This window comes from Pseudomonas sp. KB-10, assembly GCF_018221585.1.
Classification (GTDB): Bacteria; Pseudomonadota; Gammaproteobacteria; order Pseudomonadales; family Pseudomonadaceae; genus Aquipseudomonas; species Aquipseudomonas yangonensis.
Map to the genome: position 1 here is coordinate 401473 of NZ_QYYB01000001.1, position 115343 is coordinate 516815.

The 115343-nt window shown below is 65.1% G+C and carries 99 protein-coding genes, 1 pseudogene and 1 riboswitch (1 of these 101 running past the window's edge); of the genes and pseudogenes, 46 read left to right on the plus strand and 54 right to left on the minus strand.

The annotated features are described in order from the left end of the window. Positions 1–40 precede the first annotated feature (40 nt). Positions 41–1225, plus strand: coding sequence for a BaiN/RdsA family NAD(P)/FAD-dependent oxidoreductase (locus tag DXK50_RS01785; protein ID WP_212629158.1), 1185 nt, complete (start codon positions 41–43; stop codon positions 1223–1225). Positions 1226–1337: 112 nt separating this feature from the next. Then, complete coding sequence (locus tag DXK50_RS01790; RefSeq protein WP_161865819.1) at positions 1338–3149, plus strand: SLC13 family permease; 1812 nt, start codon at positions 1338–1340, stop codon at positions 3147–3149. 34 nt (positions 3150–3183) lie between these two features. Here DXK50_RS01790 and ald read toward each other — a convergent pair whose 3' ends face one another. The 6 genes from ald to DXK50_RS01820 form a co-directional block, all read right to left on the minus strand. Then, on the minus strand, positions 3184–4305 hold the full coding sequence (gene ald / locus DXK50_RS01795) for an alanine dehydrogenase (protein WP_212629159.1): 1122 nt from the start codon (positions 4303–4305) through the stop codon (positions 3184–3186). Positions 4306–4397: 92 nt separating this feature from the next. After that, complete coding sequence (locus DXK50_RS01800; protein ID WP_212629160.1) at positions 4398–5081, minus strand: glutathione S-transferase N-terminal domain-containing protein; 684 nt, start codon at positions 5079–5081, stop codon at positions 4398–4400. After that, positions 5078–5779, minus strand: coding sequence for a glutathione S-transferase family protein (locus DXK50_RS01805; protein WP_212629161.1), 702 nt, complete (start codon positions 5777–5779; stop codon positions 5078–5080). The genes DXK50_RS01800 and DXK50_RS01805 overlap by 4 nt, the downstream gene beginning before the upstream one ends. A 62-nt stretch (positions 5780–5841) precedes the next feature. Continuing rightward, the gene (locus tag DXK50_RS01810) at positions 5842–6381 is read right to left on the minus strand and encodes a TetR/AcrR family transcriptional regulator (protein ID WP_212629162.1); all 540 of its coding nucleotides are present in this window, start codon (positions 6379–6381) and stop codon (positions 5842–5844) included. Positions 6382–6469: 88 nt separating this feature from the next. Further along, positions 6470–7231: a slipin family protein gene (locus DXK50_RS01815; RefSeq protein ID WP_024306571.1), complete on the minus strand. Its 762-nt coding sequence runs from the start codon at positions 7229–7231 to the stop codon at positions 6470–6472. Next, positions 7231–8616, minus strand: coding sequence for an NfeD family protein (locus DXK50_RS01820; RefSeq protein ID WP_349292057.1), 1386 nt, complete (start codon positions 8614–8616; stop codon positions 7231–7233). The genes DXK50_RS01815 and DXK50_RS01820 overlap by 1 nt, the downstream gene beginning before the upstream one ends. Positions 8617–8839: 223 nt before the next feature. Here DXK50_RS01820 and yccS point away from each other — a divergent pair, with 223 nt between their 5' ends. From yccS to DXK50_RS01840, 4 genes are all read left to right on the plus strand, one after another. Beyond that, positions 8840–11011, plus strand: a complete 2172-nt coding sequence (yccS, locus tag DXK50_RS01825; RefSeq protein ID WP_212629163.1) for a YccS family putative transporter — start codon at positions 8840–8842, stop codon at positions 11009–11011. 57 nt (positions 11012–11068) lie between these two features. Further along, positions 11069–12874, plus strand: coding sequence for a diguanylate cyclase (locus DXK50_RS01830; RefSeq protein ID WP_161865812.1), 1806 nt, complete (start codon positions 11069–11071; stop codon positions 12872–12874). A gap of 42 nt (positions 12875–12916) precedes the next feature. Further along, positions 12917–13399 carry a GreA/GreB family elongation factor gene (locus tag DXK50_RS01835; RefSeq protein WP_212629164.1) on the plus strand — a complete coding sequence of 161 codons (483 nt, stop codon included), beginning with the start codon at positions 12917–12919 and terminating at the stop codon, positions 13397–13399. Positions 13400–13461: 62 nt separating this feature from the next. Then, complete coding sequence (locus DXK50_RS01840) at positions 13462–13695, plus strand: DUF2789 domain-containing protein (protein ID WP_161865810.1); 234 nt, start codon at positions 13462–13464, stop codon at positions 13693–13695. Positions 13696–13890: 195 nt separating this feature from the next. Here the strand turns inward: DXK50_RS01840 and DXK50_RS01845 are convergent, their stop codons facing one another. From DXK50_RS01845 to DXK50_RS01855, 3 genes are read right to left on the minus strand one after another with little or no spacing between them, the layout of a single operon-like run. Then, positions 13891–14382, minus strand: coding sequence for a YgjP-like metallopeptidase domain-containing protein (locus DXK50_RS01845; protein ID WP_161865809.1), 492 nt, complete (start codon positions 14380–14382; stop codon positions 13891–13893). Between the two features lie 48 nt (positions 14383–14430). Beyond that, on the minus strand, positions 14431–15531 hold the full coding sequence (locus DXK50_RS01850) for a PQQ-dependent sugar dehydrogenase (protein ID WP_212629165.1): 1101 nt from the start codon (positions 15529–15531) through the stop codon (positions 14431–14433). A 13-nt stretch (positions 15532–15544) separates the two neighbouring features. Continuing rightward, positions 15545–16021 carry a hypothetical protein gene (locus DXK50_RS01855; protein WP_212629166.1) on the minus strand — a complete coding sequence of 159 codons (477 nt, stop codon included), beginning with the start codon at positions 16019–16021 and terminating at the stop codon, positions 15545–15547. Positions 16022–16391: 370 nt separating this feature from the next. On the opposite strand from DXK50_RS01855, the gene DXK50_RS01860 reads away from it, so the two are divergent. Further along, positions 16392–17075, plus strand: coding sequence for a polysaccharide lyase family 7 protein (locus DXK50_RS01860; RefSeq protein ID WP_212629167.1), 684 nt, complete (start codon positions 16392–16394; stop codon positions 17073–17075). Between the two features lie 77 nt (positions 17076–17152). Here the strand turns inward: DXK50_RS01860 and fba are convergent, their stop codons facing one another. The 7 genes from fba to DXK50_RS01895 form a co-directional block, all read right to left on the minus strand. Next, positions 17153–18217, minus strand: a complete 1065-nt coding sequence (gene fba, locus DXK50_RS01865) for a class II fructose-bisphosphate aldolase (protein ID WP_161865805.1) — start codon at positions 18215–18217, stop codon at positions 17153–17155. 122 nt (positions 18218–18339) lie between these two features. Continuing rightward, positions 18340–18666 (minus strand): MliC family protein, encoded by a 327-nt coding sequence (locus DXK50_RS01870; protein WP_161865804.1) that lies wholly within the window; start codon positions 18664–18666, stop codon positions 18340–18342. A 13-nt stretch (positions 18667–18679) separates the two neighbouring features. Next, positions 18680–18865: a hypothetical protein gene (locus tag DXK50_RS01875; RefSeq protein WP_013713644.1), complete on the minus strand. Its 186-nt coding sequence runs from the start codon at positions 18863–18865 to the stop codon at positions 18680–18682. Between the two features lie 104 nt (positions 18866–18969). Next, positions 18970–20130, minus strand: coding sequence for a phosphoglycerate kinase (locus DXK50_RS01880; protein ID WP_161865803.1), 1161 nt, complete (start codon positions 20128–20130; stop codon positions 18970–18972). A 3-nt stretch (positions 20131–20133) separates the two neighbouring features. After that, the gene (gene epd / locus DXK50_RS01885) at positions 20134–21201 is read right to left on the minus strand and encodes an erythrose-4-phosphate dehydrogenase (RefSeq protein ID WP_161865802.1); all 1068 of its coding nucleotides are present in this window, start codon (positions 21199–21201) and stop codon (positions 20134–20136) included. Positions 21202–21305: 104 nt separating this feature from the next. Beyond that, positions 21306–23306, minus strand: a complete 2001-nt coding sequence (tkt, locus tag DXK50_RS01890; protein ID WP_212629168.1) for a transketolase — start codon at positions 23304–23306, stop codon at positions 21306–21308. Between the two features lie 108 nt (positions 23307–23414). Then, entirely contained in the window at positions 23415–24569 is a 1155-nt protein-coding gene (locus DXK50_RS01895; protein WP_212629169.1) for a TDT family transporter, read from the minus strand. A gap of 108 nt (positions 24570–24677) precedes the next feature. Here DXK50_RS01895 and DXK50_RS01900 point away from each other — a divergent pair, with 108 nt between their 5' ends. From DXK50_RS01900 to metK, 3 genes are read left to right on the plus strand one after another with little or no spacing between them, the layout of a single operon-like run. Further along, positions 24678–25586 carry a LysR family transcriptional regulator gene (locus DXK50_RS01900; protein WP_212629550.1) on the plus strand — a complete coding sequence of 303 codons (909 nt, stop codon included), beginning with the start codon at positions 24678–24680 and terminating at the stop codon, positions 25584–25586. A 45-nt stretch (positions 25587–25631) separates the two neighbouring features. Beyond that, complete coding sequence (locus DXK50_RS01905; protein WP_161865851.1) at positions 25632–26633, plus strand: ArsR/SmtB family transcription factor; 1002 nt, start codon at positions 25632–25634, stop codon at positions 26631–26633. Next, positions 26634–27824 carry a methionine adenosyltransferase gene (gene metK, locus DXK50_RS01910; RefSeq protein WP_212629170.1) on the plus strand — a complete coding sequence of 397 codons (1191 nt, stop codon included), beginning with the start codon at positions 26634–26636 and terminating at the stop codon, positions 27822–27824. A 63-nt stretch (positions 27825–27887) separates the two neighbouring features. Here metK and DXK50_RS01915 read toward each other — a convergent pair whose 3' ends face one another. Continuing rightward, complete coding sequence (locus DXK50_RS01915) at positions 27888–28199, minus strand: hypothetical protein (RefSeq protein WP_212629171.1); 312 nt, start codon at positions 28197–28199, stop codon at positions 27888–27890. Positions 28200–28416: 217 nt separating this feature from the next. Here DXK50_RS01915 and ligB point away from each other — a divergent pair, with 217 nt between their 5' ends. Continuing rightward, on the plus strand, positions 28417–30111 hold the full coding sequence (ligB, locus tag DXK50_RS01920; protein ID WP_212629172.1) for an NAD-dependent DNA ligase LigB: 1695 nt from the start codon (positions 28417–28419) through the stop codon (positions 30109–30111). Between the two features lie 83 nt (positions 30112–30194). Next, positions 30195–30590, plus strand: a complete 396-nt coding sequence (locus tag DXK50_RS01925) for a DUF1090 domain-containing protein (RefSeq protein WP_161865795.1) — start codon at positions 30195–30197, stop codon at positions 30588–30590. On the opposite strand, the gene DXK50_RS01930 is transcribed toward DXK50_RS01925, so the two are convergent. After that, positions 30584–31033 carry a c-type cytochrome gene (locus DXK50_RS01930; RefSeq protein ID WP_161865794.1) on the minus strand — a complete coding sequence of 150 codons (450 nt, stop codon included), beginning with the start codon at positions 31031–31033 and terminating at the stop codon, positions 30584–30586. The two genes, DXK50_RS01925 and DXK50_RS01930, sit on opposite strands and share 7 nt — an antisense overlap. A 111-nt stretch (positions 31034–31144) precedes the next feature. Continuing rightward, the gene (locus DXK50_RS01935; RefSeq protein ID WP_212629173.1) at positions 31145–31534 is read right to left on the minus strand and encodes an MAPEG family protein; all 390 of its coding nucleotides are present in this window, start codon (positions 31532–31534) and stop codon (positions 31145–31147) included. Between the two features lie 221 nt (positions 31535–31755). Continuing rightward, a riboswitch (S-adenosyl-L-homocysteine riboswitch) is annotated at positions 31756–31907 on the plus strand. A gap of 23 nt (positions 31908–31930) precedes the next feature. Between DXK50_RS01935 and ahcY the strand changes: the two genes are divergently transcribed. The 7 genes from ahcY (at position 31931) to DXK50_RS01970 (ending at position 41584) form a co-directional block, all read left to right on the plus strand. Further along, entirely contained in the window at positions 31931–33340 is a 1410-nt protein-coding gene (ahcY, locus tag DXK50_RS01940) for an adenosylhomocysteinase (protein ID WP_161865792.1), read from the plus strand. Positions 33341–33438: 98 nt separating this feature from the next. Continuing rightward, positions 33439–34284 (plus strand): methylenetetrahydrofolate reductase [NAD(P)H], encoded by an 846-nt coding sequence (metF, locus tag DXK50_RS01945; protein ID WP_212629174.1) that lies wholly within the window; start codon positions 33439–33441, stop codon positions 34282–34284. Between the two features lie 45 nt (positions 34285–34329). Then, a complete protein-coding gene (locus tag DXK50_RS01950) occupies positions 34330–36492 on the plus strand; it encodes a hypothetical protein (RefSeq protein WP_212629175.1) in 2163 nt (720 codons plus the stop codon). Continuing rightward, on the plus strand, positions 36462–37226 hold the full coding sequence (locus DXK50_RS01955) for a DUF3142 domain-containing protein (protein ID WP_212629176.1): 765 nt from the start codon (positions 36462–36464) through the stop codon (positions 37224–37226). The genes DXK50_RS01950 and DXK50_RS01955 overlap by 31 nt, the downstream gene beginning before the upstream one ends. 98 nt (positions 37227–37324) lie before the next feature. Further along, positions 37325–38698 carry a nucleotide 5'-monophosphate nucleosidase PpnN gene (ppnN, locus tag DXK50_RS01960; RefSeq protein ID WP_161865788.1) on the plus strand — a complete coding sequence of 458 codons (1374 nt, stop codon included), beginning with the start codon at positions 37325–37327 and terminating at the stop codon, positions 38696–38698. Between the two features lie 48 nt (positions 38699–38746). Continuing rightward, the gene (locus DXK50_RS01965; RefSeq protein ID WP_212629177.1) at positions 38747–39505 is read left to right on the plus strand and encodes a substrate-binding periplasmic protein; all 759 of its coding nucleotides are present in this window, start codon (positions 38747–38749) and stop codon (positions 39503–39505) included. Positions 39506–39694: 189 nt separating this feature from the next. Next, positions 39695–41584, plus strand: coding sequence for a DEAD/DEAH box helicase (locus tag DXK50_RS01970; protein ID WP_212629178.1), 1890 nt, complete (start codon positions 39695–39697; stop codon positions 41582–41584). Positions 41585–41811: 227 nt separating this feature from the next. Here DXK50_RS01970 and DXK50_RS01975 read toward each other — a convergent pair whose 3' ends face one another. Both DXK50_RS01975 and DXK50_RS01980 read right to left on the minus strand, forming a co-directional pair. Next, positions 41812–42387: a YceI family protein gene (locus DXK50_RS01975; RefSeq protein WP_161865785.1), complete on the minus strand. Its 576-nt coding sequence runs from the start codon at positions 42385–42387 to the stop codon at positions 41812–41814. Positions 42388–42448: 61 nt separating this feature from the next. Continuing rightward, a complete protein-coding gene (locus DXK50_RS01980; RefSeq protein WP_161865784.1) occupies positions 42449–42994 on the minus strand; it encodes a cytochrome b in 546 nt (181 codons plus the stop codon). 248 nt (positions 42995–43242) lie between these two features. Here DXK50_RS01980 and DXK50_RS01985 point away from each other — a divergent pair, with 248 nt between their 5' ends. The 3 genes from DXK50_RS01985 to DXK50_RS01995 all read left to right on the plus strand — a co-directional run bounded on the left by DXK50_RS01985 (position 43243) and on the right by DXK50_RS01995 (position 47133). Further along, entirely contained in the window at positions 43243–44649 is a 1407-nt protein-coding gene (locus DXK50_RS01985) for an adenosylmethionine--8-amino-7-oxononanoate transaminase (protein ID WP_212629179.1), read from the plus strand. A gap of 80 nt (positions 44650–44729) precedes the next feature. Next, positions 44730–45449: a 16S rRNA (uracil(1498)-N(3))-methyltransferase gene (locus DXK50_RS01990; RefSeq protein ID WP_161865782.1), complete on the plus strand. Its 720-nt coding sequence runs from the start codon at positions 44730–44732 to the stop codon at positions 45447–45449. Positions 45450–45660: 211 nt separating this feature from the next. Further along, positions 45661–47133: an alanine/glycine:cation symporter family protein gene (locus DXK50_RS01995; protein WP_161865781.1), complete on the plus strand. Its 1473-nt coding sequence runs from the start codon at positions 45661–45663 to the stop codon at positions 47131–47133. A gap of 78 nt (positions 47134–47211) precedes the next feature. Here DXK50_RS01995 and DXK50_RS02000 read toward each other — a convergent pair whose 3' ends face one another. The 8 genes from DXK50_RS02000 to pilG all read right to left on the minus strand — a co-directional run bounded on the left by DXK50_RS02000 (position 47212) and on the right by pilG (position 60450). Continuing rightward, positions 47212–47682 carry a chemotaxis protein CheW gene (locus tag DXK50_RS02000; RefSeq protein WP_212629180.1) on the minus strand — a complete coding sequence of 157 codons (471 nt, stop codon included), beginning with the start codon at positions 47680–47682 and terminating at the stop codon, positions 47212–47214. A gap of 10 nt (positions 47683–47692) precedes the next feature. After that, positions 47693–48712 carry a chemotaxis protein CheB gene (locus tag DXK50_RS02005; protein ID WP_212629181.1) on the minus strand — a complete coding sequence of 340 codons (1020 nt, stop codon included), beginning with the start codon at positions 48710–48712 and terminating at the stop codon, positions 47693–47695. Further along, on the minus strand, positions 48709–55980 hold the full coding sequence (locus tag DXK50_RS02010; protein ID WP_212629182.1) for an Hpt domain-containing protein: 7272 nt from the start codon (positions 55978–55980) through the stop codon (positions 48709–48711). Before DXK50_RS02010 ends, DXK50_RS02005 begins: the two co-directional genes overlap by 4 nt. A gap of 25 nt (positions 55981–56005) precedes the next feature. Beyond that, positions 56006–56866 carry a protein-glutamate O-methyltransferase gene (locus DXK50_RS02015; protein ID WP_161865850.1) on the minus strand — a complete coding sequence of 287 codons (861 nt, stop codon included), beginning with the start codon at positions 56864–56866 and terminating at the stop codon, positions 56006–56008. 60 nt (positions 56867–56926) lie between these two features. After that, on the minus strand, positions 56927–58963 hold the full coding sequence (locus DXK50_RS02020) for a methyl-accepting chemotaxis protein (RefSeq protein ID WP_161865777.1): 2037 nt from the start codon (positions 58961–58963) through the stop codon (positions 56927–56929). Positions 58964–59044: 81 nt separating this feature from the next. Beyond that, complete coding sequence (locus DXK50_RS02025; protein WP_161865776.1) at positions 59045–59584, minus strand: chemotaxis protein CheW; 540 nt, start codon at positions 59582–59584, stop codon at positions 59045–59047. 45 nt (positions 59585–59629) lie between these two features. Further along, positions 59630–59995 carry a twitching motility response regulator PilH gene (gene pilH, locus DXK50_RS02030; RefSeq protein WP_013713612.1) on the minus strand — a complete coding sequence of 122 codons (366 nt, stop codon included), beginning with the start codon at positions 59993–59995 and terminating at the stop codon, positions 59630–59632. A 47-nt stretch (positions 59996–60042) separates the two neighbouring features. Next, a complete protein-coding gene (pilG, locus tag DXK50_RS02035; RefSeq protein WP_003458788.1) occupies positions 60043–60450 on the minus strand; it encodes a twitching motility response regulator PilG in 408 nt (135 codons plus the stop codon). Positions 60451–60691: 241 nt separating this feature from the next. On the opposite strand from pilG, the gene gshB reads away from it, so the two are divergent. From gshB to DXK50_RS02075, 8 genes are all read left to right on the plus strand, one after another. Next, positions 60692–61648, plus strand: a complete 957-nt coding sequence (gene gshB, locus DXK50_RS02040; RefSeq protein ID WP_212629183.1) for a glutathione synthase — start codon at positions 60692–60694, stop codon at positions 61646–61648. 88 nt (positions 61649–61736) lie between these two features. Beyond that, positions 61737–62633, plus strand: coding sequence for an energy transducer TonB (locus DXK50_RS02045; RefSeq protein WP_212629184.1), 897 nt, complete (start codon positions 61737–61739; stop codon positions 62631–62633). Positions 62634–62803: 170 nt separating this feature from the next. Beyond that, on the plus strand, positions 62804–63373 hold the full coding sequence (locus DXK50_RS02050; RefSeq protein WP_212629185.1) for a YqgE/AlgH family protein: 570 nt from the start codon (positions 62804–62806) through the stop codon (positions 63371–63373). Then, positions 63370–63807, plus strand: coding sequence for a Holliday junction resolvase RuvX (gene ruvX, locus DXK50_RS02055; protein ID WP_099522898.1), 438 nt, complete (start codon positions 63370–63372; stop codon positions 63805–63807). Before DXK50_RS02050 ends, ruvX begins: the two co-directional genes overlap by 4 nt. Positions 63808–63837: 30 nt before the next feature. Beyond that, a complete protein-coding gene (gene pyrR / locus DXK50_RS02060; protein ID WP_161865772.1) occupies positions 63838–64341 on the plus strand; it encodes a bifunctional pyr operon transcriptional regulator/uracil phosphoribosyltransferase PyrR in 504 nt (167 codons plus the stop codon). Positions 64342–64352: 11 nt separating this feature from the next. Continuing rightward, positions 64353–65360 (plus strand): aspartate carbamoyltransferase catalytic subunit, encoded by a 1008-nt coding sequence (locus tag DXK50_RS02065; RefSeq protein WP_011920651.1) that lies wholly within the window; start codon positions 64353–64355, stop codon positions 65358–65360. Then, a complete protein-coding gene (locus tag DXK50_RS02070; protein ID WP_212629186.1) occupies positions 65360–66631 on the plus strand; it encodes a dihydroorotase in 1272 nt (423 codons plus the stop codon). Before DXK50_RS02065 ends, DXK50_RS02070 begins: the two co-directional genes overlap by 1 nt. 257 nt (positions 66632–66888) lie before the next feature. Next, the gene (locus tag DXK50_RS02075) at positions 66889–68796 is read left to right on the plus strand and encodes a beta-ketoacyl synthase (protein ID WP_212629187.1); all 1908 of its coding nucleotides are present in this window, start codon (positions 66889–66891) and stop codon (positions 68794–68796) included. A gap of 102 nt (positions 68797–68898) precedes the next feature. Here DXK50_RS02075 and cysQ read toward each other — a convergent pair whose 3' ends face one another. Together cysQ and nudE are read right to left on the minus strand one after the other, a co-directional pair. Continuing rightward, positions 68899–69723 (minus strand): 3'(2'),5'-bisphosphate nucleotidase CysQ, encoded by an 825-nt coding sequence (gene cysQ, locus DXK50_RS02080; protein ID WP_212629188.1) that lies wholly within the window; start codon positions 69721–69723, stop codon positions 68899–68901. Further along, a complete protein-coding gene (gene nudE / locus DXK50_RS02085) occupies positions 69720–70286 on the minus strand; it encodes an ADP compounds hydrolase NudE (protein ID WP_041976195.1) in 567 nt (188 codons plus the stop codon). The genes cysQ and nudE overlap by 4 nt, the downstream gene beginning before the upstream one ends. Before the next feature lie 125 nt (positions 70287–70411). Here nudE and yrfG point away from each other — a divergent pair, with 125 nt between their 5' ends. After that, a complete protein-coding gene (yrfG, locus tag DXK50_RS02090; protein WP_161865767.1) occupies positions 70412–71074 on the plus strand; it encodes a GMP/IMP nucleotidase in 663 nt (220 codons plus the stop codon). Between the two features lie 250 nt (positions 71075–71324). Here yrfG and fdhD read toward each other — a convergent pair whose 3' ends face one another. From fdhD to DXK50_RS02115, 5 genes are all read right to left on the minus strand, one after another. Continuing rightward, positions 71325–72149, minus strand: a complete 825-nt coding sequence (gene fdhD, locus DXK50_RS02095) for a formate dehydrogenase accessory sulfurtransferase FdhD (RefSeq protein ID WP_212629189.1) — start codon at positions 72147–72149, stop codon at positions 71325–71327. A 70-nt stretch (positions 72150–72219) separates the two neighbouring features. Then, entirely contained in the window at positions 72220–72468 is a 249-nt protein-coding gene (locus tag DXK50_RS02100) for a formate dehydrogenase subunit delta (protein ID WP_161865765.1), read from the minus strand. A 97-nt stretch (positions 72469–72565) separates the two neighbouring features. Next, on the minus strand, positions 72566–75400 hold the full coding sequence (gene fdhF / locus DXK50_RS02105) for a formate dehydrogenase subunit alpha (RefSeq protein WP_212629190.1): 2835 nt from the start codon (positions 75398–75400) through the stop codon (positions 72566–72568). A gap of 15 nt (positions 75401–75415) precedes the next feature. Beyond that, the gene (locus DXK50_RS02110; RefSeq protein ID WP_161865763.1) at positions 75416–76987 is read right to left on the minus strand and encodes a formate dehydrogenase beta subunit; all 1572 of its coding nucleotides are present in this window, start codon (positions 76985–76987) and stop codon (positions 75416–75418) included. Then, positions 76984–77478, minus strand: coding sequence for a formate dehydrogenase subunit gamma (locus DXK50_RS02115; RefSeq protein ID WP_161865762.1), 495 nt, complete (start codon positions 77476–77478; stop codon positions 76984–76986). Before DXK50_RS02115 ends, DXK50_RS02110 begins: the two co-directional genes overlap by 4 nt. A 198-nt stretch (positions 77479–77676) precedes the next feature. Between DXK50_RS02115 and DXK50_RS02120 the strand changes: the two genes are divergently transcribed. Together DXK50_RS02120 and DXK50_RS02125 are read left to right on the plus strand one after the other, a co-directional pair. Continuing rightward, positions 77677–78765 (plus strand): substrate-binding domain-containing protein, encoded by a 1089-nt coding sequence (locus DXK50_RS02120; protein ID WP_161897860.1) that lies wholly within the window; start codon positions 77677–77679, stop codon positions 78763–78765. A gap of 111 nt (positions 78766–78876) precedes the next feature. Then, positions 78877–79311, plus strand: a complete 435-nt coding sequence (locus DXK50_RS02125; protein ID WP_212629191.1) for a glycine zipper domain-containing protein — start codon at positions 78877–78879, stop codon at positions 79309–79311. Here the strand turns inward: DXK50_RS02125 and DXK50_RS02130 are convergent. From DXK50_RS02130 to DXK50_RS02155, 6 genes are all read right to left on the minus strand, one after another. Beyond that, positions 79305–80060 (minus strand): DUF4824 family protein, encoded by a 756-nt coding sequence (locus tag DXK50_RS02130; protein WP_212629192.1) that lies wholly within the window; start codon positions 80058–80060, stop codon positions 79305–79307. The two genes, DXK50_RS02125 and DXK50_RS02130, sit on opposite strands and share 7 nt — an antisense overlap. Then, on the minus strand, positions 80057–81112 hold the full coding sequence (locus DXK50_RS02135) for a DUF2157 domain-containing protein (RefSeq protein ID WP_212629193.1): 1056 nt from the start codon (positions 81110–81112) through the stop codon (positions 80057–80059). The genes DXK50_RS02130 and DXK50_RS02135 overlap by 4 nt, the downstream gene beginning before the upstream one ends. 42 nt (positions 81113–81154) lie before the next feature. After that, positions 81155–81589, minus strand: coding sequence for an acyl-CoA thioesterase (locus DXK50_RS02140; RefSeq protein ID WP_212629194.1), 435 nt, complete (start codon positions 81587–81589; stop codon positions 81155–81157). Positions 81590–81673: 84 nt separating this feature from the next. Further along, positions 81674–82837 carry an iron-containing alcohol dehydrogenase gene (locus DXK50_RS02145; RefSeq protein ID WP_212629195.1) on the minus strand — a complete coding sequence of 388 codons (1164 nt, stop codon included), beginning with the start codon at positions 82835–82837 and terminating at the stop codon, positions 81674–81676. A 99-nt stretch (positions 82838–82936) separates the two neighbouring features. Further along, a complete protein-coding gene (locus DXK50_RS02150) occupies positions 82937–84727 on the minus strand; it encodes an acyl-CoA dehydrogenase C-terminal domain-containing protein (RefSeq protein ID WP_212629196.1) in 1791 nt (596 codons plus the stop codon). Further along, positions 84724–85965, minus strand: a complete 1242-nt coding sequence (locus tag DXK50_RS02155) for a 3-hydroxyacyl-CoA dehydrogenase (RefSeq protein ID WP_212629197.1) — start codon at positions 85963–85965, stop codon at positions 84724–84726. Before DXK50_RS02155 ends, DXK50_RS02150 begins: the two co-directional genes overlap by 4 nt. Before the next feature lie 97 nt (positions 85966–86062). Between DXK50_RS02155 and DXK50_RS02160 the strand changes: the two genes are divergently transcribed. Then, a complete protein-coding gene (locus DXK50_RS02160; protein WP_212629198.1) occupies positions 86063–86965 on the plus strand; it encodes a LysR family transcriptional regulator in 903 nt (300 codons plus the stop codon). 62 nt (positions 86966–87027) lie between these two features. Here DXK50_RS02160 and DXK50_RS02165 read toward each other — a convergent pair whose 3' ends face one another. The 4 genes from DXK50_RS02165 to DXK50_RS02180 all read right to left on the minus strand — a co-directional run bounded on the left by DXK50_RS02165 (position 87028) and on the right by DXK50_RS02180 (position 91260). Next, positions 87028–88311 carry an NTP/NDP exchange transporter gene (locus DXK50_RS02165; RefSeq protein ID WP_212629199.1) on the minus strand — a complete coding sequence of 428 codons (1284 nt, stop codon included), beginning with the start codon at positions 88309–88311 and terminating at the stop codon, positions 87028–87030. Position 88312: 1 nt separating this feature from the next. Next, positions 88313–89233 carry an aldo/keto reductase gene (locus DXK50_RS02170; RefSeq protein WP_212629200.1) on the minus strand — a complete coding sequence of 307 codons (921 nt, stop codon included), beginning with the start codon at positions 89231–89233 and terminating at the stop codon, positions 88313–88315. 231 nt (positions 89234–89464) lie between these two features. Further along, a complete protein-coding gene (locus DXK50_RS02175; RefSeq protein ID WP_178101817.1) occupies positions 89465–89632 on the minus strand; it encodes a hypothetical protein in 168 nt (55 codons plus the stop codon). Between the two features lie 143 nt (positions 89633–89775). Next, entirely contained in the window at positions 89776–91260 is a 1485-nt protein-coding gene (locus tag DXK50_RS02180; RefSeq protein WP_212629201.1) for a flavin-containing monooxygenase, read from the minus strand. Positions 91261–91417: 157 nt separating this feature from the next. Here DXK50_RS02180 and DXK50_RS02185 point away from each other — a divergent pair, with 157 nt between their 5' ends. Genes DXK50_RS02185 through DXK50_RS02200 form a run of 4 tightly spaced genes read left to right on the plus strand, consistent with a single transcriptional unit; the run spans position 91418 to position 94850 of the window. After that, on the plus strand, positions 91418–92557 hold the full coding sequence (locus DXK50_RS02185; RefSeq protein ID WP_212629202.1) for an MlaE family ABC transporter permease: 1140 nt from the start codon (positions 91418–91420) through the stop codon (positions 92555–92557). Continuing rightward, a complete protein-coding gene (locus DXK50_RS02190; RefSeq protein ID WP_212629203.1) occupies positions 92554–93339 on the plus strand; it encodes an ABC transporter ATP-binding protein in 786 nt (261 codons plus the stop codon). Before DXK50_RS02185 ends, DXK50_RS02190 begins: the two co-directional genes overlap by 4 nt. Next, positions 93340–94257, plus strand: coding sequence for an MlaD family protein (locus DXK50_RS02195; RefSeq protein WP_212629204.1), 918 nt, complete (start codon positions 93340–93342; stop codon positions 94255–94257). It abuts the gene before it with no gap. Further along, positions 94254–94850 (plus strand): ABC-type transport auxiliary lipoprotein family protein, encoded by a 597-nt coding sequence (locus DXK50_RS02200; RefSeq protein WP_212629205.1) that lies wholly within the window; start codon positions 94254–94256, stop codon positions 94848–94850. Before DXK50_RS02195 ends, DXK50_RS02200 begins: the two co-directional genes overlap by 4 nt. A 158-nt stretch (positions 94851–95008) precedes the next feature. On the opposite strand, the gene DXK50_RS02205 is transcribed toward DXK50_RS02200, so the two are convergent. From DXK50_RS02205 to hslO, 3 genes are all read right to left on the minus strand, one after another. Further along, positions 95009–96931, minus strand: coding sequence for a RecQ family ATP-dependent DNA helicase (locus DXK50_RS02205; protein ID WP_212629206.1), 1923 nt, complete (start codon positions 96929–96931; stop codon positions 95009–95011). A 114-nt stretch (positions 96932–97045) separates the two neighbouring features. Then, positions 97046–98587 carry a phosphoenolpyruvate carboxykinase gene (locus tag DXK50_RS02210; protein ID WP_161865746.1) on the minus strand — a complete coding sequence of 514 codons (1542 nt, stop codon included), beginning with the start codon at positions 98585–98587 and terminating at the stop codon, positions 97046–97048. A 168-nt stretch (positions 98588–98755) separates the two neighbouring features. Then, complete coding sequence (hslO, locus tag DXK50_RS02215) at positions 98756–99643, minus strand: Hsp33 family molecular chaperone HslO (protein WP_161865745.1); 888 nt, start codon at positions 99641–99643, stop codon at positions 98756–98758. Positions 99644–99859: 216 nt separating this feature from the next. Here hslO and DXK50_RS02220 point away from each other — a divergent pair, with 216 nt between their 5' ends. Further along, positions 99860–100654, plus strand: a complete 795-nt coding sequence (locus tag DXK50_RS02220; RefSeq protein WP_212629207.1) for a phosphatase PAP2 family protein — start codon at positions 99860–99862, stop codon at positions 100652–100654. Positions 100655–100774: 120 nt separating this feature from the next. On the opposite strand, the gene DXK50_RS02225 is transcribed toward DXK50_RS02220, so the two are convergent. Beyond that, positions 100775–101203 (minus strand): RNA-binding S4 domain-containing protein, encoded by a 429-nt coding sequence (locus DXK50_RS02225; protein ID WP_161865743.1) that lies wholly within the window; start codon positions 101201–101203, stop codon positions 100775–100777. A gap of 114 nt (positions 101204–101317) precedes the next feature. On the opposite strand from DXK50_RS02225, the gene rimB reads away from it, so the two are divergent. The 3 genes from rimB to DXK50_RS02240 are packed head-to-tail and all read left to right on the plus strand — an operon-like array spanning position 101318 to position 103583. Then, the gene (gene rimB, locus DXK50_RS02230; protein ID WP_461818195.1) at positions 101318–101788 is read left to right on the plus strand and encodes a retropepsin-like aspartic endopeptidase RimB; all 471 of its coding nucleotides are present in this window, start codon (positions 101318–101320) and stop codon (positions 101786–101788) included. Next, positions 101785–102690, plus strand: a complete 906-nt coding sequence (gene rimK / locus DXK50_RS02235) for a 30S ribosomal protein S6--L-glutamate ligase (protein WP_161865742.1) — start codon at positions 101785–101787, stop codon at positions 102688–102690. The genes rimB and rimK overlap by 4 nt, the downstream gene beginning before the upstream one ends. After that, on the plus strand, positions 102687–103583 hold the full coding sequence (locus DXK50_RS02240; RefSeq protein ID WP_212629208.1) for a S66 peptidase family protein: 897 nt from the start codon (positions 102687–102689) through the stop codon (positions 103581–103583). The genes rimK and DXK50_RS02240 overlap by 4 nt, the downstream gene beginning before the upstream one ends. 6 nt (positions 103584–103589) lie before the next feature. On the opposite strand, the pseudogene DXK50_RS02245 reads toward DXK50_RS02240, so the two are convergent. The 3 genes and pseudogenes from DXK50_RS02245 to ompR form a co-directional block, all read right to left on the minus strand. After that, positions 103590–107355, minus strand: a pseudogene (locus DXK50_RS02245) (bifunctional diguanylate cyclase/phosphodiesterase). A gap of 96 nt (positions 107356–107451) precedes the next feature. Then, positions 107452–108768, minus strand: a complete 1317-nt coding sequence (locus DXK50_RS02250) for an ATP-binding protein (protein WP_161865739.1) — start codon at positions 108766–108768, stop codon at positions 107452–107454. A 76-nt stretch (positions 108769–108844) separates the two neighbouring features. Further along, positions 108845–109582 carry an osmolarity response regulator transcription factor OmpR gene (ompR, locus tag DXK50_RS02255; protein ID WP_161865738.1) on the minus strand — a complete coding sequence of 246 codons (738 nt, stop codon included), beginning with the start codon at positions 109580–109582 and terminating at the stop codon, positions 108845–108847. A gap of 202 nt (positions 109583–109784) precedes the next feature. On the opposite strand from ompR, the gene DXK50_RS02260 reads away from it, so the two are divergent. The 4 genes from DXK50_RS02260 to rmf all read left to right on the plus strand — a co-directional run bounded on the left by DXK50_RS02260 (position 109785) and on the right by rmf (position 114539). After that, on the plus strand, positions 109785–112109 hold the full coding sequence (locus DXK50_RS02260) for a Tex family protein (RefSeq protein ID WP_212629209.1): 2325 nt from the start codon (positions 109785–109787) through the stop codon (positions 112107–112109). After that, positions 112106–112492, plus strand: a complete 387-nt coding sequence (locus tag DXK50_RS02265) for a PaaI family thioesterase (protein ID WP_161865736.1) — start codon at positions 112106–112108, stop codon at positions 112490–112492. Before DXK50_RS02260 ends, DXK50_RS02265 begins: the two co-directional genes overlap by 4 nt. A gap of 119 nt (positions 112493–112611) precedes the next feature. After that, entirely contained in the window at positions 112612–114192 is a 1581-nt protein-coding gene (gshA, locus tag DXK50_RS02270; protein ID WP_161865735.1) for a glutamate--cysteine ligase, read from the plus strand. A gap of 155 nt (positions 114193–114347) precedes the next feature. Further along, positions 114348–114539 carry a ribosome modulation factor gene (gene rmf / locus DXK50_RS02275; RefSeq protein WP_161865734.1) on the plus strand — a complete coding sequence of 64 codons (192 nt, stop codon included), beginning with the start codon at positions 114348–114350 and terminating at the stop codon, positions 114537–114539. A gap of 181 nt (positions 114540–114720) precedes the next feature. Here rmf and argA read toward each other — a convergent pair whose 3' ends face one another. Further along, positions 114721–115343: the 3' portion of an amino-acid N-acetyltransferase gene (gene argA / locus DXK50_RS02280; RefSeq protein WP_161865733.1), read on the minus strand. The gene runs 676 nt beyond the window's last position; the window shows 623 of its 1299 coding nt (coding positions 677–1299); its start codon lies beyond the right edge, outside the window; the stop codon is at positions 114721–114723.

Consider the following 115343-nt stretch of genomic DNA (forward strand, 5'->3'; position numbering starts at 1 on the left):
CGCAGCCTTTGTGCGGCAGCGATCCACCTGGGGACATCTCGTGTTGCAAACCGACGTACTGATCATCGGCGCAGGCGCCGCCGGCCTCATGTGTGCGGCCACGGCCGCCGCCCGTGGCCGCCGGGTGCTGGTGCTCGACCACGCCAACAAGGCCGGCAAGAAGATCCTCATGTCCGGTGGCGGCCGCTGCAACTTCACCAATCTGTACTGCGAGCCGGGCAATTTCCTGTCCGGCAACCCGCACTTCTGCAAGTCCGCCCTGGCGCGCTTCACCCAGTGGGATTTCATCGGCCTGGTGGCCAAGCATGGGGTGCCCTACCACGAGAAGAAACTCGGTCAGCTGTTCTGCGACAACAAGTCCAGCGACATCCTCGAGCTGCTGCTGGCCGAATGCGCCGAGGCCGGTGCGGAGATTCGCCTGAACACGGCGGTGCAACGCATCGAGAAGCGCGACGGCAGCTTCCTGGTGCACAGCGACCTCGGCGAGGTGGCTTGCCAGTCGCTGGTGATCGCCACCGGCGGGCTGTCGATCCCGACCCTCGGCGCCACCGGCTTCGGCTATCAGGTGGCCAGGCAGTTCGGCCACGAACTGCTGCCGACCCGCGCCGGCCTGGTGCCCTTCACCCTCACTGACCCGCAGCTCAAGGCTCTGTGCACCGAACTGTCCGGCACCTCGGTGGAGGACTGCCGGGTCAGCTGCAACGGTCAGAGCTTCGTCGAGAACATCCTGTTCACCCACCGCGGCCTGTCCGGCCCGGCGATCCTGCAGATTTCCTCCTACTGGCAACCGGGCGATACCCTGCATATCGACCTGCTGCCGCATATCGACCTGCCCGAGTGGCTGGCCACCCAACAGCGCGAACGCGGCAACAGCGAGTTGAAAACCCTGCTGGCCGAGCTGTTCACCAAGAAGATGGCGGCCCTGCTGGCGGACAGCTGGTTCACCAACAAACCGCTGAAGCAGTACACCCCGGGCGAGCTCAGGACGATTGCCGAGCGTCTGTCGGACTGGCAGCTGGTGCCGGCCGGCACCGAAGGCTATCGCACCGCCGAGGTGACCCTGGGTGGGGTGAGCACCGACGAGGTGTCGTCGAAAACCCTCGAATCGCTCAAGGTGCCGGGGCTGTACTTCATCGGTGAAGTACTGGACGTGACCGGCCACCTGGGCGGTTTCAATTTCCAGTGGGCCTGGGCCTCGGGGTACGCGGCCGCGCAATACGCCTGAGACCACGAATATTGCGCCCCACTCGATGGCGCAGCGGGAACTGCCGACGCGGCGCAGACTCTGCTATGAACCGCAGCAGTGAAGCTGCGTACAACAGGGACGGCACCGCCACATGACGCTCGAACAAGGCCAGATATTCGTCATTCTCATTGCCAGCATGGGCTTGTTCATCTGGGGTCGCTGGCGTCATGACGTGGTGGCGCTCGGCGCCCTGCTGGCCTGCGTCATCGCCGGCTTGGTACCCGAACGCGAAGCCTTCACCGGCTTCGGTCACCCTGCGGTGATCACCGTTGCCTGCGTGCTGGTGCTCAGTCACGGTCTGCAGCGCACCGGCGCGGTCAGTCGGCTGGCGCAGCGCCTGCTACCCAGCGGGGCCGGCGTGCTGCTCTCGATTGCGGCCCTGACCAGCCTTGGCGCCCTGCTCTCGGCATTCATGAACAACGTCGGCGCCCTCGCCCTGCTGATGCCCATCGCCCTGCAGATTGCCGCACGCCTGGAGTTGCCACCGGGGCGCGTACTGATGCCGCTGGCCTTCGGCACCATCCTCGGCGGCATGACCACCCTGATTGGTACACCGCCGAACCTGATCGTCTCCAGCTTCCGCGCGCAGCATGGCGGCGGTCCCTTCGCCATGTTCGACTTCAGCCCGGTCGGCGTCGCCGTGGCGCTGGCTGGCGTGCTGTTCATCACCCTGCTCGGCTGGCGCCTGGTACCCAGACGCGAAGTGGGTAACGCCGCCAGCTTCGATACCGGCCATTACCTCACCGAAGCGCGGGTCAAGGAAGGCGGCAAGGCACAGGGCAAGACCCTGCGCGAGATCGAGCAATTGCTCGACGAAGCCGACGCACAGGTAGTAGCCATGGTGCGCAACAAGTTGCGCCTGACTGCACCCAACCCACGGCGCGTACTGCAGGCCGATGATGTGCTGGTGATCGAGGCCGACCCGCAGGAGCTGGGCGAAGTGCTCGGCCAGCTGGATCTGCTGCTGGAAGCCGAACGCGAGGCCCAGGAAGCCGAACAGAAGGAGGACAAGGAAGGCGAAACGGAAAAGAAGGCCAGCAACAACGAAGATCGTGCACTGCAGGAGTTGCTGGTCAAGCCCGACTCGTCGCTGATCGGCCGCTCCGCCAGCAGCACGCGCTTGCGCAGCCGCTACTCGATCAATCTGCTGGCCATCTCCAGGCAGAGCCACCGCTCGATCAAGCGCCTGCGCTCGACCCTGATCCAGAGCGGCGACGTGCTGCTGATGCAGGGCAGCGCCGAGGATATCGGTGAGTTCGCCAGCGACTACGACTGCGTGCCGCTGGCCGCGCGCGCCATCAACATTCCCGATCCGCGCCAAGCCAACCTTGCCCTCGGCATCATGCTACTGGCCATCGCTGCTGCCGCTTTCGGCCTGCTCTCTGCCGCGATCGCCTTCGCCAGTGGCGTACTGGCCTACATGCTGCTGCGCCTGATACCGCTGCGTGCCGTTTACGAATCCATCGACTGGCCGGTGATCGTGCTGCTCGGCGCGCTGATCCCGGTGGCCGGGGCGATGTCGTCCACCGGCGCCGCCGACCTGCTCGCCCGCCTGCTGATGGAGAACCTGGCGCAGGGCAACGCCATCATCACCCTGACCCTGCTGCTGGTGGTGACCATGACGCTGTCGGATTTCATGAACAACGCCGCGACCGCGGCGGTGATGTGCCCTATCGCCCTGAGCGCCGCCAGCCAGCTTGGTGTCAGCCCGGACGCGCTGTTGATGGCAGTGGCCATCGGCGCCTCCTGTTCATTCTTGACGCCCATTGGCCACCAGAACAACACGCTGATTCTCAGCCCCGGCGGCTTCCGCTTTGGCGACTACTGGCGCCTCGGTCTGCCGCTGGAAATACTCGTGGTGCTGATCAGCGTGCCGCTGCTGCTTTGGGTTTGGCCGCTGTAGGTATCGAGCGCAACGGCCGAACCCCGTGCACCGCCTAGAGCTGCTCGAGCAGGCTGGCAGGTGGCTGGAAACGCAGCCCGTGGGCCTCGGCAACGCTGGCACAGGTGATGGCGCCGCGCGCGATGTTCAGACCGGCCAGCAGATGCGGATCCTCTTCCAGCGCTCGGCGCGTCCCCTTCTGCGCCAGCGCCACGACGAAGGGCAGGGTAGCGTTGTTCAGTGCCAGGGTCGAAGTACGGGCCACCGCGCCGGGCATGTTGGCGACGCAGTAATGCACCACATCGTCGACCACGTAAGTAGGTTCGGCATGGGTGGTGGCATGCGAGGTTTCGGCGCAGCCGCCCTGATCGATGGCCACGTCCACCAGCACCGCGCCGGCCTGCATCTGGCGCACCATGTCGGCAGTAATGAGCTTGGGCGCAGCCGCCCCGGGAATCAGCACGCCGCCGATGACCAGATCGGCTGCCAGCACCTGTTCCTGCACCGCAGCGCGTGTGGAATAGAGCGTGGTGATGCGGTTGCCGTACTGCGCGTCGAGCCGGCGCAGGGCATCGACACTCTTGTCCAGCACCGTGACATCGGCGCCGAGGCCGACGGCCATGGCCAGGGCATGGCTACCCACCACGCCGCCGCCGAGAATCACCACCTTGCCCGGCGCCACCCCGGGCACCCCGCCAAGCAGCACACCGCGACCGCCACGCGCCTTCTCCAGGCAGCCGGCACCGGCCTGGATCGACATGCGCCCGGCCACTTCCGACATCGGCGCGAGCAACGGCAGGCGGCCCTGCGCATCGGTCACCGTTTCGTAGGCGATACAGGTGGCGCCGCTGGCCATCAGCTCGTCGGTCTGCGGCCGGTCCGGTGCCAGGTGCAGGTAGGTGAACAGCGTGTGCTGCTCGCGCAATTTGGCCCGTTCCACCGCCAGCGGCTCCTTGACCTTGACGATCAACTGCGCCTGCTGGAACACCTCGCCGGCGCCTTGGGCGATCTGCGCCCCGGCCTGGCGGTAGTCTTCGTCGGCAAAACCGATGGCGGCTCCGGCCTGGGTCTCGATCCACACCTCGTGCCCCAGTGCGGTCAGTTCAGCCACGGACTGCGGTGTGAGGCCGACACGGTACTCGTGATTCTTGATTTCCTTGGGTACGCCGATTCGCATGGTTCTCTCCCAGCGTTCAGGATCAACATCCTGAAGTCTAGAAAAGCGTCACGCGCCCCACCGGGAAAAACGTCAGAAAAGCTGTCCGCCCGTCACTGCCCGAACAGCAGTCGCCGCGCTTCGGCAGTGAGCAGCGCCTGTGGATCGGCGTTCACCTGCTCCACCAGCGCGTAGGCACGCTGTACAGCCGGGCGGGCATCGATGCGTTCTAGCCAGGCGGCCATATTGGGCAAGTCCTCCAGCTTCTGCTGCTGCATTTGCCAGCCCCTGGCCCAGGGATAGATGGCCATGTCGGCGATGGAATAGTCGCCTGCGACGTACTCGCGCCCGGCCAGTTGGCGATCAAGCACACCGTAGAGGCGGGCGGTTTCCTTCACATAGCGATCGATGGCATAGGGGATGGGCTCCGGCGCGTAGCGCAGGAAATGATGGTTCTGCCCGGCCATCGGCCCGACGCCGCCCATCTGCCAGTACAGCCATTGCAGCACGCCGAAACGCGCGCGTGTCTCGCGCGGCAGGAATTGCCCGGTCTTGTCGGCGAGGTATTCGAGAATCGCCCCGGATTCGAACAGGGCGATGGGCTCGCCGCCATCGGCCGGCGCATGATCGACGATGGCGGGAATGCGGTTGTTCGGCGCGATCTTGAGAAACGCAGGGGAGAATTGCTCGCCCTTGCCGATATGCACCGGGACGATGCGGTACTCCAGCCCGGCCTCTTCGAGGAAGATGCTGATCTTGTGGCCGTTCGGCGTGGTCCAGTAGTACAGGTCGATCATTGGCTCTGCTCCATCTCGATCCTGGCCCGCTTGACCGGACCGTGGGTGGATTCGTAAGCCTGCAGGATGCGCGCGAACCAGGCGCCCAAGGTCGAATCGTCGGTCCAGGGCTGCGCCCCCAGGCACCAGGCCCAGAGCAGCATGCCGGCCAGCAGGTAGTCGCAGCCGCCAGGGGCCTGACCTTCGAGGAAGGGCTGATCACGCAGCCACATTTCCAGCGGCGCTACACCTTCACGAAACAGCCGCTCGCCGCCCTGCGGATCGGCGAAGTCCTCCAGGCTCATGCCCAGCGCCTGCTCGCGGCTGCTGCGGAAATACTCGCGGTCGGCCGGGTCGATCACCTGCCAGACGCGCGGGATCAGTATCTTCAACAGCGGCACGCGGACCATGTGAAAGCTCAGGCGCTCGACCAGACCGGCGCGCTCGGCCGCCAGGCCCTCGCCGAGCAGCGGGCGTTGTGGATAACGCTGATCCAGGTAGGTGAAGATCGCCAGGCTGTCGTGCACCGTTTCGCCGTCGTCGCTCAGCACCGGCACCAGCTTCTGCCCTGAGAAGGCGATCAGTTCCTTGTCGGTGAAACGTATCGGTCGGCTCTGCCAGTCCAGCCCCTTGTGCGCCAGGGCCAGGCGTACGCGCCAGCAGTAGGGCGAGAACAGCAGCTCGCGATCGGCGCCGCACAGTTCGAACAACTCCCGCATATCACCTCCTTTAAAGACCATTCGGTCCAGAATAAAGCGAAGAAAAACCAGCGTAGGATTGCTCACTGGCAGTCCAGGCTCGTCATCACCACGGCCACGGTGGCACGGATCGAGTCCGCCGGCACCGCGGATTTCACCTGCGTGCGCAGCCCGCTCATTACGCACTGCAAGTAGCCGGCCCGGGCCGCGAGGTCCTGATCGTTGCGCAGTTCCCCGCAGGCCACGGCGCGCGCCAGCGCCTCTTCGAACACCTGGCAGACACCCGCGGTGGCCTGCTGCAAAACCGGCACCAGCGCGGGCTCCGACAAGGAGAATTCATTGGCGACGTTGACCAGCATGCAGCCACGCGGCACGCCACCGGGACCATCGTCTTCGAGCACGCTGAGCAGGCGCTCGCGGATGAAGGCCAGCGGCGAGGCGCTGGCGTCAAGCTGCTCCAGCAACAAGGCTCGGCGCTGCGCTACGTATCGGCTGAACGCCGCGACGAACCAGGCCTGCTTGCTCGGGTAGGTCTGATACAGGCTGCTCTTGGACAGCCCGGTGGCCGCCTGCAGGTCCTGCAGCGATGCGGCCTCATAACCGCGCTGCCAGAACAGCTGCATGGCGTTTTCCAGGGCCCGGTCCGGGCAGAAGCTTTTGGGGCGTCCACGTGTCGTCATGGACGCAATTTAGAACCAGTCAGTTCCAAACTCAAGCCTTGGGCTCCTTGAGGTCGACGATGCCGCGCAGCAGTTCCACCGGCAGCGGGAAGACGATGGTCGAGTTCTTGTCGCTGGCGATATTGCTCAGCGTCTGCATGTAGCGCAGCTGCATGGCGCCGCTCTGCCGGCCGAGGATCTCGGCAGCCTGCATCAGCTTTTCCGAGGCCTGCAGCTCGCCTTCGGCGTGGATCACCTTGGCCCGCCGCTCGCGTTCGGCTTCGGCCTGGCGGGCGATGGCGCGCACCATCGACTCGTTGATGTCGACGTGCTTGATCTCGACGTTGGCCACCTTGATGCCCCAGGCGTCGGTCTGCGCGTCCAGCACCTGCTGGATGTCGGAGTTGAGCTGCTCACGCTCGGCGAGCATCTGGTCCAGGTCGTGCTTGCCGAGCACCGCGCGCAGCGTGGTCTGCGCCAGCTGGCTGGTGGCGACCATGTAATCCTCGACCTGGATGATCGCATTTTGCGGATCGAGCACGCGGAAGTAGATCACCGCGTTGACCTTGACCGAGACGTTGTCGCGGGAAATCACGTCCTGCGGCGGTACGTCGAGGACGATGGTGCGCAGGTCCACCCGCACCATCTGTTGCAGGCCGGGGATGATCAGGATCAGCCCCGGGCCCTTGACCCGCCAGAAGCGGCCGAGCTGGAACACCACGCCACGTTCGTATTCACGCAGGATGCGAAAGGATGAGACGAGCAGCGCGAGAACGATGATCGCCAGTGAAATGAAGCTCAATTCGAAACCCATCAGTGACCTCCTTGGGGCGGTGGTTCATCCACCGCGCTGACCTGCAGATGCACGCCGTCGCGCGCCGTGACTCGTACCCGCTGACCAAGCCGTAATGGCGCAGTACCCCGCACCTGCCAGCGCTCGCCCTGCAGGGCGACCCAACCGGCGCGCGGATCGTCGTCACGCACCGCAGCGACCGCCACCAGGCTGCCGACCAGACCGCTGGCACCGGCCACCTGCTGGCGCCGCCTGGCCCTGAGCGCCATGCCGACGATGGCCAGGACCAGCGCAGCGCTGATCAGCGCCAGGGTGACGATCAGCGCCAGCGGAATACCGAAACCCGGCACATCGGTATCGATGAGGATCAGCCCGCCGAACACGAACGCCACCACCCCGCCGATGCCGAGCACGCCGAAACTGGGCAGGAAGGCCTCGGCGGTGATGAAGGCGATGCCGAGCAGAATCAGCGCCACGCCGGCGTAGTTCACCGGCAGCAATTGCAGGGCGTAGAGCGCGAGCAGCAGGCTGATGCCACCGAGCACGCCGCCAACGCCACTGCCGGGGTTGGCGAATTCGAAGAACAGCCCGTAGATGCCGATCATCATCAGGATCAGCGCCACGCTGGGGTTGGTGATCACCGCCAGCAGGCGGGTGCGCCAGTCCGGTGCATGGCTGATCAGCGGCGCGCCAGCCGTAGCCAGGGTCTGCTCGACGCCTGCCGCCTGCAGGGTCTTGCCATCCAGCTGGCGCAACAAGTCGGTGGTATCAGCGGCCAGGTAGTCGATCACCTGGCGTTCCAGCGCCTCCTCGGCTGACAGACTGACGGCTTCGCGCACCGCCTGTTCGGCCCATTCGGCGTTGCGTCCGCGCATATTGGCCAGGCCGCGGATGTAGGCCGCGGCGTCGTTGACCTGCTTGGCGGTCATGGCGTCATCCGAGCCCTTTTCGCCTTGTGTCGCTTTGTTCGCCTCGCCCTTGCCCTCTCCCTCGGGCTTGCCTGGCGAGCCCGGCATGCCGATGGCCACTGGCGTGGCGGCGCCGAGATTGGTCCCCGGAGCCATCGCGGCCACATGACTGGCGTAGAGGATGTAGGTGCCGGCGCTGGCGGCCCGCGCACCTCCGGGTGCGACGTGCGTCGCGACCGGAACCGGGCTGGCGAGAATCGCCTTGATGATGACGCGCATGGCGCTGTCCAGGCCGCCGGGGGTGTCGATCTCGATCACCACCAGCTGGGCGCCTTCGTCCACCGCCCTGGCCAGGCCGCGCACCAGATAATCGGCACTGGCCGGGCCGATAACGCCATCCACCTGCAAGCGCACCACTGCGCCCGGCGCCGCACTCACCCCCACCGATCCGCAGAGGATCAGAGCGCACAGACACAGACGCAACCAGCCAGGTGACACGTTCGACTCCCAGGCCCGCGGTGGTACCGAAGATGTGGCAGCGGGACCTTACTGAGCATAGTCCAGGCCTTCTGCGACTCCCTCGACCGGGCAACCGGATGTGCTACAGGGCATGTACGAGCGGGTGAAGCGAGGCGCCAGGCATGGCTATTGGGTGCAGATGGATACCCAGCGGTCATTCAGTTCCGGTAGGCTGCTCATCTCTACTTCAACCAGGTCGTTTATGCCCCGTCCCCGCCTTCGCCAATCGTTGCGCCGTCTCTGGGCGCTGGACAAATTCAGCGCCAGCCTGCGGGTGCTCATCGCCCTGACCGGAGCCCTCGCGCTGTGTTGGTGGCAAGGTTGGATGCACGGACTGATCCCCCTGTTTCTCGGCATCATCGCCAGCGCCCTGACCGAGACCGATGACAGCTGGCAGGGCCGTCTCGGTGCGGTGCTGGTGACCCTGGCCTGCTTCAGCGCGGCGGCCTACGCGGTGGAGTTTCTGTTTCCCTACCCCTGGCTGTTCGTCATCGCCCTGGCGCTGTCGACCTTTTGCCTGACCCTGCTCGGCGCCCTGGGCGAGCGTTTCGCCACGCTCGGCTCCGGCACGCTGATCCTCGCCGTGTACAGCATGATCGGCGTCGAGCAGCGCGGCGGCGTCGCCGGCCTGTGGCTGGAGCCCCTCCTGCTGGTGGCCGGCGCCGCATGGTACGGCCTGCTGTCGGTGATCTGGCATGGCCTGTTCGCCCATCAGCCGGTGCAGCAAAGCCTGGCCCGGCTGTTTCGCGAGCTGGGCAAGTACCTCAAGCTCAAGGCGGCACTGTTCGAACCCGTGCGCCAGCTGGATGTCGAGCAGCGCCGCCTGGAGTTGGCGCAGCAGAACGGACGCGTGGTATCGGCGCTCAACGCGGCCAAGGAGATCATCCTGCACCGGGTCGGCAATGGCCGTCCCGGGCCCAAGGTCAATCGCTACCTGAAGCTGTACTTCCTCGCCCAGGACATTCACGAACGCGCCAGCTCCTCGCACTACCCCTACAACGAACTGGCCGAGGCCTTCTTCCACAGCGACGTACTGTTTCGCTGCCAGCGTTTGCTGCGCCTGCACGGCGAAGCCTGCGAACGCCTGGGCAGCGCCATCGAACTGCGCCAGCCCTTCGAATACCGCGAGCTGTGCAGCCAGGCGCTGGAAGATCTGCATGCCTCGCTGGACCATCTGCATCTGCAGAGCAACCCGGCTTGGCGCCGCCTGCTGCGCTCGCTCGGCGCACTGGCCGGCAACCTCGCCAGCCTCGACCTGCTGCTGGGCAATGCCAGCAACCCCGATGCCCTGGCCGACGAACAGGACAGCAGCCTGCTCGATCGCGAACCGCATTCACTGCGTGAAGTGGCCGAGCGCATCGGCCAGCAACTGACGCCCACCTCGCTGCTGTTTCGCCACGCTCTGCGCCTGTCCATCGCCCTGGCCGCCGGTTACGGCCTGCTACATCTGATTCACCCGACCCAGGGCTACTGGATTCTGCTGACCACCCTGTTCGTCTGCCAGCCGAACTACGGTGCCACGCGCCTGAAGCTGGTGCAGCGTATCGTCGGTACCCTGGTCGGTCTGGGGCTCGGCTGGGCGCTGTTCGATCTGTTCCCCGATCCGCGCGTCCAGGCGCTGTTCGCCGTGGTCGCCGGGGTCGCCTTCTTCGCCACGCGCAGCACGCGCTACACCCTGGCCACTGCGGCGATCACCCTGCTGGTGCTGTTCTGCTTCAACCAGGTCGGTGATGGCTACGGTCTGTTCCTGCCACGCCTGGTCGACACCCTGCTCGGCAGCCTGATCGCCGGGCTGGCGGTATTCCTGATCCTGCCGGACTGGCAGGGGCGGCGCCTGGGCCGCATGCTCGCCGGCACGCTGAGCTGCAACAGCGCCTACCTGCGGCAGATCATCGCCCAGTACGCCCGCGGCAAACGTGACGACCTCGGCTACCGTCTGGCCCGGCGCAACGCGCACAACGCCGACGCGGCCCTGTCCACCACCCTCGGCAACATGCTGATGGAGCCGGGCCACTTCCGTAAGGATGCCGACCTCGGCTTTCGCTTCCTGGTGCTGTCGCACACCCTGCTCAGCTACCTCTCTGCGCTCGGCGCGCACCGCGGGGAACAGTTACCGCAGGCGGTCCAGGCACAACTGCTGGCACAGGCCGAAGCGCTGGCGAGCAGTCTCGATGAAATCGCCACCGGCCTGCGTGGCGAGCAGCCGCTGGTGATTCACAGCGACGAGGAACAGGCCCTGGCGCAGAGCCTGGAGCAGATCGCCGATGACGTCGATGAACGGCAGCGCCTGGTGCAGACGCAGCTGGCGCTGATCTGCCGCCAGCTCGCACCGCTGCGCACCCTGGCGGCACACCTGCAGAAGGATCGCCACTAGCAGCTCAATGCGGCTTTCTGCCACTATTTAAGGACGCCTATTTCCCAGGCCTTGCCCATGCCAGCTAACCGACACGCCGCCCCTGCCTTTCCGGTCTCGTTGCCGGGTCTGCTGCTGGTGTGCTGTCTGCTTCTAACCAGCCAGCTCTCCTTCGCCGCCACGCGCCTGAACGAAGTCAGCGCGCCACAGGATCTCTACGGCCTGGTGGATTTTCTCGCCGACCCACAGGGCACGCTGAGCCTGGACGACGTGCGCGCCGCCGACGCGCCATTTGAGTCCTCACTGAAACGTCGCGATCTGAGCTTCGGCTACGTGCCGGGGGTGATCTGGTTGCGTCTGGAACTGCAATCGGACGCTCAGCAAACGCGCATCTGGCGCCTGGAACTGAACTACGCCTCACTGGATGAAGTACGCCTGTACGATATCGGCGCCGATGGCGTGCGCGAGTCACGCAGCGGCGATACTGTGCCCTACGCCGAGCGCGCCGTCGGCCATCGCTACCCGGTATTCGAGATCACCCTGCAACCTGGCGAGCAGCGCACGCTGTACCTGCGCGTCGACTCGCGCGGCAGCATGACCCTCAGCGGTGCGCTGATGTCTTCGCGCGATTTCGAGCAGCACAGTCAGAATGGCTATCTGGTGCACGCCATCTACTTCGGCGTGCTGATCGCGCTGGGCCTGTACAACCTGCTGCTGTTTCTCGCCCTGCGCGAACGGCCCTTCCTCAACTACGTGCTGTTCATGTTCGCCTTCGCCCTCAGCGTACTGTCGCTCAACGGCCTTGGCGCGCAGTACCTGTGGTCCGACGCCGCGCCCTGGAGCAATCGCATGTTGCCGGTCAGCCTGACCTCGGCGGCGCTGCTGTCGGTGATCTTCGCCCGCAGCTTCCTCGATACCCGCCAGTGGCTGCCGCGCTGGGACCGGGTCCTGCTGATGTTGTGCATGGCCATCGGCACCGCTGTATTGGCCACGCTGCTGCTACCGGTGCAGCGCGCCTTGCAGCTGATGTCGGTGACCGGCCTGATCGCCACCCTGACGCTGCTGGTCACCAGCTTCGTCTGCGTCGGTTACCGCGTGCCCGGTGCGCGCCTGTTCGCCCTGGCCTGGCTGATGTTGCTGACGGGTGCGGTGCTGCTGGCGCTGCGTAACTTCGCCCTGATTCCGTCGAACTTCATCACCCTGTACGCCATGCAGATCGGCTCGGGGCTCGAGATGATCCTGCTGTCCTTCGCCCTGGCCGCGCGCTTCAACGAACTCAAGCGCCAGCGCGAGGCGGCGCTGCAGCTCAACGAACAGGTCCTGGCCAAACGCGTCACCGAACGCACCCTGGCGCTGGAGCAGGCCAACCAGCGCCTCAGCGAACTGGCGTTGCAGGACCCGCTGACCGGCCTGGCCAACCGTACTGCCCTGCAGCAGCATCTGGATCAGGCGCTGGCGCGCAGCCTGCGTCGCAACGAACTGCTGGCGGTGATGCTGATCGACCTGGACGGGTTCAAACCGATCAACGACCAGCATGGCCACGGCTTTGGCGACCTGGTACTGGCCGAGATCGCCGAGCGTCTACGTCAGTACATCCGCGATGCCGACCTGCCGGCCCGCCTGGGCGGCGACGAGTTCGTGGTGGTCTGCGAGAATGTGCAATCGGCCGAAGACGCCCACGACCTGGCCAAGCGCCTGTTGGAAGGGCTGGACACACCGATGTATCTGGAAAATCGTGCCGTGCGCGTCGGCGCCAGCATCGGTATCGCCCTGAGTCGCGGCGGAGACGATGCCACCACGCTGATCCGCCTGGCCGACGCCGCGATGTACCAAGCCAAGGCCGCCGGGCGCAACCGCGTGCAACTGGCAACCGCGCATCCCTGAACAGGGGCCTGCCCCATCCCGTCACCGCCCAAATAGCGCACCATGGACAAAAATCTGCTGCTGTACGACGTGCTTACCCATCTGCAGGCCGACCTCGAGCAGGCCAGCCTCGCCGCCCTCACCGCTCACGAAGCGGCCACCCATGAGGAGAACGTCGCCGAAAACAAATACGACACCCTGGGCCTGGAGGCCGCTTATCTGGCCAGCGGCCAGGCACGCCGGGTCGAAGAACTGCGCCAGACCCTGATCACCTGGCGCCAGTTGCGCCCGCGACCATTCGACGAGGCGCAGGGCATCGAACTGGGTGCACTGATTCAGCTGGCTAGCGAAGACGGCCATGAGCAGTGGCTGTTTCTCGGCCCGCAGGGCGCCAGCATGAAGCTGCAGCAGGCCGGGCAGAGCGTTCAGGTACTGGGCAATGCCGCGCCGCTGGGCCGTCTGCTGCTCGGCAAACGTCCGGGTGACGAAATCACCCTGCCCATGGGCAATAGGCAGCAGGTATTCGAAGTGCTGGCAGCCGAATGAAGGGAACTATCCGAGCCTCGGTTGGGTAATTATCGATGAACCCTACGTTTGGAGAGCCCGCCATGGAAAACCCCGTCCACAGTCTGCCCGCCCTGTTCAAGCAGCTTGGCCTGCCCGACGATCCGGCCAGCATCAACGCCTTCATCAGCACCCATTCGCCTCTGCCGGACGCATGCAAGCTGTCCGAGGCCCCCTTCTGGACCCCGGCTCAGGCAGCGCTGCTGCGCGACGAGATTCTCGAAGACGCCGACTGGGCGCCGGTGGTCGACCAGCTAAACGTGCGCCTGCACGGCTAACAGGCTGTTGAAAAACTATCTGCGTTGCCACTGCCGCGTTAAAAACAGGCTCGTGCGCGAGTCCGATCAAAATGCTCATTTACAGCTCGTAAACTCCGCTTTTTCGCCTGTTTTTGCGGGGCCGCCATCGGTATTGCATTGGCTGCCTCGCCTACGTTTTTCAACGGTCTGCTAGCGGGCAGGCGCGCCTGCGCTTCAACCGCCCGCCGTCATCTCGCGCCAGGTCAGGTACATGCGCAGGTCGAACTCGATCTGCGCATAGCCCGGCAACATGTGATCGCAAAGCTTGTAGAAGGCCTTGTTGTGCTCGGCCTCCTTCAGGTGCGCCAGCTCGTGCACCACGATCATCTGCAGAAAGGCCGGCGCGGCGTCGCGAAACAGCGAGGCGACGCGAATCTCCTTCTTGGCCTTGAGCCTGCCGCCGTGCACTCGCGAGATAGCCGTATGCAGCCCCAGCGCCCTGTGGGTGAGATCAAGGCGGGCGTCATAGAGCACCTTGTCGATCGCCGGTGCGTTCTTCAGGTGCTCCTGCTTGAGGGCCATCACGTAGCCGTACAGTGCCTTGTCGCTCTGCACCTCGTGGCGGCCCGGATAGCGCTGGGCCAGGTAATCACCCAGCCGATCATCGGCAATCAACTGGCGCACCTGCTGCTGCACGGCCACCGGATAACCCTGTAGATACTTCACCGCTCAGGTCCCTTGTTCATCAGGACCGCCAGTGTAACGGATAGCGCCCTACTCGCTGGGCAGCACACGCAACAGGCGCCCCTGCGGGTTGTCGGTGAGCAGGTAGAGGGCGCCGTCCGGTCCGCTGCGCACGTCGCGAATGCGCTCGTCCAGCTCTTCGAACAGCACCTCCTCACCGGCCAGCATGCCGTCGCGCACACGGATACGGCGTACGCTGCGTTCGGCCAGGGTGGCGGCGAACAGGTCGCCCTGCCAGTCGGGGAACAGCTCGCCGCGATACAGCGTCAGGCTCGACGGCGCCACCGATGGCGTCCAGTGCAGCAGGGGGGCGGTCAGCCCCGGCAACTCGGTGTAGGGGCTGACCCGCGCACCGGTGTAATCGATACCGAAGGTCACCAGCGGCCAGCCGTAGTTGTTACCAGCCTCGATCAAGTTGAGTTCGTCGCCGCCACGCGGGCCGTGTTCATGGCTGTACAGGCGGCCACTCTCGGCATCGAAGACGATGCCTTGCACGTTGCGATGACCCAGGCTGTAGATCTCGGCGGCGGCGCCGGCCTGCCCCACCATCGGGTTGTCCGGCGGCACGCTGCCGTCGCGGTTCAGCCGCACGATCTTACCGAGATGATTGGCCGGATTCTGCGCCTCCTCGCGCCAGTCGAAGCCGTCGCCCAGCGTCAGCACCAGGGTCTTGTCGGCCAGGAAGGCGATACGCCCGCCGTAGTGCGAAGCACCCTCCTTGAGCGGCTGGGCGGTGAACAGGACCTCGAAGTCGTGCAGCTCGTCGTCCACCAGGCGGGCGCGGGCCAGACGCGTGTTGTTGGCCTCCTGCGTGCCGTGCGTGTAGGTCAGGTACAGCCAGCGGTTGTCGGCGTAATCCGGGTCCAGCGCCACTTCCATCAGCCCCGCCTGGGCAGCGCTAAAGGCTTCGGGTAAGCCGGCGACGGGTTCCGGGTCGACACTGCCATCGGCTTCGATGATGCGCAGGCGCCCGACGCGTTCGGTGACCAGCAGACGGCCATCCGGCAGGAAAGCCATCGCCCAGGGGTGCTCCAGACCTTCGCTGAAGGTTTCGATACGGTAATCCAGCGCCAGCGAAGGCGTACTGACCAACAGGGCGCCAAGCAATAGCGCGCGCTTACTTCTCAACATGGGCCACGCCTTGTCACAGGGAGTCGGAAGAGGTCGGGCGCGTCCGGTAGCGCACACGCCGGCCAAGCAGCCCGAACAGCAATGCGCCGACGCTGCCGCAGGCCATTAGCCCGAGCGTGCCGTAGGGGCTGCGATCAGCGGCGATCAGCGTCGGCATCGGGGCCACGACATTGGCCAGCGCCAGTGCCGACCAGATGGCCAGCGCGCCCGCCAGGACGAAGATCAGCCAGCGCAGCGTGGGTATACGCCGGGCGAACCAGGCGGCCATCGGCAGTGCGATAAGAAAGCCCAGCGCACTGAGCAGGATGAAGGTGGGAGCGAAGCCGAGCAGGTCGAGGCAAGTGGTGCCAACGCGTACATCCAGCGGCATCGGTGCGCCCAGCGCTTGCAGGGCGGCGAGGTTGGTCTGGGTCTGGAAGATCGAGGCAAGCAGCGAAGCCAGCAACACGGCGAGGACGAAAGCGAGCAACAGGCGCGGCTTGCTGGACATGGAGAACAGTTCCCGGAACGACAGTGCCCGGATTATGGCGCACCCTACCGGCCGTTATGTTCCGGGTGTTTTACAGGGTTTTACCTGTGCCGGACATCGCCTCTTTCCTCGCACTTTCGGGCTGCGCAGTGGATCGAAAGCGCCAATGATAATGACTTTAAATTGACGCCAATAAGCCGACAAACGGCTATCACGCTTTCGCCCCGATTGCCGTTATAAAGCGCGCCACGAGCGCACTCGCTGCTCGTGAAGGCAGCCCTGCCACCCTTCTAGCTCGCGCGTCACCGGCTGGAACGCCAAGTAAGCCGTTACTGACTCCTGGATGAGATGTGCCCCCGACTGAAGTTTCCTTTTTCAGGAGCTTTTGAACATGATCGAACTCGCCATGTGGAATCTCAGCGTTCCAGTCGGCGTCCCCGCGACCACCATCGAGACCCGCGTTCTGGCCGGTGGTTACCAGGATCACTATTTCCAGTCCAAGGAGGGCGCCATCTTCTTCTGGGCACCGGTCAATGGCACCACGACCGAGAGCGCGAAGTACCCCCGCACCGAACTGCGCGAAACCTACGCCGACGGTCGCCTGCGCAACTGGACCTATCCGGAGTCGGACAATTTCCTGCGTGCTTCACTGAGCGTCAGCCAGGTGCCGTCCACCGGCAAGATCGTCATCGGCCAGATTCATGCCTTCAAGAGTTCCGAGCCGCTGCTCAAGCTGGAGTACCAGTACAAGACCAAGACCGCCGACGGCAATATCGTCGCCAAGGTCCGTGTGACGCCAACCTCGGAGATCCAGGTGGTGAACATCGCCAGCGGCATCCGTCTGAACCAGCCGTTTCGCTACGTGATCAACCTGAAACCGGACGGCACCCTGGCCGTCAGCCTCAACAGCATCAACTGGAACACCCGAGTGGAGCCGACCTGGGCGGTCAAACCGCTGTACTTCAAGGCCGGGGTCTACACCCAGGACAACACCGGGTATGAAACCGAAGCCGGCGCCGCGCGCTTCGATCTGCTCAAGATCGAACACCGCTCGCTGGTTGGTGCAGCGAACTGACGCGACCTGAACGCACGCCATAAAAAAACGCCGCGACTCCGTGAGGAGCCGCGGCGTTTTCCGTGTAGCGCGCGGGCTTAGTTGACCTTGGCGTTCAGCTCGCCGCTGGCGTAGCGCTGGAACATGCCTTCCAGGGAGATCGGCTTGATCTTGGAGGCATTGCCAGCGGTGCCGAAGGCTTCGTAGCGGGCGATGCAGATGTCACGCATGGCGACGATGGTCTTGGCGAAGAACTTGCGCGGGTCGAACTCGCTCGGATGCTCGGCCATCATGCGACGGATGGCACCAGTGGAGGCCAGGCGCAGGTCGGTGTCGATGTTGACCTTGCGCACGCCGTGCTTGATGCCCTCGACGATTTCCTCGACCGGCACACCGTAGGTTTCCTTGATGTCGCCGCCGAACTCGTTGATCACCTTCAGCCACTCCTGAGGAACGGACGAAGACCCATGCATCACCAGGTGGGTGTTGGGGATGCGCTTGTGGATTTCCTTGATGCGCTCGATGGAGAGCACGTCGCCGGTTGGCGGCTTGGTGAACTTGTAGGCGCCGTGGCTGGTGCCGATGGCGATGGCCAGGGCATCGACCTGGGTCTTCTTGACGAAGTCCGCGGCTTCTTCCGGATCGGTCAGCAGTTGGCTGTGATCGAGCACGCCCTCGGCGCCGACGCCATCTTCTTCACCAGCCATGCCGGTTTCAAGGCTGCCCAGGCAACCCAGTTCACCTTCCACGGAAACGCCGCAGGCGTGAGCGAAGGCCACGGTCTGCTGGGTTACGCGGACGTTGTACTCGTAATCGGCCGGGGTCTTGCCGTCTTCCTTCAGCGAACCATCCATCATCACCGAGGAAAAGCCCAGCTGGATCGAGCGCTGGCACACGTCCGGGCTGGTGCCGTGGTCCTGGTGCATGCACACCGGAATGTGCGGGAATTCTTCGATGGCAGCCAGGATCAGGTGGCGCAGGAACGGCGCACCGGCGTACTTGCGGGCACCAGCGGAGGCCTGGACGATGACCGGCGAATCGGTCTTGTCGGCGGCTTCCATGATGGCGCGCATCTGCTCGAGGTTGTTGACGTTGAAGGCCGGCACGCCGTAGCCGAATTCGGCGGCGTGGTCGAGCATCTGGCGCATGCTGATAAGTGCCATGGTGTTTCTGTCTCCCGGTTTGGAGGTCGTTGATCGTGCAAGCCTGCCGCAGGGGCAGGCGTTGTTCAAGTTTCGTCGAGTCTGGGCTCAGCCCAGCTCTCGTCTCGGCAGAGCCGAGGGTATTACGGAGCCTTGCAACCGCGACCTATCAGGTCATCGGTAGCCGTCCAGTAGACCAGGCCTTCCTCCCCCTTGGTATGGAAGGACAGACGCCCGTCGCTGTAAAGCGCGCCGGAGGCGGCCGGCTCCTGAGTCAGGCGATAGACGATATCGTCCCCGCCCAAGCGCACGTCCACCTGATCGAAGCTGCCATTGGCGAAGCGCCACTGGACTTCGGCCTGGCTGTCGCATACCCAGCGATTCCACTGATCCGGCGCGGCCGGCTGGTTGCTGCAGGCTGCCAGCAGCAGGGCGATGGCAGCGAGCCCCGCCAGTTTGATCCCGCTCAATTACCTCTCCTCGTCAGCAACGCTGTTCCGGCGCCGGGCCAGTAGGCTGGCCGGTGCTTTCCTCGACACGCTGATCATCCTGAGTGGTCGGGGTTTCGATCTGCGCCGGGCTGAATACCTCGCAGGCCGCTTCCCGACCACCGCCGGCACAACCGGCCAGCAACATACCAATCACGCTCAATGCGGCTAACTTGTCCATGACACGACTCCTTGTACGATGATCCGGTTTTCTACAGACCACCCGTTCGCGTCAGGGTTTAATCAGCCGGGGCGCTGGGTGACACCCATCACCCTGGCTCGCCGTTATTGTGCGCGCTGCTCCAGCACTTCCACGGCCGGCAGTACCTTGCCCTCGACGAACTCAAGGAAAGCACCGCCACCGGTGGAAATATAGGAAATCTTCTCGGCCACGCCGTACTTGTCGATGGCCGCCAGGGTGTCGCCGCCGCCGGCGATGGAGAACGCCGGGCTCTCGGCGATGGCCTGGGCCAGGGCCTTGGTGCCGTTGCCGAACTGGTCGAACTCGAACACGCCGACCGGGCCGTTCCACAGGATGGTCTGCGAGGCCTTGAGCATCTCGGCGAACTGCTTGGCCGTCTGCGGGCCGATGTCGAGGATCATGTCGTCTTCAGCCACGTCCTTGACCGCCTTGACGGTGGCTTCGGCATCTTCGGCGAAGGCCTTGGCCACCACCACATCGACCGGCAGCGGTACGCTGACCTTGGCTGCGATGGCCTTGGCAGTCTCGACCAGGTCGGCTTCGTACAGCGACTTGCCCACCGGCAGGCCGGCAGCCGCGAGGAAGGTGTTGGCGATGCCGCCACCGACGATCAGCGAATCGCAGATGTCCGCCAGCGAGTTGAGCACGTCCAGCTTGGTCGACACCTTGGAGCCGGCGACGATGGCCAGCATCGGACGGGCCGGCTTGTCCAGCGCCTTGCCCAGTGCGTCCAGCTCGGCAGCCAGCAGCGGGCCGGCGCAGGCGACCTTGGCGAACTTGGCCACGCCATGGGTCGACCCCTGAGCGCGGTGGGCGGTGCCGAAAGCGTCCATCACGAAGACGTCGCACAGGGCAGCATACTGCTGGGCCAGCTCGTCGCTGTTCTTCTTCTCGCCCTTGTTGAAACGCACGTTCTCCAGCAGCACCAGCTCACCGGCCTTGACCTCGACACCGCCGAGGTAGTCCTTGACCAGCGGTACTTCGCGGCCAAGGGCCTTGCTCAGGTAGGCGGCGACCGGAGCCAGGCTGTCTTCCTCGCTGTAGACACCCTCTTCCGGGCGCCCCAGATGCGAGCAAACCAGCACGGCTGCGCCTTTTTCCAGCGCCAGCTTGATGGTCGGCAGCGAAGCGAGGATACGCGCGTCGCTCTTGACCACACCGTCCTTCACCGGGACGTTGAGGTCTTCGCGGATCAGCACGCGCTTACCATTGAGGTCAAGGTCGGTCATCTTCAGAACGGTCATAGGTCAGTCCTTCAAGGAGGCTGGTTGTACGGAGGAAGTGGATACAGCGAGAAAATGTTCGGCGACATCGAGCATGCGGTTGGCGAAGCCCCACTCGTTGTCGAACCAGGCCAGCAGGTTGACCAGGCGCGGGCCGGACACGCGGGTCTGGCTGCCGTCGACGATGGCCGAGTGCGGATCATGATTGAAGTCGCAGCTGGCATGCGGCAATTCGGTGTAGGCCAGCAGCCCCTTGAGCGGGCCGCTTTCCGCCGCCAGCCGCAGCACGCGGTTGATCTCTTCTGCCGAGGTGTCGCGTGCGGTCTGTAGCGTGATGTCCAGGCAGGAGACGTTGACCGTCGGTACGCGAATGGCCTTGGCCTGAATGCGCCCGGCCAGCTCCGGCAGCAGACGCTCGATACCACGGGCCAGTCCGGTAGAGACCGGAATCACGGACTGAAAAGCCGAGCGCGTGCGGCGCAGGTCTTCGTGGTGATAGGCATCGATCACGGGCTGGTCGTTCATCGCCGAGTGAATGGTGGTAATGGAGACGTATTCCAGACCCACCACCTCGTCGAGAAGTTTCAACAACGGCACGCCGCAGTTGGTGGTACAGGACGCGTTCGACACCAGGCGTTCGGCACCGCTCAGGCACTGCTGATTGACGCCGAAGACCACGGTGGCATCGATATCCGCCTCGCTCGCCATCGGCTGCGACAGCAGGACCCGCGGCGCACCGGCATCGAGGAAACGCTCGGCATCGGCACGCGTGGTGTACTGCCCGGAGCATTCGAGCAGCAGGTCGATATCCAGCGCCGCCCAATCGATGGCCTCCGGCTCGCTCTGACGCAACACCTTCACGCAGTCACCATTGATGTGCAGGCAGTCGCCATCGACCTTCACCTCACCGGGGAAGCGGCCGTGGGTGGAGTCGAAGCGGGTCAGGTATTCGACGCTGGCCTGGTCGGCCAGGTCGTTGAGCGCGACGATTTCCAGGCTCGATGAGTTGCCACGCTCGTGCAGCGCACGCAGCACACAACGGCCAATACGGCCATAGCCGTTGAGGGCGACGCGGTAAGGGCGATTGGACATGGGCGGTCTCGTATGAACCGTAGGGTGGATCGCGCTTCATCGATCCACCGGCGGTGTAACGGCGGGTGAAAAACGCGTCACCCGCCCTACGGCGTCGCTCTAGCTCAGGCGTCGAGCAGCTCTTCGGCAGTGCCGACGACGTTGTCGACGGTGAAACCGAAGTGTTCGAACAGCTGGCCGGCAGGGGCCGACTCACCATAGGTGTCCATGCCGATGATGCGACCTTCGAGGCCCACGTACTTGTACCAGAAGTCGGCATGGGCGGCTTCGATGGCGATACGCGCGGTGACCTGCAGCGGCAGCACGGACTGCTTGTAGGCGGCGTCCTGCTGGTCGAACACGTTGGTCGAAGGCATCGACACGACGCGCACCTTGCGGCCCCGCTCGCTCAGCTTGTCAGCGGCCTGGATGGCCAGGCCGACTTCCGAACCGGTGGCGATCAGAATCAGCTCCGGTTCGCCAGCGCAGTCCTTGAGGACATAACCACCACGACTGATGGCCGCTTCGGTTTCGTGATCGCGCAGGTTATGCGGCAGGTTCTGGCGGGAGAAGATCAGCGCGCTCGGGCCATCCTTGCGCTCGATCGCGCACTTCCAGGCCACCGCGGCTTCGACGGTATCCGCCGGGCGCCAGGTGTCCAGGTTCGGCGTGGTGCGCAGGCTGGTCAGCTGCTCCACCGGCTGGTGGGTCGGGCCGTCTTCACCGAGGCCGATGGAATCGTGGGTGAACACGTAGAGCACGCGCTGTTTCATCAGCGCCGACATGCGCACCGCGTTGCGCGCGTATTCCATGAACATCAGGAAGGTCGCGCCGTAGGGAATCAGGCCGCCGTGCAGGGCCACGCCGTTCATGATCGCGCTCATGCCGAATTCACGTACGCCGTAGTACATGTAGTTGCCCGAGGCATCCTCGGCGACCACCGGCTTGCAGCCCTTCCACAGGGTCAGGTTGGAACCGGCGAGGTCGGCCGAACCACCGAGCAGCTCCGGCAGCAGCGGACCGAAGGCGTTCAGGCAGTTCTGGCTGGCCTTGCGGCTGGCGATGGTTTCGCCCTTCTCGGCCACGGCACGAATGAACTCGCTGGCCTTGGCGGAGAAATCGGCCGGCAGCTCGCCCGCCATGCGGCGGATGAATTCGTTGGCCAGTTCAGGGTAGGCGGCAGAGTAGGCGGCGAAGCGCTGATCCCAGTCGGCTTCGGCAGCCAGGCCGGCTTCCTTGGCATCCCACTCGGCGTAGATGTCGGCAGGAATTTCGAACGGCGCATGATGCCAATTCAGAGCCGCGCGGGTCAGGGCGATTTCGTCATGGCCCAGGGCGGCGCCGTGGGACTCTTCCTTGCCCTGCTTGTTCGGCGAGCCGAAGCCGATGATGGTCTTGCAGCAGATCAGCGTCGGACGGTCGCCGGATTTGCGCGCGGTGTCGATAGCCATCTTGATTTCGTCGGCATCGTGGCCGTCGACGTTGCGGATCACCTGCCAGCCGTAGGCTTCGAAGCGTGCCGGGGTGTCATCGGTGAACCAGCCATGTACTTCACCGTCGATGGAGATGCCGTTGTCGTCATAGAAGGCGATCAGCTTGCCCAGGCCCAGGGTGCCGGCCAGCGAGCAGACTTCATGACTGATGCCTTCCATCATGCAGCCGTCGCCGAGGAACACATAGGTGTGGTGATCGACGATCTTGTGGCCGTCGCGGTTGAACTGCGCTGCCATGATCTTTTCCGCCAGGGCGAAGCCCACGGCGTTGGCGATGCCCTGGCCGAGCGGGCCAGTGGTGGTCTCGACGCCCGGCGCATAACCGAACTCCGGGTGCCCGGGGGTCTTGCTGTGCAGCTGGCGGAAGTTCTTCAGGTCGTCGATCGACAGGTCGTAGCCGGTCAGGTGCAGCAGCGAATAGATCAGCATCGAGCCGTGGCCGTTGGACAGCACGAAGCGGTCACGGTCGGCAAAATTCGGGTTGGCCGGGTTGTGCTTCAGGTAATCGCGCCACAGCACTTCGGCGATGTCCGCCATGCCCATGGGGGCACCGGGGTGGCCGCTGTTGGCTTTCTGCACAGCATCCATGCTGAGGGCACGAATGGCATTGGCTCGCTCACGACGGCTGGGCATCGCTGAATCTCCTACGGGGGCTGCTTCTGAATGAAGGGGGCGAAAAAGGCGCCCATTTTCGCCCAGCCGGCCCCCGCGGGGCAATGACAGATGGTCGTAGAGACCAAATCAACCCGCCTGTTCGCTCAGAACGCTCACTGCCGGACTGCCTGGCCCACCCAGGCAAGGTGCCTGAAACAGCTCGCCATGCCAGATACCGGCGAGGGTGCGACTGAACACCAGCGACCACACCGCCGCCAATTGCACCGCCAGCACCAGGCCGACGAAGGCGAAGAAGCTCAGCCCGGTCACCGCCTGCAACTCGAAGGTGGCCAGGGCAAACACCCCCAACGGAAAGGTGAAGCCCCACCAACCGAGGTTGAACGGCATGTTGTCGCGGATGTAATGGCGGGTGAACAGCGTGGCGATCACCAGCCACCACAAACCCGCGCCCCACAGCGCCAAACCGCCGATCAGGCCGAGATCCCGCGCCAACTCGGCGGCGCTGACCAGCGGCGTGCCGGCGAAGGCCGCGGGCGCGGCCTGGCCCATGCTGAGCAGCCCGAGGCAGCCGGTAGCCAGCGGCCCCAGCGGCAGCCAGCTGGTGGCAGCGAAATCGGTATCCGGCAGCTTGTGCAGCGCCAGGCGCAGCAGCACCAGAGTGATCAGCGAGAAGGCCAGCGACAGCGATAGCCCCCACAGCACGAAACCGGCCACCAGCAGTTGCTGCGCAGCCTCGGCAGCCAGGTGTGGCGCCAGCGTACCCGCCGCACTGGCAGACACCTCGGGTGCGACGATCGGTAGCAGCCAGACCGCGGTAAGTTTCTCCAGCGCGTGATGCTGTCGGGTGAACATCAAATAGGGCACCACCAGCGCCCCCAGCAGCGCCAATGCCGCATCCAGCCACCACAAAAGGTGGGCCAGCGCATAGACGCCCTTACCCCAGCGCGGCACGCCGAACAGCAGCAGGCCCTTGATCAGCACCGCCAAGCCCATGGGGATGGCCCCGAGAAACATCGACTGCACCGGATGCAGCAGCATCGGCCAGACGGTTTCGCGAAACAGCATCAGGCGCAGCACGAACAAGATGCTGAACAGGGCGAACAGCCCGGCAGCCACGAACCACAGCCCTTCGGCGAGCAGCATCAGCTCCGGCATGCGCCAGGGCAGGTGGGCGATTACCAACGCCAGCACGCCGGTACCCATGATCATGGCGAACCAGTGGGGAGTGAAGTGACGAAGGACAGCCTGAGGCTCGGGTAGACGAGTGAAAGGGCGCAGCATGAATCGGGTGGTCCCGTGACAAGTGACGGCGCAAGGTTAAGAACAGGCTTGCCATATTTAAAATACATGTTCAGCATCCTATACATACCTTTCATCTATGCCATAGCCATGAACCTGCACCACCTCAAGGTCTTTCTCGCGGTCGCCGAAGCCGGCAGCATCAGCGCCGGCGCCGAGCGCCTGCATATCAGCCAGCCTGCGGTGACGCGCGAGATTCGTGACCTGGAAGCGAGCCTCGACCTGCGCCTGTTCGACCGGCAGCCTCGCGGCGTGCAGCTGACCGAAGGCGGCCTGCGCCTGCTCGACTATGCCCAGCGCATCTTCAGTCTGGAGCGCGCGGCCGAACGCGACCTGCGCGATTTTGCCCAACTCGAGCAGGGCGAACTGCACCTGGGCGCCAGCGCCACGCTCGGCTCCTATCTGCTGCCACCCCTGCTCACCCGCTTTCGCGCCATGCATCCGCAGATATTCGTCAGCCTGGAAGTGAGCAACACCGATGTCGTGACCAGGCAACTGGACGAGGGCCGCATCAGCCTGGGCTTCGTCGAAGGGCCGTTCGCACGCGATGACTACGCGCACCGCCTGCTGGCACGTGACGCCCTGCTGCCAGTGGTATCGCCCCGTCATCCGCTGGCCGGCAGCAGCGAACTGAAAGCCGAAAGCCTCCAGGCCTATCCGCTGTACATGCGCGAGCCTGGCTCCGGCGCACGCGTCAGCATCGAGCAGGCCTACCTGGCACACGGCCTGGAGCCCCGTGCCGGCATGGCCATCGGCAGCACCGAGGCGCTCAAGCGCCTGCTGGCCGACCATCTGGGCATCGCCTGGTTGTCGCAACGCGTGGTAGAGCGCGAACTGGCCACCGGCGAATTACGCCATCTGCCAGTGCAGGACCTGCACATCGAGCGCGACCTGCATGTGTTGTGGCGCCTCGGCGCCAGCCTGAGCCCGGCGCCCGCTGCCTTCCTGGAACTGAGCCAGACGCCCGGGCAAGCCGAAGCCAATATCAAAACTTTTTGATATTGGTATTGCTGTATGAAAAATGACCGACTAGACTGCGCCACCATGACCCTGCGCGCACCCCAGCTGCAATTCGACCCCTGCGACGAGCTCGCCGCCCTGTGCAAGGCCGGTGGCGATGCGCTGCGCCTGAACGTGCTGCGTGCGCTGAGCAACGACTCGTTCGGTGTGCTGGAGCTGGCGCAGATCTTCGCCATTGGCCAGTCGGGCATGAGCCACCACCTCAAGGTGCTGGCCCAGGCCGGGCTGGTGGCGACGCGCCGCGAGGGCAATGCCATTTTCTACCGTCGTGCCCTGCCCAATGGCCGCCTGCATGCTGCCCTGCTGGACGACATCGACGAACTGCCGCTGCCCGGCGACGTGCAGGCGCGCATCGCCACCGTGCATCAGCAGCGCGCCACCGTCAGCCGCGACTTCTTCGCACGCATGGCCACCAGTTTCCAGGCCCAGCAGGACCTGATCGCCGGCCTGCCGCAGTACCGCGACAGCCTGCTGGCCCTGCTCGATGCGCTGCATTTCGCGCCAGGCGCCACGGCGCTGGAAATCGGCCCGGGCGACGGCGCCTTCCTGCCCGAACTGGCGCGGCGTTTCGCCCAGGTCACGGCACTGGACAACAGCCCGGCTATGCTCGAACTGGCCAGCCAGCGTTGCGCTGCCGAGGGCCTGCATAACGTCGAGCTGAAGCTGGCCGATGCCCTGCAGGACGAACAGCAGCCCGCAGACTGCGTGGTGCTGAACATGGTGCTGCACCACTTCGCCACGCCGGCCGAGGCCTTTCGCAAGCTGGCCGGGCTGGTCGCCCCTGGCGGCAGTCTGTTGCTCAGCGAATTGTGCAGCCATGACCAGAGCTGGGCGCGCGAAGCCTGCGGCGACCTGTGGCTGGGCTTCGAACAGGAAGACCTGGCACGCTGGGCGACGGCCGCTGGCCTGACGCCCGGCGAAAGCCTGTACATAGGCCTGAAAAACGGCTTTCAGATTCAATTACGGCACTTTGCCAAACCCGATGCGCACAGCGCCTTCAGCCTCCGGCAAGAAAGGAACCGATAGATGAGCGAATATTCCCTGTTTACTTCCGAGTCCGTGTCCGAGGGGCATCCGGACAAGATCGCCGACCAGATCTCCGATGCGGTGCTCGACGCCATCATCGCCCAGGACAAGCACGCCCGCGTGGCCGTGGAAACCCTGGTCAAGACCGGCGTGGCCATCGTTGCCGGCGAGGTGACCACCAGCGCCTGGGTCGACCTGGAGCAGATCGTCCGCGACGTGATCTGCGATATCGGCTACACCAGCAGCGACGTCGGCTTCGACGGCGCCACCTGCGGCGTGCTCAACATCATTGGCAAGCAGTCCCCGGACATCAACCAAGGCGTCGACCGCGCCAAGCCGGAAGACCAGGGCGCTGGCGACCAGGGCCTGATGTTCGGTTACGCCAGCAACGAAACCGACGTACTGATGCCGGCGCCGATCTGCTTCTCGCACCGCCTGGTCGAGCGTCAGGCCGAGGCGCGCAAGTCCGGCCTGCTGCCGTGGCTGCGCCCGGATGCCAAGAGCCAGGTCACCTGCCGCTACGAGAATGGCAAGGTAGCGGCCATCGACGCGGTCGTGCTGTCCACCCAGCACAACCCCGAAGTGAAATACGACGACCTGCGCGACGGCGTGATGGAGCTGATCGTCAAGCACGTGCTGCCGGCCGAGCTGCTGCACAAGGACACCCAGTTCCACATCAACCCGACCGGCCAGTTCATCATCGGCGGCCCGGTGGGCGACTGCGGCCTGACCGGGCGCAAGATCATCGTCGACAGCTACGGCGGCATGGCCCGTCACGGCGGCGGCGCCTTCTCCGGCAAGGACCCGTCCAAGGTCGACCGCAGCGCCGCCTACGCCGGCCGCTACGTGGCCAAGAACATCGTCGCTGCCGGCCTGGCCGAACGCTGCGAGATCCAGGTGTCCTACGCCATCGGCGTGGCCCAGCCGACCTCCATCTCGATCAACACCTTCGGCACCCACAAGATCGCCGAAGACAAGATCATTCAGCTGGTGCGTGAAGTGTTCGACCTGCGCCCCTACGCCATCACCAAGATGCTCGACCTGCTGCACCCGATGTATCAGGACACCGCTGCCTACGGCCACTTCGGCCGTACGCCCCAGTCCAAGACCGTCGGCAACGACAGCTTCAGCACCTTCACCTGGGAGCGCACCGACAAGGCTGCCGACCTGCGCGCCGCTGCCGGCCTGTAAGTCCCTGAAAACGAAAAAGCCCCGCCAGAGCGATCTGGCGGGGCTTTTGTCTGCCTGGAAGGCTTATTTGCCGAACATCGAACTCAGGCCCTTGAGCGTCTCCTTGGTAGCACTGAGCTGGTCGGGGGTAGCAGCCTGACTGGAGGCATCGGCCTCGGCGGCCAGGCGCTCGCAACCGCCATCGAGCGCTGCCAGGTTTTCAGTGGCCTTGTCGTTGCCAGCCAGCGCTGCCAACTGCTTGAGCTGAGCCAGACCGTCCTGATTGGCAGCCATCTGCTCCTGGCATTTGGCCTGGAGCGAGGCGACCTCGGTAGCGTGGGAAGACAGGCAAGCGAAGGCCAGAGCGGCGAAACAGGCAACGGAAGCAATACGCATTAGTGAAGACCTCTCAGGGTTGAGGCCCGGCTGTCCATGCGCCCCCGCCGGGCAAATCCATTTGTTTGGGGGTTGGAAAAGGCGCGGCAATCTATCACCCGCCCCAGACAGCCACAAGCGAAACCGAGTCGCCGCGTGAAGCCGTTCATGCGACGGTTCGAACACTCGATGCAGGCCTGCTAGGCTGAGCGGGTACTCTGGGCAAGGAAGCTCCGCAATGAAACTCGCTCCGATCCTGCTCCTCCTGCTCCCGCTGACCGCGCTGGCCGAGCCCTGCCCTGACTGGGCCGATACGCGCGCGGCGATGGAACTGGGCGCACTCTCCCGGCAAGTCGCGCAATGGGACGACGCCTACCACAACCAGGGCCGTTCACTGGTCGCCGACGAAATCTACGATCAGGCTCGCGAGCGTCTGCAGTCGTGGCATCGGTGCTTTCCAAACGCCCTGAACAACCTGCCTGACCCGCTGACTGGCAGTACCAGCAAGCTCGCTCATCCGGTGGCTCAAACCGGCCTGCGCAAACTGCACGGGGCCGCAGTGAACGAATGGATCGCCAGCCGCGACGACCTGTGGATTCAGCCCAAGGTCGACGGCGTCGCAGTCACGCTGGTCTACCGCAACGGCCTGCTGCAGCAGGCCATCAGCCGCGGTGACGGGCGCCTCGGGCAGGATTGGACGGCCCGCGCCAGACAGCTGCCAGGCGTACCGACGCAACTGCCCGAGCCGCTCGACGCCGTGCTGCAGGGCGAGCTTTACTGGCGCCTGAATGACCATGTCCAAAGCCGCGATGGCAGCCAGGGGGCTCGCGGCAAGGTGGCCGGACTGATGGCACGACAGTCGCTTGACGAACAGCAGAGCAGGGCCATCGGCCTGTTCGTCTGGGACTGGCCGGACGGGCCGGCGAGCATGGACGAACGCCTGAGCAGGTTGCAGGCTCTGGGCTTCGGCGACAGCCGGCACTACAGCAAGCCGATACGCAGCGCCGAGCAAGCCAGGCAGTGGCGCCAGCACTGGTTCGATCAGCCGCAGCCGTTCGCCAGCGATGGGGTAGTGCTGCGCCAGGGCGCACGCCCGTCCGGCGAGCGCTGGCAGGCCGAAGCGCCACATTGGGCGATCGCCTGGAAATACCCGGCCAGCCAGGCGCTGGCAGTGGTACAGACGGTGGATTTCAGCATTGGCCGCACCGGGCGCATCACGCCGATCCTGCGCCTGCAGCCGGTCGATCTCGACGAACGCCGTATCAGCCGCGTATCCCTCGGCTCGCTGCAAGCCTGGGAAAAACTGGATATACGCCCGGGCGATCAGGTGTCGATACGTCTGGCCGGCCTGACCATCCCGCGTCTCGATCAGGTGATCTGGCGCAGCCCGGAGCGTGCAGCGGTGCGCGCGCCCGACCCCGATCAATACCACGCCTTGAGCTGCTGGCGACCGAGTGTCGAATGCCGGCAGCAGTTTCTGGCACGTCTTACCTGGCTCGCCGGCAAGCAGGGCCTGAATCTGCCCGGCATCGGAGCAGGCACCTGGAATACGCTGCTGGCCCGCGAGCAACTGGATGGCCTGCTCGATTGGCTGGAGTTCGACAGCGCACGTCTGCAGCAACTGCCCGGCATCGGTCCAGGACGCGCCGCACAGCTGCAGCAGGCTTTCGACCAGGCCCGGCAACGGCCACTGCAACAATGGTTGCAGGCACTCGGAGCACCACCTGGCCTGCAGCTGCGCGACGCAGATGACTGGCCCGCCCTGCTATCTCGCAGCCACACGGAGTGGCTGCAGCAACCTGGGCTGGGCCCCAAAAGCGCCGAGCGGCTGCAGGCTTTTTTCGCTCACCCGGAAGTCCAGCGCCTGGGCGAGCGGCTGCAGCGGGCCGGTGTTGCCGGCTTCGAAACAGCGCGACAGGCACCGCGCGGTTGATCCAGATCAGCCAATGACGCAATCCGGTCGAACCTCGCGCAACCGCCAGGGTCACTTCGAAAGAGACCTAAAGAGGACAGACCATGATTCGCCAAACCGCTTTGTTCGGCCTGCTGCTGGCCGCCAACCTGAATGTCACCCCCCTGCTGGCCGCCGACGGTGAAGACGGCTGCGCCGTCAAACGTCAGGTGCTTCAGGAGAAGATCGAAGCCGCGCAGCAGAGCGGCAACAGCAGGGAACTGGATGGGCTCCGGCGCGCACTGGGTAACGTCGACGCCCATTGCGACGACGCTTCGCTGCATGAGGAGCGCCTGGCCAGCGTCAAGGAAGCGCGCGAGGAAGTGCAGGAGCGCGAAAAGGATCTGCGCGAAGCCATGGGCACCGGCGACCAGGAAAAGATCGCCAAGCGTCAGGCCAAGCTGGCCGAAGCGCGCGCCGAACTGCAGCAGGCCGAAGCCGAAGCAAGCGTCGATCAGTAAGCGCGGAACGCCTTGTGGCAGGCTTCGCAGCTATCCTCCACAGCCTGCACCGCAGGCTCCAGCTCGGAGCGGCGTAGCGGCGGCGTGGTCGTCGCCTGCACCAGTGCAGCGGTGGCCTGCTCCAGATCGCGCGCCATTTTCTGAAACTGCTCCTGGCGCTGCCAGACTTCCGGGCTGGCCTTGCTGCGCTCGTCGTCGGCCACCGAGGGGAAATGCTGCCAGGGCTCGCGCGACAGTCTATCGAGCTCGGCGGCGCCACTGATGAAGGCGGCCTCGTCGTAGGGAATGCGATTGCGCAGCATGCCGCCCAGATCCTCGCTGACCTTGAGCATCTCCTTGAACAAGGCCTGACGCTTGCCCAACGGCGAGTTGGGGTCGACCCCGCCGCAGGCGGCCAGGCTCAGGCAGAGACAGGTGAGCAGGAGGATTTTCTTGGGGGCCATCGACACGAGTTCCGGGGTACAAGGGGCCGCCAGTATCGCGGCTCGCACCGGTCGGGCCAAGCGACCGCTTGTCACAACAGCGGCTTCGCCTGCATAGCTGTCAGCTGGCGTTCAGCTAGCGGATACCACGAACAGCCCCACGATCAGCCCCATACCTACGAACCAGACCAGTGAGCGTGCCGGCCCCCAGTCGGCCAGGTAGCAGACGAAGTACAGCAGGCGGCTGCCGAGGAACGCCACGGCCAACTGGTCGAGCAGGGCCTGCTCGGCGCCACCGGCCTGGTGAGCGATGATCACTGCGGCGGCGAACGCAGGCGTCACTTCGAAGCCGTTGAGCTGGGCGTTATTGGCCCGTTTGCGCCAACCCTCAAGGGTACTCAGGAATGCGCGCGGATCCTGATTGGCGCGCGGCCCGTAGCCGGGGCCGAGAAATTTGGCAGTCGCCGTACTCAGGTACGGCAGAAGGATGGCGATCAGTACGCACCAGTAGGCAAGGGTCATGAAGGCTCCGCAATGTATTTTGGAAAGTGCGCAGCTTGTGCGCTCGGCAGCGCAAGGTCCATGACCCGCACGAGGATAAGGAACGGCGATCCGGCCAATGCTCCGGGCGCAGCTGCCAACCCCGCCACATGCAGGCGACGGAAAACCTTGGGCACAGCCGCCCGGCTCGCTATAATCAGCCAGTTTCATGCGACCGGCACCGCTCCGGCCGCTCCCGCCACCCGGTCGAGGGGCGCTGCAGCAGCCTGAAAGATCTGTTTCGAATCCCCAAGCCCGCATTCCAGCAATGCTTCGCGGCAGATTCGAATCAGCCTTCCAGGCTGTCAGGCTCGCCCGGGGCGTTAACCAAACGCATCAACGGCGCCCATTCGCAGACAACGAATGGAGAACTCATCTATGAGCGCTGTAATGACGCCTGCCGGTTTCACCGACTACAAGGTAGCCGACATTTCCCTGGCCGAGTGGGGCCGCAAGGAACTGACCATCGCCGAGTCCGAGATGCCGGCGCTGATGGGCCTGCGCCGCAAGTACGCCGCCAGCCAGCCGCTGAAAGGCGCGAAGATTCTCGGCTGCATCCACATGACCATCCAGACCGGCGTACTGATCGAGACGCTGACCGCCCTGGGCGCCGAAGTGCGCTGGTCGAGCTGTAACATCTTCTCCACTCAGGATCAGGCCGCTGCCGCCATCGCTGCCGCCGGCATCCCGGTATTTGCCTGGAAGGGCGAGACCGAAGAAGAGTACGAGTGGTGCATCGAGCAGACCATCCTCAAGGACGGCAAGCCGTGGGACGCCAACATGGTGCTGGACGATGGCGGCGACCTGACCGAGATCCTGCACAAGAAATACCCGCAGATGCTCGAGCGCATCCACGGCATCACCGAAGAAACCACCACCGGTGTGCACCGCCTGCTCGACATGCTCAAGGCCGGCACCCTGAAAGTCCCGGCGATCAACGTCAACGACGCGGTCACCAAGAGCAAGAACGACAACAAGTACGGCTGCCGTCACAGCCTCAACGACGCCATCAAGCGCGGCACCGACCACCTGCTGTCGGGCAAGCAGGCGCTGGTCATCGGCTACGGTGACGTGGGCAAGGGCTCGGCCGCTTCGCTGCGCCAGGAAGGCATGATCGTCAAGGTTTCCGAGATCGACCCGATCTGCGCCATGCAGGCCTGCATGGACGGCTACGAGCTGGTGTCGCCGTACATCGACGGTCGCAATGACGGCACCGACGCCTGCATCGACAAGGCGCTGCTGGGCAAGATCGACCTGATCGTCACCACCACCGGCAACGCCAACGTCTGTGATGCCGGCATGCTCAAGGCCCTGAAGAAGCGCGCCGTGGTCTGCAACATCGGTCACTTCGACAACGAGATCGACACCGCCTTCATGCGCAAGAACTGGGCATGGGAAGAGGTCAAGCCGCAGGTGCACAAGATCCACCGCACCGGGGCCGGCAGCTTCGATCCGGCCAACGACGACTACCTGATCCTGCTCGCCGAAGGCCGCCTGGTGAACCTGGGTAACGCCACCGGCCACCCGAGCCGCATCATGGACGGTTCCTTCGCCAACCAGGTGCTGGCGCAGATCTTCCTGTTCGAGCAGAAGTTCGCCGACATGCTGCCCGAGCACAAGGCCCAGCGCCTGACCGTGGAAGTGCTGCCGAAGAAGCTCGACGAGGAAGTCGCACTGGAAATGGTCAAGGGCTTCGGCGGGGTCGTCACCCAGCTGACCCAGCAGCAGGCCGACTATATCGGCGTGACCGTCGACGGCCCGTTCAAGCCGGACACCTACCGCTACTAATGCGTAGGGTGGATAAGCCTCGGGCTTATCCACCGCCGACTTCCCGCAAGGTGGATGGAAAAACGCCATCCACCCTACGTCTCCAAGGCTAGAAACCTATGAGCCAAGAACAACGCTACAGCTTCGAGTTCTTCCCCACCAAGACCGAAGCCGGGCATGAAAAACTGATGGACGTGGCGCGCCAACTGGCGGCCTACAAGCCCGATTTCTTCTCTTGCACCTATGGCGCCGGTGGCTCCACCCGCGACCGCACGCTCAACACCGTGCTGCAACTCGATGGCGAGGTGAAGGTGCCGACCGCGCCGCACCTGTCCTGCGTCGGCGACAGCAAGGCCGAGCTGCTCGAACTGCTCAACCTGTACAAGAATGCCAGCATCAAGCGCATCGTTGCCTTGCGCGGCGACCTGCCGTCGGGCATGGGCATGGCCAGCGGTGAGCTGCGCTACGCCAACGAGCTGGTCGAGTTCATTCGCACCGAAACCGGTGATCACTTCCATATCGAAGTGGCCGCCTACCCGGAGATGCATCCGCAGGCGCGCAACTTCGAGAGCGACATCGCCAACTTCGTACGCAAGGCCAAGGCCGGAGCCGACAGCGCCATCACCCAGTACTTCTTCAACGCCGACAGCTACTTCTACTTCGTCGAGCGCGTGCGCAAGCTGGGCGTGGACATCCCGGTGGTGCCGGGCATCATGCCGATCACCAACTACAGCAAGCTGGCACGTTTCTCCGATGCCTGTGGTGCCGAGATTCCGCGCTGGGTGCGCAAGCAGCTGGAAGCCTATGGCGACGACAGCGACAGCATTCGCGCCTTCGGTGAGCAGGTGATCACCGAAATGTGCGAACGCCTGCTGCAAGGTGGCGCGCCAGGCCTACACTTCTACAGCATGAACCTGGCTGGTCCCAGCCTGGCCATCTGGAACAACCTCGACCTCAAACGCTGACGGGCAGGGAGCCGCGCAGCGGCTCCCTCGCTCAAGGATGAGCCAATGACACTCAAGCGCCTCCTTCCCCTCGCCCTGCTCGCCGGGCTGCACGCTGCCACTGCCCTGGCCAGCTCCGACATGACCTGCACACCAAGCTGGAAGCTGATCTCGGACCAGCTCTCGGGGTGCAACAACCTGGCCTTTCTCAGCCCCGGCAACGACAGCCGGGTCAACCTGCAGCTGTTGCTCGACGATGCCGGTCACCTGAAGCTGACGCGCCAACCGCTGGCACTCGACGGTTACGAATACGGCTACGGCCTGGTGCCCTTCAGCCTCGGCATGCTCGACCCGAGCCGCGCCCGTAGCGAGGTGGACGAGGCAGACGAGCAAAACGTCGACCCGAACGTGGCGTACCTGGCCCAGGCCCTGCAGCGCCTGGGCATCGACAGCGAAGCGGATGCCTTCGCCATACACCGCTTCGCCGAAGGCGAAGGCAATCGCTGCCGCAGCAACGACCTGCAGGCCATGCACGGCTTCGTCGATGCCCTCAGCGCCACGCCGGATCTGGCCGCGAGCGAAGCGCAGGCGCTGGCTCGTTCGCGGCGCAGCCTGCTGAGCCTGTGCGGCGAGGGCGATCCGCAAGCGCAGGACATCCTGCCGCCGCCGACGCAACTGCAATCCCCCGCTGCCCAGGCCTTCGGCAATTACCTGCGTGGCGCCGACGCCTTCTATCGCGGCGATTTCAAGCAGGCCCGCGAGCGTTTCGCCGAGCTCACGGGCAGTGACCAGCCCTGGCTGCGCGAAACCGCTCAGTACCTGCTCGGTCGCGTCGCCCTGAACCAGGCGCAACTGAACGCCTTCGACGAGTACGGGTTCTTCAGCCCGGAGCAGGTGGATAAAACCAGCCTCGAGGCCAGCGCGAAGGCCTTCGAGCAGTATCTGACGCACTATCCGCAGGGCCTCTACAGCGACTCGGCGCGCGGCCTGCAACGCCGCGTGTACTGGCTCGCCGGCGACACCCGGCGTTTTGCCGAGGCCTTTGCCCGGCAATTCGAGCGAGGCGCGCAGCAGGTCGACATGCCCGCACTGATCGAGGAGCTGGACGGCAAGCTGCTGCCCAGCCTCGCCCCGGATGCCATCGAAGACCCGCTGCTGCTGGCCATGGTCGACCTGATCCAGCTGCGCGATCCAGGCAGCAACCGCGAACCGCGCCTCAGCCTCGAACAACTGCAGGCGCAGCAACCGCGCTTCGCCAGCCAGCCCGGCCTGCATGCCTACCTGGTCGCTGCCTGGCATTTCTACCGCGACGGCGATGCCGGGCAGACTCTCGCTGCTCTGCCGGATGCCGGTTCCGGGCCGATGAACGCCCTCGCCTTCAGCCAGGAAACCCTGCGCGGCCTGGCGCTGGAAGCCAAGGGTGAGCAGACCGCGGCGCTGCAGCACTGGCAGGCGCTGCTGGCACGCAGCCAAGACCCGCTGCAGCGCGCCCAGCTGGAACTCGCCCTGGCCTTGAACCATGAGCGCAGTGGCCAGCTGGAAAAGGTGTTCGCCGCCGACTCGCCGATCACCACCGCGCCGATCCGCGAGCGCCTGCTGACCTATGGCGCCGGCCCCGAACTGCTGCGCCGGCAGGCCGGCAACGAGCAGGCTCAGGCAGGCGAGCGCGCAACCGCGCTGTACACCCTGCTCTATCGCGATCTGGATTACGGTCGCTACGCCGATTTTCTCAGCGATTTCGCGCAGTTCCCGTACAAGCCGACACAGCCAGCGCAGCGCCTCGATCCAGGCCTGTTCGCCTGGACCGGCGGCAGCGATGCCGGCTATGCCTGCCCGAGCCTGGTCAGGATCGCCGAACGCCTCGCTGCCAATGCCGAGGACGCCCAGGGCATGCTGTGCCTGGGCGACTTCATCCGCGTCCACGGCCTCGACGATCACTGGCTGAACCGCCCGCCGGCCGCTGGCGAACTGGGCAGCGCACCGAGCCAGTTCCAGGGCGCGTCCTTTTCCCGCCTGGCCGCCTACCAGATGCTGCTGGCTGCCCCCCAGGTCAGCCGCGAGGACAAGGCCTATGCCCTGTTCCGCGCGATCAACTGCTATGCGCCCAGCGGCTACAACAGCTGCGACGGTCAGGACATCAGCAAGGACCAACGCAGGCAGTGGTTCCAGACCCTCAAGCGCAGCTACGCGGACACCCCGTGGGCACAGCGACTCAAGTACTACTGGTAGGCCTGCTTCTGCTGGCAGCGGGCCTGCCGGCACAGGCCGCGCGCGTCGATGCCGCCGAGCACAACGCGTTCTGGCTGTGGGCGGGCGTGACGCCACAGCCGGTGCTGGCCCGAGCCCGTACCCTGTACGTGCTGCAGGGGCAGATCGACGGCCCGCGCCGCGCCGGCGATCCAGCGGCACGCATGCAGGCACAGAACCCCGCCACGCCCAGGCTGTCGAAAGACGTCGAGCTGTGGGTGGTGTATCGCGCGCATACCCTGGACTGGAACGACGAGGTATTCGCCCTGCTGCTGAGCCAATTGCAGCGCTGGCAGCGTTCCGGCAACCGGGTCAGCGGGGTGCAGATCGACTTCGATGCGCAAACGCTGCGCCTGGATCGTTACGCCGCCTTCCTCGAAGAGCTGCGCCAGCGCCTGCCGCGGCAGTATCGCCTGAGCATCACCGGCCTGCTGGACTGGGCCGGCAATGCCGACCCGGCGGCGCTGAACCGCCTCGCCGGGGTGGTCGATGAAGTGGTGATGCAGACCTACCAGGGCCGCCACAGCATCGCCGGTTATCAGCGCTACCTGCCGAGCATCGCGCGCCTGCAGTTGCCGTTTCGCATCGGCCTGATACAAAACGGCGAATGGCAGGCGCCGGATTACCTGCAAAGCAGTCCCTGGTTCCGCGGCTATGTGGTATTTCTGCTGAACCCGAGCGAACCCGCAACCGACACACCGGCGGCCAGACGCTGACCTTCATCAACCGAACACCGCAAAACCCGCTGCGACAACGATTTCGAATTCCCTCCGCGCCGGCTTTCGGCGCGAGCTTGCCACCAGGAACACACTTCATGCTCAAACGCTCCACGATAAACGCTTCCGTCAGCCCCAAGGGCAGCCTGGAAACCCTCTCCCAGCGCGAAGTGCAGCAATTGCGCGAAACCGGCTCGGGCAGCGTCTACCGCCTGTTCCGCCAGTGCGCCCTGGCGATCCTCAACACCGGCTCGCACAGCGACAACGCCAAGACCATCCTCGAGGCCTACCCGGACTTCGAAGTGAAGATTCACCAGCAGGATCGCGGCATCCGCCTGGAACTGATCAACGCACCGGCCGATGCCTTCGTCGACGGCGAGATGATCGCGAGCACCCGCGAGATGCTGTTCAGCGCCCTGCGCGACATCGTCTACACGCAGAGCGAGCTGGAGAACAAACGCATCGATCTGGACAGCTCCGAAGGCATCACCGATTACGTCTTCCACCTGCTGCGCAACGCCCACACCCTGCGCAGCGGCGTCGAGCCGAGGATGGTGGTGTGCTGGGGCGGCCACTCGATCAGCACCGAGGAATACAAGTACACCAAGAAGGTCGGCCACGAGCTGGGCCTGCGCGGCCTGGACATCTGCACCGGCTGCGGCCCGGGCGTGATGAAGGGGCCGATGAAGGGCGCCACCATCAGCCACGCCAAGCAACGCAACCTCACCGGCCGCTACCTGGGTCTGACCGAGCCGGGCATCATCGCCGCCGAAGCGCCGAACCCGATCGTCAACGAACTGGTGATCCTGCCGGACATCGAGAAGCGCCTGGAGGCCTTCGTTCGTGTCGGCCACGGCATCATCATCTTCCCGGGCGGCGCCGGCACGGCCGAAGAATTCCTCTACCTGCTGGGCATCCTCACCCACCCGGACAACCAGGATCTGCCCTTCCCGGTCATCCTCACCGGGCCGAAGAGCGCCGGCCCTTACCTGCAGCAGTTGCATGACTTCATCGGCGCTACCCTGGGCGAGGCGGCGCAGCAGCGCTACCGCATGATCGTCAACGACCCGGCCGAAGTGGCCCGCGAAATGGCGGTCGGCATCAAGGCCGTGCGCCAGTTCCGTCGCGAGCGCAACGACGCCTTCCACTTCAACTGGCTGCTGAAGATCGACGAGAGCTTCCAGCACCCGTTCGAACCGACCCATGAAGCCATGGCCAGCCTCAACCTGACCCGCGAGCAGCCGCTGCACCACCTGGCTGCCAACCTGCGCCGCGCCTTCTCCGGCATCGTCGCCGGCAACGTCAAGGAGAACGGCATCCGCCTGATCGAGGAACATGGCCCGTACGAGATCCGTGGCGAAACCACCATCATGCGTCCGCTGGATCGCCTGCTGCAGGCGTTCGTCGAGCAGCATCGCATGAAGCTGCCAGGCGGCAGCGCCTACGAGCCTTGCTACCGGGTAGTGGACTGAGCAATAAGCAGGCTTCCGGGGCGCGGGCAAAATCGCTAATCTGGCGCAATGCCATCTATCCAGCGCCAGCTCGTCGCCATTTTGCTGATAGGCTCCATCGCGTTCTCCGCGCGCGGAGAAACGTTGCGCCTGGTTACGGAAGCCTGGGCGCCGTATGTCTATGAAGAAAATGGCCAGGCGGCCGGCCTCGACTATGAGATCACCCGCGAGGTCCTGCGCCGCCTGGGTATCGAGTTCGACCTGCAGTTCCTGCCCTGGAAGCGCTGCCTGCTGGCACTGGAGCAGGGGCTAGCCGACGGCATTCTGGACATTTTTCATCTGCCAGAACGTGAAGCGAGCATGCGCTTCGTCGAAGAGCCACTGAGCGACGTCGAATTCGTGCTGTTTCACGCGCGCAATCGCCCCTATCCCTATGAACGCCTGGAAGACCTGCGCGATCTGGTGGTCGGCATCTCGCCCGGGTATTGGTACGCCAATGAAAGCTTCCGTACCTCGACCCTGTTCAGCCGCGAGGAGGCGCCGACCCATGAAGCCAACCTGGGCAAACTGATTCGTCACCGGGTCGACCTGGTGGTCAGCGATCGTCGCGCCGGGCTCTACCTGGGCGCACAACTGGGCCTGCTCGAACAAATCGACTACAACCGCAAGGCCATCGGCCATGACCGCCTGTATCTGGCATTGCGCAAGGACCCGGCGTTCGCGAGTCTGGCCGCCGACTTCGCCCGCGAGTTGCGACGCTTCAAGCGTGAACCGGCCTACGCCGAACTGCAGCGACGCTACACCATCCCCGAGAACCTCAGACCGTGAACCAACCGACGGGCTGGTAGCTGCGCATGCCATAAGCTCTGTTATACTCGGGGCTTCCCGCCAGGCTTGCGCCCGGATGCTAGCTCCCAGAAGCCAGCAGTACCGGACGGGATCACGCGCCCCACGCATGATTCAAGCCAGGCAATATCACCCCATAGGGCCACGCCCTCACTACGTACAGGATTGCCCATGTCCTTTGCTTCCCTCGGTCTCTCCGAGGCTCTAGTCCGTGCGATCGAATCCGCCGGCTACACCCAGCCCACTCCGGTGCAACAGCGGGCCATTCCCGCCGTGTTGCAAGGTCGCGATCTCATGGTGGCGGCCCAGACGGGCACGGGCAAGACCGCAGGCTTCGCCCTGCCGATTCTCGAGCGTCTGTTCCCAGCCGGCCACCCGGACCGCGAACAGCGCCACGGCCCGAAACAACCGCGCGTGTTGGTGCTGACCCCCACCCGCGAGCTGGCCGCCCAGGTCCACGACAGCTTCAAGATCTATGCGCGTGACCTGAAATTCGTCAGCGCCTGCATCTTCGGCGGTGTCGGCATGAACCCACAGGTCCAGGCACTGGCCAAGGGTGTCGACGTGCTCGTCGCCTGCCCGGGCCGTCTGCTCGACCTGGCCGGCCAGGGCAGCGTCGATCTGTCCCACGTGGAAATCCTGGTACTGGACGAAGCCGACCGCATGCTCGACATGGGTTTCATCCATGACGTGAAGAAGGTGCTGGCACGCCTGCCGGCGCAGCGCCAGAACCTGCTGTTCTCGGCGACCTTCTCCAAGGACATCACCGATCTGGCCGGCAAGCTGCTGCACAACCCCGAGCGCATCGAGGTCACCCCGCCGAACACCACGGTCGAGCGTATCGAACAGCGTATATTCCGCCTGGCCGCCAGCCACAAGCGCGCCCTGCTCGCCCACCTGATCACCCAGGGGGCCTGGGAGCAGGTGCTGGTATTCACCCGCACCAAGCATGGCGCCAACCGCCTCGCCGAGTATCTCGAAAAGCATGGCCTGCCGGCTGCCGCGATCCACGGCAACAAGAGCCAGAACGCACGCACCAAGGCCCTGGCCGACTTCAAGGCGAACAAGGTGCGCATCCTCGTCGCCACCGATATCGCTGCTCGCGGTCTGGACATCGATCAACTGCCGCATGTGGTCAACTTCGAACTGCCCAATGTCGAGGAGGACTACGTCCACCGCATCGGCCGTACCGGTCGCGCCGGGCGTAGCGGTGAGGCGATCTCGCTGGTCGCCCCGGATGAAGAGAAGCTGCTGAAAAGCATCGAGCGCATGACCAAGCAGAAGATCCCCGATGGCGATCTGATGGGCTTCGATGCCAGCTCCGTGGAAGCGGAGCGCCCGGAAGTGCGCGAGCCACGCCAACCGCGCAACGCCGGGCAGAAGAAACAGAAAGCCGAAGGTGGCGAAAAGCCCAAGGGCGAGCGCCACGCCAGCGGTCGCAAGGACAAGGGCAAGGACAGCGGCAAGGAACAGAAGGCCAAGCCGCAAGGCCAGAAGCGCCGCGGTCAGAAACCGCGCAACGAAAGCCAGCCCCAGGCCGCCGCAGCGATCCCGCCGCTGCCACCGGATCGCGACCCGGAAGAGTTTCTCGACGATGAAATCGACAACTTCGGTAACCGTGTCGACTACGTCAGCCCCAACCAGAACAAGCAGCAGGGTCGTGGCCGCCGCTCCGGTGGCGCGCCAGCCAACGCTGCGGCCCAGGGTCAGCCTCGGCAGAACGGCAAAGGGCCGCGCAACAACAACGGCGGCGGCAATGGCGCGGGCAAGAGCCGTCGTCAGGGCGGAGGCCAGGCCGGCCAAGGCGGTCAGGGCCGTAACGGTGGCAACCGTGGCCGCGCTCGTCCTGCCCATGATGGTCGCATCACCTCGCTCGACCGTGACGAGCTGCCACGCTCCGATGCGGCCGTACGCAACCCGCGCGAGAAGCAGCCGATCATCATGCACAAGGGCTCGCGCCTGGATCGCTTCCCCACCGCCGAGCAACTCGACGAGCTGAGCAACAGCACCCGTCCGCGTGGCGAGAAGCCGGCACTGCTCACGCGCAACCGCGACGAGTAAGCTGACGCGCAAACGAAAACGCCGCCCGATGGGCGGCGTTTTTGTTTAGGGGGAGAGACCAGTGGAGAACCAGCCCTCTCCCGCCGTTCGGGCACCCCGCTCCGCGCCCCTGCCTGATCGCCAGCGATCAGGCGCTCATCGGCGTAGGAGGCGGTGCCTCCAAAAGCACGCCTCTTCGCCCCATAAATGGGAGAGGGTCATCAGATGGCCGCTAGCGGCCGTTTTCTTTACTGACGAATACCTTCGATCGAGATGATCAGCTCGACGGTTTCCGAAGCCGGGCCGAGGTCCATGGCGATGTCGAAATCCTTCAGTTTCAGGGTAGTGGTGCCTTCGAAGCCGGCGCGGTAGCCGCCCCACGGGTCCTTGCCTTCACCGATGAACTTGGCGGCGATGACGACCGGCTTGGTCACGCCATTCAGGGTCAGGTTACCGGTAACGTCGGCAGTGCCTTCACCGGTGGACTTGACCGAAGTGGACTCGAAGGTCGCAGTGTCGTGCTTACTGGCGTTGAGGAAATCGGCGCTGCGGATGTGCTTGTCACGCTCGGCGTGGTTGGTGTCGACGCTGGCGGTCTTCAGGGTCACGCTGACCTTGCTCGCCTCGGGCTTGTCGGCGTCGAAGCTGAACTTGCCGTCGAAGTCCTTGAAGGTGCCGTACAGCCAGCTGTAGCCCAGATGGCTGATCTTGAAGTTGACGAAAGCGTGCTGGCCTTGCTTGTCGATAACGTAGTCGGCTGCCATGGCCTGACCGCCGATCAGAGCGGAGCCCAGAACCAGTGCAGCGAGGGCGTTCTTCAACATGGGGTGTTCTCCTTGCGAGGTTGTCGATCTAGTCGGGCCTTGGCCCGGGTTATGAAATGCGTCAGCGCCCGAACATCCGCAGCAGAGTGCTGTCGCGGTCGATGAAATGATGTTTGAGTGCGGCCAGGCCATGCACAACGGCGAAGATCACCAGGCCCCAGGCCAGGTACTCATGGACGGCACCCGCGATATCTTCCTGCTGCGCAATACCCGTCAGGGTTGCCGGCACGCTGAACAGCCCGAATACCTCAATGCCACGGCCATCGGCGGTGGAGATCAGATAACCGGAGATCATCACGCCGAACAGCCCGAGGTAGAGCGCGCCATGCCCGAGCTTGGAGGCCAGGCGAGTAAGCGGGCCATGGCTGCTCAGGGCCGCCGGCGCCGGGTTGAGGACACGCCAAAGCACGCGCAGCAGCATGACTGCGAACAGCACAATACCGATGCTCTTGTGCAGGTCGGGCGCACTCTGGCGCCACGGATCGTAATAGCTGAGCCCCACCATCCAAAAGCCAAGGCCGAACAGACCGAATACGGCCAGCGCGACCAGCCAGTGCAGCAGCACGCTGACCAGACCATAACGAGCAGAGGTGTTGCGCCATTGCATGAGGGACTTTCCTGATCCAGATTCCGAGCAAGACTAACGGTAAATATATCGATTTAAAGCGGAAAATTTCGCTATGAAAGATCGATAAAAACGATATCTCATTTCGAGTTTTTTCAGGCCACCCGCTTAGCGCACGCCACCTGCGCAAAATGCCCCATCAGCGATACGGACAGCGGGTCATGCCGGATCAGCCGTGTATCCCGGACACCTTCTGGTAGGCTGTGGCGCTGGATACTGGGAGATTCTTCATGAGCCTGAACGACCACTGGATGCAACGCGACCTTGACGTGTTGTGGCACCCCTGCACGCAGATGAAGGACCATGAGCGCCTGCCCCTGGTGGCGATCCGCAAGGCCTCCGGTGTCTGGCTGGAAGACTTCGAAGGCAAGCGCTACCTGGACGCAGTCAGCTCCTGGTGGGTGAACGTCTTCGGCCACGCCAACCCGCGCATCAACGCGCGTATCCGCGAGCAGCTGGAGAGCCTGGAGCACGTCATGCTCGCCGGCTTCACCCATCAGCCAGTCATCGAACTGTCCGAGCGCCTGGTGCAGATCACTCCGCCCGGGCTGAACAAGGTGTTCTATGCCGACAACGGCTCGTCGGGCATCGAGGTGGCGCTGAAGATGAGCTTTCACTACTGGCTCAACAACGGCCAGGCCGGCAAGAAACGCTTCGTCACCCTCACCAACAGCTACCACGGCGAAACCGTGGCGGCGATGTCGGTGGGCGACGTGTCGCTGTTCACCGACACCTACAAGGCGCTGCTGCTCGACACCATCAAGGTGCCCAGCCCGGACTGCTACCTGCGCCCCGACGGCGTGAGCTGGGAGGAGCATTCGCGCGTCATGTTCGCCCATATGGAGCAGACGCTGGCCGAGCACCACCATGAGGTTGCCGCGGTGATCGTCGAACCGCTGATCCAGGGCGCCGGCGGCATGCGCATGTACCACCCGATCTACCTCAAGCTGTTGCGCGAGGCCTGCGACCGCTATGGCGTGCACCTGATACATGACGAAATTGCTGTCGGCTTCGGCCGCACCGGCACCCTGTTCGCCTGCGAGCAGGCCGGGATTACTCCCGACTTTCTGGTGCTGTCCAAGGCGCTGACCGGCGGCTACCTGCCAATGGCCGCGGTGCTGACCACCGACGACGTTTACGGCGCCTTCTATGACGACTACGCGACGCTGCGCGCCTTCCTTCACTCGCACACCTACACCGGCAACCCGCTGGCCTGCGCCGCCGCGCTGGCGACCCTGGATATCTTCCGTGACGACGATGTGATCGAACGCAACAAGGCCCTGGCGGCACGCATGGCCAGCGCCACTGCGCACCTGGCCGATCACCCGCATGTCGCCGAAGTGCGCCAGACCGGCATGGCCCTGGCCATCGAGATGGTGCAGGACAAAGCCGCCAGGACCGCCTACCCCTGGCAGGAACGACGCGGACTGCGTGTGTACCAGCACGCACTGGAACGCGGCGCACTGCTGCGCCCCCTTGGCAGCGTGGTGTATTTCCTGCCGCCCTACGTGATCAGTCCCGAGGAAATCGATTTCCTCGCCGAGGTGGCCAGCGAAGGCATCGATATCGCCACCCGTGAGTCGGTCAGCGTGGCGGTAGATAGCAGCCACTACCCGGACCATCGCGACCCGGGCTAAAAGCGGCCACAGGCTTCAGGCTACAGGCCACAGGCGATACACTCCGCCCACCTGTAGCCTGCCGCCTGAAGCCTTTTCCCATGCGCCTATCCCGCTTCTTTATCGATGCCCCGCTGTCCCTCGGCCAGCATGAACTGCCCGAGGCCCAGGCCCACTACATCGGCCGCGTGCTGCGCCATGCGGCGGGCGATGCCGTACAGCTGTTCGACGGCAGCGGCCAGGAATACCTCGGCGAACTGATCGAGGTGGGCAAGAAGAGCGTGCGCGTCGAACTGCGCGAAGCCATCGCCGGGCTGAGCGAATCGCCGCTGCGTATCCATCTGGGCCAGGGCCTGTCGCGCGGCGAGCGCATGGATTGGGCGATTCAGAAAGCCACCGAGCTCGGGGCCAGCGAAATCACCCCGATCGTCTCCGCGCGCTGCGAGGTGCGCCTGAAGGACGAACGCGCCGACAAGCGCATGGCCCATTGGCGTCAGGTGGCGATCAGCGCCTGCGAGCAATGCGGCCGTTCGGTGCTGCCGGTGATCCACGCGCCGCTGGAACTGAACGCCTGGCTGCAGCAGATCGAAGCCGACCTGAAACTGGTATTGCACCCGGTCGCCGAACCCTGGGTCGGCCATGTCCCGCCGCGCTCACTGGCGTTTTTGATCGGCCCCGAAGGCGGTTTGAGCGATGCAGAGGTGGATCAGGCCAGGCAGTCTGGCTTCCATGCCGCCCGCCTTGGACCGCGCGTTTTGCGCACCGAAACGGCTCCAGTGGTCGCTTTGAGTGTCGCTCAGCAGCTCTGGGGAGACCTGTAGGCGAAAAATGTCGCCTTAGCGTAACTAAATGTGACCTCAAGAGATTGCAAGACGGGCAGTCTTTGTCATGCTCTGCGCGCCGCACGCGCGACCCGCTCACCAGCGACCCGCGCGCGGCCGAGGCCGGCGCCCCGCAGCGTCGTTCTCTTCCAATAACAAACAACGGGCCTCGGCACCGCCCAAAAGGCGGCCGCATGCCCAGGAGCATTGCATGAACGAACTGGTCTCGACCCTAAACGGTCTGGTCTGGAGCCCGGCGCTGATCTATCTATGTCTCGGCGTTGGTCTCTACTTCTCCCTGCGCGGCCGCTTCCTCCAGGTTCGCCACTTCAAAGAAATGATTCGCCTGATGTTCACCGGCAAGACCGACGAGCATGGCATCACCTCCTTCCAGGCTCTGACCATGACCCTCGCCGGTCGCGTCGGTACCGGCAACATCGCCGGTGTGGCCACCGCCATCACCTTCGGTGGTCCGGGTGCCGTGTTCTGGATGTGGATGGTCGCCTTCCTCGGCGCCAGCTCGGCGTTCGTCGAGTCGACCCTCGGTCAGGTGTACAAGGAAAAGCTCAACGGTGAGTACCGCGGCGGCCCGGCCTTCTACATCGAGCGCGGCCTGGGTCTGAAGTGGTACGCCTGGCTGTTCGCCATCGTCACCGTATTCGCCTGCGGCCTGCTGCTGCCGGGCGTACAGGCCAACTCCATCGCCTCCAGCGTCAACACCGCATTCGGCATCGACCCGAACGTCACCGCCGCCGTACTGGCCGTGCTGATCGGCCTGATCATCTTCGGTGGCGTCAAGCGTATCGCCCACTTCACTCAGGTGGTCGTACCGTTCATGGCGCTGGGCTACATCCTGGTAGCGCTGGTGATCATCCTGCTGAACATCACTCAGCTGCCGGAAGTCGTGATGCTGATCGTCAAGAGCGCCTTCGGCCTTGAGGCCGGCTTCGGCGCCATCGTCGGCCTGGCCATCCAGTGGGGCGTCAAGCGCGGCGTGTACTCCAACGAAGCCGGTCAGGGTACCGGTCCGCACGCCTCGTCCGCCGCTGCCGTCAGCCACCCGGCCAAGCAGGGCCTGGTTCAGGGCTTCTCGGTTTACATCGACACCCTGTTCGTCTGCTCTGCCACCGCCTTCATGCTGCTGATCACCGGTCAGTACAACGTCCAGGCACCCGATGGCAGCGCGATGTTCACCGGTATCGCCGGCGTCGCCGCAGGCCCGGGTTACGTACAGACTGCGATGGAAAACATGATGCCCGGCTTCGGCAATGCCTTCGTCGCCATCGCCCTGTTCTTCTTCGCCTTCACCACCATCCTCGCGTACTACTACATCGCCGAGACCAACATTGCCTACATCAACCGCAAGGTGAAGCGCCCCATCCTCACCCTGCTGCTGAAGTTCGGCATCATCGCGGCTACCGTCTACGGCACCGTGCACACCGCAACCTTCGCCTGGGATCTGGGCGACCTCGGTGTGGGCCTGATGGCCTGGCTGAACATCATCGCCATCCTGCTGATGCACAAGGTTGCCTACAAGTGCCTGAAGGACTACGAGCAGCAGTTGGACGAGGGCAAGGATCCGGTGTTCAATCCGGAGAAACTCGGCATCACCAATGCCGATTACTGGACCTCGGAAGAAAACCTGACTGCGAACAAGACCGAAGCGCAGCAACCGCAGCGCTGATAGCCTGACAGCAGTAGCGAAAAAGCCCCGGCAATGCCGGGGCTTTTTCATGGGCGCTCGCCTGAGCGCAGGATTCCGTCAGATCAGGCCGGCATCGGCGAGCAGTTGCTCCAGTGCCGCCAGATCCGGAATACGCACAACCTCGTCACCGACGCGTGCGGCGCCCAGCTCCAGCGGCGCCAGTTCGGCATCGGCCGCAGGCAGGTCGCTGCCGACTTTCAGCGAACGCGGAATACCCTGCACCAACAGAGCGATGAACTTGACCTTGGGCCGACCACCCAGGGCGTTGATCACCGCCACGCGGGCACCGCTGGCGACCTGCGCCTGGCCACCACTGGCAGCCTCGAAGGACAGTAGCGGCAAACGCAGATCGCGCCAGGCAATCTGGCCGAGAAACCAGTCGGGCGTGCCCTCGCTGACTTGCGGGGCACGATAGGGAATCAGTTCCGCCACCGCCACGTTGGGCAGCAGCAGGGTGCGGTCGGCCAGAGGCACCAGCAGGCCGGTTAGACCGGCGGCGGTGTTCTGGGTGGCGACGGCTTGGCTCATTGAAACGTCCTCAACTGCAATGTTCGGCGAGGTGATTGACCAGGGCCACGGCCAGCTCGCGCGGGTCGGCGCTGAAGCTGCTGTAGCCGCCCTCGCGCAGGCTGTCCGGCATGCTCGGGCTGGCGCAGCTGTCGGCGCGCTGAGTCCAGATCACCCCGCCCTGGCGTTTGACGTAGGCGGCGGCGGCACTGCCATCGCTGCCCATGCCACTGAACGCGATGACGCCGCACTGGGCACCGAACTGCTGTGCCAGGTTGAGCATCATCTGATCGATGGAAGGGCTGTAGGGCTCCGGCCAGCCGCGCTCGGCAATCTGCATCGCGCCGTCGTCGGCAAAGCCCAGCTCGCGGGTGATCGGTACCACCACTACCTCGCCGCAACGCACCGGATCGCCCTGGCGCGCCGTGTTGACGTGCCACTGACTGTGGCGACCGACCGCCTGCGGCAACGCCACCTCGAAACTGGCGTCGATGTGCTGGGCATAGATGAACCCAATGGGCAGGCCGCCCGGCAGCGCATCGAGGAAGGCCTTGACCGCCGCAGGGCCGCCCAGCGAGGCCGCCAGCAGCCATACCTGACGTGCCGGCTCGCCGGCCTTCAGCGGGGTGTTGGCCAGCGCCTGCGGCAGTTCCAGGCGCGCAGGGCGCTGCGCCTCGTCGAGCAGCGCCTGCAGGCTCGGCCCGACCGCCTGGGTCGGATCGCCGACCAGACGCTTGAGTTTGCCGAACAGGCTGCGCTCCCAACGCGGGTAGTTTTCCGAATGACGCTCGGGCGCGTGGCCTTCGCCGAACAGCACCGGGGCGCTGGCGCGCTCCAGCAGGCTGTCGACCAGCGGCGAATCTTCCGACTGGGCCAGGTCTACCAGCCACAGGTCGGTGTCGCAGGCTGCCAGTGCCTGCTCGTCAAGGCGTGCCGGGTCGCTGTTGAGCACCACCTGATAGCCGCCACCGGCCAATGCCTGCTGCAGCACGTGGCGCTGCAGCGAGGTGTCGGCGATTACTGCGATACGCGCGGAGGATTTTTCCGTCATGTCCGTTTGACCCGGTGGCTATCCACCAACTGAGCAATGGTGTCGAGCAGCAAGGACTCCTGATAGGGCTTGCCGAGGTACTGGTTGACGCCAATGGCCATGGCCCGCTCGCGGTGCTTCTCGCCGGTACGCGAGGTGATCATGATGATCGGCAGATCCTTCAGGCGCTCGTCGTGACGCACCAGGGTGGCCACCTCGAAACCATCCATGCGCGGCATCTCGATGTCCAGCAGCATGATGTCGGGCTTGTGCTCCTGCAGTTGGGCGATGGCGTCCACCCCGTCCTTGGCGGTGACCACGTTCATGCCGTTGCGTTCGAGCAGGCGGCTGGTGACCTTGCGCACGGTGACCGAGTCGTCCACCACCATGACCAGGGTCGGACGGTCGACTTCCACCTCCTCGTTGGCCGCCATCGGGCGCGAGGCCAGGCGCGGCATCAGCTGACTCTGCAGATGCGCGTGCAGCACACGGATGGTCGCCAGCAGATCGAGAATCACCACCACGCGACCGTCGCCGAGGATGGTCGCCCCGGAGATGCCATTCACCCCGGCGAACTGCGGGCCAAGGCTCTTCACCACGATCTCGCGCGAGCCGGCCAGGCTGTCTACCTGCACCGCCACGGCATGCTCGCTGGAGCGCACCAGAATCACCGGCAGCGGCAGGCTCTGGCCCACCAGTTTGGGTTGCTGACCATTGTTCAGCAGGTCGCCCAGGTACTTCAGCTCGTAAGCCTGCCCGGCGTACTCGAAACGCGGTGCATCGGGGGCGTAATAGGCCTCCAGCTCGTAGGGCGAGACGCGCACGATACCTTCGATGGTATTCAGCGGAATGGCGTAGAGATCTTCCCCGGAGTAGACCATCAGCGCGCGGTTGACCGACACGGTGAACGGCAGGCGAATGGTGAAGCGCGTGCCCTGGCCCAGTGTCGAGTCGATGCTCATCGAGCCGCCGAGCTGCTTGACCTCCGAGTGCACCACGTCCATACCGACGCCACGCCCGGAAATCTGCGTGACCTTCTCCGCGGTGGAGAACCCGGCCTCGAGGATGAACTGCAGCACCTCGTGATCGCTCAGGTCGCTGTCGGCGTCCATCAGACCACGTTCGACGGCCTTGCGGCGCACGGCCTCCAGACGGATACCGCCGCCGTCATCTTCCAGGGTCAGGACGATATCGCCGCCCTCACGGCCGAGATTGAGGCGAATGGTGCCGGTATCCGGCTTGCCGGCAGCGCGGCGCGCATCGGCCAGTTCGATGCCATGGTCGACGGCGTTGCGCAGCATGTGTTCCAGCGGCGCGACGATGCGCTCGAGCACGGTGCGGTCCATTTCCCCATCGGCGTTGCCGACGACGAACTCGACCTGCTTGCCCAGCTCACCGGCCACCTGACGCACGATACGGCGCAGACGCGGCACCAGGCGATCGAACGGCACCATGCGGGTGCGCATCAGGCCTTCCTGCAGCTCGGTATTGACCCGCGCCTGTTGCAACAGCAGGGTCTCGGCGTCGCGGTTCTTCGCCGCCAGGGTTTCCTTCAGATCGAGCAAGTCGGAGGCGGACTCGAACAGCGCGCGGGACAGCTGCTGCAGCTGCGAGTGACGGTCCATCTCCAACGGGTCGAAGTCTTCGTAACCGGCGCGCTCGGCCTCGGCCTGGTAACGGCTGAGAATCTGCGCCTGGGTTTCGGTATCGAGACGACGCAGCTGGTCGCGGACCCGGTCGATGGTCGCTTCCATCTCGCTCAGGGTGAAGCTGACATCGCTGACCTGTTGCTCCACACGGCCACGGAAGATCGAGGTTTCACCGGCCAGGTTGACCAGGCCTTCGAGCAACTCGGCCGGCACCTTGACCAGCTCCTGCGGCGCGCGACGCGCGGCGGCTTCCTGAGCGGCCGCCTGGGCCCGCTGCACGAACGGCAGGACCGTGGGCGCCTGTACCTGGGCCGGCGTTTCACTGGCCGCGACGATGGGGTTGCGCAGGGTGGCGACCGTAGGCGATTCAGGCTCTGCCTCGACCACGGGCGCCACTAGCGGCTCGTCGGCAAGGCTGGCGCTGAGGCGCTGGCGTAGCAGGTCGACCTCCTGCTGCAGCCCTTCGAAACCGGACTGCACGTCCAGCAACAGGCTGTCGGGCCAGGGCGCGCCCTGTTGCAAGGCCTCGGTCAGATGCTGCTCCAGGTCGTGGCTCAGATTGCCGAGGCGCTTCTGCCCGGCCAGACGTGCGCCGCCCTTGAGGGTGTGCAGGATACGCAGCATCTCGTCGATGGCGTTGCCGTCATCACGCTGTTCTTCCCAGCGCCCGACGGCGGATTCCATCGCCTCGAGCAGGTCGTCGGCCTCCTCGAGAAAGATATCGAGGATGTCACTGTCCGCATCTTCGCCTTCGTCGCTCTCGACCACGGCCTTGAGCTGCACCGACGACGGCATGCTGAGCTGCTCGTCAGGGTTGGCCCGGAAGCGCTTGATGGTCTCGATCAGGGCATCGCCCTGCGGCACCGCGCGCTGACCACGCACGGCTTCGAGCATTTCGGCCAGACGGTCGTGGCAGGCCTGCAGCAGGGTGAACAGTTCGGGGCTGGCGCGCAGGCGGCCATTGCCGAGGTCTTCGTAGAGGAATTCCAGTTCGTGGGCCAGATCGCCAATCTCGCGAATCTCGGCCATGCGCGCACCACCCTTGAGGGTATGCAGGTCGCGTTGCAGAGCCTCCAGCTCCAGGCTGTTGTCAACATCGGTCATCCAGCGCTGCAATGCGGCACCCGCGCTATCGATGATGTCGAACCCTTCCTCGAGGAAGATTTCCACCAGTTCTGGATCACGCTCATCGTGCCAGTTGGCCAGCGTTGCGCTCTGCGACTCGGGCTCGGGCTCGGGCTCGGGCTCGGCAACAGCTTCGCGCGCCAGCGGCTGCTCTTCGGGCAGCACCCACTCGACTTCATCGATCAGCGGCAACTCCGCCTCGGGCTCGGCCTGTGGCTGCTCATCGAGCAGAATCTCGTCCTCGACCAAGGCCAGCGGTGGCAGCTCGAAGCTTTCGGTTTGCGCGTCGGCTGCCTCGATGGGCTGGTCGTCCGGCTCAGGCTCGATTTGAGCGACAGCGGCCGACAGGCTCTGCGGCGTGCCGCTCTGACGGAACTGACGGATCGCCTGAATCAGGTCTTCCCCTGACACCAGAGGACGGCGTGCCTGCAACTGATCGAGCATCTGTGCCAGACGGTCATGGCTTTGCTGCAGCAGGCTGCCCAACTCCGGCGAGTGGTTGTAACGGCGGTCGACCAGGCCTTCGTAGAGCGACTCCAGCTCGTGGCCCAGGTCACCGATCGGGCGAATCGCGGCCATGCGCGCGCCGCCCTTGAGGGTATGCAGGTCGCGCTGCAGCGAGGACAACGGCAGGGTGTTGTCCGGCTCGCCGAGCCAGCGCTCCAGCGCCTGGCCGGCACTCTCCAGAATGTCCACAGCCTCTTCGAGGAAGATCTCCACCATTTCCTCGTCGAGTTCGGCGTCGGCCTCGCTCGGGTCGTCTTCGACCTGCGCTTCGGCCTGCGGTGCTTCGACCGCATCCTCGGTGACTTCCGTCTCGGCAAGCGGCTCATCCAGACTCTGCGGCTCGCTATCAGCCTGCTCCAGCTCGACCATGGCCTGATCGAGTTCGGTGATTTCCAGCCCCTCGGCGCCAGGCGTCAGCAAGGCCAGGGTATTCGGATCGATGGCTTCACTGAGCAGGTTGCGCAGCGCCTGCACCCGCTCGGGTTGCGGGCTGACCTGCAAGGCGGCGGCGACCTGATCCATCATGCCGATCAGCGCTTCGTGAGCCTTTTCCGCTTCGTCGAAGAAGCGCTCGCTGACGGCCAGGCTGCCTTCTTCAACGGCGCCGTAAAGGTCCAGCAGGGCTTCGCACAGTTCGTCGATCTGTGGCAGCTCGGCCATCTCGGCACCACGGCCAAGGGTGGTCAGCTCTTCCAACAGGGCAGAGAGTTCCTGACGCTCGGACGGATGCTCGCGCCATTTGCGCAGCAGGTCTTCGGCGTCCAGCAGGATGTCCATACCCTCGGCGAGGAAGATGCTGATCAGCTGCGGATCGCGGCTCTCGCCGCTTTGCGCCATACGCTCGTTTTCGGCATTGGCCAGACGCTCCTGATGCAGCGCCTGAACACGTGCCAGAAACGCCTCGGCACCGGGAATGGGCGCCAGCGGCTGGCTTTGCAGGTTATCGAGACCGGTGCGGAACAGGCCTTCGGCGCTGCTGAGCAGCTCGGCGGCAGCCAGATCCACCTGAATCAGGTTGGTCTTGAACTCCTTGACCAGCTTTTCCAGCGGCGCGGCGATTTCCGCCACCGGCAGGATGCCGGCCATGTAGGCACTGCCCTTGAGCGTATGCAGGGCGCGCTGCAGGTCGTCGGTCACCGGTTGCGGCAGTTCCTGCGCGCAGTCGGCGAGAAAGCCCACCAGGGTGTCCAGATGGGTCTCCGCCTCGTTGCGGAAGATCTCCAGCAACTGCGGGTCGAGGGGCTCGCCTTCGAGCGCTTCGTCGTCGCGCACAGCGATTGGCTCGGCGACATCGGTAGCTTGGTCAACGCCCACCGGCTCGGCTACCTGCGGGGTGGCCGGGGCGTCAGATTTTGGGGGTGTCAGCCCCTTGGCCAAGGCATGCGCGGTGGCGGCCAACAGGTCTACGTCATCGCGCTGACGCTGCGCCTTGGCGGCGAACTCCTCGACCAGCGCCGGCATCAGCGCCACGACGTCTAGCACCACCTGCTGCACCGACTCACTCGGCTCGATGCTGCGGTCCAGTACGCGGTTGAGCAGGTTCTCGATGGACCAGGCCAGTTCGCCGATGATCAGCGCACGCACCATGCGCCCGCTACCCTTGAGGGTGTGGAAGGCGCGGCGCACTTCGATCAGCGCGTCCTTGTTGTCGGTGTCGGCCTGCCACTGCGGCAGGTACTCGGCGATGGTTTCCAGCACCTCACCGGCTTCCTCGATGAATACTTCCAGCAGCTCCTCGTCCACCGGTTCTTCATCGGCGGGCGGCGGCAGCAGGCTCGGCGGCACATCGGCAGCAGGCGGGTTGATCGCCTGCACCGGCGCAGCCATCACGTCAGCCATCGACAGCGGCTTCTCCGCTGCCGGTGTCTCGATCTCCGGAACGATTTCAGGTGGGCTGGGCAGTTCGACTTCCGGCAGTTCCAGATCCGCCAGTTCCAGCTCGTCCCACTGCGGCGTCTCGGCCAGTGGGTCCAGGCTCAGTTCTTCCGGCTCCAGCGCAGGCTCCGGCTCGGCATCGAGCAAAGGAGCGGCAACGATCTCTTCGCTCTGTAGCGACGGCAGCTCTTCGAGCTCCTCCAGTTCGAAAGTGAAGGTGTCGGCCGTCTCGCTCGCAGCTGACAGCTCGGGCTCGGCGTCGGGCAACTGCAGGTCGGCAACCTCGTCGTCAGGCTCAGAAAGTTCGAACTCCAGCGGCTCGATTTCTGCCAGCGGCTCTTCGAGTTGCTCGCTCTCTGCGCCCAGCAGTTCGATTTCCTGCAACGGGTCGGCCAGAGGCGCCAGGCTCTCTTGCTGCGGCTCGACGCGGTCGAGGATCGAAGGCTTTTCCTTGAGCGGGTAACCCAGGGTCTCCAGGCTCTCCTCGGCGACATCGAGAATCAGGTCGCCCTGAGTGCCATGGTCCTCGGCCAGACGCTCGAGGTAATACTCGACGCTGGTAATGGCATCGGCCAGGGTATCCAGGCTCTGCCAGTTGGGCACGGCCTTGCGTGCCAGCAGCTGCTCCTGAATGTAGCGGTTGCAGGCGTTGAGCAGGTCGGCGGCGCGTTGTAGCGGAATCATCGCCAGGCCGCCACGGACCTGGGTCAGCAGCTCTGGCACGCGGGCCAGGTGTTCGTGGTTCCACTGCGAGGCGATGAACTCGATGATCGCGTCCTTGGCCTGTTCCAGGCCATTGCGCGCTTCCTTGATCACCAGCTGGTGGATCTGCGCCACGTCGGTGGTCGGCAGATGGCTCTGTTCGTTCTGGCTGTCGTCACTCGGACCGACCATGCCGGCCAGCGTCGCCTCGACGTAGAGCAGCGCACCAGCGACGTCCATCAGTACAGCGTCATTGGGTTCGCGCTGCCCGAGAGACAGGCTGTGGACCACGTCGATCTGGTCGAGAATCACCTTGCGCGGCTGACCGAAGCCCAGCACCGCGAGTGTATCGGCGATCTGCTTGAGCGGCGCCAGCAAGGCGTCCAGCTCGCCGGGCTGATTGCGATCGCTGCGCACGAACAGATCGAGGCTGTCCTTGACCCGCACCAGCTCCTCGCACAGCGCGGCGACCACCGAACGCATGGCGTCGCGGTCGGGCCCCGCCAGACGGGCACGCTCTTCGTCCACCACCTCGTTGTCGGGCAGCGCTTCGTCGAGACGGTATTGTTCCTTCAGCGCACGAATACGCGGCGACTGCGCCGGCGCCTTGGCCACGTAGAACAGCAGGTTCTTGGTCAGTTCGTCCGGCGCGGACTGGTTTATGCCATCGGCGCCCTGCTCGACCAGGCGCTTGAGCTCCTTGTCGACCTGACGCAGCAGCGTGCGCACGGAGGTACCGTTGACCACGCTGCCATTGGCCAGGCCTTCGACCAGGCCGGAGGCGATCTGCCACAGGCCGCCCAACGGGGCGTCCTTGCACAGGCTTTCCAGGCGAGCGAAAACACGCGCCATGTAGCCGAGGTTGGTGGCCAGATCCTGATTGCGGATCACCCCAACCAGCGCCATCTGCAGCATCTGCCGCAGTTTGCGCAGCAGCACCGGCAGTTCGGCGGTACGCAGACGCGCCATGCTGCCTTCCGGCAGTGCCGGCAGGCGCGCGGACATGTCCGGCGAGAACAGGCTGGTTTCCGACAGCAGCTTCTCGCCACGGGCGGCACGCAGATCGTTGAGCAGCGGCAGCACGACCATCGGCAGGTCGCGACGGGCGGTCTGGATGCGGTCGAGGTACACCGGCAGTTGCAGGATGGCCTGCATCAGCACTTCCAGGGCTTCGCCCTGGTTGGCCACGCGACCTTCCATCAGCGCCTTGGCCAGCTGCTCCATCTCCTCGGCGAGCAACGCTGCGCCGTAGAACTCGACCATCTGCAAGGTGCCGTGCACCTGGTGCACGTAGGTCAGGCAGAAGCGCATGCGCGTCGGGTCCTGCGGGTTCTCGACGAACGCCTCCAGGGCCTGCCGCGCCTGCTTCAGGGTTTCCCCGATCTCGCCTTTGACCCACTCCAGGGCGACATAATCATGCCGATCACCCATAGCCACTCCACTCATAAACTTGGCCTTATCCCTTGCGGGTAAACGCCAGAACTCGCTCGTCAGGCACCGGCACCAGTTGCGGGTGCTGCCAACCGGCTACTTCGCCCACGCCCACGACCAGCAGGCCACCCGGCGCCAGGCTCTCGGCCAGGCGGTTGAGGATGTCGCGGCGACGCCAGCGGCGGAAATAGATCAGCAAGTTCTGGCAGAAAATCACGTCCATGCCGGACATCGGCGCCTTGGCCAGTTCCAGCACATTGAGCCGGGCGCAGCACACGCGCGCCGCCAGGCTCGGTACCACCTTGAAACGTCCATCGGCCTGCGCAAGAAAGTAGCGCTCGCGCAGTTCGTCATTCACCTGCTCCAGACGCCGCACCGAATAGCACGCCTCGCGCGCCTTGCTCAGTGCTCCCTGACTGATATCCGTACCGGTCACTGCGAAATGCTCGGGCAATTCGCTGCCCTGCAGGGCCTCGGCGGCCAGAATCGCCAGCGAATAAGGCTCCTCACCACTGGAGCAGCCCACGCTCCAGAACTCCCAGGGTTTGCTCAGACCTGCCGCCAGACGTTCCTGCAGGTACTGCGAGAGCACCTCGAAGGAAGGCGGATGACGGAAGAAACGGGTTTCCTGCACGGTCAGTCGATCCAGCAGGGTCGACCACTCCACCGCGCCACGCGGACCGTCGGTAACCTGACGGTAGTAGCTGGCGTAATCCTCGACGCCCAGTTCGCGCATGCGCGCACTCAGGTTGGTCTGCAGGAATGCGCGCCGCTGCTCGCTGATCACCACACCGGTACGCGCCTCAAGCAGCGTCTGCCAGTCGTGGAAATCGGCTTGCGACATATCGGTCACCGGGCGCAATGCCCAAACGCCCGCTGACTGCATACCTTCGCCCTGGGTCATGGCTGTGATGCGGAGGCTGCAGCCAGCCTCCGCGCTCCTTTATCAGGCGTCTGGCAGGGTGAAGCCGGACACCGACTTGCGCATCTCGCTGGCCATCTTGGCCAGGTTACCAATGCTCTTGGCGGTGGCGGTGGTACCCGAGGACGTCTGCGAGGTGATCTCCTGGATCACGTTCATGGTGTTGGAAATGTGGCCGGCCGAAGAGGCCTGCTGACGGGCGGCGTTGGAAATGTTCTGGATGAGGGCCGCGAGGGTCTTCGATACCTTCTCGATCTCTTCCAGTGCCACACCGGCGTCCTGCGCCAGGCGGGCACCGCGCACCACTTCGGAAGTCGTCTGCTCCATGGAGATAACGGCTTCGTTGGTGTCGGTCTGAATGGTTTTTACCAGCGCCTCGATCTGCTTGGTCGCCGCCGAGGAACGTTCTGCGAGGCGTTGTACCTCGTCAGCTACCACGGCGAAGCCGCGGCCCGCATCACCGGCCATGGACGCCTGGATCGCGGCGTTCAGTGCGAGGATGTTGGTCTGGTCGGCAATGTCGTTAATCAGGCTTACGATGTCACCGATCTCCTGGGACGATTCACCGAGGCGCTTGATCCGCTTCGAGGTGTCCTGGATCTGCTCACGGATGTTATCCATGCCGGTGATGGTGTTGTGTACGACCTCGTTGCCCTTGTTGGCGATGGCTACGGAACGTTCCGCTACCGCGGAGGATTCCGAGGCGTTCGCCGATACTTGGTCAATCGACACGGCCATCTCGTTGATCGCCGCGGAGGCACCGGCGATTTCCTGCGCCTGGTGCTCGGACGCTTCGGCCAGGTGCATCGCCGTGGCCTGGGTTTCCTGGGCCGCACCGGCTACCTGAACGGCGGTCAGGTTGATGGTCGCCACCAGGTCGCGCAGCTGGTCGATGGAGTAGTTGATGGAGTCGGCGATGGCACCGGTGAAGTCTTCGGTTACCGTCGCAGCCACGGTCAGGTCACCGTCGGCGAGGTCGGCGATTTCATCGAGCAGACGCAGAATCGCTGCCTGGTTACGTTCGTTCTTCTCGGCGGTTTCGGCCAGACGACGGTTGGTTTCACGCACCATCACCAGACCGATGAGAATGATCGAACCCAGCGCCAGAGCACCCAGCACATAGCCGAACAGGGTGTTGAGCGCACGGCCGTCGGCCAGATCCTCGAAGCCCCCAGCCAGATCGGACGCCTTGTCCAGCAGGGTCTGCGACACGGTGAAGATCGAGTTCGCCGATTCACGCACCTGGAACAGTTCCGGCGAGGTCTCGAGAATCTCGTCCACCGAACCGGATACGAATTCGAACAGCTCGGAAATCTCTGCCAGACGTTCGAGGGCTTCCTCGTCGGTGACCTGGCTGATTTCCATTGCCGCGTTGCCTTCGAGCATCGCCGCCAGTACACGACCGAACAGGCTGGCATCACGACCGAACATGTCGGCGGCCTGTACCGAGTCTTCGTCACCGGCCAGTACCTTGTTCACCGAACCGAGGATACGTTCAGCCAGCAGCGACTGACGCTGGGCCACGGAAACCTGGGCGGCCGGCGCACCGCTTTCCAGCAGGATGTCGACCACTTCCTCGTACTCGACCTGCAGCTGCGGAATGGTTTCCGCCAGGGTGGCGGCTACCTGGTGCAGCGACAGTACGGTCTGCTCGCTGGCGAGAATGGCGTCGGTGTTCTGCCGCAGGTTATCCCAGTCCTGCTGTACCGCCGCCATCTGCGCCTGCACCGACTCCGGCGCCGGCGGCAAACCGCTGCTGGCGTCACCATCGGTAAGGTAGCCCCAGCGCTGCTGGAAGTCGTTGCGTGCATCGCGCAACAGACCGAAGGCTTCGGCAGTACCCGCCGCCGCTTCCGTGGCGTTCTTGGCGATACGCTGGGACAGCACGCGCAGCTCACCGGAGTGACTGATGTACTCGGTATCGTAGTTGGACTGGGTGTTGATGTAGGCGAAGTTCGCGAACAACAGCACGATGGAAACGATAAGCACGACGAACAGCGCTGCGATCAGCGTACTGCTGCGTGCCCCCGCCAATAAATTGCCTGCATTGAGTTTTTTCATTATCTGGCCCCCGCCTGGACCGACCGCACTAGGGTTCCCATGTAACGCCAAAGAGCCGGAAGAACCGACCCAACCGAAAATCTATTGATAGGACACATCGAGAAAGCCCGGATCGGCCGTCAGCGCGTGAGGGCTGAACACCAACCAGGGCTGTTCCCGTTGAAAAACACCGTGGATGAACGGCGCAATGCTCGCCTCGAGAGGCGGCAGTTGTTCTGAGAAGGCATCCACGGGGAAATGCTGCATACCGAAAACTTCGTCGACCGTCAGGCCGGCGAAAATTTCCTGGTGATCGACCACCAGGACTCGCCGCAGCTTGCGCAGCGGCGACAGTTCATGACCGAAGAACCCGCACAGGTCCATGATCGGTAAAAGGCGGCCACGCACGTTGGCCACCCCTTTGACCCAGCTCTTCACACCCGGCAGCAGGGTGTAGCGCGGTTCGTGCAGGACCTCGCCCACCTCCCCCATCGGCGCGACGAAGAACCGCTCGCCCATGCGAAAGCCGATACCGCTCCAGGTCTGCACCGCCGCCTGTTGCGACGGCAGGCCAGCCGCCAGGGCCCGGCAACGCTGGTCGATCTCGAGGAGGATCTGGTAAGGAGTCTGCGCGTCCGACATGCCAGCCGTGGCCTTCTTTTTATTCAATGAGCGGACAGCACGGCGTCAGCCGGCCAGTACCGCATTGAGAGTTTTCAGCAAGGTGTCTTCGTCGACCGGCTTGGTCAGGTAATCCTTGGCGCCCTGGCGCTTGCCCCAGACCTTGTCGGTTTCCTGATCCTTGGTGGTGACGATGATCACCGGGATGTGGCTGGTTTCAGCGTCCTTGGTCAGCTGACGGGTCGCCTGGAAACCGTTGAGACCGGGCATGACGATATCCATCAGCACCGCGTCCGGCTTTTCCTGGCGGGCCAGGGCAACGCCGTCGGCGCCGTTTTCCGCCTTCAGTACCTGATGGCCGTGCTTTTCCAGCATGGCGGTCAGTTTGTACATCTCGGTCGGGGAGTCATCAACAATCAGAATTCGAGCCATGGTGTTTCCCAATGCAGAAGAGACGCAGGGGCCGTGAGGCCGGTGCGTCAGGAGGCTTGTTCCACCGGGGTGAAGTCCGGTACATGGGCTTTGATCGCACCGAGCAGCTCTTCCTTGCTGAAGGGCTTGGTCAGATATTGATCGGAACCGACGATGCGGCCCTTGGCCTTGTCGAACAGGCCATCCTTGGAGGACAGCATGATCACCGGGGTGGATTTGAAGGCACTGTTGTTCTTGATCAGGGCACAGGTCTGATACCCATCGAGACGCGGCATCATGATGTCGACAAAGATGATGCTCGGGTGAGTGTCGGCAATCTTGGCCAGGGCATCGAAGCCATCGACCGCGGTGATGACATCACAACCCACTTTTTTCAGCAGAGTTTCGGCGGTGCGACGAATCGTTTTCGAGTCGTCGATCACCATCACTTTCAAACCCTCGGAATGCTGTTCCATGTTCGCCCTACCATCGCCTCGGTGAGTCGTTATATTCGCGTTATCAGTATGCCTGAGGCCCAGTCGCCGATGGGGCTTGACCCAATCGTCGGGCCTTTTTAGCACACTCTCCAGATGCAATCTATAAAGCCTGCCGGGACAGTGCCAGGCCTTGACCAAGCCCCCGGCCGACGCCACCCTGACAGCCTCTTACGGCATGGCCAACCCGGCCTCTACCTTTATCTCGCGGAGAGTTACCCCCATGAGCCTTCGTCTCGGGATCGTCATGGATCCGATTGCCAGCATCTCCTTCAAGAAGGACAGCTCGCTGGCCATGTTGCTGGCCGCTCAAGCACGCGGCTGGTCGCTGTTCTACATGGAGCAGCAGGATCTCTACCAGGTTCGCGGTCAGGCTCGTGCCCGCCTGCGCCCACTGGAAGTGTTCAATGACCCGCAGCGCTGGTTCACCTTGGGCATGGAACAGGACACCCCGCTCGCCGAGCTGGATGTGATTCTCATGCGCAAGGACCCGCCCTTCGATAACGAATTCGTCTACTCCACCTACCTGCTCGAGCAGGCGGAGCGCGACGGCGTACTGGTGGTCAATCGGCCGCAGAGCCTGCGCGACTGCAATGAAAAGTTCTTCGCCACCCAGTTTCCCCAATACACGCCGCCGACCCTGGTCAGTCGGCGCGCCGATATTGTGCGCCAGTTTGCCGATGAGCACCGTGACATCATTCTCAAACCCCTTGATGGCATGGGCGGATCGCAGATCTTTCGCCACCGCGCAGGCGACCCCAACCTCTCGGTGATTCTGGAAACCCTGACCCTGCACGGCCAGCAGCAGATCATGGTGCAGGCCTATCTGCCGGCCATCAAGGACGGCGACAAGCGCATCCTGATGATAGACGGGGAACCGGTACCCTACTGCCTGGCGCGCATCCCGGCCGCCGGAGAAACCCGCGGCAACCTGGCTGCAGGCGGGCGTGGCGAAGCCAGGCCGCTGACCGAACGCGACCGCGAGATCGCCACTGCAGTCGGCCCGACCCTGCGCGAAAAAGGGCTGATATTCGTCGGACTCGACGTCATCGGCGAGCACCTGACGGAAATCAACGTCACCAGTCCGACCTGCATCCGCGAGATCGATGCCGCTTTCGATACTCGTATCGGTGAACGCCTGATGGACTGCATTGCCAGCAAGCGCGGGCTAAAAGCTTGACGCAGGTGGCAGCCTGGCGCCTGCAACTTGCAGGCGCCCACCGCTACCCGGCAGACTGCGCCCCATTCGAACGCAGACCCGATACGCGATGAACGCAGCCGCTACCCCGCCCTCCACCTCTTCCGCTACCGTCCGCCCGGCGGATCGCCTGGGGTTCACCCTGTTTCTCGCCGCTGCCCTGCATGTGGCACTGATTCTTGGCATCGGCTTCACCCTGGAGTCGCCGCCGGAGATCAGCAAGACGCTGGAAATCACCCTGTCGACCTTCAAGAGCGAAGATAAGCCCAAGGAGGCGGACTTTCTCGCCCAGGACAACCAGCAAGGCAGCGGCACGCTGGAACACGCCGCTGCGCCCAAGACCACCGAGCAGGCCCCGTTCCAGGACAGCGAGGCGCGCAAGGTCACACCGCCGGCGACGCCGCAGCAACCCGCCACCAAGCAGGAAGCGCCCAAAGCGGCCGTCGCCACGCGCGCACCACAGCAACAGAAGACGCCGGTCAAACGCGAGGAAGCCAAACCGGTTCCGGAAACGCGCCCGGCACCGGTATTCGACTCTGCCCAGCTCTCGGCAGAAATCGCCAGTCTGGAAGCCGAACTGGCGCAGGAAGTTCAGGCCTACGCCAAGCGCCCGAAGATCCACCGCCTCAACGCCGCCTCGACCATGCGCGACAAGGGCGCCTGGTACAAGGACGAGTGGCGCAAGAAGGTCGAACGCATCGGCAACCTCAATTATCCGGACGACGCCCGTCGCCAGCGCATCTACGGCAGCCTGCGCCTGCTGGTGTCGATCAACCGCGATGGCTCACTGTATGAAGTGCAGGTGCTGGAGTCCTCGGGCCAGGCCGTACTGGACCAGGCCGCGCAACGCATCGTGCGCCTGGCCGCACCCTATGCGCCCTTCACCGGCGACCTGGCCGATATCGACCGCCTGGAAATCATCCGCACCTGGCGCTTCGAGCGCGGTGATCGGCTGTCGAGCAACTAGTCCCGAGGTACACGCGGCCTGTCCTGCGCCGCTATCCGTAGCCCGGATGAAATCCGGGAACCTCACCACCACCCCGGATTCCATCCGGGCTACCTGCACGTCGTCCCTGCCCTGCAGCTGAACTGCCCTACAGCTTGAAGCCCGGCGCCTTAAAGCTGAAACTAGGCGTCATGAAGAACTCAGCCCCCATCTCGCTCAAGCACCATTTTCTGATCGCCATGCCGCACATGGCCGATCCGAACTTTGCCCAGACCGTCACCTACCTGGTCGAACACAACGAGCAGGGCGCGATGGGCCTGGTGATCAACAAGCCCAACGGCCTCAATCTGGCCGAAGTGCTCGAACAATTGCGCCCCGATGAAGAGCCCGCAGCGCTGTGCCACAGCCTGCCGATCTTCGCCGGCGGCCCGGTGCAGACCGACCGTGGTTTCGTCCTGCACCCGGCCGGCCCGCAGTTCCAGGCAACCCTGGAGCTGGGTGAACTGGGCCTGTCCACTTCGCAGGACGTGCTGTTCGCCATCGCCGATGGCACTGGCCCGGACAAGTACCTGATCACCCTCGGCTACGCCGGCTGGGAAGCCGGGCAACTGGAAGCGGAGCTGGCCGACAACGCCTGGCTGACCTGCCCCGCCGACAGCAGCATTCTTTTCGACCTGCCCTTTGACCAGCGCCTCGATGCCGCGGCAGCACGCCTGGGGGTCAACCTCAGCCTGCTGACCTCGCAGGTCGGGCACGCCTGATGAGTGACAAGCCACTGCGCCTGTTGCTGGGCTTCGACTATGGCACCAAGCAGATCGGCGTCGCCGTCGGCCAGGTGATCACCGGCCAGGCCCGTGAGCTGTGCGTGCTCAAGGCGCAGAACGGCGTGCCGGACTGGAGCCGCGTCGAAGCGCTGATCAAGGAGTGGCAGCCGGACGCCGTGGTAGTCGGCCTGCCGCTGAACATGGACGGCACGCCCAGCGAGATGAGCGCCCGCGCCGAGAAATTTGCCCGCCGCCTCAATGGCCGCTTCAACCTGCCCGCCTACACCCACGACGAGCGCCTGACCACCTTCGAGGCCAAGGGCCAGCGCCTGCGCGAAGGCCAGAGTGGGGGTTATCGTGAGCGCCCGGTCGATGCCATTGCCGCCGCTCTGCTACTGCAGGGCTGGCTAGAGGAAAACTGCACGGGCTGAGCGACTCGGCCCGCACCAAGGAGTTTCGCCATGCTACCGAACCCCAACGACCTGCTGCCGGCCATGGCCAATGCGCTGACCCGGCATCTGAACCAACGCCAGATTCTGGATCCGCGCTTCATCGGCATCCGCACCGGCGGCGTCTGGGTCGCCCAGGCCCTGCTACAGGCGCTGGGACGTGATGACGCCCTTGGCATCCTCGACGTCTCCTTCTACCGTGACGACTTCACCCAGAACGGTCTGCACCCACAGGTTCAACCGTCCGAGTTGCCGTTCGAGATCGAGGGCCAGCATCTGGTGCTGATCGACGACGTGCTGATGAGCGGGCGCACCATCCGCGCCGCGCTGAACGAACTGTTCGACTATGGCCGCCCGGCCAGCGTGACCCTGGTCAGCCTGCTCGACCTCAACGCCCGCGATTTGCCGATCCGCCCGGACGTGGTCGGCGCCACCCTGTCGCTGGCGACCAACGAGCGGGTAAAATTGTCCGGCCCCACGCCGCTGACCCTCGAACTCCAGACGCTCGCCAACTGAGACTCCCCGCGATGACGCCACTCGCCGCCAAGCGCCCGCTGCAGCTGAACGACCAAGGTCAGCTGCGTCACTTCCTCTCACTCGACGGCCTGCCCCGCGAGCTGTTGACCGAAATCCTCGACACCGCCGACTCCTTCCTCGAAGTCGGCGCGCGGGCGGTGAAGAAAGTCCCGCTGCTGCGTGGCAAGACCGTGTGCAACGTGTTCTTCGAGAACTCCACGCGCACCCGCACCACCTTCGAGCTGGCCGCCCAGCGCCTGTCGGCCGACGTCATCAGCCTGAACGTGTCGACCAGCTCCACCAGCAAGGGGGAGACGCTGTTCGACACCCTGCGCAACCTCGAGGCCATGGCCGCCGACATCTTCGTCGTGCGCCATGCCGACTCCGGCGCCGCGCACTTCATCGCCGAGCACGTGTGCCCGAACCTGGCGATCATCAACGGTGGCGACGGCCGCCACGCGCACCCGACTCAGGGCATGCTCGACATGCTCACCATCCGCCGCCACAAGGGCGACTTCGAGAATCTTTCGGTGGCCATCGTCGGCGATATCCTGCACTCGCGGGTGGCGCGCTCGAACATGCTGGCGCTGAAGACTCTGGGCTGCCCGGACATCCGCGTGATCGCGCCGAAGACCCTGTTGCCCATCGGCCTCGAGGAAAGCTACGGCGTGCGCGTATTCAGCGACGCCAACGAAGGCCTCAAGGACGTCGACGTGGTGATCATGCTGCGCCTGCAGCGCGAGCGCATGCAGGGCGGCCTGCTGCCCAGCGAGGGCGAGTTCTACCGCCTGTTCGGCCTTACCGAGCAGCGCCTGAAACTGGCCAAGCCCGATGCCCTGGTGATGCACCCGGGCCCGATCAACCGCGGCGTGGAGATCGAGTCGGCGGTGGCCGACGGCCCGCAGTCGGTGATCCTCAACCAGGTCACCTATGGCATCGCCATTCGCATGGCCGTGCTGTCGATGGCCATGAGCGGGCAGAACGCCCAACGTCAACTCAACGCCGAGGAGGCCAACTGATGCGTACCGCAATCCTCGGCGCCCGTGTGATCGACCCGGCCATCGGTCTGGACAGGGTCGCCGACCTCTATATCGACGGCGGCAAGCTGGCCGCCATCGGCCAGGCCCCGGCCGGTTTCACTGCCGACAAGACGCTCGAGGCCCAGGGCCTGATCGCCGCGCCTGGCCTGGTCGACCTGTCCGTGGCCCTGCGCGAGCCGGGCTACAGCCGCAAGGGCAGCATTGCCACGGAAACCCTGGCTGCGGCCGCTGGCGGCGTCACCAGCCTGTGCTGCCCGCCGATCACCAAACCGGTGCTGGACACCTCGGCGGTGGCCGAGCTGATCCTCGATCGCGCCCGCGAAGCCGGACACACCAAGGTCTTCCCCATCGGCGCACTGAGCAAGGGCCTGGCCGGCGAGCAGTTGGCCGAGCTGGTCGCCCTGCGCGATGCCGGCTGCGTGGCCTTCGGCAACGGCCTGGACAACTTCCGCAGCAGCCGCACCCTGCGACGCGCGCTGGAATACGCGGCCACCTTCGACCTGCAGGTGATCTTCCACTCGCAGGATGCCGACCTGGCCGAAGGCGGCCTGGCGCACGAGGGCCCGACCGCCAGCTTCCTCGGTCTGGCCGGCATCCCGGAAACCGCCGAGACCGTGGCCCTGGCCCGCGACCTGCTGCTGGTGGAACAAAGCGGCGTGCGCGCGCACTTCAGCCAGATCACCAGCGCCCGTGGCGCCGAACTGATCGCCAATGCTCAGGCCCGCGGCCTGCCGGTGACCGCCGATGTGGCGCTGTACCAGCTGATTCTCACCGACGAGGCGCTGATCGATTTCTCCAGCCTCTACCACGTGCAGCCGCCGCTGCGCTCGCGCGCCGACCGCGACGGCCTGCGCGAGGCGGTGAAGGCCGGAGTGATCTCGGCCATCGCCAGCCATCACCAGCCGCACGAGCGCGACGCCAAGCTGGCGCCCTTCGCCGACACCGAGCCGGGCATCAGCAGCGTGCAGTTGCTGCTCCCGCTGGCCATGAGCCTGGTGCAGGACGGCCTGCTCGATCTGCCGACACTGCTGGCGCGTCTGTCCAGCGGCCCGGCAGCCGCACTGCGCCTGCCGGCCGGCACGCTCAGCGTCGGCGCCGCCGCCGATATCGTCCTGTTCGATGCGCAGGCTTCCACCGTCGCCGGTGAGCAGTGGTATTCCAAGGGCAGCAACTGCCCGTTCATCGGCCATTGCCTGCCCGGCGCGGTGCGCTACACCCTGGTCGACGGACATATCAGCTACCAGGGCTGAGCCCTTCGAGCCCGCCATTTGGCGGGCTTGTTGTCCGTGGGTGCGCCAAGCGCACCCTACGCCCCTGATGACGCCCCATCCCAAGCGCGACACGCGCCGCACTTGCCACGACATTGGACGAATGAGTGACTCGACAGTCATGATCCACGTCAGGTTAGGCAGCCGAAATTTTCCAAATGCCACCGCCCTATGACCCCGCTCGCGCCCACTGGCGCCGGCCTGGCGTCGCGCTGGCCTTGTTCAGGAGCTTTTGAGTTATGTCGCGCTTACCTGTGATCGTGGGTTTTGGGGGTTACAACGCAGCCGGGCGCAGCTCCTTCCACCATGGTTTTCGTCGTACCGTGCAGGAGTCGCTGGAGCCTCAGGCACGCCAGGAAACCCTGGCCGGGCTTGCGCAGATGATGAAGCTGGTACGCGTGGTCGATGGCCAGTATCAGGATCAGGACGGCCAGGCGCTGAGCCTGGCCGACATCGAAAGCCGCTACGCCAAGCAGATATTCGCAGGCACACTGGTGCGCCGCATCGAGAAGCAGCATCTGGACCCGGACGCCGCCCACTGGCAAAAGAGCATCGGCGTCGCCCCCGCCGATGGCGCCAGCCTGAGCTTCATCACCCAGCGCAAACAACTGCCCGAGCCATTGCCGGCCAACTGGTCGGTCGAAGAGCTCGAAGGCAATGAGGTGCGTGTCACCCTGCACGACAGCTGCGAATTCAAGGTCGACAGCTATCGCCCGCTGGCGGTTAAGTCAGCCGGCCAGCTGCCCACCGGTTTCGAGCCCAGCGAGCTGTACAACGCACGTTTTCACCCACGCGGCCTGGCCATGACCGTGGTCGGCGTCACCGACGCCCTGCGTTCGGTGGGCATCGACTGGCAGCGCATCGTTCAACATGTCGCCCCGGACGAGATCGCCGTGTTCGCCAGCTGCATCATGAGCCAGCTCGACGAGAACGGCTTCGGCGGCATGATGCAGTCGCGCCTCAAAGGCGGCCGCGTCACCGCCAAGCAGCTGGCCCTGGGCCTGAACACCATGCCGGCCGACTTCATCAACGCCTACGTGCTCGGCAGCGTCGGCACCACCGGCAGCATTACCGGTGCCTGCGCCACCTTCCTCTACAACCTGCAGAAGGGCATCGAGCAGATCGCCGCAGGCAAGGCGCGCGTGGTCATCGTCGGCAGCAGCGAGGCGCCGATCAACCAGGAGTGCATCGAGGGTTACGGCGCCATGGGCGCGCTGGCTACCGAAGAAGGACTGCGTCAGATCGAGGGCAAGCAGGACGTGGACTTCCGCCGCGCCAGCCGCCCGTTCGGCGACAACTGCGGCTTCACCCTGGCCGAAGCCTGCCAGTTCGTGGTGCTGATGGACGACGAGCTTGCGCTGGAGTTGGGTGCCGACATTCACGGCGCCGTGCCGGACGTGTTCATCAACGCTGACGGTTTCAAGAAATCCATTTCCGCGCCCGGCCCGGGCAACTACCTGACCGTGGCCAAGGCCGTGGCCAGCGCCGTGCAACTGCTCGGCCTGGATGCCGTGCGCAGCCGCAGCTTCGTGCATGCCCATGGCTCCAGCACCCCGGCCAACCGCGTCACCGAGTCGGAGATTCTCGACCGCGTCGCGGCGGCCTTCGGCATCGAACAGTGGCCGGTCACGGCAGTGAAAGCCTTCGTCGGCCACTCCCTGGCCACCGCCAGCGGCGACCAGGTGATCGGTGCCCTCGGCGCCTTCAAGTACGGCATCGTGCCGGGCATCAAGACCATCGACGCGGTCGCTGGCGACGTGCATCAGGATCACCTGAGCCTGTCCACCGAAGACCGTAAGGTGGGTGAGCACGCGCTGGACGTGGCCTTCATCAACTCCAAGGGTTTTGGCGGCAACAACGCCAGCGCCCTGGTGCTGGCCCCGCATGTGGTCGAGCGCATGCTGCGCAAGCGCCATGGCCAGGCCGCCTTCGATGCCTACCTTGCCCGCCGCGAGGGCACCCGCGCCGCCGCAGCCGCCTACGACCAGCAGGCGCTGCAGGGCAAGCTGGACATCATCTACAACTTCGGCAACGACATGATCGACGACCAGGCGATCTCCATCACCACCGAAGAAGTGAAGGTGCCGGGCTTCGATCAGCCGCTGGTGTTCAGGAAGGACGAGCGCTACAGCGATATGCTCGATTGAGCAAAGCGCCAAAGACGCACCAATCCGTAGGAGCGAGCTCTGCTCGCGAAGCTTCTGGATCGCCAAGATTCGCGGGCAGAGCTCGCTCCTACAGGTAAAGCGTCAACGCTGTAGGTTGCGCGCCAACTCGATCAGCTCGCCTCGCCAACCGGCGGCGGCCGGCAAGGCCAGAAACGAGGGGTTGAGGAAGGATTCGCGCGCCTCGTAGGTCAGCACTTCGCCGGCCAGATTCAGCACTTCGCCGCCCGCCCCTTCCAGCACGCCCTGCGCTGCAGCGGTGTCCCACTGCGAGGTGGGCGCCAGACGCGGGTAGCAATCGGCATTGCCTTCGGCCAGCAGACAAAACTTCAGCGAGCTGCCGATATTGGCCAGCGCCGGCTCGCCGAAACGCTCAGCCAGGCCTGCGAGCAGGGTTTCCTGCGCCGGGCTCGAATGGCGCTTGCTGGCCACCAGAGTGAAATCCTGCGCTGGTGCCACACGCACGCTGATCGACTGCTCTTCACCCGGCGCTTCGCTGCGCCAGGCGCCCAGACCGGCGCCGCCGTAATAGCAACGGCCATTGGCCGGAATGCCGACCACACCGAAGACCACGCGGCCCTGCTCGATCAGCGCGACGTTGACGGTGAACTCCTCGGAGCCGGCGATAAACTCCTTGGTGCCATCGAGCGGATCGACCAGCCACCAGCGCGTCCAGGCGGCGCGCTCGGCCAGCGGAATATCGGCGGCCTCCTCCGACAGCACCGGAATATCCGGCGCCAGCGCCTGCAGGCCATCGAGCAGGATATGGTGCGCGGCCAGGTCGGCGGCAGTGACCGGAGAGGCATCGGCCTTCTCCGTCACCGCCACATCGCTGCGCCAGTACGGCAGGGTCGCAGCGCCTGCAGCGCGTACCAGTTCGATTACCGGAGGGACATAGGGATGGCTCACGGACGATACTCCCCACGCTGGGTGAGCAGGTCGCGTACCAGATAAAGCGCGGCCAGGGCGCGGCCCTCGCTGAACTGCTCGTGCTGGGCCAGGCTGGACAGCTCGCGCAGGCTGATGCGGTCGACCCGCATCGGCTCGGGCTCATCCCCCGGTAGGCGCTCCTCATACAGATCGCGCGCCAGCACTACCTGGATCTTCTGACTCATGTAACCGGGCGACAGGCTCAGCTCGGTGATGTACTCCAGCTCATGTGCGCCGAACCCCGCCTCCTCCTTGAGCTCGCGATTGGCCGCCACCAGCACGTCTTCACCCGGCTCGATCAGCCCCTTGGGCAATGACAGCTGATAGTCATCGGTGCCGCCGCAGTATTCCTCGACCAATACGGCATGCTCGGCGTCGAGCATTGCCACCACCATCACCGCGCCATAGCCGGCCCCCTTGCCGACCAGTCGCTCATAGGTGCGCTCGGTCCCGTTGGAAAAGCGCAACTGCACCTCCTCGACACGGAACAGGCGACTGCTGGCGACGATCTCACGAGCGAGAACCGTGGGCTTCTGACGCATGGGGTAAACTCCTTGGCCTGACCTGGCGCGTTATCATACCGCGGCTTTTGCGATTATCCCCGGCGCAGATTGCGCGTTCGCGACGCGCGCCGGCAGATTCACGACTTTCATCACCAGGCGCGCCCATGTCTTCACTACCCTGGCACCAGATCGACACCGTCCTGCTGGACATGGACGGCACCCTGCTCGATCTGCATTTCGACAATCACTTCTGGCTCAAGCACCTGCCGCAGCGTTATGCCGAGCACCATGGCATCAGTCTGGCGCTGGCCGAGGCCGAGCTGCTGCCGCTGTTTCGCCAGCACGCCGGCACACTGAACTGGTACTGCACGGACTTCTGGAGCCGCGAGCTGAAACTGTCGATCCGCGAACTCAAGCGTGAGGTCGCCGACCTGATCGCCCTGCGCCCGGACGCCGAGCTGTTCCTTCGCGCCCTGCGCGAGGCCGGCAAGCGTGTGGTGCTGATCACCAACGCACATCGCGATTCGCTGTCGTTGAAGATGGAACGGGTGGAACTGGCGCCCTGGTTCGAGCGCCTGATCAGCTCTCACGACTACGGTTTTCCCAAGGAGAACCAGCAGTTCTGGTTCTCCCTGCGTCAGGACGTCGGCTTCGATCCGGCGCGCAGCCTGTTCATCGACGACAGCCTGCCGATTCTTCGTAGCGCCGGACAGTTCGGTGTCGCCCACCTGCTTGCCGTGCGTCAGCCGGACAGCCAGGCCGGGCCCAAGGACACCGAAGAATTCGACGCGGTGGAGGATTACCAGGAGTTGCTGCAGGGCCTGTAGCCCGGATGCAATCCGGGACGCTCTTCGTAATACTGTCCACTTAAGGTTGCACACGTTTTGCTCTCCTCTCCCATTCATGGGAGAGGAGCTGGGGGAGAGGGCCGAAAACGCCGCGAAACCGCCGGTTTCCCCCTAACCCTCTCCCCAAAGGGGCGAGGGGACTGATCGTGTTTGACCGTTTCTTAAGTGAACAGCATTAGGGACGCTCTTCGAGGATTTTCCCGGATTGCATCCGGCTACCAAGCGAGAGCTAGGGCGCCGGGCTGTATACGCGCGGCGCGCTGTGATGCGGCAGGTGGATGAGGTTGAGACGGTGCCGACGCGCCCAGCGCACGCACAGTTCGGTCGGTGCCGACAGGCTGACCAGGCTGGCGAAACCGGCGCGCACCGCCTTGTGGATCAGTTCCAGGCTGCAGCGACTGGTGACCACGGCAAAGCCGCGGCGGGCGTCGCGGTTTTCACGGTTTAGCGCGCCGATCAGCTTGTCCAGCGCGTTGTGCCGGCCAATGTCTTCGCGGCACAGGACGATCTCACCAGACTCGTCGACGAACAGCGCCGCGTGCAGCGCGCCGCTTTGGCGCGCCAGCTTCTGCACTTCACCGATGCGCGTACGCAGGTCGGCCAGGTGCGCGGCCGGTGGCAGCGGGTTGACGCTCAGGGTGTCGAGTTGCGGCAGCGCCTGCTCCAGTGCCTCGACGCCACACAGGCCGCAACCACTGGTACCGGCCAGATTGCGCCGCTGCTGCTTGAGCGCCCAGAAGGCACGACTGGAAATCTCCACGTCGGCGCTGAACGCCTCACCCGCGCGCTTGAGCTGGATGTCGTAGATGTCCTCGGCCGCCGCCACGACTGCAGACGTCAGGCTGAAGCCGACGACGAAATCCTCCAGTGCACTGGGCGACACCATCATCACTGCATGGCTGATGCCGTTGTAGGCGATAGCCAGCGCACATTCCTCGGCCAGCACCGCATGCCCCTGGCTGGCGGTCTCGTCCAGCTCGGCATAGGCGTAGCCGCCCGCTGCCGGGCTGGCGGCAATTTCATCGGCAAGTGGTCGTGGTGCACGGTGAGTCATGTGATGCGGATTCCTCGCAATGATCGCAGGGCGCCTGGCGGTGCCCTGCGAAACAGCCGGATTGCAGCACTCAGACAGTAGCAGCCTGCGGCGCGATCTGCCCGCGCAAATCGCGCAGCACCTGCAGCACGAAATCGCTCAGCCCCTCGCCACCGCTGGCGTCCAGGTGAGCGTAAAGCGCCGTGCGCATCTGCGGGTCCCACTGACGACGCAGATGCTGGGCGTACTCGCTACGCGCCTGCTCCTGGTCGGGCTGGGAGGCGAAAAAGGCACCGATCTGGTTGGCCATCTTGATCAGTTGCGTGGCGTTCATGCCCATGGCTGTGCTCCGCTGGTTGTTCGGCAAGCCGCAAGGAACAGGTTAGCGCGGCAGGGGCGCGCACCACGCACCCCTGCCATCTGCGTTGGTTGCAGCATCATAGCTGCACCACCGGCAGCAGGCTGACCTGCTCGCGGGTGAAGCTATCGAACTCCTGCTGCCAGTCGGACGGCGTCTCGACCTTGCGCACCTGCACCGCGGTGACCTTGTACTCCGGGCAGTTGGTGGCCCAGTCGGAGTTGTCGGTGGTGATCACGTTGGCGCCGGATTCCGGATGGTGGAAGGTGGTGTACACCACACCCGGCTGCATGCGCTCGGTGACCTTGGCGCGCATCACCGTCTCGCCGGCACGGCTGTTGATGCCGACCCAGTCGCCATCCTTGATGCCGCGATCCTCGGCGTCCACAGGGTGCAGCTCGAGGATATCCTCGGCGTGCCAGGCCTTGTTGGCGGTACGCCGGGTCTGCGCACCGACGTTGTACTGCGAAAGGATGCGCCCGGTGGTCAGCACCAGCGGCCGCTTGCGCGAGGTGCGCTCCTCGGTCGGGATGAACTCGGTGACCACGAAGCGACCCTTGCCACGCACGAAGGCGTCCTCGTGCATGATCGGCGTGCCTTCCGGGGCCTCGTCATTGCACGGCCACTGGATGCTGCCCATGCGGTCGAGCTTGGCGTAGCTGACACCGGTGAAAGTCGGCGTCAGCGCGGCGATCTCGTCCATGATCTCGGACGGATGCTTGTAGTTCATCGGGTAGCCGAGGGCGTTGGACAACGCCACGGTCACTTCCCAGTCTTCCTTGCCGGCCAGCGCCGGCATCACCTTGCGCACCGGCGAAATGCGCCGCTCGGCGTTGGTGAAGGTGCCGTTCTTCTCCAGGAAGGAGGCGCCAGGCAGGAACACGTGGGCGTACTTGGCGGTTTCGTTGAGGAATAGGTCCTGGATCACCACGCACTCCATGGCCTTGAGTGCATCGGTGACGTGCTGGGTGTCGGGGTCGGACTGCGCCGGGTCCTCGCCCTGGATGTACATGCCCTTGAAGGTGCCGGCATGCGCAGCAGCCAACATGTTGGGGATGCGCAGGCCCGGCTCGTCGAGCAGCTTGACGCCCCAGGCGGCCTCGAACTGCGGCCGCGCTACCGGATCGGAAACGTGGCGGTAGCCCGGCAGCTCATGGGGGAAGGAGCCCATGTCGCAGGAGCCCTGCACGTTGTTCTGTCCGCGCAGCGGGTTCACGCCGACGCCCGGACGGCCGATATTGCCAGTGGCCATGGCCAGGTTGGCGATCGCCATCACGGTGGACGAGCCCTGGCTGTGCTCGGTGACGCCCAGGCCGTAGTAGATCGCCGCGTTGCCACCGGTAGCGTACAGCCGCGCAGCAGCGCGCACCGAGGCGGCCGGCACGCCGGTCAGGGCCTCCATGGCCTCGGGGCTGTTGCGTTGTTCGCTGACGAAGGTGCGCCATTGCTCGAAGCCTTCTGCCTCGCAGCGCTCGGCGACGAAGGCTTCGTTGACCAGGCCCTCGGTGACGATCACGTGGCCCAGGCTGTTGAGCAGGGCGACGTTGCTGCCAGGACGCAGTTGCAGGTGGTGCTCGGCGCGGATGTGCGGGCTGCGCACCAGGTCGATGCCGCGCGGGTCGGCGACGATCAGCTTGGCGCCCTGGCGCAGGCGGCGCTTGAGCTGCGAGCCGAACACCGGGTGGCCGTCGGTGGGGTTGGCACCGATCACCAGCACCACATCGGCGGACAGCACCGAGTCGAAATCCTGGGTACCGGCGGACTCGCCGAGGGTCACCTTCAGACCGTAGCCGGTCGGCGAATGGCAGACGCGGGCGCAGGTATCGACGTTGTTGTTGCCGAAGGCGGCGCGCACCAGCTTCTGCACCAGGTAGGTTTCCTCGTTGGTGCAGCGCGAGGAGGTCAGACCGCCGACCGCATTGCGGCCGTATTGCGCCTGGATCTCCTTGAAGCGCCGGGCGGCGTAGCCGATGGCCTCGTCCCAGCTCACCGAGCGCCACGGCTCATGGATGCTGTCGCGGATCATCGGCGTCTTGATGCGGTCCGGGTGGGTCGCGTAGCCCCAGGCGAAGCGGCCCTTGACGCAGGCGTGGCCGTGGTTGGCGTGGCCGTTCTTGTTCGGCACCATGCGCACCACGGTGTTGCCCTTGACCTCGGCGTTGAACGAGCAGCCGACGCCGCAGTAGGCGCAGGTGGTGGTGACGCTGCGCTCGGCCTGGCCCAGCTCGATCACCGACTTTTCCATCAGCGTGGCGGTCGGGCAGGCGTTGACGCAGGCGCCGCAGGACACGCACTCGGAGTCGAGGAAATCCTCGGCCTGGCCGGCAGCCACGCGCGAATCGAAGCCGCGGCCGTCGATGGTCAGGGCGAAGGTGCCCTGCACTTCCTCGCAGGCGCGCACGCAGCGGTTGCAGACGATGCACTTGGACGGGTCGTAGCTGAAATAGGGGTTGGACTCGTCCTTGGCCTCGGCCAGGTGAGTCTTCACCGGGTCGTAGCGCACTTCGCGCAGGCCGACCACACCGGCCATGTCCTGCAGCTCGCAGTTACCGTTGGCCGAGCAGGTCAGGCAGTCCAGCGGGTGGTCGGAGATATACAGTTCCATGGTGCCGCGACGCAGTTCGGCCAGTTTCGGGCTCTGCGTGCGCACCACCATGCCCGGCTCCACCGGGGTGGTGCAGGACGCCGGGAAGCCGCGGCGGCCTTCGATTTCCACCATGCACAGGCGGCACGAGCCGAACGGTTCCAGGCTGTCGCTGGCGCACAGCTTGGGCACGGCGATACCGGCCTCCTGAGCCGCACGCATCAGCGAGGTGCCGGCCGGCACGGTGATGGCGTTGCCGTCGATTTCCAGGGTTACCGGAGCACCGCTGCGAGCAGGGGTGCCATAGTCGAGTTCACGATACAGGGCCATGGTGACGCCTCCGGATCAGCGGGCTTCGGCGCTGTCTTGCGACACGCCGAAGTCCTCGGGAAAGTGGTTGATGGCGCTCAGCACCGGATAGGGTGTCATGCCGCCAAGGGCGCAGAGCGAGGCGCCAAGCATGGTGTCGCAGAGGCTCTTGAGCAGCTCGATGCGCCCCGGCTGCGGGCCTTCGGAACGGGCCACGATGATCTGCGACAGCAGCTCCTCGCCGCGGGTCGAGCCAATCCGGCAGGGCGTGCACTTGCCGCAGGATTCCACCGCGCAGAACTCCATGGCATAGCGCGCCATGTCGGCCATGTCGACGGTATCGTCAAATACCACGATGCCGCCGTGGCCGAGCACCGCGCCAAGGGCAGCGAAGGCCTCGTAATCCAGCGGTGTGTCGAACTGCGACTCGGGCAGATAGGCGCCGAGCGGGCCGCCGACCTGCACCGCACGGATTGGCCGGCCGCTGGCCGAACCGCCGCCGTATTCATACAGCAGCTCGCGCAGGGTGATGCCGAAGGCCTTCTCGATCAGGCCGCCACGGGCGATGTTGCCGGTCAGCTGGATCGGCAGGGTGCCGAGCGAGCGGCCCATGCCGTAGTCCTTGTAGTAGGCACCGCCCTTGTCGAGGATGATCGGCACCGACGCCAGGGAGATCACGTTGTTGATCACCGTCGGCTTGCCGAACAGGCCCTCGATGGCTGGCAGCGGCGGCTTCGGCCGCACGGTGCCGCGCTTGCCCTCGACACTCTCGAGCAGCGCAGTTTCCTCACCGCAGATATAGGCGCCAGCGCCGCGGCGCAGCTCCAGGTGGAAGGCCTTGCCGCTGCCGAGCACGTCGTCACCCAGATAGCCGGCGGCCGTGGCGCGGGCGATGGTTTCGAGCAGTACCGCCTCGGCGTGCGGGTATTCCGAACGCAGGTAGATGTAGCCCTTGGTGGCGCCGACGGCGAGACCGGCGATGGTCATGCCCTCGATCAGTACATAGGGGTCATCCTCCATCACCATACGGTCGGAGAAGGTGCCCGAGTCGCCTTCGTCGGCATTGCAGACGATGTACTTCTGCTCGGCCTGGCAGCCAAGCACGGTGCGCCACTTGATGCCGGTGGGAAATGCCGCACCACCACGACCACGCAGGCCGGACTCGGTGACCTCGGCGACGATCGCTTCGGGCGTCATGCCGAGGGCGCGCTTGAGGCCACGGTAGCCGTCGTGGGCGATGTAGTCCTCCAGCGACAGCGGGTCGGTGATGCCGACGCGGGCGAAGGTCAGGCGCTCCTGGCGCTTGAGGTATTCGATTTCCTCGGTCAGGCCGTGGCCCAGCGCATGTGCCTTGCCCTCGTGGAAACCGGCGTCGAACAGGCCGGCAACGTCGCGTGCCTTGACCGGCCCATAGGCGACACGACCGGCCGGCGTGGCGACCTCGACCAGCGGCTCGAGCCAGAACAGCCCGCGAGAGCCGTTGCGCACCAGCTTCACTTCGATACCGCGCGCCGCGGCCTCGCCGACTATGGCCTTGGCTACCTTGTCGGCGCCCAGGCTGAGCGCGGTGGCATCGCGCGGGACGAAAATGGTAATGGACTCGCTCATGCCTGGGCCTCCTGTTCCGCCAGCAGCGCCAGCACTTCCTCGGCGTCGACACGACCGTGCAGTTCGCCATTGAGCATCACGCTCGGTGCGCAGGCGCAGTTGCCCAGGCAGTACACCGGCTCGAAACTGAGGCTGCCGTCCTCACGGGTCTCGCCCAGCGGCAGGCCGAGCTTGCTTTCCAGTTCAGCGGTCAGCGCCTTGACGCCCATCGACTGGCAGGCCTCGGCCTGACACAGCTTGAGCACCTGGCGACCGGGCGGCGTGGCGCGAAAATCGTGATAGAAGGTGACCACCCCGTGCACCTCGGCGCGCGACAGGCAGAGGTCCTCGGCGATCAGCGGCAACAGCTCGGGCGGTACGGCGCCGAGGCGGTCCTGGATGTCGTGGAGGATGGGTAGCAGGGCGCCGGGCTGGCCGCGGTGGGCGGCGAGCACCTCACGGGCGACGGCCTCGCACTGCTCGGGGGCGAAGCGCTGGGGAAGAAGGGCCATGTTAGATGCTCCAGCCGGCGGCTATACCGGTACTGTCAGGAGATAATCCGGCCAGTCACGGCTGCCGGTCGGCTTATCCCAGGCGGAGCCGCAAGGCTCGCCACATATGAAGTAAAGTTCTTATACTGGGTCGCAAAGCGCCCATGTGCTGCAAATTAGCATGGGAAATCGGCCGAACAAATATGAAGCCTTGAGCATATGATCAGCATCGACATTCAACCTCGCTGGCGTTTCCACCAACGCGACGGCAGCAGCCTCGATCCGCAGGGGCTGGAGTTGCTGCAGGCCGTGCACGACACCGGCAAGCTGACCGAGGCTGCCGCCCGCGTCGGCTATTCCTACCGTCACGCCTGGAACCTGCTGGGCAAATGGCAGGCATTCTTCGGCAGGCCGCTGATCGAGCTGGAGCGTGGCAAGGGCGCACGGCTGGCACCGCTGGGAGAAAAGCTGCTGTGGGCCGACCAGCGCATCCGCGCACGGCTGTCGCCGCAGCTGGACAACCTGGCCGGCGAGCTGGAGCTGGAACTGAACCGGGTGCTGCAGGCCAGCAACCCGGGCCTGCGCATCCATGCCAGCCATGGTTTCGCCGTCGCGGCACTGCGCGAATGGCTGGAACGCGACCCCAGCTGGCAGTGGGAGGTGCAATTTCGCAGCGGCAGCGAGGCGATGGTCGCCCTGCAGCGCCACGACTGCGAAGTGGCCGGCATGCACGTGCCGGCAGGGCCGCTCGGCGCGCTGAGCATGAGCCGCATCCAGCCCTGGCTGCGCCCCGATCAGCGGGTGATCACCTTCGTCGTGCGCACCCAGGGGCTGATGCTCGCCCCAGGTAACCCGCACGGCGTGCAAGGCCTGGCGGACCTGGCGCGCGGCGAGCTGCGCTTCGTCAATCGCGAACCAGGTTCGGGGACGCGCCTGCTGCTGCAGGACCTGCTACAGCAGGGTGGTCTGGACAGCACGACCATCAAGGGTTTCCACAACGAGGAATTCACCCACGCCGCAGTGGCAGCCTTTGTGGCCAGCGGCATGGCCGATGTCGGCTTCGGCGTGGAAGCGGCGGCGCGCCAGTTCGGCCTGGACTTCATCCCCATGGCGCGCGAGCACTATTGCCTGCTGTGCCGCGAGGACAGCCTCGAGCTGCCGGCGATGGCCGCGCTGCTGCGAGTGCTGCAGAACCCGGAGTTCCAGGCGCGTATCGCTCAGTTGCCCGGCTATGCCCTGAGCCGCCCCGGTGAGGTGTTGCCATTGGCCCAGGCGCTGGAACAGTGGGGACGCGAGCCCCTGCTCTGAGCATCACACCACATAATCCGACAGGCGGCTGCGCAGTGGGGAACCACGGGCAAGCCGCTTGGGTCAATGGAGCAACTCCCGCCGCACTGCGGCTCCGTGATCGAGAAGCCTATGAAGTCTCTACAGTTCCTCTTCCTTTCCCTTGGCCTGAGCAGCGGCGGTTTCGCCTTTGCCGGCAGCACCGAAGCGGGTTTGGGTGGCGCCCTCGGTGGCGCGGTGGGCGCGATGGTTGGCCAGCAGGTCGGTGGCAACACCGGGGCTGCAGTCGGCGCAGGCCTCGGCGGCGCGGCCGGCAGCATGGTCGGCGCTGATCGCCGCAGCCGCACCGAAGCCGCCATCGGCGGCGCGCTAGGCGCGGCAGGCGGCAACGTCGTGGGTCAGCAGGTCGGCGGCAATACCGGCGGCGTGGTTGGCGCCGCAGTAGGTGGCGGCGCTGGTGGCGCGCTGGGCAACTACATGGGCAATGCCAGCTACGACGATGACCGTCGTGACAAGCGTCGCCACTACCACGGCAAGAAGCACCACAAACACTGGCGCCGTCACTGACCGACGCCGATCAACCAGGGCTCATGGCGCTGGCCGAAGGCAACTTCGACCTGCACCTTGGGCCTTTTTTCGTCATGGGCGCGCAGCCGCCATTGAGCGAAGGCCTCCCGGTAGCGTCTGGGCACGCTGATGCGATCACTCTCCAGCACTACGCTGGCACTGTAGTTGGGCATGTCGCCGTAGCGATAGGGGGTCAGGCGACCAGCCAGAATGACCTGGCGCTGACGATCCGGCCAGGCCTGGCGCAGAGCCTCGGCATCGAGGCCGGCATCCACCAGCATCAGACGCGTGGCCTGCTGCTGCTCGTGCCGCAGTTCGAGCCGGCGCTGATCGCGCTGTTGGCGCAAGCTCTCGTCTTGCGGTCGTAAGGCCAGCACCGCCTGGGCACTGGCCAGTGCGGCCTTGGCCCGCTCGACCTGCTTTCGATAGCTCGGCCCGTCCAGTTCCAGCACCAGCCACAGCGGCCGCTCCGCGCTGCGGCCCAGGTCGTTCGGCGCAAAACCCAGTTCCCGCAGCTTGGCCTCGTCCAGCCAGGACCAGTCGGCATCCGCCTGGCGCCAGGCCAGCTGCAGACGCAGGCCACTGTTCTCTTCGCCGCGCAGCCAGCTGTCGTAGGGCAGCTGGATTTCCCGCTCGCTCAATTGCAGTTGCGCCTGCGGCTCACCGCTGCGGTTGTACCAGACGCCCGCGAGGGCCACGGCATTGCTCGCCAGGATCAGCCCGACACCGAGCCAAAGTGGGCGGTTCATGCTGCACCTCCACGGCGCCAGCGCTGCAGCATGACCAGCAACAACAGTGCGATCAGCCCGAGCAGGAGGAAGAACAGGTAGCGTGGCAGCAGCTCCCACCACCAGTCGAACAGCTTGCTGAACAGCAGCACCAGGGCGAAGCCCAACCCGGTATTGACCACCTCGGCCCAGCCGCGGCGTACGCCCAGCCAGATCACCAACCCCGCCAGGACGAAGCCCAGCGTCTGGTAAAAGGCCTCCACCCAGCGCGGCGGCCAATCGAGGTAGCTGCCCTGGCCCCAGTAGCTGAGGATCAGGACCGGCCCGAACAGGTACAGCAAGCCGACCACCCGATAGCAGGCGGCGAAACCGATCCGTCGCGTCTGATCGATGAACTGTGGCAGCACGAACAGCAGCGCGGCAGGCAGGAAGTTCTCCGGGTGGTCATCCAGCGACCACCAGTACAAGCCCGTCCAGTCGTTCAACCGCGCAGCGAGGAACAGGCCGAAGCACAGCAACGCGGTGACCAGCAGCAGGCGCTGACGGCATTGATAGGCCAGCAATAGCGCCAGCGCACCCCAGGGCAACAGCGCCTTGTCCGAGGGCGTGATATTGAAGATCTGCCCGAGCATCGACAGATTGAGCACGAAGCAGACGAATGCCAGCACCGCGGCCAGCTTGGCGTAGTAACCGGAGGCGTCGCGAGCCTGCAGCCAGAAGCACAGCAGCAGGCTGCCCAGCGAGCTGCCGAGCAGCACACCGACCTGCACACCGGCATCGAACAGGCCCCAGAACTGGTAGAAGAGAAAGAACAACCCGGCTGCCAGGGCCAGCGCACCGACCAGTGAGGCCAGGCGCATGCCCAGCGACAGCTGGCGCGCGCGGGCATCGGCGTCGATGTCCAGAGTTTGCCGGTAGTGCGTCAGCAACTGCTCGTGATAGGCAGTCAGGCCCTGCTCCTGCTCGGCGCTCAGCTGCAACACCTGCTCGCGGTGCAGCTCGGCCAGCTCGGCGCGGAACGCAGCGATGCGCTCGGCACGGCGTTGCGCCTGCTCGCGTTGCAGATCGGACATGGGCACTCCCCGGCGGCATGAATCGCCACAGCCTAGCACGCCTCAGGCGGCCAGCAGACGCTCCAGCGCCGAGCGCAGCGGCTCGGGGATGCTCACCGGACGATTACTCGCCCGATCGACGAACACATGGACGAAACGCCCGGCGGCGCAGGCCTGCTCCTCACCGGCCCTGAAGATCGCCAGCTCGTACTGCACCGAACTGTTGCCCAGCTTGCCGACGCGCAGACCGACCTCGATTGCGTCAGGGAAAGCGATGGAGGCGGAGTAGTCGCAGCTGGAGCTGACCACGAAGCCGACCACTTCGCCGCCATGAATATCCAGCCCGCCCTCTGCGATCAGGTAGGCATTCACCGCGCTGTCGAAGTAGCTGTAGTAGGTCACGTTGTTGACGTGGCCGTAGATGTCGTTGTCATGCCAGCGCGTGGTGATCGGCTGGAAGTGGCGGTAGTCGCCACGCAGGTGTTGGGGTTGGCTCATGATGATCCTTGGATTGGTATCGCGGCTAAAGCCCCTCCCAAGGCTGCGGCGCTCTTGTGGGAGGGGCTTTAGCCGCGACCTGAATCAATAGGCAGCCTGATAAATGGCCAGCGCCTGCTGCTCGTTCATCTCGCGCGGATTGTTCACCAGCAGGCGCTGCTGCAGCATGGCGTCCGCCGCCAGGGTGGGCAACATGGCCTCGCTCACTCCGGCGTCGCGCAGCCGCGTCGGCAGGCCGCTGCGCTGACTGAACGCTGCCAGCGCCTCGATCAGTTGCTCGGTCTGCGCTGCGGCATTGCCGGCCCGCAACTGCTCGCCCAATACCAGCGGCGCCAGCTCGGCGTAAAGCGGCGCGGCCACCGGCGCGTTGAAGGCCAGCACCTGCGGCAGCACCAGAGCATTGGACAGCCCGTGGGGAATATGGAAATGCCCGCCCAGGGGGTAGGCCAGCGCATGTACCGCTGCCACCGGCGCGTTGGCGAAGGCCTGCCCGGCCAGGCAGGCGCCGAGCAGCATGGCCTGGCGCGCGTCGCGGTTGCCGCCGTTGCGCACCACCTCGTCGAGGTTGGCCGCCAGCAGGCGCAGCGCTTCGCGCGCCAGCAGATCGGAAAGCGGGTTCTTCTTCAGCGCGCTGGTATAGGCCTCAATGGCATGCACCATGGCGTCGATGCCGGTGGCGGCGGTGACCGCAGGCGGTAGGCCGAGGGTCAGGTCGGCGTCGAGCAGGGCCAGATCCGGCAGCAGCAGCGGCGAGACCACGCCCATCTTGGTGGTTTCGCCGGTGGTGACGATGGCGATTGGCGTCACCTCGGAGCCAGTGCCGGCGGTGGTCGGCACCTGGATCAGCGGCAGACGCCGCCCGCGGGCATTGCCCACGCCGTAGATCTCGCTCAGCGCCTGGCTGCAGTCGGGATGCGCCAGCAAGGCCACCAGCTTGGCCACGTCCATCGAGCTGCCGCCGCCGAAACCGACCACCAGCTCCGCCTGCAGCTCGCAGGCCTGGGCCACGGCGGCCAACACCACGGCCTCGGGCGGATCGGCCAGCACCTGGTCGAACACCTGCACACCCATACCGGCGCGGGCGAAGCCCGGCAGCAGGGGCTCCAGCAGGCCGAGGCGGATGATGCCGGGATCGGTGACGATCAGCACGCGCTGCGCGCCGCGCTCGCGGCATAGGTCGGCCAGACGCAGGCTGGCGCCGGATTCGCAGAGCATCTGCGCGGTGGTGGCGAAGCTGAAGGGATGCATGGGGTGCTCCTCTTGTTGTAGCCCGGAAGCAATCCGGGGTCGGTCAGGCAAATTTCCCCGGATTGCATCCGGGCTACACCGCTCCTACAGACATCTCCGCTAAAAGGCGAAACTGTCCTCATCCATGGCCATCAGGCACTGCGCGCCGCCCAGCAGGGCTTCGCGGTGCGCACTGGCGCGCGGCAGCACGCGGCGCAGGTAGAACTCGGCACTGTGCCGCTTGGCCTGGTAGAACGCCGCCTCGCCGCTCCCTGCCTCCAGCGCATCCTGAGCCCGCGCCGCGGCCTGCAGCCAGAAACCGGCGAGCAGCACGTAGGCCGAGTACTGGAGAAAATCCACCGAAGTGGCACCGATCTCCTGCGCATCGCGCTGGCATGCGGCGAGCACTTGCGTGCTCAGCTCGCGCCATTCGCCAATACGCGCCTGCACGACGGTCGCCATTTCCTCCAGCGCCGGGCGCGTGGTCTGGGCATCGCACAGCGCGCTGAACTCTGCCTGCAGCGCGCTCAATTCGGCGCCGCCGTCACCCAGCAGCTTGCGACGGATATAGTCCAGCGCCTGAATGCCGTTGGTGCCTTCGTACAGCTGGGTGATGCGGCTGTCGCGCATCAGCTGCTCCATGCCCCATTCGCGGATGAAACCGTGCCCACCGTAGACCTGCACGCCATGACTGGCCACCTCCTGGCCCATGTCGGTGAAGAACGCCTTGACGATGGGGATCAGCAGCGCCGCGCGCTTGCCGGCCGCCTTGCGCGCCTCGGCCGACTCGGCGCCGTGCTCCAGATCCAGTTGGCGTGCAGTGTAGGCAGCGAGCATGCGACTGCCCTCGACCAGGGTCTTTTGCGTGAGCAGCATGCGCCGCACGTCGGGGTGAACGATGATCGGATCGGCCGCCTTGTCAGGCGCCTGCACACCCGCCAGGCCACGCGACTGCAGGCGCTCGCGGGCATAACGCAGCGCACCCTGGAAGGCCGCCTCGCCAATGCCGAGGCCCTGCAGGCCGACCTGAAAGCGCGCGTCGTTCATCATGGTGAACATGCAGGCCAGACCCTGGTTGGCCTCGCCCACCAGCCAACCGGTGGCGCCGTCGAAGTTCATCACGCAGGTGGAGGCACCCTTGATGCCCATCTTGTGCTCGATGGCCCCGCACGACAGGCTGTTGCGTTCACCCGGAGTGCCGTCGGCGGCGGCGACGAACTTCGGCACCAGCAGCAGCGAAATGCCTTTCACGCCAGCCGGTGCATCGGGCAGGCGCGCCAGCACCAGGTGGATGATGTTCTCGGAGAAATCCTGCTCGCCGCCGCTGATGAAGATCTTGCTGCCGCTGACCTTGTAGCTGCCGTCGGCCTGCGGCTCGGCGCGGGTGCGCAGCAGGGCCAGGTCGGTGCCGGCCTGCGGCTCGGTCAGGCACATGGTGCCGGTCCACTGGCCGCTGACCAGCTTGCTCAGGTACTGCTGTTTCAGCGTTTCGCTGCCGTGCTTGTGCAGCGCCAGCACGGCGCCTTCGGTCAGCCCGGAGTAGACGCGGAAGGACAGCGAGGCGCCCATCAGCATCTCGTGAAAGGCGAAGGCCACCAGCTGCGGGAAACCCTGGCCGCCGTACTCCACCGGGCCGGTCATGCTCGCCCAGCCGTTGTCCACGTATTGCCGGTAGGCCTCGGCAAAGCCCTTGGGCGTACTGACCTGACCATTCTCCAGGCGGCAGCCCTCCTCGTCGCTGTTGCGATTGAGCGGGGCGATCTCACCCGCGGCGAAGGCTGCCGCCTCCTCCAGCACACCGTCGATGAGCTCACGGTCCAGGCCGTTGCCCAGGCGCTCGCAGTGGCCGGCAGCGTCGAACAGTTCGTGCAGCACGAAGCGCATATCGCGCAATGGCGCCTGATAGCTCATACCCGACCCTCCTGTACGTCGCTGAACTGCTTGTTCTCGGCAGCCAGACGCTCGATCAGCGCCGCCGGCTGCCAGTGCGCGCCGAAACGCTCGGTCAGTTGCAACAGGCGCCGATGGATCGCCGCGACACCCTCGCCATCGGCCCAGACCATCGGGCCGCCGTGCTCGGCAGGAAAGCCGTAGCCGTTGAGATAGACCAGGTCGATGTCGTGGCTGTTGGCGGCGATGTTCTCCTCGAGAATCTTCGCCCCCTCGTTGACCAGCGCCAGCAGGCAGCGCTCGAGAATCTCCTCGTTGCCGATATCGCGGCGGGTGAAACCCAGGCGCTCCGACTGCATCTGCACCAAGCCGTCGACGACCGGGTCATGCTCGGCCTGGCGACTGCCGGGCGCATAGAGGTAGTAGCCCTTGCCGCTCTTCTGGCCGAAGCGGCCCAGCTCGCACAGGCGGTTGTCCACCTGTACCGCCGGATCATCCTGCCCCTCCCCTGCCAGTTCGCGGGCGCGCCATTCCAGGTCGATGCCGACCACGTCGTACATGCGAAACGGCCCCATGGCGAAGCCGAAGCCCTGCAGCGCCGCGTCCACCTGGTGCGGCCAGGCGCCTTCGAGCAGCAGCATGCGCGCCTCGCGCACGTAGGTGTGCAGCATGCGGTTGCCGATAAAGCCGTGGCAGTTGCCGGCCACCACCGCCACCTTGCCCATGCGCTCGCCCAGCTCCTGTGCGGCCTGCAACACGGCCGGCGCGGTCTTGCCGCCGCGGACTATCTCCAGCAGCTTCATGATGTGCGCCGGGCTGAAGAAGTGCAGGCCCAGCACGGCTTCCGGCCTCGCTGTGACGGCGGCGATAGCGTCGATATCCAGCGCCGAGGTATTGCTGGCGAGGATGGCGCCGGGCTTCATCACCGCGTCCAGCTCGCGGAAGATGCGTTGCTTGAGCTCGAGATTCTCGTACACCGCCTCGATCACCAAGTCGGCATCGGCCAGCGCCGCATAGCTTTCCACCGCATGGATTCGGGCGCGTCGCGCCGCGGCTTCGGCCTCATCGATGCGGCCCTTGGCGACGTTGTGCGCCCAGGTTTCCTCGGCCATTGCCAGGCCCTGCTCGACCATCTGCGGATTGTTGTCCAGCCACAGCACCTGCAGGCCGGCATTGGCCAGGCTGATGACGATGCCGCGGCCCATGGTGCCGGCGCCGATCACGGCGGCACAGCGAAGCGGCGAGACGACTTGAGTCATGTTGTTCCTCTCGAGCACCAATAGAAAAGCTTGGGTCACGATAAGCAAGCCGCTACTATTTTTGAAATTTAGTCTTGTGATACGACGTATTCAGTAGATGAATTTCACCAACTTCGACCTCAATCTGCTGCGCGTGCTCGATGCCCTGCTGCGCGAACAGAACGTCTCGCGCGCCGCCGAGCACCTGGCGCTGAGCCAGCCGGCGGTCAGCAATGCCCTGGGCCGTCTGCGCGAGCTGCTCGACGACCCGCTGCTGGTGCGCGTGGGCAGACGCATGCAGCCTACCCCGCGAGCCCTGGCGCTGGAGGCGCCGATCCGCAGCGCGCTGCGCCAGCTGGAGCAGAGCCTGAGCGCGGGCGAGGCCTTCGAGCCGGGCGAAAGCCGCCAGCGCTTTCGCATCGCCGTCACCGATTACGTCGAGCTGGTGTGCATGCCGCGCCTGCTCGACCGCCTCAGCCACAAGGCACCGGGAATCGGCATCGATATTCGCCACCTCAGCCCCAGCCTGCCGGTGGAGGCGCTGGACAAGGGCGAGCTGGACCTGGTGCTGGGCCGCTTCGACGAGATGCCGGCGCGTTTCGCCCGCCGTCACTGGATGAGCGAGACGCTCAAGCTGGCGGTACGCCGCGAGCATCCGCTGCTGCGTCGGGGCAGCCTGGATCTGGAGACCCTCCTGCGCCTGCGTCACCTCTGGGTGCACGGCGGGCAGACCCGCGGCATGGTCGATCAGTGGCTGGGCGAACAGGGCCTGTCGCGGCAGATCTTCTACACCACGCCGAACTACCTGCAGGCGGCGCACATCGTCGCCGGCAGCGAACTGGCGGCCGTGCTGCCCACTGCCCTGGCCCGGCATTTCGCCACGCTGCTGCCGCTGCAATTGTTCGACCTGCCCTTCGCCCTCGGCCCCTTCCATCTGGAAGTGGTCAGCCTGGCGCAACGTCAGCGCGATGCCGCGCTGCAATGGCTGATCGAGGAGATCGTCGCAGTGGCCAACCCCTAGGGAGCGCCGCGCCATGCGCACCGGCCATTCTTCCGGTGCAATGTCGGTGCGCACAGCACCTCCTAACTCTGGACTTGGCGATCGGCGCGCCCGCCCAGGTACCAGCCGAGCACGCCCCATAGTGCGGCGCACAGCGCGCCGGCCATCGCCACCAGCCAGGCGCCGTGACCGAGCATGTCCAGCCCGGCCTTGGCCCAGCCACTGAGGGCATCGCCGCCGCGATAGACCACGGTGTCGATGAAGTTCTTCGCCTTGTACTTGCTCTCGGCATCCAGCGGGGCGAACAGCATCTCCCGCCCCGGCCGGACGAAGGCGTACTCGCCGATGCGCCGCACGATCATCAGCCCCGCCAGCATGGCGAAGGTCGGTGCCAGCGCCAGGCCGATAAAGCCCAGGCAGACCAGTGCCGGCACCAGCGACAGCAGCACGCGCACACCGAGCTTCTGCGCCACCCTGCCGGTGATGAACAACTGAGTCGTCAGGGCGCCGGCCTGCACGACGAAATCGATCACGCCGAACACCCGCACCTGCGCGGCGCGCTCCGGGAACAACTCGGCCACCAGGCGCGCCTGTTCGAAGTAGAGGAAGGTGCTGACCGAGGTCAGCAGCAGAATGAACGCGCCGATGCCCAGCAGATAACGCGAGCCGAGCATGCGCGTCAGCCCGCTGAAGGGATTGCCCGGCACCGGCCTGCGCGGGCTTTCGCTGGGCAGCGCTCCCGGCCGCCCGGCGCCCTGGCGTTCACGCCAGACCATCAGATAGCGCTTGAGCGCCATGGCCACCCCGAGCAGCACGGCGGCCATCAGCATCAACCCGGACTCGCCGATGGACCCGATCAGTACAGTGCTCACAAGCGGCCCGCACAACCCGCCGACACTGGCGCCCGCAGCGATGAAGGCGAACAGCCGGCGCGCCTGGGTGCCATCGAACACATCGGCCATCAGGCTCCAGGCCACAGAGACGACGAACAGGTTGTAGACCGAGATCCACACATAGAACACCCGCGCCAGCCAGACACTGTCGTGGTCGAGGCGAAACAGCAGCACAAAGACCAACAAGTTGAGACAGAAGAAGCCGTACACCCAGTCGATGAAATGGATGCGCGGCACCTTCGAGTTGAGCCAGGCGAATAGCGGCACCGCCAGCAGCATGACGACGAAGGTGGCGGTGAACAGCCACTGCAGGTTGTTCACCCCGCCGGTAATGCCCATTGCCTCACGGATCGGCCGCAGCATGAAGTAGCCGACGAATAGGCAGAAGAACAGGGCAAATCCGGCCAGCACCGCCGCCAGCTCCTGCTTCTCGGCATTGATCGCCCGCGCCAGGCGCCAGCTGAGCGCCTGCATCTCAGGCGAACAGCTCGATGATGCGTTTGCGCTGCGCCGCGTCCGGCAGGCGGCCCTGACCGGCGAGAATATTGTCAGCCATGTAACGGGGGTTGGAGGTGGCCGGGATCACCGCCGTCACCGCAGGATTGGCAAGGATGAACTTGAGCATCAGCTGCGCCCAGGAGGTGACATCCAGTTCGATCGCCGCCCAGTCAGGCAGGTTTTGCCCCTTTACCCGGTCGAACAGTGCCGAGCGCTGAAACGGGCGATTGATCAGCACCGCGATGCCCTTGTCGGCGCAGTAGGGCAGCAACTCGCGCTCGGCATTGCGCTCGCCGATGGAGTAGTTGAACTGGACGAAATCCACCGGCTCGTTGCGCAGCACTTCGAGCAGGCGCTCATGGGCGGAGTCCAGATAGTGGGTCACGCCGATGTAACGTACCCGGCCCTGCTCTTTCAGCTCGCGCAGCAGCGCAAGTTGAGTGCTGGTGTCCTGCAGGTTGTGCACCTGCATCAGGTCGATGGTAGTGGCCCTGAGCGCGGCGAAGCTGGCCTCGACCTGACGCTCACCGGCCGCACGCCCGGTCGAGGACACCTTGCTGGCCAGGAACAGGCGCTTGCGCATGCCATCCTCGGCGGCCAGCGCCCCGCACACTGCCTCGGCCCGCCCGTAGCTGGGCGCGGTATCCACCAGGCTGCCGCCGCCGTTGACCAGCGCTTGCAACACCTCGCGCAGCGGTTGCAACGCTTCATCTGTCAGCGCCACGTCATGGGTGCGTGAGGTGCCCAGACCGATCACCGGCAGCTGCTCGCCGCTACTGGGAATCGCCCGGCTCAGCAGGGTGCCTGAGGCAAAGGCGGACGACGGCAACCAGGGCATCAGGGCAGCCAGCGCAGCCAGACTGGCGCTACCTTGCAGGACTCGACGACGACTGGGCATGACCAGGCTCCTCTCTCAGTGACCGGTTGGTTATAGGCACTGACCACGCGCTGACCAAGGCGTTACATCCGCAGTGTCTTCTGTGTGGGCAAGCGATCAGAGCGAAGCCAGACGGGCACAGGCGCTTATCACGGGACGAAGAGGAGAATGAGGCAGGCTAGGGATGCAATATCCGGTAACCAAAATGCCGCTGCGCCAGGCAAGGCCGAGGCGCAACGGTCGGGAAAGCGTTCAGGCCGCGTGCGTTGAAGATTCGCTGATCAGCATGCCGTGGGAAACGAGATAGCAACGATGGCCGTTCTGCAGCATCAAAGGGCTGCGGCTGGAGATGACCCAGCCCTTGCTCAGCAGCTGTTCGATATGAGCGCGCAGTGCGGGTAGATGGCGCTGTTCCTTCATGGCCGACCTCTGGTTGATTAGGCGCTTGGCACCTTGTTGTTCTTCCGTGACGCAGCTCGCAAAAGTGTAGTGGCGCTCTGCCAGGAACGTAAGCGGCGCGATTGTGTAATATTTTGTAGGACATTCGCTATAGCCCCGTCACATCAAGGCTGCGCCAACACCGCTTGCGGCTCCTCCTGAGGCGCAGAGAACACCAGATAGTCGTCTTCGAGCTTGCCGTAGCGCAGCAGCGCCAGATCAAGCAGATAGTTCTGATGCAGCTTCCACGGCACCCGGTCGCCTTGCGCCGGCAACAGGTGCGCGGCGCGCTCGATATAGCCCGACTGCAAATCGAGAAAGGGCTCCGGGCGGACGCTGCCGCCCTTGTCGCGTGGTGTCACCTGGCGCATGCCGATGCTGTCCAGATGATTGATCAGGCGGCAGAAGTACTCGCTGGAAAGATCGGCCTTGAGCGTCCAGCTGGCGTTGGTGTAGCCCATCACCACCGCCAGGTTGGGCAGATCGCGCAGCATGATGCCGCGATAGCCCATGCTCTTCGGCGCCTCGAATGGCGCGCCATCGACCTGCACAGCGATGCCGCCGAACAACTGCAACTGCAGACCGGTGGCGCTGACGATCACATCGGCAGCCAGCTCCTCGCCACCCTTGAGCCGAACGCCCTGGGCGGTGAAACGCTCGATCTCGGCCGTGACCACCTGCGCCCTGCCCTGGCGCAGCACGCGGAACAGGTCGCCATCCGGCACTGCGCAGACGCGCTGGTCCCAGGGCTTGTAGCGGGGGCTGAAATGGCGCAGATCGACTTCGCCCAGCTGTCGCCGCACCAGCCCGAGCAGTATCCGCCGCACCAGGTTGGGAAAGCGCTTGGCCAGCTTGTAGAAGACCAGTTGCAGGGTCACGTTGCGCCCGCGTGCCAGGCGATACACCCACTTCTCCGGCAACACCCGGCGCAGTGCATTGGACAGCGCATCGCGCTGCGGCAGGTTGATCACGTAGCTGGGCGAACGCTGCAGCATGGTGACCTGAGCCGCGCGCTCGGCGAGTGCTGGCACCAGAGTCACCGCCGTGGCGCCGCTGCCGATCACCAGTACGTGCTTGCCGCCGTAGTCGAAGCCCTCAGGCCACAGCTGCGGATGAATGAAGGTGCCCTGATAATCCTCGCGCCCGGTGAATTCGGGGGTGTAGCCAGCCTCGTAGCGGTAGTAGCCGGTGCACATCATCAGGAACTGGCAGCTCATAAGCAGCGGCTCGCTCTCCTCGCCGCGCTGCACCCGCAACTGCCAGGTGGCGCTGGCGCTGCACCAATTGGCCTCGAGTACCCTGTGCCGATAGCGGATCAAGCGGTCGACGCCATGCTCGGCGGCCGTTTCCTCGATGTAACGGCGTATAGACGTACCGTCGGCAATGGCCTGCGGATCGCTCCAGGGTTTGAAGTTGTAGCCGAGGGTGTACATGTCCGAGTCGGAACGAATGCCCGGATAACGAAACAGATCCCAGGTGCCGCCCATGGCCTCGCGCCCCTCGAGAATGGCGAAACGCTTGGTCGGGCACAGCCGTTTGAGGTGGCAAGCCGCGCCGACTCCGGACAGGCCGGCGCCGATGATCAGGACATCCAGATGTTCAACGGACATGGCTCAGCCTCGCTTGCCTCGGGACAATGAGCATCACCTTAGTCCATGCAACTGTCATCCGATCTTTGCGGGAGCCGGCAGCTGATTCGCCGCTCCATTCACATCCGCTGACCGTCGTGACTGGCTTGAGGCGCCCCTGCAGCGCTAAGCTGTGGCGATGACCACACCCTACCTGACCTTGCAGCAGACCAGCAGCACGGACGCCGCCAGCGATCTGCGGCTGGGCGGCGACTGGACGCTGGCCCATTACAGCCGGCTCGAACCCGAGGTGCTGGCCCTGCGCGAACGCCTGCGCGGCGAGGAAAGCGTCGACCTCAGGGACCTGGCCGCGCTGGACACCGCCGGTGCAGCGCTGCTGGTGGAGCTGTTCGGCCGTGAGCGCCTGCGTCACCTGATCCAGCAGGCCGAACTCGACGAACGACGCCGCGCCCTGTTGCTGACGGTCGCCGATGCCATGGCAGACAGCGCCCAGGCACAAGCCGCGCCTGAGCCTTCGGTACTGCGTGAAGTGCTCGGCCATATCGGCGAAGTGGTCGAAGGCATGTGGCACCAGGGCCGCGCACTGCTCGGTTTCATGGGTCTGACCCTGGCCAGCATGCTGGCGATCCTGGTGCGCCCGATGCGCTGGCGCCTCACCTCGCTGGCGGCCCATCTGGAGCAGTGCGGCCTCAACGCCGTGCCCATCGTCGCTCTGTTGACCTTTCTGGTGGGCGCCGTGGTGGCGTTTCTCGGCGCCACCATCCTCGCCGACTTCGGTGCCACCATCTACACGGTGAATCTGGTGGCCTTCTCCTTCCTTCGCGAGTTCGGCGTACTGCTGACTGCGATCCTGATGGCCGGGCGCACTGCCAGCGCCTTCACCGCGCAGATCGGTTCGATGAAGGCCAACGAGGAAATCGACGCCATCCGCACCCTTGGCCTGAGCCCCATCGAACTGCTGGTGCTGCCACGGGTGTTCGCCATGCTCATCGCGCTGCCGATCCTGACCTTCATCGCCATGCTCAGCGGCATAGTCGGCGGGGGTGTGGTATGCGCCGTGTCCCTGGACATTCCGGTGACGATGTATCTGTCGATCCTGCAGGACAGCGACCTGCTGCGGCACTTCCTGGTCGGCCTGCTCAAGGCGCCGATCTTCGCCTTCCTGATCGCCCTGATCGGCTGCCTGGAAGGCTTCAAGGTCAGCGGCAGCGCGCAATCGGTGGGCGAACACACCACCTCGGCAGTGGTGCAGTCGATCTTCGTGGTCATCCTGCTCGATGCGATGGCTGCGCTGTTCTTGATGGAGATGGGCTGGTGAGCCGGGACAAGGTCATCGAGGTACGCGGCCTTAACAACCGCTTCGGCAGCCAGGTGGTGCACGAGCACCTGGATTTCGACCTGTATCGCGGCGAGATTCTCGGCGTGGTCGGTGGCTCGGGTACCGGCAAGTCGGTGCTGCTGCGCAGTATCGTCGGCCTGCGCCAGCCCAACGCCGGCACCGTGCGGGTGTTCGGCGAAGAGTTGCTGAACCTGCCGACCGAGCGCCGCTCGCAGCTGGAGCGGCGCTTCGGCGTGCTCTATCAGCGCGGCGCGCTGTTCTCCTCGCTGACGGTCAGCGAGAACATCGCCCTGCCGCTGATCGAGCATGCCGGCCTGTCGCGCGCCGAGGCCGAGCGCCTGGCGCGGGTCAAGATCGCCCTGGCCGGCCTGCCCCAGGACGCCGGCGGCAAATTTCCCGCCTCGCTGTCCGGCGGCATGGTCAAACGCGCCGCTCTGGCCCGTGCCCTGGCACTCGACCCGGACATTCTGTTCCTCGACGAACCCACCGCCGGCCTCGACCCAATCGGAGCGGCGGCCTTCGACCAATTGATCCGCACCCTCAGTGACAGCCTGGGTCTGAGTGTATTTCTGGTGACCCACGATCTGGACACGCTTTACAGCATCTGCGATCGCGTCGCGGTGCTGGCGCAGAAGAAGGTGCTGGTGGCCGACCGCCTCGAAGTGGTGGCCGCCACCGACGACGCCTGGATTCAGGAATACTTTCACGGCCCGCGTGGACGCGCGGCCGCACAGGCCGCCTCGGCGGCAGGGAGGCAATGAATGGAACCCAGAGCCCATCATGTGCTGATTGGCCTGTTCACCGTGCTCACGGTCGGCGCGGCGCTGTTGTTCGGCCTGTGGCTGAACAAGGCCGGAGCGGATCGCGCCTTCACCGATTACGAGGTGATCTTCAACGAGGCGGTCACCGGTCTGTCGCAGGGCAGCGCCGTGCAATACAGCGGCATCAAGGTCGGTGACGTGATCAGCCTCGGCCTCGACCCCGATGACCCACGCACGGTGCGCGCGCGCATTCGCATCGCCGGCCAGACGCCGATCAAGCAGGATACCCGTGCCCGCCTGGCGATCACCGGCATAACCGGCCTGGCAGTGATCCAGCTACACGGTGGCAGCCCCGAAAGCCCGCCGCTGGAGGGCAAGGATGGCCAACCCGGTATCATCATCGCCGACCGCTCGCCGCTATCACGGCTGATGGCCAACGGCGAGGACCTGGTGAGCAATATCACCCGCCTGCTCAACCGCGCCAATCGCATGCTCTCGCGCGAGAACGCCGAGCGCGTGTCGCGCACCCTGGAGAACCTCGAACAGGCCACCGCCGGCATCGCCGACCAGCGTGACGAACTGAGTGAAGCGCTGCGCCAGACCAGTGCCGCCACCCGTGAAGCCGCCACGCTGATGGCAAACGCCAATCAGTTGCTCGACAGCCAGGGCAGCCAAGTGCTGGAAAGCGCCGAACGTCTGATGGTCTCGCTGGAGCGCAGTAGCCGTACCATCGAGCAGTTGCTACAGAACAACCGCGGCGCACTCGACAGCGGCATGCAGGGCCTGAGCGACCTGGGCCCGACGATCAGCGAACTGCGCGAAACCCTGGGCGCCCTGCGCGGTTTCTCTCGCCGCCTGGAGCAGGACCCCAGCGGTTACCTGCTGCGCAGCGACAGCATCAAGGAGTTCCAACCATGAAGACTCTTACCCTATTGCTGGCGGCCGCCCTGCTCGGCGCCTGCTCGATCCTGCCGCAGAGCGAACCGCTGGACATCTACCTGCTGCCGGCCACGGCACTGCCGGCACAGACGCAGCACGTCGACTGGTCACTGCGGGTAGGCAGCCCGGTCAGTAGCCAGTTGCTCGACGGCACACGGATCGTCGTGCTGCCCGAGCCCGACCGGGTCAATACCTACCAGGGCGTACGCTGGAGCGAGCGCACGCCGCAGCTGTTGCGCGGCCGCCTGCTTGACGCCTTTCAGGATGACGGCCGAATTCAGGCCCTGAGCAACGAAGAGCAGCGCCTGCAAGCCGATCTGGAACTGGTCAGCGACCTGCGCAGCTTCCATAGCGAATACCGCGACGGCATCCCGCACGCGCTGATCCGTCTCGACGTCAACCTGGTCGATACGCGCAGCCAGCAGATCATCGCCAGCCGCCGCTTCAGCGTCAGCCAGGCGGCTGGCGATACCTCGATTACCTCGGTGGTGGCGGCTTTCGGCCAGGCCGGGGATAAGCTGGCGCGTGAACTGGTGGACTGGACCCTGGCCGAAGGGCAGCGCAGCCGCTGATTGACGGGTCGTCAAATTTACCCCGTGGGAGGCGCTTCAGCGGCGACAGCCGTGCGCTACACCGCAAGTATCGCGGCTACGACTGCATGGAGGCAGGCGGTAGGGCGAAGCAGGATGCCGGAGCCGAAAACCCCTCCCACAGGATTTGCGCTCTCTGGCTAAACGCCCTGCAACCAGTCGCGCACCTCGGCATAGGGGTAATCTTCCAGCGCGGCGAAGCCGGCCAGCTGGCGTGCCTTGAGCTTGGTGAACAACGGCGTTGTCACCCCGCAGAGAAAACGCGTCAGACACTCATGGCTCGGGTCGTGCCCGGCGTATTGCCGGTGCTTCTCGACGAAGGCGGCGCATAACGCCTGGGCATCGCGACTGCTCAAGGGTGGTAATTCCGGTGGTTGCGGCAGGGTCGCTACCCGCCCCTGGCACACCGAGCAATGCCCGCAGCGCTCGGGCGCCAGTGCATCGCCGAAGTACAGCGCCAGACGCCGGCTCAGGCATTCGCGGCTCTCGAACAGCGCCAGCATGGCCTGGATACGGGCAATCTCGCTGGCCTCGTGGGCGCGGAAATGCGCGTGCAGATCGGCCGCCAGGGTCTCGCTCTCGAAGCCGCCATCGAGCACGGCGTAGACCTCGGTCATCTGTTTGCTTTCCAGCTCCAGCCAGCCCTTTTCCTGAAAGTAATCCAGCGCCTTGACCACCCGCGCGCGTTCGGCGCCGTACTGTTGATACAACGCGTCGAAGTCCAGCGTCGACCAGGTACGCGCGCGCTTCGAACAGGCAAGGATCGCCTCGACGAACTGGCGCCGCTCGCCCTCGAACTGCACCAGCAAGGCTTCGTCTTCCAGCAGCAGCTTGAAGCGATACTCGGCGAAATAGGCATAACGCGGCGCGATGATGCCGCGCAGCTCCAGCTGCACCAGCAGGGTCTTGAGCGGCAGCGCACGGATATTGCTGAGCTCGGAGAGCTGGCCAAGCATCAGCTCCCACTGCCCGCCCGTGCCGACCGAACGCAGGTCGTCGAGCACGGCGCGAATGCCGGCAAGCTCCGGCGTATCGCCATAGACGAAGTTCTCCAGCACGCTGAGACCGTCGCGGCTGGCCAGCACCAGGCAGTCCGAGGCCTGGCCATCGCGCCCGGCGCGGCCGATTTCCTGGCTGTAGTTCTCCACCGACTTGGGCAGGTCGAAGTGCACCACGTTGCGGATATCGCGCTTGTCGATGCCCATGCCGAAGGCGATGGTGGCGACGATGCACTCCAGCTCGCCGGCCATGAAGCGCCGCTGGATCGACTCACGTACCTCATGGGCCATGCCGGCGTGGTAGGCGCTGACTGCCAAACCGTCCCGCGCCAGACGCTCGGCGACCTGCTCGGCAGTCTTCTGCTGAGTGACATAGACGATGCTCGCCTGACCACGCCGCGGCGCCAGCCATTGCTGCAGGCGCTGCGCCTTGGCACCGCCAGGCACCGGCTCCACCAGCAGATTGAGATTGGGCCGGTAGAAGCCGGTGGTGACCACGTCCGCATCAAGGATGGCGAATTTCTCGCGCATGTCGGCGATCACCCTGGGCGTGGCCGTGGCGGTGAGCAGCAGCACCTGGGCGATGCCGAACTGGCGCTGATAGTCCGGCAGCTTGAGGTAGTCCGGGCGGAAGTTGTGACCCCACTCGGAAATGCAGTGCGCCTCGTCGACCACCAGCAGGGAGATCGGCACCTGGGCGATGAAATTTCGGAAGCGCTCGTTCTTCAGGCGCTCCACCGAGATCATCAGGATCTTCAGCTCGCCGCTGCGTGCACGGTTCATCACCTCCATGCTCTGCTCACGGCTCTGCGCCGAGTCGATGCTGGCCGCCGCGATGCCATGGGTGTGCAGGAAGGCGAGTTGATCCTGCATCAGCGCCAGCAGCGGCGAGATCACCAGGGTCAGGTGCGGCAGGTGCAGGGCCGGCAGCTGGTAGCACAGGGACTTGCCCGAGCCCGTGGGGAAGATCGCCGCCGCCGAACGACCGGCGAGCACGGCGCTGATCACCGCCTCCTGACCGGGACGCAGCTGATCGAAACCGAAGACGCGTTTGAGGGTGGACATGCGCTGTCACTCCATTGACCGCCGAATGGCCCATGACCATAACGCGGTTCGCCAGCGTTGGCCATGAACGACAAAGCCGCCCGAAGGCGGCTTTGTCAGAGAACGCGGCTCAGCTTACAGCTGCGGGCCGGCGTTCTTGATCGCCTCGCTGACATCGAACTTGGCGAAGTTGTCGATGAACAGCTTGGCCAGGCCTTTGGCGGCCTCGTCGTAGGCGTTCTTGTCTGCCCAGGTGTTGCGCGGGTTGAGCAGATTGGTCTCGACGCCCGGAACGGCCTTGGGCACGTCCAGGTTGATGATCGGCAGGTGCTCGGTCTCGGCACCGATCAGCGCACCGCTCTGGATGGCAGCGATCACACCACGGGTGGTGGGGATGTTGAAACGCTTGCCGACGCCGTAGCCACCGCCGGTCCAGCCGGTGTTGACCAGGTAGACCTTGGAGCCGAAGGCGTTGATGCGCTTGATCAGCAGCTCGGCGTAAACGCCGGCCGGACGCGGGAAGAAGGGTGCGCCGAAGCAGGTGGAGAAGGTCGACTTGATGCCGCCGCCCGAACCCATTTCGGTGGAACCGACCAGCGCGGTGTAGCCGGACAGGAAGTGGTAGGCCGCCTGCTCGTTGTTGAGGATCGACACCGGCGGCAGTACGCCGGTCAGGTCGCAGGTCAGGAAGATAACGGCGTTCGGCTCACCGCCCAGGTTCTTCTCGCTGCGCTTCTCGACGTACTCCAGCGGGTAGGCCGCGCGGCTGTTCTGGGTCAGGCTGTCGTCGGCGTAATCGGGGGTGCGCTGTTCGTCGAGCACGACGTTTTCCAGCACGGTGCCGAACTGGATGGCTTTCCAGATCACCGGCTCGTTCTTCTCGGACAGGTCGATGCACTTGGCGTAGCAGCCGCCTTCGACGTTGAACACCACGCCTTCGCCCCAACCGTGTTCGTCGTCACCGATCAGGTAACGCGACTCGTCGGCGGACAGGGTGGTCTTGCCGGTGCCGGACAGGCCGAAGAACAGGGTCACGTCGCCGTCTTCGCCGATGTTGGCGGCGCAGTGCATCGGCAGCACGTCCTTCTCCGGCAGCAGGAAGTTCTGCACGGAGAACATGGCTTTCTTCATTTCACCGGCGTAGCGCATACCGGCGATCAGCACTTTCTTGGCGGCGAAGTTGATGATCACGCAGCCGTCGGAGTTGGTGCCATCACGCTCCGGCACGCACTCGAAGTTGGCGACATTGAGGATCTGCCACTCGGCCTTGCCGGCCGGGTTGTAGGCTTCGGGGTTGATGAACAGCTGACGACCGAACAGGTTCTGCCAGGCGGTGGCGGTGGTCATCTTCACCGGCAGGTAGTGCGCTTCGGCAGAACCTACGTGAACGTGGGATACGAAGTGATCCTGAGCCTTGTTGAAAGCCTCGACGCGATCCCACAGGGCATCGAACTTGTCGGCCGGGAACGGACGGTTGATGGCGCCCCAGGCGATCTGCGCCTCGGTGCTCGGCTCCTGAACGATGAAGCGGTCGGCCGGCGAGCGGCCAGTGCGATGACCGGTACGAACGACCAGCGCGCCGTTGGCGGCCAGTTCCCCTTCACCACGGCGAATGGCTTCTTCGACCAGTTGCGCGGCGCTGATGTCGGTGTACACGGCGTTGTTGGCTTGCGTCATGAGGGTCCCCGTCGGCCGCTGGCCGAGTCTTCCGAACGTTGTGTAGTACAGGGGCAACTGCACTACACGGTAAAAAAGTCGCGGGAGTATGCCAGAAAAGCGAACGGCTTGGCAGCCTCCGATCCGATCTTGCCCCGCTAGTGACAGTCTATTGGCGCGAGAGGTTCATCAGTGACGGGTCTGCGACGGCGCCTCGCTGCCGGCACCGGCAAACAGCTGGGCGATGTCGGCAGCATCGAAGGCGTAGCGCTCGTTGCAGAACTGGCAATCGATCACCACGCTGCCGCCCTGCTCGGCCAGCAGCAGCTCGGCATCGGCCTGGCCCAGGCTGGCCAGGGCACTGGCAGATCGCTCGCGCGAGCAGCTGCAGCGGAACTGCAGCGGCTGCTCGTCGAACAGGCGCACGTTCTCCTGGTGATAGAGGCGATGCAGCAGGGTCGGGTTGTCCAGACCGAGCAGCTCTTCGGCGGTCAGGGTATCGGCCAGGGTCAGCACGTGGTTCCAGCTCTCGGCGCGCTCCTGTGGCTCGCTCTGATGGTGCGGCGGCAGCTGCTGCAGGAGCAGACCACGAGCACGCTGGCCGTCAGCCTTGAGCCAGAAGCGGGTCGGCAGCTGCTCGGAGCTGGCGAAGTAGTTGGACAGGCACTCGGCCAGGTCCACGCCATCCAGTTCGACGATGCCCTGATAGCGCTGGCCGCGGGTCGGGTCGATGGTGATGGCCAGCACGCCATTGGGCATCAGGCTCTGCAGGTCGGCATCGGCGCCGATCTGCTCGGCCTCGTAGCGGGCGATGCCGCGCAGTTCCCGCGCGCTGGAACATTCCACCATCAGCAACGACAGCGGGCCTTCGGCGCGTGCCTGCAATACCAGCAGGCCGTCGAACTTCAGCGTACCGACCAGCAGCGCGGCGGCGGCCATCATCTCGCCAAGCAGTTGCGCCACCGGCTGCGGGTAGGCGTGCTTGGCCAGCACATGGGCGTAGCTCTCGCGCAGCGCGACCATCTCACCACGCACATCGGTGTCGTCGAACAGGAAACGTTGACTGAAGTCGTTCATAGCGGCTGGCCCGGGTCTGGAAAAAGGCTGGCGATTTTATGCACAAACGCCAGCACAACCAAGGTCCGGCCGTCATATGCAGGCGTTCACCTTCCATCCACCGCCCGCTGAACCTCGACTGAACGACTGGGCTGCCGGCCTTGTACTGCCGTCAGCACTGCCTATCATCCGCGCGCCTGAGGTAGAGCCTGTCATCAATCTGCAAAGGGATCGTCCATGTCGAGCACTTTCATCAATCGCCACTGGCAGCCACGCGCCATGCTGGTCTGCCATATCGTGGCCATCGTGCTGCTCGCCAGCTGGCTTTGGCAGCCTACCCGTGAACTGTGGAACGTCTTCGATCTGTGGCTGTTCAAGCTGCTCAACGATCCGGTACATGCTGGCGGCCTGTGGGCCCACATCTGGGCCATCGGCAGCATGCGCCCGGTCGATGCCGGCGTCGGCGTGGTGATGCTGGCGGTGATGCTCAAGGCCGATCTGGTCTTCACTGGCCCACAGGTGCGTCGCGCGCTGTTCGCCTTTCTCGTCGCGCTGACAGTGATGCTGCTGATGCGCGTGCTGTTCGCCGACCTGGTCGAATACATGGGCTGGCAGCACGCCAGCCCGTCGCTGGTGGTCGAAGGCAGTGCGCGCCTGACGGAAATGTTCCCGGCCTGGGAAGAGCGCTGGGACCTGAAAGACAGCGCCAGCCGCAGCTTCCCCGGCGATCACGCCTCCGTGCTGCTGATCTGGGCCTACTTCATGTCCTTCTTCGCCCGCGGCTGGCGCCTGATCCTGGTCTGGGCGATTACCGCGATCGGCATCCTGCCACGTTTGGTAGCCGGTGCTCACTGGGGCGCGGATGCCTTCGTCGGCGGCGTATTCCTCAGCCTGCTGGCCCTGGCCTGGAGCTGCTATACGCCGCTGAGTTATCGCGCCAGCGAATGGCTGGAGAAGATCACCCTGCCGATCACCTCGCGCCTGGCCAGGCTCCCGCTGCTGGGCCGCATGAGCATCGTCAGCGGGCGCTGAAGCGGGTAGCCCGGATGCAATCCGGGAGGGGTCGATACGATTCCCCGGATTTCATCCGGGCTACAAACTGAACGAGCAAGTTCGCATTCGCGAGCAGAGCTCGCTCCTACAGGCTTGCGCCTAATCCTCATCCGCCCAGGGGTGGCGCAGGCCGCCGCCCTGCTGTTCGTTGAACTGATGGATCTGCCGCCGCTGCTTCTTGCTCGGCCGGCCATCGGTCTGTACGCCAAGGGCGCCGGCCTTGCGCATGGCCGCGGCCTGTTCGCGGCGGGCGATGCTCTCTTCGGTCTCGCGATACAGCAGTTGCGCTTCCGGCGCGCCACGACGGACGCCGGACAGCGCCAGCACGACCACGGTGCGCTCGTCGAAACCGGTGCGCAGCACGTATTCGTCGCCGACCTTCGGCTCCTTGCTCGGCTTGCAGCGATCGCCGCGGTGATGCACCTTGCCACCTTCTATAGCCGCCTTGGCCAGGGCCCGGGTCTTGTAGAAACGCGCCGCCCACAGCCATTTGTCCAGGCGCACCTTATCGTCGTCTTTTTCGCTCATCTCACACTCTGAAAGGGGTTTGGCATTCGCACGCGCGGCGGATGCAGTTGTCACACGACACAACTAGAATGCGCGGAATCATAGGCGTTGTACGCCGCAGGGGACACTCTCACCTTGAAGACTTTCGACCAGCTCAGCGTGATCGGCCTGCGTGAGTGGATCAATCTGCCCGAGCTCGGCATCATCGGCTTGCGCGCCAAGATCGACACTGGCGCCAGCACCTCGAGCCTGCACGCCAGCGATATTCAACCGTTCCGGCGTGACGGCGAGGACTGGGTGCGCTTCACGGCCTACCTCGGTACTCAGGTACAGCGTCGTCATCGCTGCGAGGCGCCGCTGGTGTCGGTCAAACGCATCAAGAGCTCCAACGGCCAGGCGCAGAGCCGCTACGTGATCCGCACCCATCTGGCCCTCGGTGATCTGCTGTGGCCGGTGGAATTCACCCTGGCCTGCCGCAAGACCATGCGCTATCGCGTACTGCTCGGCTCCAAGGCGCTGATCACCGGCCAACTGGTGGTCAACCCGGCACTCAGTTATGTGCAGGACAAACCCTCCCTTTCCTCGTCCCTTCCAGGTGCCCAATGAAGATCGCCGTGCTGTCGCGCAACCCGCGCCTGTATTCCACCCGTCGACTGGTGGAGGCCGGGCAGCAGCGCGGCCATGAGATGGTGGTGATCGACACCCTGCGGGCCTACATGAACATCGCCAGCCACAAGCCGCAGATCCATTACCGCGGCCAGCCGCTGGAAGGTTTCGATGCGGTGATCCCGCGCATTGGCGCCTCGGTGACCTTCTATGGCTGCGCGGTGTTGCGCCAGTTCGAGATGATGGGCGTCTACCCGCTCAATGAATCGGTGGCCATCAGCCGTTCGCGTGACAAATTGCGCGCCCTGCAGCTGCTGTCGCGCAAGGGTATCGGCCTGCCGGTGACCGGTTTCGCCCACTCGCCGGACGACATTCCCGACCTTATCCAGATGGTCGGCGGCGCGCCACTGGTGATCAAGGTACTGGAAGGCACTCAGGGCATGGGCGTGGTGCTGGCCGAAACGCACAAGGCCGCCGAGTCGGTGATCGAAGCCTTCCTCGGCCTCAAACAGGACATCATGGTGCAGGAATACATCCAGGAAGCCGGCGGCGCCGACATTCGCTGCTTCGTGGTCGGCGACAAGGTAATCGCCGCGATGAAACGCCAGGCCAAGGCCGGCGAGTTCCGCTCCAACCTGCACCGCGGCGGCAGTGCCAGCCTGATCAAGATCACCCCGGAAGAACGCATGACCGCGGTGCGTGCGGCCAAGGTCATGGGCCTTAATGTCGCCGGGGTGGACATCCTGCGCTCCAACCACGGCCCACTGGTGATGGAGGTCAATTCCTCGCCGGGCCTGGAAGGCATCGAGACCACCACCGCCAAGGACGTGGCCGGAATGATCATCCAGTACCTGGAAAAGAACGCCGAACCCGGCCAGACCCGCACCAAGGGCCGCGGATGAGCGCTGTGTTCGATGGCCGTGTGGCGCTGATCGCACCGGCCTCAGCCATTGCCGAAGATGTGCTTGAGGCGACCCTGGCCCAGCTCGATGTGCTGGGCGTGGATTATCACTTGGGCAAACATGTACGCGCGCGCCATCGCTATCTGGCCGGCACGCAGGAGCAGCGCCTGGAAGACCTGCATCAGGCCTTCAGCCTGCCCGATATCGACGCCGTCTGGTGCCTGCGTGGCGGCTACGGCTGCGCACAGTTGGTGAGCGATATCGACTGGGCCTTGCTGCAACGGGCCAGCCCGCGCCCGCTGATCGGGTTCTCCGACCTGTCGATTCTGCTCAGCGCTTTCGCGCAACGGGACCTGCCGGCCATTCATGGCCCGGTGGCCACCGCACTCGGCCATCAGGTGCTCTCGGCGCCAAGCGGCCACCGCGAGCGGCTGGCCTCGATGCAGGCACTATGGAATTTGCTCAAGGGCCAGCATCGTCAATTGCCGCTGCGGCATATCAGCGGCCCGCAACATGCCATTGACGGCACCCTGCAGGGCGGCAACCTCACAGCCCTGGCCAGCGTCTGCGGTACCGACGCGGAACTGCACCTGGCAGAGGATTCGATCCTGATCCTGGAGGACGTCGGCGAGCCGTATTACCGACTGGAACGCAGCCTCTGGCAACTGCTGCACAGCTTTGCCGGAAGAAGGCCACGGGCGGTGTGCCTGGGCGGTTTCACCGATTGCCCGCGGCGCGGCGTGCACCACAGTCTGGAGCAGATATTCAGCGAATATCTGGCGCCTCTGGGCATCCCTCTCTATGGCGAGTTGCCCAGCGGCCATGGCGACAGCAATTTCCCCTGGCCCTGCGGACAGAAGGCGCGTCTGGGCGGCAGCAGCCTGAGCTGGTAAAGCGTTTCAGCGCTGGCGCGCCTGCATCCAGGCGAGAAACTCCGCCTCCGTCATCGGTCGGCCGAATAGATAGCCCTGGCCCAGGGCGCAACCCTGCTCGCGCAGGAACGCCAACTGACTGTCCTGCTCGATGCCTTCGGCCACGCATTCGAGATCCAGGTTGCGCGCGATCATCAGAATGGTCTGCACCAGCATGCGCCCGCTCGCCGCGCCGTCCAGATCGGCGACGAAACTGCGGTCGATCTTTAGCCGGTCCAGCGGCAGGCGCTTGAGGTAGGTGAGCGACGAATAGCCGGTGCCGAAGTCATCGATGGCGAAGCGCACGCCCTGCGCCTTGAGCCGTTGCATATTGCCGATACAACGCTCGACGTCCTCGACCAACACGCCCTCGGTAATCTCCAGCTCCAGAGACTGCGCCGGCACTCCGTGATCCCGCAGGCACTGCTCGACGCGTTCGACGCAGCCTGCCTGACGCAATTCGCGCGGGCTGAGGTTGACCGCCAGCACCAGCTGCGGCCACTGCGCCTGCCAGCGCGCCAGGGCCGCACAGGCCTGTTCCAGCACCCACTGGCCGATGTCCTGGATCAGCCCCGGTTTCCTCCGCCAGCGGGATGAACTGGTCCGGGCCGACCTCGCCGCGCTCGGGATGCATCCAGCGCAACAGCACCTCTGCGCCAGCCACGCTGTCATCGGCCAGCATCAGCTGCGGCTGGAACACCAGTTGCAGCTGCTGGCGGGCGATGGCCTGGCGCAGCTCGCCCTGCAGCTGCAGGCGCTGGTCGATGGCCGCCTGCATCTCCGGGGCAAAGAAATGCAAGGCGTTGCGCCCGGCGTGCTTGGCCCGGTACATGGCGGTGTCGGCCTGCTTGAGAATGTCCGCGGCCTGCTGCAGGCCCATCGGGTGCAGAGCGATACCGATGCTGGCACTGATCGCCAGCTCATGACCATCGACCAGGCAACTGCCCTGCAGCCCGCGCAACAGTTTTTCCCCCACTGCCGCGGCATGCTCGGCAACGGCCTGCGGCTCGTGACCCAGGGCTTCGAGCAGCACCACGAACTCATCGCCGCCGAGACGCGCCAGGGTGTCCTCGGTACGCAGTTCGCGCGCCAGGCGCGTGGTCACTTCCACCAGCAGCGCATCGCCGATGAGATGGCCGAGGCTGTCGTTGACCGTCTTGAAGTGATCCAGATCGATGAACAGCAGTGCGCCCAGGCTACCCTCGCGATTCTCCCGGTCCATGGCGTGCTGCAGACGGTCGAGCAGCAGACGGCGATTGGGCAGGCCGGTGAGCTCGTCGCTGTATGCCAGGCGTTCGATCTCACGCTGGTAACGCTGGCGCTCGGAAATATCGGTGACGCTGGCGCGAATCAGCAGCGCCTCGCCGGGCATACGCACCAGGCGCACCTCGCACGGGAGCTGACGCCCGGCACTGTCACGGTGCGTCCACTCGAACACCGGCGCTTCGCCGGCCACGGCCTGACGCATGAATTTCTTGCCGGCACGCGAAGACAAGCGGCCATCGGCCTGGCGTAGCGGGCTGATGCTCTGGATCGACCGACCGAGCAGCTCTTCGCGGCGATAGCGGAACAGCCGCAGCGCGTTCTCGTTGCACTCGACGATGCCCCCGTCCGGGCTGAACAGCAAAATCGCCTCGGGCGCATGCTCGACCAGGGTGCGATAGCGCGCCTCGGCTTCGTGCCGCGCGCTGATGTCCTCGACCAACAGCAGGAATACGGTCTGCCGGCCACTGCCACCACGTACCGCACGCAGGCTGACACGGGTGTACACGACCCGGCCATCGGCGCGCAGGAAGCGCTTGTCCATCTCGAAACCGTCGCTGTCGCCCAGCAGCACCTGCTCCACACTGGCCTGCTCGGCCGGCAGATCGTCCGGGTGCGACAGTTGCTGCCAGCTGCTGGCCAGCAATTCATCGCGGCTACGGCCGAGAATGCTGCACAGCTTCGGGTTTACCTCTTCCCAACCGAAGCTCTGGGTGGTCAGCGCCATGCCGATCAACGGCGCCTCGAAGAACAGACGCAGGCGTTCGTCGCGCTCGCGCAGCTGCGACTCGGCGCGCTTGCGCTCGCTGATGTCCTGCACCACGCCATAGATGCGCACCAGGCTGCCGTGTTCATCGCGTTCGGCCATGCCGCGCAGGCGCACCAGCCGGCCGCCCAGGCGCGACGCCAGACGGACCTCGATATCCAGATCATCCATCCCGCTCGAGGCTGCCTGCAGCGTCTGCATGATCAGCGCCTGGCTCGGTGTGTCACAGTAGTCCAGCGACTGCTGCAGATCGGGCGGCCCCTGCTGGATGTCACGGTCGACGATACGGTAGCAACCATCGCTCCAGAACATGCTGTAGTCGCTGATTTCCAGCACCCAGCCACCCAGGTTGGCAATGTCCTCGGTCTGGCTGAACAGATGGCTTTGGCGCAGCAGCTGCGAACGTTGCAGTTCGACCTTGGCCGCCAGCTCGACGCGCTCGGTGACATCGTGCTGCAGACCGACGAAATGGCTGATGCCCTGTTCGTCGCGCATGGGCGCCAGCACCACCTCGTTCCAGAACGGCCGGCCGTCCTTGCGATAGTTGCGCACCACGGCATGGCCGCTGCGGCCGTCACGCAGGGCGGCACGCAGTGGTTGCGCTTCCAGCTGGGCAAGATCCTTGCCGAGCAGAAAACGACAGTTGCGCCCCAGCGCCTCTTCGGCGCGATAGCCGGTGATCTGGGTGAACGCCGCATTGCAGTAGACCAGTGGCAGATCGGCCTGACGCGCGTCGGCGATGGTCACCCCCAGCGGGCTGGCTTCCATCGCCAGGTTGGCGCGCGCCAGTTGCCGCTGCATCTGCGCGCTGCGTGCCAGCGCCCGGCGCAGGTCGCTGAGTGCACGCCCAACCACCAGCGCGGCGCCCATCAGCAACAGTGCGGTGAAATGCAGTTGATTATGCTGCAGATCCAGCTCGGTAAAGCTCAGACTGCCGCGCCAAAGTGGCAGTGGCAGAGTGGCGGCGTACACCAGCAATACGCCATACAGCGCCCCCGCGAAGGCGTGCCGCAGTGCCAGCACCAACATGCTGAGCCCCAGCAGCGGCAAGGCAAGCTGCGCCGGCAGGCTGGCGCTGAGCAACAGCAACGCCAGAAACACCGCGCTCGCCAATGACCAGCCGCCGGGCGAACGGCTGATGGGCAGCGTCGCAATAGCCGTATCGCTTCGCTCACGCAGCCAGCCGCGGGCATGCAGCAGCGGGGTGCAGAACGCCAGCAAGGGCGCGGTCAGCGCCAGTAGATTGATGGTGTCGCTCAACCACACCGCCAGACTCGCCTGCGCCCACCGTTCACTGGTCTGAAAGCCGGTAAGCCAGAGGTTGCCCTGCAGACCGAGCGCTACCAGGGTCGCCGGCATCAACACGGCGAAGGCAAGAAATCTCAGTACATCGCTCAGACGCCCCAGGGCCGGATCGAACGAGTGGCGCCGCAACAGCCACCAGCCCAGCGCCACGGCGGCGGTTTCCGGCACGGGGTAGAGGGGCGCCCACTGCCAGGGCAGGCCCCAGAGCGGCACGCTGAACAACGCATTGAGGTACAGCGCCGGCAACACGCGCGGCCCCCACCACAGGCAGAACGCCAGGCCGAGCACCATCGGCAGGTAGCACAGCGCCACCCCGTCGTTCAGGCGGGTCCCCAGGGAAATCCAGGTTGCCAGGTGGAAGATCGGCAGCGGTAGCCACCAGGTCCAGCTAGGCAAGCGGTCGGGTACGGCGGCGGGCATGCAGACCTCGAAGTGATGCGCTGGCACAGCATAGCCCAGTGCCCGGGCGCCTGGCAGCAAATTGCCAGCACCTGAGTGTGGTGACTGGACGGCCGGTTAGACGGCGTCGCGCGGTAGCAACAACCCCAGCGGCAACCGTACGCGGGCTTCGAGCCCACCGCCGCTGCGATTGCGCAGCTCGACGCTGCCACCATGCAGCGCCGCGATGCGCTTGACGATGGCCAGGCCAAGGCCGGTACCGCGCCCGCCACGGGCCCGATCACCGCGGATAAAGGGGTTGAAGATGGTGTCCAGCTCGGCGGGATCGATGCCGTTGCCGCGGTCCAGCACGCTCAACACCACATAGGGCGCGCTTTGATCGCCGGCCAGACTGGCGACCACCTCGACGGCATCGCCACCGCCGTGGTTGAGCGCATTCTCCACCAGATTGGTGAGCAGGCGCTTGGTCGATACCCGGCGCAACGGGAAGGGTGGAATGGCTTCAAGGCACAGGCGCACGCGCTCGCCGCCCTGGTTGTAGGGCGCCAGGGTTTCGCGCACCAGCTCGGGAAAGTCGGCCTCTTCCACCGGCTCGTCGCGGCCGTCGCGGATGAAGGCGAGGAACTGATCGAGGATGGCGTCCATGTCCTCGATATCGCGCACCATGTCCTCGGTCAGTTCCGAATCGTTGTCCATGAACTCCAGCGCCAGACGCAGGCGCGTCAGCGGCGTGCGCAGGTCATGGGAGACACCGGCCAGCATCAGCTCCCGCTCGCGGCCGGCCTGCTCGACGTCCTCGGCCATCTGGTTGAAGGCGCGGTACACCTCGGTCATTTCACTCGGCGTATCGCTCACCGGCAGACGCACGCTGCGCCCCTGGCCGAGCTGGCGAGCGGCGAAGACCAGGCGCTTGAGCGGCGCATTGAGCTGACGCACGAAGATCCAGGCCGCGGCAGTGGATAACAGACCGATGCCGAGGAACCAGCCGAGCACGCTCCAGATACGCTGACCACGCAGCGGATGCGGATACATCGGCACCCGCACCCAGCCATCGCCGAGACTCGGCGCATGCACCCAGAGCGCCGGCGGTGTGGTCGCGCGCACGCGGGTTTCGGTGTCCGGGCCGAGCTCGGTTTGCATCTGCCGCTGGAAAATTTCGCTGTAGGGCCAGTGCTGTTCGCTGGCCGGCACCTTGTCGCGCGGGATGCGCTTGAGCCCGGCGGCCTGGGCGATATGGTCGCGGTCATCGGGGTTGGCCGCCCAGTAGGCCCGCAAGGTAAGCGCCGCACCATGGCTGTACTGGCGGTCGACCAGCACGTCCTCGTTCATCATCAGGTACACCAGCGTCAGTGCCTTGGAGAACAGCACGACGACGAGCACCAGCCAGAGGGTGCGGGCGAAGAAGCTTTGCGGGAACCAGTAGGGGGCTTTCATCAGCGCAGAACCGTAGGAGCGAGCTCTGCTCGCGAAAACGTGGCTTCAATTCGCGAGCAGGGCTCGCTCCTACGCGTCACTTGTTGCCGTCAGGAACGAAGACGTAGCCGACGCCCCAGACGGTCTGGATATAACGCGGCTTGGACGGGTCCGGCTCGATCAGGCGACGCAGGCGGCTGATCTGCACATCGATGGAACGTTCCAGCGCATCCCACTCGCGGCCGCGGGCCAGGTTCATCAGCTTGTCGCGGGTCAGCGGCTCGCGCGCATGCTGCACCAAAGCCTTGAGCACGGCGAATTCGCCGGTGGTGAGCATGTGCACTTCTTCGCCTTTCTTCAGCTCGCGGGTGGCCAGTGACAGCTCGTAGTCACCGAAGCTCACGCTCTCGTCCTCGGTACCGGGTGCGCCCGGTACTACCGGTGCCTGGCGGCGCAACACGGCTTTGATACGAGCCAGCAGCTCGCGCGGGTTGAAAGGCTTGGCCAGGTAATCGTCAGCGCCCAGCTCCAGGCCCTGGATGCGACTGGACTCATCGCCCTTGGCAGTGAGCATGATGATGGGGATCTGGTTGTTCGATTCGCGCAGACGGCGGCAGGCAGACAATCCGTCTTCGCCGGGCAGCATCAGGTCGAGCACCACCAGGTTGAACAGCTCGCGAGCCAGCAGGCGGTCCATCTGCTCGACATTCTCCACTGCGCGTACCCGGTAGCCCTGCTCATCGAAGAAGCGCTCGAGCAGGCGGCGCAGACGGGCGTCATCATCGACGATGAGAATTTTCTCGCCTTCGGCGGCAGGGGCAGCGGACTGGGTCATGGCGTCTCCTTGGACAGCCGTACTAAGGACGGCAAGTGGCGGCATTATCGCTCAGGCGCATGGATGGGCGCTTGAGCCATTGTTAGCAGATTTTTCCCCGAACGGTTCGCAGCTCTCGCGGATGCGGTGTTTATAATGCGCCGCTTTCGTATCTGGCCGGCATGTTTACGGCCGCCCTGTCGCTTCAGTGGGTAGTTTTTATATGGACAGCATCAACAATCGCATCGCCGATGAACTGGGCGTGCGCCCGCAACAGGTCGCCGCCGCCGTGGCCCTGCTCGACGAAGGCTCCACCGTGCCCTTCATCGCCCGTTACCGTAAAGAAGTGACCGGCAGCCTCGACGATACCCAACTGCGCCATCTGGAAGAACGCCTGCGCTACCTGCGCGAGCTGGACGAACGCCGCGTGGCGATCCTCGCCAGCATCGAGGAGCAAGGCAAGCTGACCCCAGAGCTCAAGCGCGAGATCGACCTGGCCGACACCAAGACACGCCTCGAAGACCTGTATTTGCCGTACAAGCAGAAGCGCCGCACCAAGGGCCAGATCGCCCTGGAAGCCGGCCTCGGCGAGCTGGCCGATGCGCTGTTCAACGACCCGAATCTCGCGCCCGAGCAGGAAGCCGAGCGCTTCATCGACGCCGAGGGCTTTGCCGATGTGAAGGCGGTGCTCGAAGGCGCCAAGTACATCCTCATGGAGCGCTTCGCCGAAGACGCCGCACTGCTCGACAAGCTGCGCACCTTCCTAAAGGACAACGCCACTCTCAGCGCCCGCCTGGTGCCGGGCAAGGAAAACGAAGGCGCCAAGTTCAGCGACTACTTCGAGCATGACGAGCCGCTCAAGGGCGTGCCGTCGCACCGTGCACTGGCGATCTTCCGCGGGCGCAACGAAGGCATCCTCAGCGCCAGCCTCAAGGTAGGCGAAGAGCTGCCCGGCACCCTGCACCCCTGCGAGCTGATGATCGGCGAGCGCTTCGGCTTGCAGAACCAAGGCCGCGCCGCCGACAAGTGGCTGGCCGAGGTGGTGCGCTGGACCTGGAAGGTCAAGCTGTACAACCACCTGGAAACCGACCTGCTCGGCGAGCTGCGCGAGAAGGCCGAGGACGAGGCGATCAGCGTGTTCGCCCGCAACCTGCACGACCTGCTGCTGGCCGCCCCGGCCGGCCCGCGCGCCACCCTGGCGCTGGACCCGGGCCTGCGCACCGGCTGCAAGGTGGCGGTGGTCGATGCCACCGGCAAGGTGCTGGAAACCGCCACCGTCTACCCGCACGCCCCGCGCAACGACTGGGACGGCACCCTGGCGATCCTCGCCAAGCTGTGCGCCAAGCATGGCGTCGACCTGATTTCCATCGGCAACGGCACCGCCAGCCGCGAGACCGACAAGCTGGCCGCCGAGCTGATCAAGAAGGTGCCGGGCCTGAAACTCACCAAGGTGATGGTCTCCGAGGCCGGCGCCTCGGTGTACTCGGCCTCGGAACTGGCTGCGCGCGAATTCCCCGACCTGGACGTGTCCCTGCGCGGCGCCGTGAGCATCGCCCGCCGCCTGCAGGACCCGCTGGCCGAGCTGGTGAAGATCGACCCGAAATCCATCGGCGTCGGCCAGTACCAGCACGACGTGTCGCAGCTCAAGCTGGCGCGCAGCCTGGACGCCGTGGTCGAGGACTGCGTGAACGCCGTCGGCGTGGACGTGAACACCGCCTCCGCCGCCCTGCTGGCGCGCATCTCCGGCCTCAATGCGACCCTGGCGCAGAACATCGTGCAATACCGCGACGCCAACGGCGCCTTCGCCTCGCGCGCCGAGCTGAAGAAGGTGCCGCGCCTGGGCGAGAAAACCTTCGAGCAGGCCGCCGGCTTCCTCCGCGTGATGAACGGCGACAACCCGCTGGATGCCTCGGCGGTGCATCCGGAAACCTACCCGCTGGTCGAGCGCATCGCCCAGGACACCGGCCGCGACATCCGCTCGCTGATCGGCGACTCGGGCTTCCTCAAGCGTCTGGATCCGGCCAAGTTCACCGACGAGCGCTTCGGCCTCGTCACCGTCGGCGACATCCTCAAGGAACTGGACAAGCCCGGCCGCGACCCGCGCCCGGAGTTCAAGACCGCCGAGTTCCAGGAAGGCGTGGAAACGCTGAACGACCTCAAGCTGGGCATGGTGCTCGAAGGCGTGGTCACCAACGTCACCAACTTCGGCGCCTTCGTCGACATCGGCGTGCACCAGGACGGCCTGGTGCACATCAGCGCGCTGTCGGAGAAGTTCATCAAGGACCCGCACGAGGCGGTCAAGGCCGGCGACGTGGTCAAGGTCAAGGTGATGGAGGTGGACATCCCGCGTAACCGCATCGCCCTGTCCATGCGCATGGGCGACACCCCCGGCGAGAAAGTCGAGGGCGCGCGCGGTGGGCAACGCGGCAACGGCAACCGCGGCGGCAATACGCCGCGCAGCGAGCGCTACTCCAGCCAGGACAAACCGGCTCCCGCCACTGGCGGCATGGCCGCTCTGTTCGCCAACGCCAAGCAGTTGAAGAAATGACTACGGAAGGCAAGGTCGGCGCCAGCAGCGCCTTTTCCCGCCTGCTCGGTCTGGAGATTCTCCAGGCCGGCGGCGGCGAGGCGCGCGTGCGCCTGACCCTCACCGACGAGCTGCGCAACCTGCACGGCAAGCTGCACGGCGGCGCGCTGTTCTCGCTGATCGACACCGCCATGGGCCAGGCCAGTCACAGCCTGGGCGATGGTGGTCCGAGCAGCGTGACGCTGGAGTGCAAGATCAACTACATCCGCCCCGTTTCCGAGGGCAGCGTGTTGTGCCACGCCAAGGTGCTGCACGCCGGGCGTCGTACCCAGGTGGTCGAAGCCGAGGTGCTGCAGGGCGACAAACTGGTCGCCAAGGCACAAGGCACCTTCGCCTGCATATAAGCGGCGACAAGCCGCAGGCCATAAGCTGCAAGGCATTACGCCTTTAGTTGTGGCCTGCAGCTTGAAGCTTACTGCTGCAGTCCTCATATTGTGGCGACTGCCCAGTTAGGAATTGCATCTTGAGCGATCTTCTCTCCCGCCGCCTGGCCCAGCTCGGCGAGCCGGCCAACCTGTCCCTGCTGGGTGAATGCCTGCACGGCATCGAGCGTGAATGCCTGCGCGTCGACCGCGACGGCCAGTTGGCCCTGACCCCTCATCCGCAGGCGCTGGGCTCGGCACTGACCCATGCGCAGATCACCACCGATTACTCCGAGTCGCTGCTGGAATTCATCACCGGTACCGCCAAGGATCCAGCCGCGACCCTCGCCGAACTGGAGAACATCCACCGCTTCGCCTACGACAAGCTCGATGGTGAACTGTTGTGGAGCCCATCGATGCCCTGCGCGCTGCCGGATGAGGAGACCATCCCCATCGCCCGTTACGGCAGTTCCAACATCGGCCGCCTCAAGTACGTGTACCGCAAAGGTCTGGCGCTGCGTTACGGCAAGACCATGCAGTGCATCGCCGGCATTCACTACAATTTCTCCCTGCCCGAAGGGCTGTGGCAGCTGCAGCAACAGAGCGAAGGCAGCGAGCAGAGCGCGCGCGACTACCAGTCGGCTCGCTATATCTCGCTGATCCGCAATTTCCGCCGCTACAGCTGGTTGCTGATGTACCTGTTCGGCGCCTCACCGGCACTGGACAAAGGCTTCATGCGCGGCCGCCCGCACCAGTTGCAGGAGCTGGATGCCAGTACGCTGTATCTGCCGTACGCCACCAGCCTGCGTATGAGCGACCTAGGCTACCAGAGCAGCGCGCAGTCCGGCCTGACCCCCTGCTACAACGACCTGGCCAGCTACACCGACAGCCTGCGTCTGGCCGTCGGCACGCCCTACCCGGCCTATGTCGAAGCCGGCACCAAGCGCGGCGACGAGTGGCTGCAGCTCAATACCAACATCCTGCAGATCGAGAACGAGTACTACTCGAGCATCCGTCCGAAACGCGTGACCCACAGCGGCGAGCGGCCGATCCAGGCGCTGATGAGCCGCGGCGTGCAGTACGTGGAAGTGCGCTGCCTGGACATCAACCCCTTCCTGCCGCTGGGCATCGACGTGGCGCAGGCGCGCTTCATCGATGCCTTCCTGCTGTTCTGCGCGCTGGAAGACAGCCCGCTGCTGGAGAACGGCGAGTGCAGCAGCTGCACCAGCAACTTCCTCAAGGTGGTCAAGGAAGGCCGTCGTCCCGGCCTGCATCTGCAGAAAGGCAGCCAGCAGGTGGAACTCAAGACCTGGGCCGGCGAGCTGCTCGAACGCATCCTGCCACTGGCCGAGCTGCTTGACCGCAGCCAGGGCAGTGGCGCGCATGTCGAGGCACTGGCGCAACAGCAGGCCAAGGTCGCCGACGTGGAGATGACGCCATCGGCACAGGTGCTGGCGATTCTGCGACAGGGCCAGAGCTTCACCGACTTCGCCCTGCAGCAGAGTCTGCGTCACGCCGAGTACTTCCGCGCGCAACCGCTCAGCGCGGAGCAGCAGCAGGCCTTCGAGAAGGCCGCTCATCAATCGCTGGCCGAGCAGGCGGAGCTGGAAGCGCAGCCCAAGGGCGACTTCGACGCCTTCGTCGCGGCCTATCAGGCCAGCATCCTGGCGCTGGCAGTGTAGCGGCCGCCGGGTGGCAGCCAGGGATGGCATGCCACAAAAAGGTCGACCTCATCACAAAGCCAACCAGCGGAGCAAAAGCGGGGATGGGCGGCCACTTCGGGAGCTGCCCGGCAAGCTAGCATTGCCGGGTAAAGGACGATAGACGAGCAGCGCCCATGGCCGAAGACGCCACGCCGCAATGGAGCCTTGAGAGCCTCACCAAGGCCTACCAGCAAGGCTATATGGCCGGTCTCACCGGCCAGCCCAGAACACGCCAGCCCTACCCTGACGAAATCCCTGCTGCGGCCTGGGAGGCCGGCTGGGACGATGGCTTCGAACAGCTGCGCCTGCAGCAGCACAGCGCCTGAGTCTCTGAACGCACCCTGGGATTGCGCCGGTGGAGATGTAGCCCGGCTGAAATCCGGTGGTATTCTGGCTCGCTTTCCCTGCTCGGCCTTGGCCTCCTGCATCGCTCCAGCGTAGGAGCGGCTTCAGCCGCGAAACTCGCGGATAAATCCGCTCCTACAGTTGCGGCCCGCTCTCGCCCGCCTACAACGCCTTTTCGAATACCTTGGAATTGCGCTGGTAGTTGTACAGCGATGCTCGCGCAGCGGGCATGCGCTCGACGCTGCTTGGCTCGAAGCCGCGTTCGCGGAACCAGTGGGCGGTGCGGGTGGTGAGCACGAACAGGGTCTTGATCCCCTGCGCCCGTGCCCTGGCCTCGATACGCTCGAGCAACTCGTCGCCACGACCGCCATGGCGGTACTCGGGATTGACCGCCAGGCAGGCCAGTTCGCCGCAATCGGAATCGGCGATGGGATAGAGCGCCGCGCAGGCGATGATCAGCCCTTCACGCTCGACGATGCTGAACTGCTCGATCTCGCGTTCGAGCACCTCGCGCGAGCGGCGCACCAGAATGCCCTGCTCTTCCAGCGGACTGATCAGCTCAATCAGGCCGCCGACATCCTCGATGGTCGCCTCGCGCAGGGATTCGAATTGCTCCTGGGCCACCAGGGTGCCGTTACCGGTGCGAGTGAACAGCTCGCTGAGCAGTGCGCCATCGGTGGCGTAGCTGACGATATGGCTGCGCTTGACGCCGCCACGGCAGGCTTCGGCAGCGGCGTCGAGCAACTCGCCCTGATAGTTGCTGCCCAGGCGCGCCAGATGCGCCG

Excerpts from the sequence above, each read along its gene's own strand:
- DXK50_RS01790 (WP_161865819.1), top strand. The coding sequence starts at position 1,338 with ATGACGCTCGAACAAGGCCAGATATTCGTCATTCTCATTGCCAGCATG.
- ald (WP_212629159.1), bottom strand. The coding sequence starts at position 4,305 with ATGCGAATCGGCGTACCCAAGGAAATCAAGAATCACGAGTACCGTGTC.
- DXK50_RS01800 (WP_212629160.1), bottom strand. The coding sequence starts at position 5,081 with ATGATCGACCTGTACTACTGGACCACGCCGAACGGCCACAAGATCAGC.
- DXK50_RS01805 (WP_212629161.1), bottom strand. The coding sequence starts at position 5,779 with ATGCGGGAGTTGTTCGAACTGTGCGGCGCCGATCGCGAGCTGCTGTTC.
- DXK50_RS01810 (WP_212629162.1), bottom strand. The coding sequence starts at position 6,381 with ATGCAGCTGTTCTGGCAGCGCGGTTATGAGGCCGCATCGCTGCAGGAC.
- DXK50_RS01815 (WP_024306571.1), bottom strand. The coding sequence starts at position 7,231 with ATGGGTTTCGAATTGAGCTTCATTTCACTGGCGATCATCGTTCTCGCG.
- yccS (WP_212629163.1), top strand. The coding sequence starts at position 8,840 with ATGCCCCGTCCCCGCCTTCGCCAATCGTTGCGCCGTCTCTGGGCGCTG.
- DXK50_RS01830 (WP_161865812.1), top strand. The coding sequence starts at position 11,069 with ATGCCAGCTAACCGACACGCCGCCCCTGCCTTTCCGGTCTCGTTGCCG.
- DXK50_RS01835 (WP_212629164.1), top strand. The coding sequence starts at position 12,917 with ATGGACAAAAATCTGCTGCTGTACGACGTGCTTACCCATCTGCAGGCC.
- DXK50_RS01840 (WP_161865810.1), top strand. The coding sequence starts at position 13,462 with ATGGAAAACCCCGTCCACAGTCTGCCCGCCCTGTTCAAGCAGCTTGGC.
- DXK50_RS01850 (WP_212629165.1), bottom strand. The coding sequence starts at position 15,531 with ATGTTGAGAAGTAAGCGCGCGCTATTGCTTGGCGCCCTGTTGGTCAGT.
- DXK50_RS01855 (WP_212629166.1), bottom strand. The coding sequence starts at position 16,021 with ATGTCCAGCAAGCCGCGCCTGTTGCTCGCTTTCGTCCTCGCCGTGTTG.
- DXK50_RS01860 (WP_212629167.1), top strand. The coding sequence starts at position 16,392 with ATGATCGAACTCGCCATGTGGAATCTCAGCGTTCCAGTCGGCGTCCCC.
- fba (WP_161865805.1), bottom strand. The coding sequence starts at position 18,217 with ATGGCACTTATCAGCATGCGCCAGATGCTCGACCACGCCGCCGAATTC.
- DXK50_RS01875 (WP_013713644.1), bottom strand. The coding sequence starts at position 18,865 with ATGGACAAGTTAGCCGCATTGAGCGTGATTGGTATGTTGCTGGCCGGT.
- DXK50_RS01880 (WP_161865803.1), bottom strand. The coding sequence starts at position 20,130 with ATGACCGTTCTGAAGATGACCGACCTTGACCTCAATGGTAAGCGCGTG.
- epd (WP_161865802.1), bottom strand. The coding sequence starts at position 21,201 with ATGTCCAATCGCCCTTACCGCGTCGCCCTCAACGGCTATGGCCGTATT.
- tkt (WP_212629168.1), bottom strand. The coding sequence starts at position 23,306 with ATGCCCAGCCGTCGTGAGCGAGCCAATGCCATTCGTGCCCTCAGCATG.
- DXK50_RS01895 (WP_212629169.1), bottom strand. The coding sequence starts at position 24,569 with ATGCTGCGCCCTTTCACTCGTCTACCCGAGCCTCAGGCTGTCCTTCGT.
- DXK50_RS01900 (WP_212629550.1), top strand. The coding sequence starts at position 24,678 with ATGAACCTGCACCACCTCAAGGTCTTTCTCGCGGTCGCCGAAGCCGGC.
- DXK50_RS01905 (WP_161865851.1), top strand. The coding sequence starts at position 25,632 with ATGACCCTGCGCGCACCCCAGCTGCAATTCGACCCCTGCGACGAGCTC.
- metK (WP_212629170.1), top strand. The coding sequence starts at position 26,634 with ATGAGCGAATATTCCCTGTTTACTTCCGAGTCCGTGTCCGAGGGGCAT.
- DXK50_RS01915 (WP_212629171.1), bottom strand. The coding sequence starts at position 28,199 with ATGCGTATTGCTTCCGTTGCCTGTTTCGCCGCTCTGGCCTTCGCTTGC.
- ligB (WP_212629172.1), top strand. The coding sequence starts at position 28,417 with ATGAAACTCGCTCCGATCCTGCTCCTCCTGCTCCCGCTGACCGCGCTG.
- DXK50_RS01925 (WP_161865795.1), top strand. The coding sequence starts at position 30,195 with ATGATTCGCCAAACCGCTTTGTTCGGCCTGCTGCTGGCCGCCAACCTG.
- DXK50_RS01930 (WP_161865794.1), bottom strand. The coding sequence starts at position 31,033 with ATGGCCCCCAAGAAAATCCTCCTGCTCACCTGTCTCTGCCTGAGCCTG.
- DXK50_RS01935 (WP_212629173.1), bottom strand. The coding sequence starts at position 31,534 with ATGACCCTTGCCTACTGGTGCGTACTGATCGCCATCCTTCTGCCGTAC.
- ahcY (WP_161865792.1), top strand. The coding sequence starts at position 31,931 with ATGAGCGCTGTAATGACGCCTGCCGGTTTCACCGACTACAAGGTAGCC.
- metF (WP_212629174.1), top strand. The coding sequence starts at position 33,439 with ATGAGCCAAGAACAACGCTACAGCTTCGAGTTCTTCCCCACCAAGACC.
- DXK50_RS01950 (WP_212629175.1), top strand. The coding sequence starts at position 34,330 with ATGACACTCAAGCGCCTCCTTCCCCTCGCCCTGCTCGCCGGGCTGCAC.
- ppnN (WP_161865788.1), top strand. The coding sequence starts at position 37,325 with ATGCTCAAACGCTCCACGATAAACGCTTCCGTCAGCCCCAAGGGCAGC.
- DXK50_RS01965 (WP_212629177.1), top strand. The coding sequence starts at position 38,747 with ATGCCATCTATCCAGCGCCAGCTCGTCGCCATTTTGCTGATAGGCTCC.
- DXK50_RS01970 (WP_212629178.1), top strand. The coding sequence starts at position 39,695 with ATGTCCTTTGCTTCCCTCGGTCTCTCCGAGGCTCTAGTCCGTGCGATC.
- DXK50_RS01975 (WP_161865785.1), bottom strand. The coding sequence starts at position 42,387 with ATGTTGAAGAACGCCCTCGCTGCACTGGTTCTGGGCTCCGCTCTGATC.
- DXK50_RS01980 (WP_161865784.1), bottom strand. The coding sequence starts at position 42,994 with ATGCAATGGCGCAACACCTCTGCTCGTTATGGTCTGGTCAGCGTGCTG.
- DXK50_RS01985 (WP_212629179.1), top strand. The coding sequence starts at position 43,243 with ATGAGCCTGAACGACCACTGGATGCAACGCGACCTTGACGTGTTGTGG.
- DXK50_RS01990 (WP_161865782.1), top strand. The coding sequence starts at position 44,730 with ATGCGCCTATCCCGCTTCTTTATCGATGCCCCGCTGTCCCTCGGCCAG.
- DXK50_RS01995 (WP_161865781.1), top strand. The coding sequence starts at position 45,661 with ATGAACGAACTGGTCTCGACCCTAAACGGTCTGGTCTGGAGCCCGGCG.
- DXK50_RS02000 (WP_212629180.1), bottom strand. The coding sequence starts at position 47,682 with ATGAGCCAAGCCGTCGCCACCCAGAACACCGCCGCCGGTCTAACCGGC.
- DXK50_RS02005 (WP_212629181.1), bottom strand. The coding sequence starts at position 48,712 with ATGACGGAAAAATCCTCCGCGCGTATCGCAGTAATCGCCGACACCTCG.
- DXK50_RS02010 (WP_212629182.1), bottom strand. The coding sequence starts at position 55,980 with ATGGGTGATCGGCATGATTATGTCGCCCTGGAGTGGGTCAAAGGCGAG.
- DXK50_RS02015 (WP_161865850.1), bottom strand. The coding sequence starts at position 56,866 with ATGCAGTCAGCGGGCGTTTGGGCATTGCGCCCGGTGACCGATATGTCG.
- DXK50_RS02020 (WP_161865777.1), bottom strand. The coding sequence starts at position 58,963 with ATGAAAAAACTCAATGCAGGCAATTTATTGGCGGGGGCACGCAGCAGT.
- DXK50_RS02025 (WP_161865776.1), bottom strand. The coding sequence starts at position 59,584 with ATGTCGGACGCGCAGACTCCTTACCAGATCCTCCTCGAGATCGACCAG.
- pilH (WP_013713612.1), bottom strand. The coding sequence starts at position 59,995 with ATGGCTCGAATTCTGATTGTTGATGACTCCCCGACCGAGATGTACAAA.
- pilG (WP_003458788.1), bottom strand. The coding sequence starts at position 60,450 with ATGGAACAGCATTCCGAGGGTTTGAAAGTGATGGTGATCGACGACTCG.
- gshB (WP_212629183.1), top strand. The coding sequence starts at position 60,692 with ATGAGCCTTCGTCTCGGGATCGTCATGGATCCGATTGCCAGCATCTCC.
- DXK50_RS02045 (WP_212629184.1), top strand. The coding sequence starts at position 61,737 with ATGAACGCAGCCGCTACCCCGCCCTCCACCTCTTCCGCTACCGTCCGC.
- DXK50_RS02050 (WP_212629185.1), top strand. The coding sequence starts at position 62,804 with ATGAAGAACTCAGCCCCCATCTCGCTCAAGCACCATTTTCTGATCGCC.
- pyrR (WP_161865772.1), top strand. The coding sequence starts at position 63,838 with ATGCTACCGAACCCCAACGACCTGCTGCCGGCCATGGCCAATGCGCTG.
- DXK50_RS02065 (WP_011920651.1), top strand. The coding sequence starts at position 64,353 with ATGACGCCACTCGCCGCCAAGCGCCCGCTGCAGCTGAACGACCAAGGT.
- DXK50_RS02070 (WP_212629186.1), top strand. The coding sequence starts at position 65,360 with ATGCGTACCGCAATCCTCGGCGCCCGTGTGATCGACCCGGCCATCGGT.
- DXK50_RS02075 (WP_212629187.1), top strand. The coding sequence starts at position 66,889 with ATGTCGCGCTTACCTGTGATCGTGGGTTTTGGGGGTTACAACGCAGCC.
- nudE (WP_041976195.1), bottom strand. The coding sequence starts at position 70,286 with ATGCGTCAGAAGCCCACGGTTCTCGCTCGTGAGATCGTCGCCAGCAGT.
- yrfG (WP_161865767.1), top strand. The coding sequence starts at position 70,412 with ATGTCTTCACTACCCTGGCACCAGATCGACACCGTCCTGCTGGACATG.
- fdhD (WP_212629189.1), bottom strand. The coding sequence starts at position 72,149 with ATGACTCACCGTGCACCACGACCACTTGCCGATGAAATTGCCGCCAGC.
- DXK50_RS02100 (WP_161865765.1), bottom strand. The coding sequence starts at position 72,468 with ATGGGCATGAACGCCACGCAACTGATCAAGATGGCCAACCAGATCGGT.
- fdhF (WP_212629190.1), bottom strand. The coding sequence starts at position 75,400 with ATGGCCCTGTATCGTGAACTCGACTATGGCACCCCTGCTCGCAGCGGT.
- DXK50_RS02110 (WP_161865763.1), bottom strand. The coding sequence starts at position 76,987 with ATGAGCGAGTCCATTACCATTTTCGTCCCGCGCGATGCCACCGCGCTC.
- DXK50_RS02115 (WP_161865762.1), bottom strand. The coding sequence starts at position 77,478 with ATGGCCCTTCTTCCCCAGCGCTTCGCCCCCGAGCAGTGCGAGGCCGTC.
- DXK50_RS02120 (WP_161897860.1), top strand. The coding sequence starts at position 77,677 with ATGATCAGCATCGACATTCAACCTCGCTGGCGTTTCCACCAACGCGAC.
- DXK50_RS02125 (WP_212629191.1), top strand. The coding sequence starts at position 78,877 with ATGAAGTCTCTACAGTTCCTCTTCCTTTCCCTTGGCCTGAGCAGCGGC.
- DXK50_RS02130 (WP_212629192.1), bottom strand. The coding sequence starts at position 80,060 with ATGAACCGCCCACTTTGGCTCGGTGTCGGGCTGATCCTGGCGAGCAAT.
- DXK50_RS02135 (WP_212629193.1), bottom strand. The coding sequence starts at position 81,112 with ATGTCCGATCTGCAACGCGAGCAGGCGCAACGCCGTGCCGAGCGCATC.
- DXK50_RS02140 (WP_212629194.1), bottom strand. The coding sequence starts at position 81,589 with ATGAGCCAACCCCAACACCTGCGTGGCGACTACCGCCACTTCCAGCCG.
- DXK50_RS02145 (WP_212629195.1), bottom strand. The coding sequence starts at position 82,837 with ATGCATCCCTTCAGCTTCGCCACCACCGCGCAGATGCTCTGCGAATCC.
- DXK50_RS02150 (WP_212629196.1), bottom strand. The coding sequence starts at position 84,727 with ATGAGCTATCAGGCGCCATTGCGCGATATGCGCTTCGTGCTGCACGAA.
- DXK50_RS02155 (WP_212629197.1), bottom strand. The coding sequence starts at position 85,965 with ATGACTCAAGTCGTCTCGCCGCTTCGCTGTGCCGCCGTGATCGGCGCC.
- DXK50_RS02160 (WP_212629198.1), top strand. The coding sequence starts at position 86,063 with ATGAATTTCACCAACTTCGACCTCAATCTGCTGCGCGTGCTCGATGCC.
- DXK50_RS02165 (WP_212629199.1), bottom strand. The coding sequence starts at position 88,311 with ATGCAGGCGCTCAGCTGGCGCCTGGCGCGGGCGATCAATGCCGAGAAG.
- DXK50_RS02170 (WP_212629200.1), bottom strand. The coding sequence starts at position 89,233 with ATGCCCAGTCGTCGTCGAGTCCTGCAAGGTAGCGCCAGTCTGGCTGCG.
- DXK50_RS02175 (WP_178101817.1), bottom strand. The coding sequence starts at position 89,632 with ATGAAGGAACAGCGCCATCTACCCGCACTGCGCGCTCATATCGAACAG.
- DXK50_RS02180 (WP_212629201.1), bottom strand. The coding sequence starts at position 91,260 with ATGTCCGTTGAACATCTGGATGTCCTGATCATCGGCGCCGGCCTGTCC.
- DXK50_RS02185 (WP_212629202.1), top strand. The coding sequence starts at position 91,418 with ATGACCACACCCTACCTGACCTTGCAGCAGACCAGCAGCACGGACGCC.
- DXK50_RS02195 (WP_212629204.1), top strand. The coding sequence starts at position 93,340 with ATGGAACCCAGAGCCCATCATGTGCTGATTGGCCTGTTCACCGTGCTC.
- DXK50_RS02200 (WP_212629205.1), top strand. The coding sequence starts at position 94,254 with ATGAAGACTCTTACCCTATTGCTGGCGGCCGCCCTGCTCGGCGCCTGC.
- DXK50_RS02205 (WP_212629206.1), bottom strand. The coding sequence starts at position 96,931 with ATGTCCACCCTCAAACGCGTCTTCGGTTTCGATCAGCTGCGTCCCGGT.
- DXK50_RS02210 (WP_161865746.1), bottom strand. The coding sequence starts at position 98,587 with ATGACGCAAGCCAACAACGCCGTGTACACCGACATCAGCGCCGCGCAA.
- hslO (WP_161865745.1), bottom strand. The coding sequence starts at position 99,643 with ATGAACGACTTCAGTCAACGTTTCCTGTTCGACGACACCGATGTGCGT.
- DXK50_RS02220 (WP_212629207.1), top strand. The coding sequence starts at position 99,860 with ATGTCGAGCACTTTCATCAATCGCCACTGGCAGCCACGCGCCATGCTG.
- DXK50_RS02225 (WP_161865743.1), bottom strand. The coding sequence starts at position 101,203 with ATGAGCGAAAAAGACGACGATAAGGTGCGCCTGGACAAATGGCTGTGG.
- rimK (WP_161865742.1), top strand. The coding sequence starts at position 101,785 with ATGAAGATCGCCGTGCTGTCGCGCAACCCGCGCCTGTATTCCACCCGT.
- DXK50_RS02240 (WP_212629208.1), top strand. The coding sequence starts at position 102,687 with ATGAGCGCTGTGTTCGATGGCCGTGTGGCGCTGATCGCACCGGCCTCA.
- DXK50_RS02250 (WP_161865739.1), bottom strand. The coding sequence starts at position 108,768 with ATGAAAGCCCCCTACTGGTTCCCGCAAAGCTTCTTCGCCCGCACCCTC.
- ompR (WP_161865738.1), bottom strand. The coding sequence starts at position 109,582 with ATGACCCAGTCCGCTGCCCCTGCCGCCGAAGGCGAGAAAATTCTCATC.
- DXK50_RS02260 (WP_212629209.1), top strand. The coding sequence starts at position 109,785 with ATGGACAGCATCAACAATCGCATCGCCGATGAACTGGGCGTGCGCCCG.
- DXK50_RS02265 (WP_161865736.1), top strand. The coding sequence starts at position 112,106 with ATGACTACGGAAGGCAAGGTCGGCGCCAGCAGCGCCTTTTCCCGCCTG.
- rmf (WP_161865734.1), top strand. The coding sequence starts at position 114,348 with ATGGCCGAAGACGCCACGCCGCAATGGAGCCTTGAGAGCCTCACCAAG.